The following is a 115,343-nucleotide window of genomic DNA, read 5'->3' as shown; positions in this document are numbered from 1 at the left end:
AGACACCTCGGCAGTCCAAGATCACTAGTTCAGAGAATGCGAAGGAGATCGAGGCCGGCACGGCCGAACATCTGGCGTTTGAGCATCTTCAGCCGGTTGACGGTGCCTTCCACGGCGCCGGAACTGTAGGGCAGAGTCAGGCCGTTGTGGACGGCGTCGAAGTCGCGGCGGAGGTTGCGGGCGAAGCCCGCAAGCGGAGCCAGGGTGTCGTGCTCGACGCCGGCGATCCACTCCTCGAGCCGGTCGCCGTGGCGTGCGGTCATCATGACGGCGAACTTCCTGACGTGGCCGGTGAGCCGGTCCAGCTCGGGGTCGCGCTCACGCAGGCGGTGCAGCTTCTCGGCATCGCTGTCGCGGAGGTGTTCGGGATGGGTCATGATCCATGAGGTGACCTCGCGGACCGAGGGAGGCTTGGGGCCGACCGCGGGTGCGTGTCCGCGCCCGGTGCGGTAGCGCCGCAGATGACGCTGGACGGCCAACTCGCCCCCGGGGTAGCCGAGTTTCTGAATCTCCCGGTGGAGCTGTGCGGCATTTCTTATGCCTTCGTTCCAGCGCCGGTGCAGGTAGCCGACGTACGGGTCGACGACATGTGCCCGCTGGAGGCTCTTGGCGACGACATCATCAGCGGAGCGGGCGTTGACCAGCTTGCGGACGGTGGCCTGGTGCAGCCCGAGCTTCCGGCCGATCGCCGCCTTCGACATCCCCTGCGAAGACTCCGGCCGACGTATACGGCTTGGGCACGGTCTTGCTGTACGCGGCGACCGGCCGTTACCCGTACGACGGCAACGGCTGACCGGCGATCGTCGCCAAGGTGACCGACGAGACCCATCCGCCGGACCTCTCCGGGCTGCCCGGGGCGCTCGCCCCGCTGGTCACCGCGATGCTCGCCCACGCTCCGGAGGACCGGCCCGAATCTGTCACCCGTCCAGCATGGCAAGCTGTTCGGGCGTCAGCGTCAGATCAGCCGCCAACGCCGAGTCACGCGCCGTCTCCGGACGCGAGCAGCCGGGGATGGGTATGACGTGCTCACTTTGGGCAAGGTGCCATGCCAGGCACACCTGCTGCGGGCTCACCTGGAGATCGGTCGCCACAGCCGCGAAGGCGGGCTGCCCGACCCCCAGGGCGATTGCGTTGTGCATCCCGCCGAGGGGGCTCCAGGGAAGGAACGCGATGCCGAGCTGCCCGCACAGATCGAGCTCCGGACGGCTGGAGCGAACGGCCGGCGAAAACTCGTTCTGCACCGAGGCGAGCCCGCCCGGGCCGAGGACCTCCAGCGCCAGCCGGATCTGCGTCTCGTCGACGTTGGAGAGGCCGACGAGGCGGACTTTGCCGGCGTCCCGCAGTTCGCGCAAAGCACCGAGGGTCTCCTCGTAGGGGATGGAGGGGTCAGGTCGATGGTGCTGGTAGAGACCGATGGCCTCGACTCCGAGCGCGGCGAGGGATGCCTCGCAGGCGCGGCGCAGGTGTTCGGGACTGCCGTCGAGGCCCCACCCGCCGTCGGGAGTGCGGGTGTGGCCGCCCTTGGTGGCCACGAGCACATCGCTCGTGTCGCCCCCGTAGGTGGCCAGCGCCTTGCGGATCAGGCGCTCGTTGTGTCCCATGTCGTAGCCGGGGGCGTAGGCGTCTGCTGTATCGATCAAGGTGACGCCGGCGTCGAGCGCGGTGTGGACCGTGGTGATGGCCTGCTGTTCGTCCGGCGCAGGAGTGTGCAAGGAGAAGGGCATCCCGCCCAGGCCGATCGCGCTGACCTGGAGGCCGCCGAGGGAACGGGTGTGCACGTTGTGCTCCTGTGGTGTGTGTGGGGCCGGCGCTTGTCGAGACGTCGAGCGCTGCCTGATCAGGAAGCGCCGGTGCTGAGGTTTGACGCGGCGGTGGCCGGAGGGCGGGTTTCGACGTGAAGTGACCCTGGGGCACCGACGATGCTGCCGTTCCCACGGCCGTCGACCTTGACCGTCACGGCGTCGGCACCCAATCGGATGCCGGAGACCTGAACGCTTCCGACCGGCGACTCTGCAAGCGGACGCAGTGTCACACGGCCGGTCGGGAGATCGGGCTCGAGCCCGAGCAGGGACGACAGCAGGCTGACGCCGGCGGTTGCCGCCCATGCCTGAGGACGGCAGGACGCCGGATATGGCACGGGACGGCCCCCGGTGCGGCGTTGCTCGCCCGCGTGGAGTTCCGGGAGACGGTAGTCGAACGCTACGGCTGCTTCGAGGAGGCCCTCGAGGAGCGAGGCGGCTGCTCCATGGTGCCCGCTTGCCGCGAGGCCGGCCACGGCGATCGCGGTGTCATGCGCCCAGACGGATCCGGTGTGGTATCCGACGGGGTTGAAGCCCGTAGACCGGGCGCTCATGGTGCGCAGGCCCCAACCGCTGTTCATGTCAGGCCCGTTCAGCCGGAGGGCGACCAGAGCGCTCTCCTCTGCGGACAGGATTCCCGTGCCCAGCAGGTGCCCTGCGTTGGAGGCGACGGCATCGATCGGTCGTTTGTCACCGTCCAGCGCGATCGCGATGTACGGGCCGGCGGCGTCCTCGACCCAAAACGTCGATCGGAACCGGCGCGCGAGAGAGTCCGCCCAGTCCAGCCAGTAGTCGGCGCCCGGCCTTTCGAAAGCGCTGAGCAGGGCTGCCCCTGCGATGGCGGCCTGGTAGGCGTATCCCTGGACCTCCGACAGGGCGATGGGCGCTACCGCGAGGCGGCCGCGGGTGGTCTGCACGGCGTCGACGGAGTCCTTCCAGCCTTGGTTGACCAGTCCGTTCTCCTGGTTGCGGATGTACTCCACAAATCCGTCGCCATCGGCGTCGGCGTGGGAGCGCAGCCATTCGAGCGCGCGCTCGGCGTGCGGGAGCAGGGCGGCAACCTCCTCCTGGGGCATGCCCCAGCGCCAGGCCTCCGCCAGAAGTACGACGAAGAGCAGGGTGGCGTCGATGCTGCCGTAGTACAGGGGGGGCAGGGTGAGGCCGCCTGAGAGTCTGGTCGTTTCACGGCGCAACTCATGCAGGATCTTGCCTGGCTGTTCCTCGGTGTCCGGGTTGTTGGCCGTGCCCTGCCGGCGGGCGAGTGTACGCAGTGTGCTTGCGGCCAGTTCCGTCCCCAGTGGGAGCATCATCCGGGCGGCCCACAGGGAGTCCCGGCCGAAGAGCGTGAGATACCAGGGCGCCCCGGCGGCGAGGAAGTGGTCCGTCGGGTCCAGGGGATCGCTCAGCAGCAGGCCCTCGAGGTCGTCCAGGCTGCGGCCGAGCAGCAAGGACATGCGTGGATCGGCGCACCGCACCTGGATGTCCGACCAGGGCCCACGGTCGGTGGAAGGCGCCGTCACCGCGGTCGGTGCATCCACGGTCCGGTCTGCGACGAGAGCGAGGGAGACAGTCCAGCTCTGTCCGGGGGCCAGGTCGACCGTCCACTCGAGGCCGCCTGTCGCGGGGTCGATCCGGTCCGGCACGGCGCTGGGGGTGAGCGTCACCGACACACCGGTCCGTGGGTGGGTCCAGGACAGGCCGCGTCCGGTGTTCTCGGCAGGCAGCCCGGCAGGGGTCCGTCCCGATTTGACGGTGAAGATGTTCGCCAGATCACATCCCGTCTCCAGCCTCAGCGGCAGAACCACGGGGATCCGCCCATGGTTGCTGAGGGTGATCTGCTCGAGGCAGTCCTGCTCGGCACTGCGCAGTCGTTCGACGCTTACTGCGGGATCCGGGGTGGGGTCGTCCGCGCTGCGCCGTACCGCGACGAAGCGGGCCTTCCGCGTGCCGAGCAGCTCGGAGTGGATGGCTTCGGGCTCGGCTCCGTCGATGGTGAGGACGAGACGGCTGACCCACCGGGTGTCGGACGCGAAGAACCCTGCGGCGCCTCCGCGCAGCTGGCCGTCCGGCGTGGACAGCACCAGCAGTGGAGCCCGCAGGCAGACGATCGCGTCCTGGATGAAGGGCTGAGGGGTCCAGTCCGTCATGAATACTCCTTCGCGGTGAGCCGTCCTGGCAGAGTCCCCCTCAGACGGGGCCAAGGTGCATGCCTTGACAGCGATTTCAGCGGATGCTTTTCTTCTCAGGCCGTGACGTTTGAACGATCAAATCACGACAGCCGTGTCGGACGCCAGTCGTGAACCGTCCCCACACCTGCTGTCCGCAACGAAGTCCCCTCGCACACCCGACACCCGGGTGCCTGAAGAGGGATCTTCGTTGGCCACGGTGCCGCCTCGTGTTCGAACGGTGCACGCAGGCGTCCGCCGGGACTCCCCCGCGGACGGCCCATGCGCGAACCGCCGGCCGAGGCATCCGAACGCCCCTGCCGGGGCAGCGCGTGCGTCGTCCCGGCGATCGCCAGCGCCCACCGGCTTCGCGAAAGGCACGACCCGATGGCGACCCCATCCGCGCCCTGGTGGCGCGACGCTGTGATGTACCAGGTTTACCTGCGCAGTTTCCGAGACGGGAACGGCGACGGCGTAGGCGACCTGCGCGGCGCCCGCTCGTGCCTGGCCTACCTGTCAACGCTCGGCGTGGACGGGCTCTGGATCAGCCCGTGTTTTCCCTCCCCGCAGCGTGACCACGGCTACGACGTCTCCGACTACTGCGCCATCGATCCGCTCTTCGGAGACCTGGACGACTTCGATCTGCTGGTCCGCGACGCGCATCAGTTGGGGCTGAAGGTCGTCCTCGACATCGTGCCCAACCACTGCTCCAGTGACCATCCGCGGTTCCAGGAGGCCCTGGCCGCCGGGCCCGGGAGCGAGGCTCGCCGCTGGTTCCACTTCGCCGAGGGACGCGGCGCGGACGGGAGCCTGCCGCCCAACAACTGGCGAGCCATGTTCGGTGGCCCGGCCTGGACCAGGGTGGTGGAGCCCGACGGCCGGCCCGGCCAGTGGTACCTGCACATGTTCACCCCGCACCAGCCGGACTGGAATTGGCGCACGCCCGAGGTCGCCGACCTCTTCGACAAGGTCCTGCGCTTCTGGCTCGACCGCGGGGTTGACGGCTTCCGGATCGACGTCGCGGTCGGACTCTTCAAGCATCCCGACCTCCCGGACTCCCCCGATCCGACCGCGGACGAGGACGCCCGGGACGCGATCAATCCCCTGGCCTGGAACCAGCCCGAGGTCCACACCGTCTGGCGGCGTTGGAGGGCGATCTGTGAGGAGTACGACGCTCACGACGGCAAGCAGCGCACGCTGGTCGGCGAGGTCGCTGTTCCCACCCCCTCCGACCAGGCGCTGTACCTACGCCCTGACGAGCTCCACCAGGCGTTCTACTTCGACCTGCTGCACACTCCGTGGGACGCGTCGGCGTTCCGGGAGCGGATCGGGGCCGCGTTGCACGACATCGCCTCGACCGGCGCTCCTGTCACCTGGGTACTCAACAACCACGACCAGCAGCGCACCGTCACCCGGTACGGCCAGAGCGTCCCGCCTGGGCAGGAGCCGGACCTCGACCGTGGTGCCGCACGGGCCCTCGCGGCAGCGCTCCTGATGCTCGCCCTGCCCGGAAGTGCCTACCTCTACCAGGGCGAGGAACTCGGACTGCCGGAGGTCACCGACCTTCCGCTGGATGCCCTGACGGATCCCATCGTCGCTGCGACCGGCAGACCGGAGGCGGGCCGGGACGGCTGTCGTGTACCGCTGCCCTGGAGTGGCACCAAGCCCCCGTTCGGTTTCACCGACGCGGAGGCGGACCGGATCTGGCTTCCGCAACCCGACTGGTTCGAGCGTTACACCGTGCAACTCCTGCGTGCGAACGGAGACTCGTGCTGGCACACCTACCGGGACGGTCTGCAGCTCAGGCGCACTGTCCCGGCACTGCGCGACCCCGCGCTGCGCTGGCTCGCGGACGACGACGGGATCCTGGCCTTCGCCCGCGGCGAAGGATTCGTGTGCGCGGTGAACTTCACGGACGCACCGGTGCCAGCGCCTGTCCAGGGTACGCCTCTGCTGTCCAGCCAGCCGTGTGACGACGGGAAGTTGGCGGCCAACACAGCTGCATGGTGGATCGTCGACCCCGCTGCCTGACGCGGTCTTCACCGAACTCCTGGCGGCCGGCTTCTCACCGGCCGCCAGGAGTTGTACGCATTCCCGGCCGCGACCCGGGGCTGCGAGGACCTTCACCGCTCACCGCTGTGCGACTTTCGGTCAGGCGCTGTCCCGGATCACCAGGGAGGGGGCAAGGAGAATCCCGGTCTGCTGCAGATGCTGATCGCTCAGCCTGGCGACCAGCAGATTCATGACCTCCTTTCCCACCTCCTCCAAGGGTTGCCGGACGCTGGTCAGTGCAGGCGTGACGAGGGAGGCGGTCGGGGAGTCGTCCACACCGATCACGGCCAACTCCCGGCCGATCTCCAGGCCGACACTGCGTGCCGCCGCGTAGCAGCCGAGCGCGAATGTGTCGCTTGCGGCGACGATCGCCGTGATGGTGGGCGCCCCGGCGAGGAGTTCGAGCGCGGCGCGCGTGCCGTCCGCCAGAGTGTCCAGGGCGGTGATGTGATGATCTGGTCGCAGTCCGTGGCGCTGAAGAGCTCGCAGCCAACCGCGTCGGCGCTGTTCGCCGGGGCCGGAACTGCCGGACCAGCCGAGGAAACCGATCTCACGGTGACCGGCCGCCACCAGGTGGTCGACCGCGGCCTCTGTGCCGGCGGCTCCATCTACGTCGACCCAGAGATGGTCTGCCCGGTCGGACTCGAGGCGTCCGAAGCAGACGAAGGGAGCGCCGCGTTCGGCGAGCCAGGCGGGACGTGGATCGCCGGGGTCGATGCCCGAGAGTACGAAACCGTCGACGCTGCCGGTGCGGAGCATGTCCTCGTAACGGGTGAGCTCGGCACTGGTCCCGCCCGAACTGAACAGCAGCACCAGATAGCCCGCGGACTCCGCGGCAGTGGTGAGCGCGTGCAGGAATCGATCTTGCAGGACGCTGGCGGTGTCGGATCGATCCGGGTCGAGGCGATAGCCGATGTGACGTGTGCGCCGGCTGCGCAGTGAGCGAGCCGCGCGGTTCGGTTGGTACCCGAGCCGGTCGATGACGTCCAGGACGCGGGCCAGAGTGTCCGCACGGACACGTTCTGGTGCGTTGAGCGCGTTGGACACGGTTTGCAGGGAGACTTGGGCGGCGCGTGCCACGTCGGCCATGGTCGGGGTCGTGCGTCGGTGTGCCACCATGCCGCCTCACAGCTGGGGAAGTCGACTGCGGGCTCGGAGCCGGTACAGCCAGTTCGATCGTTCAACACTACCGGTGAGAGTTGTCTCTCGTACGCCCAATGGCCGTACAGCGTTCCTGGCAACACTTTTGCTGCGACCAGGTTGCGGCCTCCGAACCGGGTACCGCAGACTCCGGGTCGCTACCAGGAGGATGTCCGACGGGCCTTGCACTCGTCGGCCCGATCCCTGCGACCGTGGAGCCTGCGGCGAAGAATGGTGACACGGCCATTGTGTATGCGCCGACCGGATATGACCGGTGGGACAGGGAGTCCGGTCAGCCCTTGAGGGCCCCGGCGGTCAGCCCGGAGACGATGCGGCGCTGCAGGATCCAAACCAAGATCACCAGCGGGACGGTGACCACGACACCTGCCGCCATCTGCGTGCTGAACGGCTGCTGGTACTGGGAGCTTCCGGTGAACTTCGCAATGGCCACCGTGACCGGCTGCGCGGCCGGCGTAAGCGTCATGGCGTTCGCGATCAGGAACTCGTTCCACACGGAGATGAACACCAGCAGCGCGCTGGTGAAGATGCCCGGGAGGGCCAGCGGGAGGATGACCAGACGGAATGCCTGGGCGTGCGTGGCACCGTCGACCATGGCCGCTTCCTCGAGATCCCAGGGCATCTCCCGGAAAAAGCTGGACAATATCCAGATCGCCAGCGGCAGGGCAAAGCTGATGTCCGGGATGACCACCGACTGGTACTGGTCGATCCACCCCCAGTTGCTGAACTGCTGGAAGAGCGGCGTGAGCAGAGCCACCCCAGGAAACATCGAGGCCGCCAGCACAGCACCCAGCGCCAACCGCTTGCCACGGAACCGGAGTCTGGCGAAGGCGTAAGCGGCAACAACACCGATGATCATGGCGAACAACGTGGTCGAGCCTGCGATCACACCGCTGTTGCGCAGCGCGTAGGAAAAGTTGTTCTGGCCACTGAAGACGGCCTTGTAGTTCACCATCGTCGGGGAGGACGGCCACAGGTCGTTGTTGAAGATGTCGTTCGGCCCCTTGAGGCTGGAGACGATCATCCAGTAGAACGGCGCGAGGCAGTACACCATGATGCCGAGGACGCTCAGGACCGTGCCCATGGCACCGAGGCGGCGCCGGACCACGCGACGCGAGCGTCCGCGGGCAGTCATGAACCCTCCGGTACGGACCTCAACCGGCTGCGTACGGTCGGACTGGACTGTCGTGGCCATCAGGAGGCTCGCCCTTCTTCGTCGGACGGCAGCAGGCTGGTTCCCATGAACCGAATGAATACCAGCGCCACGCCGAAGATGATCAGGAACGTGAGCGTCGACAAGGCGGAGCCGTATCCGAACTTGGTCTGCTGGATGGAGGACTGCACGACAAGCATCGAAAGGGTCGTCGTGCCGTTGGCGCCACCGGTGAGGAGCTGGGGCAGGTCGTAGATGCGCAGGGCGTCGAGCAGCCGGAACAGGACCGCCACCCCGAGGGACGGGGCCAGAAGCGGCAGTGTGACGCTGCGGAATCGCCGCCAGGCTCCGGCACCGTCCACCCGCGCGGCCTCGTAGAGCTCGTCGGGAATCAACTGCAGTCCGGCCAGGATGAGGAGAGCGAGGAACGGGGCGGTCTTCCAGGTGTCCGCGATGACGATCGCCGCACGGGACGGCCACTGGCTGCCTGTCCACAAGGTGCTGCCCCCGGTCAGGTGGTTCACGATGCCGTCAGGCTGAAGCATCCAGCGCCACAGCACACTGGTCACGGCGGTGGGGATCGCCCACGGCACGAGAACGCTGGCGCGGACCAGGCCTCGGCCGCGGAAGGCACGGTGCATGACCAGTGCCATGGCAAGACCGATTGCCACCTCCAGCCCCACGGAGAAGACCGTGAACAGCCCGGTCACTCTCAGCGCCGACCAGAAGTCGCCGGAGGCGTCACCGGTGAGAGCTGTGCGGTAGTTGCCCAGACCGATGAACTGGGGCGTTCCGCCGATGGTGTCGCTGAACAGCGACAGGTAGATGGCTCTGACGAGCGGGTAGCCGATCACAGCGGCAAGCAGCAGCAGGGCCGGGGTGATCAGGTACCAGGCCGCCCATGTCCCACCACCCTTGTGACGCTTCGGTGGCGGCGGCGCACCCGGCAGCCTGGACGCGCGCGCCTTACTCGTGGTGGACATGGGCGGGACCTCCTTGAGGCTTCCGAACTCGATGGATCAGTTGTTGGGGATCTTGCGGAGGTCGGCAGCAAGCTCCTTGAGCACGGTGGCCGTGCTCTTCTTCCCGGTCAGCGCCTCGGAGATGTGGTTCTGGATGCGCAGACTCGCATCTTCGTACGCGGGCACCTGGGGCCGCGGAGCACCGTGCAGCAGGCCCTCCTTGAGGATGGGGAGGTAGGGGTTCTCGGCCACCAGCTTCTTGTCTGTGTACAGATCAGTCAGCACGGGCGAGTTGGAGAGGTCCTCCACCTCGATCCGCTGGACTGTCGGGCTCTCCATGAAGGCCATGAACTGCTCGACGGACTTCCTGTGCTTGGAGTAGCTGCTCAGGACCAGGTTGTTGCCACCCAGGGTCGTGGCCCCTACCCCGTTTGCACCGGGCAGCGGCGCCATGCCGAACTTGCCCTTGATGACGGAGTCACTTCCGCCGGCGTTGGCGAGGTTGTACACATAAGGCCAGTTACGCAGGAAGAGCAGCTTGCCCTGCTGGAAGGCCCGGCGGCTGTCCTCCTCCTGGTACGTGATGGCGGCCTTGGGGATGTAACCCTGCTTGAATCCGTTCACCAGGAAGTCCAGACCGGCCTTGGCCTGGGGGGAGTCGACGGTGACCGATCCGTCAGGACCGAAGATCGAGCCGCCTGCGGAGTTGATCGCCTCGGTCGCGTTGACCGTCAGTCCCTCGTACTTGGCGAACTGGCCGCTGTAGCAGTCCATGCCGTGCTGCTTGGCGATACGGCAGTCGTTGATCAAGTCCTGCCAGGTGGTCGGCGGCTTGCTGACCAGGTCCTTGCGGTAGAACAGCAGAGCGCCCGCCGAGCTGATGGGGGCGCCGTAGAGATCTCCCTTATACTGGGCCGTCTTGACCGCAGCGGGCAGCATCTCCTTGATCGGCAGACCGGCGGGGTCGATCTTCTGGATCCAGCCCCGGGCGGCGAATTCAGCGGTCCACACGACATCGGCGGACACCGCGTCGAACCGATCGCTGTGAGCCTGGAAGTTCTGAACGATCGCGGCTCGCTGCTCGTCGGATGACGCCGGCAGTTCGATCAGGTTCACCTTCGCGTCGGGGTGTTCCTTGTTCCAGAGGTCGACCACCTTGGTCTGCAGTTTGCCCGAGGTGTCCTTGCCGACCACGAGGGTGAACGGACCACTCCCGTCCGCTTTGGCTGTGCTGCCGCCGGGGGTACTGCCGGAGCAGCCGGCGACGAGGGCCACGCTTGCCAACGAGGCCGCAACTGCACAAGCTGCTCTCATACTCTTCATCGGAAAACTCCTTGCTCATCCCAGATGTCGCATTTGCCCGGATCCCAGCTGCGCGACCCGCATCGAGCAGGTGCGGCAGCGTCACTCATGGGCCGTGCCGGGTGGCGGTTGCCATGCGAGGGCATATGAACGATCAAATAAGACCGTCAGGCACTACAACATTTGACGATCGTTGCAGCAAACAGTTGTTGGTCACGTTTTGATCACGCACAAGAAGGAGGCGCTCATGTGCAGGGCTGAAAACGCCGATCGCCGGACTGGGGGCCGAACCCGCACTGTGCCGCGGGTACACGATCCGATCCGAAGCGGCGGGTGGGGTGCTGCAGGTGCCAGAATCCTCATCCGTGCCGGTCAGGGGCCGTGCGGGCACCGTCGTGGGTCCCTGCTGGCCGGCGGTGCCGGTGGTCGCCTGCCTGCCAGTTCCGGCCGACGTGCATATGGTCTGGTGCTGCTGCGACTGCCATGCCTGACCTCGACGAGCATGTTCACCCTCATGCGGCTCCTGCCGATGCGCGCCTGCGGCGAGGGAGCCGAGACCTTGGCACTCCGCCACCGACCGGCCATGCTGCAAAGGCGGACCGACAAGCCGAAACTCAGCTGACCCGTGTACGGTGCCAGAAGGTGCGCATAGCTCCTGAGCAGGTGTACTTGGCAGTTCCAGGTGATCACAGCAACCTCGGGCTGCATGGCGCTGCCCTTTGCTCTACCTGACACTCCTCCGGCTCCTCGGACTGCTCCTGCTGCTGGCACGCTCGGGAGAAGCCAAGGACGTCGAACCGCTCACGCTGCGCCACGAGAACACGACACTGCGCAGCGGCTCGGCGTCCGGCCGCGCATTGCCCGGCCGGACCGCGCCATGCTCGCAGCCCTCGCCCGGCACCTGCGGCGCGTCCTCGCCGGGTGTGCCGAGCACTACGACCGCGGGCGGCCCCACCGGGCCCTGCAGCCTCGCGCTCCCGCCGACCAACCGGACGCCATCCCTCCCAGCCCAGTGGGTCCAGCGCCACGCCATCCTCGGGGCCCCATCCACGAATACCGAGACGCCGCCTGAAGAAGCTCGCGTCACGAAGCGAACGCGAAGGCCAGTGCACAGTCGGAGCTTTTGTGACCCTGCAGGCTCAACCGGACACCATGCCAAGGTCGGAGTGAACGCGGTCAAGCATGGTTCGGGATAATGGTGAACATGCTCAGTTGGCGTGCGAGAGGCCGGAGTTCATACGGCCGCTGAGCTGCGCGGATGATGCGTCGGCACCCAAAGGCTAGCGCTCCCGTCAATTCCCTGTCCGGTCGAACCGGGTTGCGCGGCCTGGTGATATATCTAACGCAATCGCATGGCTCTCTTGCTCGCGAATGTGCAAGTGAGATGGCATTCTCAGGGAGACGAAGATCTCGCCCACCTGACGGAAACCGACGGTCCATCCTGTGAACATCCCGGACGCCGAAGTCTCCGCCGAGGACCGCTCCGCCTTCACCACGATCGACGCCCTCGACGAGGCGCCGCGCCGCAGTCGCCGTTGGCTAAGGCCGGCCGCGGTCGCGGCCCTCCTGGCCCTGTTCACCATCGAGCTGATACTGGGGTGGTCGTCGCTGACCGCGGCGCTGTCACAGTTGCGCGCGCCACGGCCGCTGTGGTTCGCCGTTGCCCTTATTGCCGAGCTGGCCGCCGTGAACTGCTACGGGCGCATGCAGCGCCGACTGCTCCGCTCCGCCGGGGTGAGTCGGCCGGTCCACCAGCACATCGCTCTGGCTTACGCCGCCCACTCCCTCAGCGTCACCATACCTGGCGGCCCGGCCTTCTCCACCCACTTCAACTACCAGCAGATGCGCCGCTTCGGAGCCACGCCAGCCGTCGCCTCCTGGTGCATCGCGCTGTCCGGCATGCTCTCCGCCGCCGCACTGGCTGTCATTACCGCGGCCTCCGCGCTCGCCTCCCATGGCGCCCTGCTGTGGCGCAGCCTCCTCACCCTCACCCTGGCCATCCTGCTGCTGACCGTCGGCATTCGGCGCAGGGTGCGGATCCTTCTGAGGGAAGGTTGTTGATCAAGTACTGGGTTGGTTGTGGTGCTGGTCGGGGTAGGTGCGCTGATGCTCGCGGGTGTGGTGGTAGGCGAGGTAGGTGTCGAGGTCGCCGTTGGCGTGGACAGCGCGGAGTTTGAGGACGGCTTCGGCGCTGGCGAGGCCCCAGCGGGCTCCGGTGATGTCGAGGCGGTCGCCCACGAGGTGCCGGCACGCGCCTTCGACCGATCCGGTTGCGATGGGCCAGCCCTTGTCCAGTGCGGTGTCGTAGCGGAGCTGGTCGAGGTGGCCGGACAGGTAGCGCACGCAGGTGTCGACGCTGTCCCGTTTCGCCCCGGTGAGCTGTTCCTTCTCGGCGCGGGCGGTCATCTCGCCGGCGACGCGGGCGGCGTGTCCGTGCAGGATCGCGGTGAGTGTCTCGGCGGCGAAAGTCTCGGCCTCCAGGCTGCCGACAGGATGGAAGGCGTGCGCGGCCGTCCACGCGTACTCGGCGACATGGACGAAGTCGATCAAGATGTGGATCTTGGCGTTGCGGCGCTGTGCTTCGGCTTCGACGAGGTCGAGTTGGTGGCGGGCGCCGTCGACGAGGATGAGCCAGGGCCGGTGATGGCCCGGGTCACGGTCGGTGGCCTGGGTGAATGCCTCGGCGATTACGTCGTCGGGGTCGTGGATCAGGGAGGCGGTGCACCACCGGTTGACCGCTTTCGGGCCGGGCCGCACCGTCCGCAGGCGGGTACGGCCGCCGGGTGGGTGGACGATGTCGTGCGGACGGCGCTGGGCGGGGTGGGTGTCGTGGACGCAGGCGATGGTCGCCATGCGTTTCCGGTTCGGTTTCTCGCCCGGTGCGAGCCGCGCCTGCCTGCCCTGCCGCTTCTTTGCCTCGGCCGCGCGGCGGGTGGCCTCGCGTAACGCTTCGGGCCGCATCACCACCCCCTTCTGGTCGACCTGGATGACCAGCGGCATGTCGGCCGTGCACGGGGAGGCGATCTTGTGGTGGTAGAAGGCGTCGATGTCGGCGGCGGCCTCGACGGTCAGGCTCTCGGCCCGGCGTTTGCCCAGTACCGGCCCGCACCGGTCGGTGATCGCCGCGACGGCCTGCGCGTAGGAACCACGGACCGCCTCGCGCACGGCGAGGCGTTTGACGCCGTGGCTGTGCCGGCCGCGTGGCAGCGACAACTGGGCGTCGGCCGGGTGCACGTTCGACAGGCCCCGGCTCCGCCAGGCGCACCGCGTCACACTCACCGTGCCGAACAAGCAGGTCAGCTGCCGGGCATGCCCCCTCTCGCGGTACGGCCGCACCTCGCGGTCCGGACCGAAGACCGCCCGAGGCGGCGGCGCCTGCTCTTCACGGGCCGCCCGCAGGTCGAGGTGGTCCTGGAAGAACCGGCGCAGGATCTCCCGGCCATCGGTCTCGATCAGCTGTTCCACCGCGGCATGGTCCAACTCGGCGGTCTCGGGTGCCGACAGCCGTGCTGCCAGCGACTCCACCGCTTCCATCGAGCAGGCAAACGGGTCAGGGACATCGTGGGTGTCGTAGCGTTCCATCCGGGCTCTTCTTCCGGCCGTCGTTCCTGGTTGGCACCTACGACGGTAGGAAGAAGAGCCCCTTGACCACCGGGAGTTGGCTCACCGCACCGAACCGGTCGCCGTCCTTCCGGCCGACGCGGTGAACAGTGCGGGTGTCTGTTCGTCCAGCCAGCCCCGCTCGACCAGCCGCTTCAGTTTCGACCGCGTCCCCTCGATCTTCGACGTCTGCGCGGGCAGGCCGATCCTCGGCACGACCTGCTTCGCCTGCACCGGCTCGGGCCCGTCGTCGATCACGTCCACGATGTCGCGGTAGACCGCAGGGAGATCCGCGCTGCTCATCCCCTCCCACCACACGGTCACCGTCTGCGCTCCCACCACCCGGCCCCCGCCCACCGGCTCGACCGCGTCCACGGCCACTCCCTCAGCCGCGAGTTCCTCCAGCGTCTCCCGCGTCACGGTCAACCGTTCCAGCCGGTCCCGCTCAGCCTCCAACCGCACGGTCAACACGGCGATCTCCCGCTCGAGTTCCTCCACCCGGGACCGCACCGCCGCCTGCCGAGCCTCCAGTTCCCCGATCAACGAGCCCATCCGGCACCGCCTCCTCTACCCGCACGGTAGAGACGACAACACCCCACCCACACCCAGATCAGCAAAACCCCAGTTCAACCGTCCCCCGAGAGGATCCGCACCCTTCGGCGCATCACTCGCCACCCCGAGAAGGTCGAACCGGCCACCCGTGCGGCACTGGCCAAAATCAACCGACTGCGGCACCACCCCGACGCCGAGGGCCTGGACCGCATTCGCGGCTTCGTCGAGCAGCTCCGCGCGACCCGTCTCGCACCCAGGCATGCAGTCGCGGCCGCCACCTACGCCGTCCTCAACTGGGTGCTCGACGCCGGGTGCCTCTGGCTGTGCTTCCACGCCGTCAGCGGCAGCGGGGTCAGCAACGCCCAGTTGCTGTTCGCCTTCTGCGCGGGCATGACCGCTGGCACTGTCACGATCATCCCGGGCGGCCTCGGCCTAATCGACAGCGCCCTGATTCTCGGACTGGTCACCGGCGGCGTCACCACGAGCACCGCCATCGCCACTGTCGTGCTCTACCGAATCATCAGCTTCGGCTTCATCGTCGGCGCGGGCTGGATCACGTGGCTGATCATCCGACGTCACAACCGCCGAGTACCGGCTGTCTGACCGCCACGGACCGCCCGCGAAAGGAAAGCATCGCCCGCGAGACAGGGCAGTCGCAGCAGCGCGATCCATCAGCCTGACACGTCCGCCCGGTAATCAGCGGGACCAGGACATCGAGATATTGACGCTCCGGCATCAACTGGCTATTGCGGCAGATCGACAAGCCGCGCATCGCTCCGACGGACCGTGCTTTCCTGGCCCCGCTCCTTCACTGGCTTCCCAGGCCCAGGCTGCGGCGGTTGCACCTGATCGTCTCCCCGGACACGGTGCTGAGGCGGCACCGTGACCTGATGCGCCGTCGCCACGCCGACGCCTCTCGACGTAAATGGCCCGGCAGACCACCGACCGTCGCAGCGTCCAGGCCGTTGTCCTGCGCTTGGCCCGGGAGAACGACGGGTGGGGCTGGAGAAGGATCCACGGGGAGCTCGCCGCGCTGGGTATCAAGGTCGCACCTTCCACGGTGTGGGAGATTCTGCGGGCGCACGGGATCGAGCGGTCGCCCGAACGCGGCCGTCAGATCTGGGCCGCGTTCCTGGCGCGGCCGGCCCCACGCGATCCTGGCCCGTGACTTCTTCACCGTCACCACCCTGAGCGGCGCGAGCGTGCACGTCTTCGCTTTCCTCGCGCACGCCAACCGCCGCATCCGCATTCTCGGAGCCCCCAGCAGCTCACGCCGGCAGGTCTGTAACCAGCGTTCCGTGGGGGAGTTCATCCGCGGTATCCGGATACCGGTGGTGGCAACGTTCAGCCTGTCGTCGGCCGGGAGGGCGGCGGAAGCGGCCGTGAACTTCGAGTCGGTCGCGGATCTGGAACCTGGCCGTGCTGCCCGCGTCCTTGAGGTCCGTGGGGAGCTTGCAGAAGCACTCCCCGCCCGTGACCTGTTCGAGGTCCGCACCCCTGACGGGTGCGTTTCCTTTGGAGTGACCCCCTCCCACCAGGCAAGACGCAAGGCCGGGAAGTTAAGGGTCTTGTGGTTGGCGTCGAGGCCCGTCGCGGTCAGCAGGCGAGGGTGTAGGTGGCGGGTCCGGTCTTGTGGATCACGCCGCGGTGAGCCCACTGGGACATCTGGACGCGGAAGCTGTTGATGTTCGTGACGCCAAGGATGCGGGCGACATCGCGGGCGTGCCAGGGCTCGCCGGGGCGGCTGGCAAGCACGGCGAGGGCGAGTGTCATCCGGCCGCCCGGGTCCGCCGAATCGTGTTCTTCGGAGGTGCCGTCGGTAGGTGAACTCTCCATGATTTCATGCCCGTTGTTCTCCTCGGTCGATGGTGGGACGGTGCTGGGCGGCGCGAGCGGGGTACTGGTGCGGTCGTGGATGGTGATCTCGATGGCGGTCACCGGGGTGTCGGCCTGGGGGCGGGCCTGGCCCTTGAAGGCGTGGTAGCGCGAGATCGGTGACTTGACCTTGCGGGCGCTGATGCGCAGGCGGCGGGCGGGCAGCAGGTTGTCCAGGACCGCGGCGCCGATCGTGCCGACCGGCTGGGGGTGCTCGGGGGCGATCCCGGCCGCGAGGATGACCTGGGTCCGCGCGGCCTGCAGGGCGGTGATGAAGCCGGCGCGGTCGGGGTCGATACCGGGGCGGGACTCCACGGCGTCGACCATGACGGTACGAAGCGCCTGGTAGAGGGCGAGGGCGGCCCACAGTTCCTGCTCGATGCCGAACCGGTCGCCCGAGCGCAGGACCCGGCCTGCCATGAGCGTGGAGCGCAAGGCGAAGAACGCCGATTCGATCTCCCACCTTTCGGCATAGATCCTGGTCAGACGCTCGGCGGGGTCGGCTACGGGGTCCAGCAGGGTGGTGGCCAGGCGGTAGCGCCCGCCGACGTGGGTGCCGTCCGCCAGGACGCAGACGATGTCGGCCTCGATGACGCGCACCGTCAGCTCCCCGAATCGGGAAAGGTAGGAGCCGTCGGACAGGGCCCGGAGCAGGGGCGGTCGGCGGGTGGACTTGCAGCGGGCCAGGAACTGGGCGCCGGTGGCGGCGGCCTCGGCCAGGAAGGTGTTGCTGTCGAAGCCCCGGTCGATCAGCAGCAGGTGGTCACGGCCCAGCAGCGGCAGCAGGCGCTTGGCGTAGCTGGTCTCGCCGGCGCTGCTGGGGCCGAGGCAGGCGCCGAGCAGGCCGCGAGTGCCGGTCTCCACCAGCGCCATCAGCATGACGGTGGGGTAGCCGGCCCAGGCGAGCCGATAACGGATCTTGCCGAGCCAGCCCCGGGCCCGCTCGCTGTCCGGGGTCTTGATCGAGGAGCAGCCGTCGAAGGCGACGGTGCGAAGGTGCCGGTAGCGGACGCCGGGTGTGGTGGGCTGGGCCAGCGGTCCGGCCAGGGTCTCGAACAGGAGCTTGAGCGGGGCGGGGGTGAGGCGGCGGCGCAGGTGCCGCAGCGCGGTGGTCGACACCTGCGGGAGCGGCAGGTTGCCAAGGGCGGCGGTGAGTTGACGCCAGACGCCCTGGTAGCCGTGGTCGGGGAACAGGGCCAGGGCGAGCATGTAGTACACGCCGACGCGCGAGGGCAGCGCGCGCAGCCGCTGCTGGGTCCGTCCGGTCTCCTCCAGCACGGCGTCGACCAGCTCGAAGGGGATGACCTGTGTCAACTCGCCCAGATGGCCCGGGGCGTAGACCCCAGCGGCGACCGTGCTGGAACGAGTGAGGGTGATGGTGGCACACTGGCCGGGCAACGGGACCTCTGCTCTGGATCTCGGACTGTCTTGCGAGGACGTCCCAAGATCTACCAGCGGTCCCGTTCCGCATGTAGCCCCAGGTCAGCACACATCAGCCCCCGCCTGGACAGTGCCCCGGCCAGCCTTAACTTCCCGGCCTTGAGGCAAGACGGAGCAGATCCGCAGGCGACTTGCCCGATCGTCAGGACATCCAGAGCTATGGGTGCCGGAAGTACCGGCGTCGAAGGGATGGGCAGGTACATGGCGGTCACTCAGAAAGAAACGCACCCCTTGACCGGGGCGCGCCCGTACGTCTTCGCGGTGATCGAGCACGCCACCCGGCGCGCGCGGATCCTGGTCGCCCACGCGTTCACCACGCGGTAGGCCAGCCGCAGCAGCACAGCCGGTCATGATGCCGTGCTGATCGACAGCCGCGGGCCAGCCTCCGATACCCGCGACAGTGGACGACGTCCGTGACACCCCAAGTACCTTCTCCTAGCTGGGCGGATGAGGCATTCGTCAAGGGCAGGTTCTTCCTTGATTCAAGGGGTTGACGCGCCGGTATCCGGCCAGGAAACTTCCATCCAATATTTGAACGCTCCAAGAGGGTGAGCAGGCCTTTCCGGGGCATGTGGGTGAGTCGGCGTCAGGTCCGGTTTCCCATGGTGCTGAGCTTCGGGATGCCATGACGCCCGGACAGGAAGTGGCGAACCCACTCGCCGCTCGAGACTGCTCGCAGTGCTCCCTTGTCCTACAAAGGAAACAGGAGAACCAGGTGGAGAACAGAGCAAGGCGGCCACTGGTGGCAGCCGCAGGCGCCCTTGCGCTCACGTTGGCGCTGGCGGCGTGCGGTTCGTCGGGTGGCGGTGGGGGCACCGCCTCGAAGAACGAGTCGGGCCGCGGCCCCATCACCTATGTACAGGGCAAGGACAACACCGGCGACGTCAAGAACATCATCGCGAAGTGGAACGCCCTGCATCCGGACCAGAAGGTCACCCTCAAGGAGCAGAGCGACCAGGCCGACCAGCAACATGACGACCTGGTACAGCACTTCAAGGCCCAAGACCCCGGCTACGACGTGGTGTCAGTCGACGTCGTGTGGACGCCAGAGTTCGCCGCGCAGAACTGGCTGCAGCCGCTGACGGACAAATTCGCCCTCAACACCGCACCACTGCTGAAGGTGGCCGTGGACGCCGCGACCTACCAGGGGAAGCTGTACGCGGCGCCGATGGCTTCCGATGGCGGGATGTTGTACTACCGCAAGGATCTCGTCCCCAAGCCGCCGACCACCTGGAGCGAGCTACTCGCCGACTGCAAGATCGCCCAGGCCCATCACATGGGCTGCTATGCGGGCCAGTTCGCCAAGTACGAGGGCCTGACCGTCAACGCCTCCGAGGCGATCAATGCCGCCGGCGGTGAGATCGTCAAGTCCGACGGCAAGACCGCCGACGTGGACACGCCGCAGGCTGCCAAGGGCCTGTCGTTCCTTGCGGACGCCTACAAGAACGGCGACATCCCCAAGGAGGCCATCACCTACCAGGAGGAGCAGGGGCGCCAGGCGTTCGAAGCCGGAAAGCTGCTGTTCCTACGCAACTGGTCCTACGTCTACAACCTGGCCAGCAACGACGGAAGCTCGGTGGTCAAGGGCAAGTTCGCGGTGGCCCCCGAGCCCGGGCCGAACGGCATCGGCGCGAGCACCCTGGGCGGGCACTCCCTGGGCATGAGCGTCTACTCCAAGCACAAGGCGACCGCACTGGACTTCATGAAGTTCTACGAGAGCACCGACATCCAGAACGAGTTGCTGATCAAGGAGTCCAACGCCCCGGTCCTCAAGAGCCTGTACACGGACCCGACACTGTTGGCCAACCCCAAGCTCGGCTACCTCAAGACGCTGGGAGAGAGCCTCGCCAGCGCCAAGAGCCGCCCGGTCACGCCGTTCTACCCCGGTGTCACCGCGGCCATCGAGGAGAACGCCTACGCCGCGATCAAGGGCAGCAAATCGGTCTCCCAGGCTCTGAAGGATATGCAGGCAGCGATCAACTCCGCCACGAACGGCTGACGTCAGGAGCGGTGGCCCGGGTCGGCAAAGAGTGACGCCCGGGCCACCGCCGACACGAGTCTGCACATCCCGCGCTCATCCGCCCCCGGCGCGGCCTCACGACAGGGACACAGATGACCGTTACCACCGACAGACCGGCAACGGAGCCGGCCGGGTCGAAACGGCGGCTCACGCGTCGGCACCGCCACACCACGGGCGAGGGCCGTGTCGCACTGCTGCTGATCAGCCCCACTCTGCTGTTGCTCGCCCTGGTCATCGGCTACCCGGTGGTGGCCGCTCTGATCACCTCGTTCCGGCAGGACCAGTCACTGCAGAATGGGTTCTTCACCCGGGGCGGCGGGTTCGCGGGCTTCGGCAACTACACCCACTGGCTGCTCCAGCACTGCGGCGTCGCCGCCTGTGCGCCCGGCACCCTGGGCAGCGAGTTCTGGGACGCCGTGACCGTCACCGTGCTCTTCACCGTCATCACCGTCGTGCTCGAGATGTTCCTCGGCACGCTGATGGCGCTGGTGATGCACCGCAATTTCAAGGGCCGCTCGCTGCTGCGGGCCAGCGTGCTGGTGCCCTGGGCGATCCCCACCGCGGTCACCGCGAAGCTGTGGTTCTTCATGTTTGCCTACAACGGCATCGTCAACAGGGTCCTGGGCACACACATCCTGTGGACCGACGGGCAGTGGGCGTCACGGTTCGCCGTGATCATCGGCGATGTCTGGAAGACGACCCCGTTCGTCGCCCTGCTCCTCCTCGCCGGACTGCAGATCATCCCCACCGAGTTGTACGAAGCGGCCAGGGTCGACGGTGCGAGTGCCTGGCAGCGTTTCCGATATGTCACCGTGCCGATGGTGCGCCCGGCGCTGCTGGTCGCGACCCTGTTCCGCGTCCTGGACGTCCTGCGCATCTACGATCTGCCCGCCATCCTCACCCACGGCGGTGGCGGCACCGGGCACTCCACCACCACCCTGTCCATCCTGGTCATCGACCAGCTCGAACAGGGCTACGGGGGCGCGTCCGCCCTGTCCACCATCACCTTCTTGTTCATCTTCGCGGTGGCCTTCCTCATGGTGAAGCTGTTCAACGCGAATGTGATCCGCACCCAGCAGTCGGCGGTGAAGTGACATGACCAGCACCACGGGAACCACCTATGCAGCGCCCTCCCTCCGATCGCTGGCGCTCCGGCGGACGGCCGGTCGCCTTGGTCTGTATGCGGGTATCGCGGCGATCGTCGTGTGGTGCCTAGGCCCCTTCTACTGGATGGTCGTCACTGCGTTTCGCCAGGTGGGATTCACCTTCGACACCACCCCGTGGCCGACCCATGTCACCCTGGACGACTTCCGCACCGCGTTCGACACCAGCCGCGGCAACCATTTCGGCCAGGCACTTCTCAACAGCACCATCATCGGGGCGGCCACCACGGCGATCGCCATGGTGGTCGGCACCTTCGCGGCGTACGCCGTGGCGCGTCTGCACTTCCGCGGCAAGTTCCTGGTGCTCGGCCTGGTCCTGAGCGCGGCGATGTTTCCCGGAGTCGCCCTTGTCACGCCGCTGTTCCAACTGTTCACCAGCATCCACTGGCTGGGCAGCTACCAAGCCCTCATCATCCCCGACATATCCTTCGCCCTGCCGCTGACCGTGTGGATCCTGACCAGTTTCTTCGCCGAGATGCCCTGGGAACTGGAGCAGGCGGCCCGTATCGACGGCTGCACGCCGGGCCAGGCGTTCCGGCTCGTCATCCTGCCGTTGGCCGCGCCGGCCTTGTTCACTACCGCGATCTTGGTCTTCATCTCGGCCTGGAACGAATACCTCCTGTCCAGTCTGCTGTCCAACGGTAACGCCGCCGTCGAGCCGGTCACCGTCGCGATCGCCGGTTTTACCGGAGCCCAGCCCCACCAGGAGCCCTACACCGCGGTGATGGCCGCGGGGACCGTCGTCACTATCCCGCTGATCATCATGGTGCTGCTCTTCCAACGGCGCATCATCTCCGGCCTGACCGCGGGCGCCGTCAAGTAGCCGGCGTGGGACCTCGGGACTGTTCGACGACCGCTTTCACAGAAAGGCACACAATCGTGGCCCTGGCTTCGTCCTCCGGCCCCTCCACCGAGCGAGCGTGGTGGCGCGACGCAGTTGTCTACCAGGTCTACCTGCGCTCGTTCGCCGATGCCGACGGGGACGGGATCGGCGATCTGGACGGACTTCGCCAGCACCTGGACTACCTCGTCCAGCTCGGCGTGGACGGCATCTGGCTCAACCCGTGCTATCCCTCACCGCAGAAGGACCACGGCTACGACGTGGCGGACTACAGAGACATCGCTCCGGAGTACGGCGACTTGGCGACATTCGACGCCCTGACGGCCGATGCGCATGCCCGGGGTCTGAAGGTGCTCATGGACCTGGTGCCCAACCATTGTTCCAGCGAGCATCCGTGGTTCCGCGCGGCGGTGGCCGCGGGCCCCGGCTCGCCGGAACGCGCGCGCTTCATCTTCCGCGACGGCCGCGGTGACGACGGAGCCATGCCGCCGAACAACTGGTTGTCCATCTTCGGCGGGCCGGCGTGGACCCGGATCGTGGAGCCCGACGGCACACCCGGCCAGTGGTACCTGCACCTCTTCGATGCCGCTCAGCCGGACTTCGACTGGACACATCCGGACGTCATCGGCATGTTCGACGACGTGCTGCGGTTCTGGTTCGACCGGGGCGTCGACGGATTCCGCATCGACGTGGCAGCCGCCCTGTACAAGCACCCCGGGTTGCCGGACTGGACCGGCGGCCACTACAACGAGTACACGCACAACCGTCCGCAGGTCCACGAGGTCTACCGCCGCTGGCGCCGCATCGCCGATTCCTACGCGCCCGAGCGGGAACTCACCTTCGTGGGGGAGATCTGGGTCCCCGACGTCGCCGACCTCGCTGCCTACCTGCGCCCGGACGAGCTCCACCAGGCCTTCTACTTTGACCTCCTCAAGCAGCCCTGGAACGGCCAGCTGTTCCGCAGCTCGATCGACCGGGCCCTCACGGGCATTGGGTCCACCGGTGCTACCATCACCTGGACCCTGGCCAACCACGATGTGCACCGTACCGTGACACGCTACGGAATCGTCCGCGCCGACGAGCCGCACGAATCGCTCGACCGCAACCTCGCCTTCATCCGGCCACGCGGCGAGGTGGACACTGCCCTCGGTGAGCGGCGCTCCCGCGCCGCGTGCCTGCTTCTCCTCGCATTGCCCGGCTCGCAGTACCTCTACCAGGGTGAGGAGCTCGGGCTGCCCGAGGTGCTTGATCTGCCCGACCAGGTCCGCCAGGACCCGACCTGGTTCCGCTCCGAGGGGCTCGACCCGGGCCGCGACGGATCGCGCGTACCGTTGCCGTGGACCGCGCAGGCGCCGAGCTTCGGCTTCTCACCGACGCAGGTGACCGCCGAACCCTGGCTCCCGCAACCGCAGTGGTTCGTCAAGTACGCCGCGTCCGAACAGCTCAAGGACGCCGACTCCACTCTCGCCCTGCACTGCAGGGCGCTGCGCGTCCGCCGGGACTTGTTCTCCACGGCGGACCGGGCGGTGACTTGGATCGACGTCCCCGGCCGAGACGACGTACTCGCCTTCCGCCGGGACAGCGTCACCTGCGTCGTGGTGTTCGGTGACACGCCGCTCAGGCCACCCGCCGAGTGGGGATCGATCGTGCTCTGCAGCGCCCCCGTCCACCAGGGGCAGCTCGCTGGCAACTCGGCCGCATGGCTGCACACCCCGTGAGCTGCCTGGGGAATGCCTGTTGATTCGGCACGGAGCGCGGTGCCGGTGTTGCCACTGGTCCGTTGCTCCGTGCCGATCGCCGGCCTGGCGTATCCCGTACCGCTCCAGATTGGGTTCACATCCTGTGGACTGCGGTTTTGCCGGACGGTCAGCTTGATCTGTGGTACTCGTCGATCAATCCGCCGACGGCTTGCCGGCGTTCGATCCGGGCTGGTGGCAGTGGGATGACGTTGGCTTCGTCCAGCGGTGCCCGACGGCCACGACCTTGATGCGGCCTATGCCGGTTGTGGTGCCTGGCGTAGTTGTGGAGGATCTTCTCGGCATGGCCCCGATCAAAGATCAGGAGCCGGTCGGTGTACTCCTCGCGCACCGCGCGTACGAACCGCGCGGCGTGCGAGTTGCAGTTGGGGCTGCGCCGAGAGATCTTGCCGTGACGCGGGCGACTTCCTGCGCTCGTTGCTCAGTGGGCTGCGGTACCCGCTCGGCGCCGACATCGCTTCGATCGGCTGGCCGATCGTGTAGCCGGAGCTGCCCTCGCGCGACCGCGACCGTATCGTCAGCGGTCAACTCGCCCCTCGGACACAACCAGGGACGTTCACGAGATCGTCTCCGACACGTTCACGAATTACCGGTTGAGTCATGTGACTCACCGGTTTTTCGTCGTTTCTGGGGCCTTCGGGTCGCGTGATCGGCTCGATGAGGGGGCGGCGCGGTGACAGTTCGGGTGCTGCACCTCTCACCTGCGGAAACAGGACATGCCTGCGCGACGGCTGGTGGCCGTGGCGCAGGCATGTGGGGCTTTCAGGGGGCGGAGCGCGGCGGAGGTGTGTCACTCGCGTGGCGGAGGCTTGACCAGCTCGGTCGTAAGCGGACGCGCCAGGGGCGGGTCGGAGGGCTCACCGGGTTGGGTTGCGGCGCTCTGCGTGCTGGCTTTGCGGGGCTGGATGCCCTGGTCGCGGAGGAACCGTCGGATGGCTCTGAGGTTCGCCACGAAGATGATGACGGCATTGAGCAGGGTCCGGAGGACACGCACCACCACAGCCGACCTGACCAAGCCCTACTAGGCGTCGGGGCCTGCCTGCAGGTGGCGCACGGCACGCTCCAGGTCCGCGATGCGGTCGACGAGTCCCGATGTGTCTCCGTCCGGCCGGTTGCGGAGCAACAGCTCCACATCGGCGAGCCGCTCGGAGATTTCCGCGAGCCGGGCCCCGTTCCCCGCCGTCCGGCGCGCCGTCAGTTGGCGGTTCTTGCGGTGCAGATCGAGGAAGACGTTGACCTTGGTACGCAGCACCCACGGGTCGATGGGCTTGGTGAGGAAGTCGGCGGCACCGAGGGCGTACCCACGGTAGGCGTAGTCCGCGCCGACTTCGGCTCCGGTCACCAGGATGATGGGCACGTCCTTGGTCTGGTCGAGACGCTTGATGTTCGCGGCGGTCTCGAAGCCGTCCATGCCTGGCATCAGGACGTCGAGCAGGACCACCGCGAAGTCCTGGCGGAGCAACGCCTTCAGAGCCTGCTCTCCCGAGCGTGCCCGTACCAGGTGCTGGTGGAGTGGGCCGAGCACGGCCTCGAGCGCGACGAGGTTCTCCTCCATGTCATCGACGATGAGGATGCTGCACGGGTCGGGTGTGGCCGTGTTCACGGCTCGCGCTCCGGCGGTTCGTGGTCATGGGCCCCCGATCCGTCGCCCTGCTGCGGCACGGCGCTGTCCGGGACCGCCGCACGGGAGTCGTCCGGCGGGTCGAGCAGATCGCAGACGACCGACAGCAGGCGGTCGACGTTGACGGGTTTGGGGATGTATTCGGAGGCACCACTGTCGATCGCCTTTTCGCGGTCGCCGGGCATGGCCTTGGCGGTGAGCGCAATGATCGGCAGGTGAGCGAGCCGGGGGGTGCGCCGGATGGTGCGAATGGTCTCGTATCCATCCATCTCCGGCATCATGATGTCCATCAGGACCAGTGACACATCGGGGGACTGCTGGAGGACTTCGAGGCCTTCGCGGCCGTTCTCCGCGTACTTCACCGTCATGCCGACGCGGCCCAGCACATGGGTGAGTGCGAAGACGTTGCGGATGTCGTCGTCGACGATGAGGATGCGGCGTCCTGCCAGCACTCGGCCGGGGCGCCCGCTGAGCCACTCCTTGAGCCTGGTCGTCTCGGGCCAGGTGTCCTCGCGGGGGTCCAAAGGTCCGGTGGTTCCCCTGCTGAGCAGGTCGTCCGGGCTGGGGATCTCCACGTTCAGGCTGTCTGGGTCGAGGGTGTCCGGGCTGAGGGTGTCGAGGACCAGCCTCTCCGGACTGGGGCTACCGACGTTGTCGAACACGTCGCTCGGCATCGCAGCCGCGTCGTAGCCGGCCGTGCCGACTGCCGTGGTCCGCACGGGAAGCGCCGTCGGGGCGGTGGCATCCGAGGTGCTGGCAGCCCGCAGTTCCGCCCGGCTACGCAGACTGGGTATGCCGGGGTGGTGTGACGGAATGTAGAGGGTGAACCGGGAGCCCACGCCCAGCTCGCTCTCGGCGACGATGCGGCCACCGAGCATCCCGGCGATCTCCCGGCTGATGGACAAGCCGAGGCCGGTGCCGCCGTATCTGCGGTTGGTCGTGCCCTCGGACTGCTGGAACGCCTCAAAGATCACCGACAGTTTCTCGGGCGCGATGCCGATCCCCGTGTCCTTGACGGCGAAGGCGATGACGGCTTCGGCGTTCTTGAGTGTCTCATCCTCGAACTGCTCCCTTGGCACGCTGTCGACACGCAGCTCCACGCTGCCGGAGTGGGTGAACTTCACCGCGTTGGACAGCAGGTTGCGCAGGACCTGCTGGAGGCGCTGTTCGTCGGAGTACAGCTCGCGCGGCACGTCCTCGCCAACCTCGATCTCGAACCGCAGACCGCGGTCGATGGTGAGCGGCCGGAACGTCGCATGGACGTAGTCGAGCAGCTTGTTCAGCGGCAGCGTCTTCGGGTGGACGTCCATCCGTCCGGCCTCGATCTTCGAGAGGTCGAGGATGTCGCTGATCAGCTGGAGCAGGTCGGAGCCCGCGCGGTGGATGGTGGTCGCGAACTGCACTTCCTGCTCGGAGAGGTGGCCGTCGGGGTTGTCGGCGAGCAGCTGGGCCAGGATGAGCAGCGAGTTGAGCGGTGTGCGCAGCTCGTGCGACATGTTCGCCAGGAATTCGGACTTGTACTGCGAGGCGGTCGCGAGCAGGGCGGCTTTGTCCTCCAGTTCGGCGTTGGAGCTCTGGAGCTCGTCGGAGCGTTCGCGCAGCTCGGAGGTGAGGCGCTGGGACTGCGACAGCAAGGACTCGGTACGGGAGTTGGCGATGATCGTGTTGATCGAGACGCCGATCGTGTTGGCGAACTGGTCGATGAAGGCTAGGTGTACATCGCTGAACCTGCTGAGCGACGCCAGCTCGATTACTCCGAGGACCTGGTCCTCGAAAAGGATCGGCAGGATGACGACGCTGGCCGGACGCGCCGAGCCGAGCCCGGAGATGATGGTGATGTAGTCCGGCGGGGCGTCCGTGATTAGGATGCGCTGCTTCTCCTGGGCGGCCTGCGCAATGAGGCCACGCCCGGGCGTGCCCGTACCGGGGAGCGGGCTGCTCCCGCCGGCCTGGTCGGTGCCGTAACCGGCGATGAACTCGAGGCCCTCCCCGGGCAACGCGCCCGCCTCGGCCAGGAAGAACGCTCCGAACTGCGCATTCACCAGGGGTGTTAGCTCGCGCAGGATCAGGTCGGCGACCTCCACTAGGTCGCGGTGGCCCTGCATGAGGGCGGCCATGCGGGTCAGGTTGGACTCCAGCCAGTCCTTGGCTCGGGTGGTCTCGCGGAGGTTGGACACCATCAGGTTAATGTTGTTCTTCAGCTCGGCGACCTCGCCCTGCGCCTCGACTGCGATGGAGCGGGACATGTCGCCCTGGGTGACCGCGCTGGCCACCTCCGCGATGGCGCGGACCTGAGTGGTGAGATTCAGGGCCAGCTCGTTGACGTTCGTGGTCAGCCGCTTCCAGGTTCCGTAGACGCCTTCGACGCGGGCCTGGCCGCCCAGCTGGCCCTCGCTGCCGACCTCGCGGGCCACGCGGGTGACCTCTGACGAGAACGAGGAGAGTGTGTCGACCATCGTATTGATGGTCGTCTTCAGTTCCAGGATCTCACCGCGCACATCCACGTCGATCTTCTTCGACAGGTCACCCTGGGCGACGGCGGTGGCGACCTGCGCGATATTGCGGACCTGCGAGGTGAGGTTGTCCGCCATGAAGTTGACGTTGTCCGTGAGGTCCTTCCACACTCCGGAGACGCCGCGGACCTGGGCCCGGCCGCCGAGCCGCCCCTCCGTACCGACCTCGCGGGCCACCCGCGTCACCTCGTCCGCGAACGCGCGCAGCTGCTCGACCATCGTGTTCACGGTCTCCTTGAGCTGCAGGATCTCGCCCCGCGCATCGACCGTGATCTTCTTCGACAGGTCGCCGTTGGCGACCGACGTGGTCACCTGGGCGATATTGCGGACCTGTGAGGTTAGGTTCGACGCCATGAAGTTGACGTTGTCCGTCAGCTCCTTCCACACCCCGGAGACGCCGCGGACCTGGGCCTGTCCACCGAGGTTCCCCTCGGTACCCACCTCGCGGGCGACCCGGGTCACCTCGTCCGCGAACGCGGACAGTTGGTCGACCATCGTGTTGATGGTCGACTTCAGCTCCAGGATCTCGCCTTTCGCCTCGACCGTGATCGTCTTGCCGAGGTCACCCTGGGCGACGGCGGTGGCGACCTGCGCGATGTTGCGGACCTGCGAGGTGAGGTTGTCCGCCATGAAATTGACGTTCTCCGTGAGGTCCTTCCACACCCCGGAGACGCCGCGGACCTGGGCCCGGCCGCCGAGCCGCCCCTCCGTACCGACCTCGCGGGCCACCCGCGTCACCTCGTCCGCGAACGCGGACAGCTGGTCGACCATCGTGTTCACGGTGCTCTTGAGCTGCAGGATCTCGCCCCGCGCGTCCACTGTGATCTTCTGGCTGAGGTCGCCGTTGGCGACCGCCGTGGTCACCTGGGCGATGTTGCGGACCTGTGAGGTCAAGTTCGACGCCATGAAGTTGACGTTGTCGGTGAGGTCCTTCCACACGCCCGAGACGCCCGGCACCTGGGCCCGGCCGCCCAGCTGCCCCTCCGTACCGACCTCGCGAGCCACCCGCGTCACCTCGTCCGCGAACGCGCGCAGCTGGTCGACCATCGTGTTCACCGTCAGCTTCAGCTCCAGCATTTCACCGGTCGCCTCGACCGTGACCTGCCGGGTCAGATCGCCGCGCGCGACGGCTGTCGTCACCACGGCGATGTCGCGAACCTGCGAGGTCAGCCGGGAGGCCATCGCGTTCACGGCCTCGGTCACATAGCGCCAGTCGCCCGAGAGCCCCCGTACCTTGGCCCGGCCGCCGAGGCGCCCCTCGGTACCGACCTCACGGGCGACCCGGGTCAGCTCGCCGGTGAACAGCGAGAGCTGGTCCACCATGCGGTTCACGCCGCGCCCGAGGCGCCGCAGATCACCACGGAGCTGGCGCTTGCCGTCGTGCAGCTCGACCCGTTGCGTCAGATCGCCGTCCGCGACCGCGTCCAGCACCCGCGTGGCGTTGGAGACCGGGACGGCCAGCGCTTCGAGCAGCGTGTTGGCCGCGTCAACGCTCGTGGTCCACGCCCCGTGCCCGGGGCTCGCCGCGAGCCGCTCGTCCATCCTGCCCTGCCGCACCACTTCCCGGCGCACCCGCTCGAGCTCGGAGGCCAGATGCGCGTTGCGCAGCACGATCTGGTTGAACACTCCCGCCATCTCGGCAAGTACGCCCTCGTGAACACCTTCCACGCGTACCGTGAAATCACCGTCACAGAAAGAATTCATCGCTGCGAGGAGCGGTCGCAATTCGGCTGCACGTACCCGCGGCCCGTCGAGGGCGATGCCCGGCCTGTCTGCGGACTCGGCGAAGTCGACGGGCCCGGCGGATTCGGCGGGGTCTTTGCCGAGTCCCGCGAGGTGTCGCTCGTGGGCGCGTGGAGCGGGATCAGTCGGAGCCGGGTCGCGTCCCATGAAAACCCACTTCAGTCATTGGACAATGGCATCATATGCATAGTTCTGGCGTGATTTAGACTACATTCATCCACTCAAACATCGGTAGTGAGTCGGGAGTCACCTGTGCGGCTGCGCCCTGACCTGCACCACTCCGTGTCACGGATGCGTCTGCCTGCGAATGAGTGCGCCTCTGCCGCCGCGCGACGGTTCGTTCGCGCCGTTCTCACCGAGCGGACCGCGCCGGCGCTTCCCGGGGTATCCGCGATCAGCGGCCGCTTGGTCGAGGACGCCGTGCTCCTGGTCAGTGAGCTGGTCACCTGCACCGCCACGCCCGCGGGATTCGAGGTCGAAATCGCCTGCCGGTTGCAGGTCGGGGACGACTCCCCGGCCTCGTCCGACTTGGCAGGGGCCGGGCAGATAGGGGTGGTGATCGAAGTAGTGGACCGCCATCCGTCTCGCGTGGTCAGCAGCGGCCAGGACGTACCGAGCAACCTCCACGGCCGCGGTCTGCAGTTGGTGCGGGCGCTGGCCACTTCGTGGGGGATCACGTACCGGCACACCGAGAAGGCCGTGTGGTTCCAACTGGAGGCCCCGCTGGAGCCCGGTGACGAGGGCGGGGGCGATTCGTCGGCCAGGGCGCCGCAGCACGACTCGTCGGCCCTCGAAACTCAGCACCACGGTCACAGCGCCCGATGGGCCGACCACGGAGGGGAGTCGTTCCTCGCCGAGGCCAGCGAGCTCCTCGCCGGTCAGCTGGACGAGGACATGGTCGCCGCGCTCGCCGGGCAGCTTCTGGTCCCCAGGCTCGCCGACTGGTGCGGCGTGTGGCTGAGCACCGAAAGCGGCAGTATGCGGCTGTCTCGCGTCTGGCACCGGGACGAGCGGCACATCGGAGACCTCCGGCTGGCGCTCGAGAGGGACCGTCCGCCGCCTGCCCGGCTGAGCACGACAGGTATCCCGTGGCCCTGGCCGGAAGGCACGGACGCAATGGGCGCGACCGGCTCTGCGCTGGCGTTCCCCCTGGTCGCGTGCGGTCAATGCCTTGGCATGCTGCTGCTCGGCCTGGGTGGGCTGTCCCAGATGACCGACGCCGTGACGCGACTTGCGGAGGACTTGGCCCGGCGAGTGGCCCAGGCGGTGGTCACGGCCCGTCACTACACCCGGGAGGTGACCATCAGCCGGACGCTCCAGAGCAGGCAGCTCCCCGCATCCCTCGCAGTGATCCCGGGCGTCGACACGGCGATCGTCTACGAGCCAGCCGGTGAGAGTCAGACCGTCGGCGGCGACTTCTACGACCTGTTCCCGATGGGGGACCGCCGCTGGTGCTTCCTGCTCGGCGACGTGTGCGGCCACGACCTGGTGGCGATGTCCGCCACCGGTCTGGCCCGACATTTGGTCCGGCTGCTGGCCCGTGAGGGCCATGGTGTCGAGTCCCTGCTCAGCCGACTGAATCTCGCGATGGCGGAGGAGAGCGCGGAAGCGGTGTCGTTCGGCAGCGAGCAGGCGGGGCCGCGTTTCCTGAGCCTGCTCTACGGGGAGCTGGAGCCGGATGTGATCACCGGCGGTGCGCGCTGCACGATCGCCAGCGCCGGGCACCCGCTTCCCTTGCGGCTGGCGGTCGACGGCTCGGTGGCGCCGGCCGCCGACCCACAGATGTTGCTCGGGATCGACGAGCACGCAGAGTTCCACGCCAACTCGTTCACCCTCGCACCGGGCGAGGCGCTGCTGTGCGTGACCGACGGCGTGACCGAGCGGCGCAGAGGAAACCGCCAGTTGGACGACAACGATGGCCTCGCCGAGGTGTTCCGGGGGTGCGTCGGGCTGGGGGCGAAGGCCGTGGCGGAGCGGGTACGGCAGGCGGCCCACGACTTCAGCACCGAGCCGATCGACGATGATCTGGCCGTACTCGTACTGGAAGCGGTGCCGGTGCTCGGGCGGGCCGGGTACGGGGGCGGCACCTACGGAGAGCATTTTTCAGTGCAATCTTCCCAGCTCCGGTAGCGGTCTCGGCCGCGTTCGACGAGCCGAACCTGATCGCGGACGCGGCCCTTTCCCCACGTCGACGTGCCCGTGCGGCGCTTTCCGGCCCCGTGCTCTCTCCGGCCGCACCGCCCGTAGCCGAGGTGCGACAGGTAGAGTGCCGCTCCATGCAGGCCCGAGCGCAGCACCCGTCCACCGGGCCGGGTGATGGTGTCGGTTTGGATGAACAAGTCGCAGGTGGTCGCTGGCTTGATGTGGTGGTCAGCAGGACGCTGCTCTTCGTACTCATGACCGCGGTGATCGTTGCCGTGTTCACGGTCGTCTTCGTGACGGTTGGCCGTGAGGTGTTTCTGAGGAACTCGGCGGTGGCTGTCCTGGTCGGTGCAGGCATCGCGGCGCTGATCCAGCCGGTGTACACCTGGGGTGTCCGCGCGGTGAATTGGCTGCTGTACGGCGACCGCGCCGACCCGTACCAGGCGCTCGTGCGCAGCGGACAGGCGGTGCAGACCCACGCCGGAGGATCAGGCCTGGTCGAGGCGCTGCTCGACTCGGTACGCACCGCAATGCGCCTGAGCTTCGTTCGCATCGAGGACGAGGCACGGCGCGAGGTTCAGCCGGCCGTGACCCCTCCCAGCTTCTGATGTGTGTCCCGGCCCAGGCTCTGGGTTCGCTGTGAGATGGGACCGCAGGAAGTGGGGTGGCCCGGCCTGCAGTTGTCGTGGTCGCGTCCGGCGACGGATCGTGGGAACCGAGATAGCAGGTGGCACAGGCTCCGCAAGGGACTGCGACTAGATCAAGAGAAGCGCCCTGGTGGTGTTCGGCCTATTGCGGCGAGCACGACCAGGGCGCTTAGAAGCTGTTGTCTTTCCGAGAGCGTCGGGTGCGTTTCTGCTGGTCAGGTGTCGGGTGGTGTCTCGGCGGGAGGGATGCGGTGTCGTGTCGTCTCTTTGGTGGAGGTGCCGGGGTGCCGTCGGTGATGGGGTTGCTGGAGGAACGTGAACGCGCCGCTCGGCAGCGGGTGGAGGCTCTCCAGGCCGAGCTGCGGGAGGCGGAGGCCGTGTGGGAGCGCATTCAGCGAACACCTACGCAGCCACGAGAACTTGCCTTCACTCAAATCCGTTGTACTCAGTCAAAATCTCGTGCATGCTTCACGGTACGACTGATGAGGCGCCGGAGATGTTCCAAGCACGCTATGAGGACATCTCCGCCATCCGCTGGCCGAGGCCGGCTGACCCGCAAGAGGATCGCGCCACGCTGGACGCCAGGCACCTGGCGTGGAACGCCTGGTACAAGAAGACGGTCAAGGCGGCACAGGAGCACGGCCCGCAGCACGACGCGCTCCTGGTCGCTCTCGAAGACCTCGTCGAGATCAAGCGGGATGCCGACGAGAAGATCCGGCTGCTCCTGGCCTACGGCCGGATCTTCCACCAGCCGCGCCCGCACACGCTGGAATCCCTCGGCGCGGCCGCCGGCCTCAGCCCCTCCGGCGTCAGCCGCGCCTTCGGCGCCGAGGAAGTCATGGCCGTCGCGGAACTGACCGGCAAGCGCCCGCCCGCCGTTGACGTCCAGCGCCACGACCCCGACGTCATCTCCGGTCAGGCCAGCAAGAACCGCTGCACCTGGGGAGGCAGCAAGGCCAAGCCCTGCACCGAGACGCCCAAGTACGCCGTCACCGACAAGTCCGGCGCCAAGTGGGCCTGCTGCGACAAGCACCTGCCCGGCTACCTGCGCTCCCGCGTCTGAGCCGCACGGTCACGACGGCCGCCATGCGGCCTTGTAGTCGGGGTGTTCGTCCTACAGCTCGGCGAACACCCGCGCAGCACGCACTCGTCGCCGTCGACCCGGCACAACAGCCTTGGCGTCCCTCGTCCTGCCGGCGGCGGTACAGGCACGCCGATCAGCGGTTAACGATGTACGCGCCTGTTACGAACGCGGTGGACTTCAGGATCAGACACTCCACGGTGATCAGGCTGGGCACCAGCCACTCCAAGCGCCCCTTGCCACTCAGCAGAGCCGCGGGTCCTGTTCGGCGCCGACGAGGCCCCGAGCCCCGCCACCGCCGCAGTCGGTGACTGGGTCGAGGTACGGCCCTGAGCCCCGGACCGCAGCCCGCGGCAGGCCCAGGCCGCCGCGCGCCGCTCGCCGGGCCTCTGGCCGCCGTTGCGATGAGCTGTGGGGCTGGCCGGGCAAGCAGTAACCTCCTTGTGCGGAGGGGGATTCGGGCGTGACGACAGCATTGGTCATCGGCAGCGGTGTGTTCACGCAGGCCGCGCCGACCGGCGAGTGGACGCTGGACCGGCCCTGTTCGCGGTATGGAGGATCTTCCATACTGTGGATGCCGCGATTGGGTGGCCGAGACGGGCCAGCTCGCCCTGGATCCGCCTATGCCTCCACCTTGCGTTCTCTCGAGCGAGCTGCAGGATCAGCTTCTTGAGCGCCGCCCTGGCCGGCGGTCGTCCGGTAGGGGCGCGTTGCGCGCTGTAGTCCCACTTCGCCGCGATGAATCTGCGATGTCAGGCCGGCGGCGTCCTGGGAGTAACCGGGAAGTCCTCGCGCCAGCGGTGACGGGGTATCAGGCTGGAGACCGCTGTCAGCCAGAACCGGTCTGCGGGCTCGTAGCGGACCGGGCCCCGGAGCCGGCGGCGCAGCACGCGGCGATGGGATGGCCCAATCGGGAGAGCTCACCCTGGATAGGCCTGTGGCCTCTCCGTGGCTGACGCTGCCCCCAGACCAGGGGTGCAGGCCGCGGGATCATCGCGGCGCTCAAACATGCATGCGCATATTATCGGGGAGTGATCTTGTGCTCGGCGGGATGTTCGTGATCACTTAGAGCGTGCGCGGATAGGCGGTGTTCAGGGGCGTTTCCGGGGGCGTGTGTCCCAGCGGTAGAGGGTCCACGCGCGGCGGATGAGGCGACGCAGAGTGATGATGGCGTGGGCCAACGACAGGTACGCATCGATGACTTCGGTGCGGCGTTCGGTGCAGCGAGCGATCTTGAAGAATTGATTGCCCCAGGCGTTCGTGCGCTCCACCGGCCATCGTTTGGTGTTCTGGATCGGTGCGGCCACGCCCTTGACCGCGACCTGTGCCCGCAGGCCGTACTCTGCTGCCGTTCTGGTTCCCTTGCCGGTGCCGTAGGCGGCGTCGAGGTGGACCGTGACGTTTTCCGGGAGCGGCCCGATACGTTCCAGTCTCTCCAGGGTGGGACCCAGCAGCGGGGAGTCGTGCCGGTTGCCGGGAGCGGTGACAGCGCCGAGCGGGATGCCGCCGGCGTCTGTTGCGGTGGAGCGTTTCATACCGCCCTTTCGCCGGTCCACGGGCGAAGGGCCTGCAACTTCACCACCGCAGGGGGCCTTTGAGTGACAGCCGTCGACTGGCACATCCGACAGCTGTAGGCCGATGAAACGGTCGTAGGCTTCCAGAACGAGCAGCTCCAGGCGTTCGAAGACCCCAGCTTCGATCCACTCCTGACGGCGGGTACGGATGGTCGTCGCCGAGCACGCGTTGTCGGCGACCTTGCGGTAGCCGCAGCCGAACACCAGTACCTGCACGAGCCGGTCGAAGACAGTGCGGTCACCGATGCGTCGGCGATGACAGCCCAGCGGGTGGTCGGAAGCGAACTCACCGCGCTCTGGTAGCAGTTCCCGGAACTGCTGCCAGAGCGGATCGACAAGCCATAATGGGAGCGCAGGCACGGAGCCTCCACGGTCACGGAGCGTAGGAACTCACATGATCGCGCAGGCCCGTGCCTGCACCTGCATCCAGCCCTTACACCCGCCTATCCGCGCACGCTCTTAAGTGCGCTGTACCTGGTCAGGGGATCTCGTGAACGACCCACAACCACAACCACTGACGATACGGCGACGAGGGCCTCGACCTTACGGTCGCGGTCCTCGTTGCATGTTCGTAGCTGATGGTGATGCCCAGGGCTTCGTAGAGTGGGCCTTTCTTGTCAGCGTCGACGACTTCGATGCGCTGTGCGATGTTTCCGAGCCTCTCAGTAATCGCCCCGATCTGCTCGACGGTCAGCTGAGGCTCCCTCGTCCGGGTGGCGGCGGGTAGCGCGTCGAGCTTCCTCTGCGCTGCTTCCTTGTCTCGTTGTGCCTCGTTGATCCACTGAGTGACGACGGCTGGGTCGGCTCCGGCTTCGAGGGCGGCCTGGTAGCGGGCCAGGCGCCGCTCACACTCCTTGATTGTGTGGCGAGCTTGAGCCTGTTCGGGGGTCTGCGTCTGGGAGGTGCTTGCCGCGGTGCTCGCGTGGCTGAGTGCAGTGAGGGCGGCGGTGAGCCGGTCCGGTGCGAAGGCACGGGCGACCCACGAGTCCAGCGCCCGACACACGACGTCTTCGCGCAGGTTGACGGTCCGGGGGTGGTCGGGCCCGGGATGGAGCGCGGCCTCCTGCTCCTTTAACTCGCATCGGTAGTAGACACGGTTGCGGGTGGCGGCGGGCTGCATTTTCCGTCCGCACAGCAGGCACCGCACCCGTCCCCGCAGGGCGTAGGCCCGCTGCCCGCCTTGCCGACCCGGGCGTTCTTGCCGCTGGTGGGCACGGGCGCGCTGCCTGCGGATCGTCTGGACGGCTTCGAAGAGTTTTGTGGTGACGATCGCGTCGTGCGCGGGTTCGTTGGACCAGACCCACTGGTCGGTGGGGTTGTGCGTCATGTGGGTGCGGTGGCCGAGGGTGACGTCGTCGATGTCGAGGAGGCGTTCCTCCTTGCGTTGTTTGTTCCAGACCTCGTAACCGGTGTAGCGGGGGTTGATGAGGATCGCTCTCACCGCACCGGCCTGCCGTGCGGCTTTCTTGCGGTGTGGGGTGCGGGCGGTGTCGTGGGCGGAGGGGCAGGGGATGCCGTCGCGTGTGAGCTGTGTGGCGATGGCCTTGTCGCTCATGCCGTCGACGTACATGGTGAAGAGCCGTTGCACGACGGGCGCGGCGGCGGGGTCGGGCTGGAGTTTGTGAATCCCCTGTCCGGCGGCGGCCTTCGCAGGGTTGGGGTGGGGTCCGGTGTCGACGATCCAGTAGCCGTAGGGCGGTCGCCCGCCGAGGTAGCGGCCCTGGAGCTGGGCCTGGGAGCTCATGGCGGTCCGCACCCGGATCTTGATGCGGTTGCGTTCTCCCTTGCTCATGCCGCCGAAGATGGACATGACTAGGTCGTGGGCTTCGTTGTCCGGGTCGATCGGGCCGCCGACCTCCGGGACCCGGAGCGGGATGCGGAAGTGCACGAAGACGGGGAAGGTGTTGCCGAACTGGTTGCCGTAGAAGGTGCGCTGCGGCTCACTGATCACTACCGCGTCGAACCCGCGGTTCGGGTCGCGGAGCGCTTGGAGGAGCGCGTTGGCGCGGGGGCGGCGTTGCCAGGGCAGGGAGCGGCTGTGCCCAATGTCGAAGTACTCGGTGACGATCTGGCCCTCGGCTGGCTCGATCAGGGCTCGGGCGCGGGTGAGCTGCCGGTTTCTGGAGGCCTCGGGGTCTTGAAGGTCTTCAGTGGAGCAGCGTCCAGCGAAGGCTAAACGGATCACGTGTGGTGAGACTCCCGGGCGTTTGGCGTGGAGCGTTTTGCGGCACGGTTGCATCGACCGAGGGACCGGCGCCGCACGGGCGGGAAAAACGGAGACCACAACGTCGTCCGCCCCACCAGGAACAGGGCCCCAAGATCGCGGTACGCCCGCCGCACACTCGGACCAAGACGTATTTCTGCAGGAGGACTGTTTCATGACTGACCGGCCCTCCCGGCCTGCTAAGACGACGCACTCAGGAGGCGTCATGGCCGCAGGCACATCCTTCATCGACTTCGACAGCCCGGTTCTCCGGCCCCGCGGGTTGGATGTCCGCTGGATCCACGGCTCACCGTCGTCCAAGCACAACACTGACCCGGACATCCAGGTCTACGCCTACGACGAGCACACGGTCATCTTGCGGCAGAACATGGCGATCGACTACGAGGCGCCGTTCCTGTTCCTGCTGTTCGGCAATACGCGAGCGGTGCTGATCGACACCGGGGCCACCGCTTCTGCCGAGTTCTTCCCCCTGCGCCGGGTGGTGGACGAGCTCGTCGACGGCTGGCTCGGCCGCCACCCCCGACAGGACTACCACCTGCTGGTGCTGCACACCCACGCCCACGACGACCACATCGCGGGCGACAGCCAGTTCGCCGACCGCCCCGACACCACCATGGTCGACGCAGACCTCACCACGGCCTGGAAGTACTTCGGATTCGACCAGGACCCCACCACCGTGGCGCGGGTCGATCTTGGAGGCCGCGTGCTCGAGTGTCTGGCCACCCCCGGGCACCACGAGGCAGCGGTCACGTTCTACGACCCGTGGACCGGAGTCCTCCTCACCGGCGACACGGTCTACCCCGGCCGGCTCTACGTCCAGGACTGGCCCGCCTTCGCCCGGACCATCGACCGCCTGATCGAGTTCTGCGAACGCAGACCGGTCACCCACGTCCTGGGCTGTCACATCGAGATGACCACCGACCCGGGCGTGGACTACCCGGTCCGCACCACCTACCAGCCCCACGAGCCCCCGCTGCAGATGACCACCGGCCACCTGCACGAGATCCGCGCCGCACTCATCGAGATCGGCGACCAGCCCCGGCGACTCGCCTGCCCTCTCTTCGTCATCTGCCCAGACGACTGAGCCACGCCCGAGGCGCACTGCCAGCCCGGACGCAGGAACTGGCGAGCGGAGCGCCCTGGGAGACATGGAGCCCCTGGTAGGACAGGTTTGCGAAGATCACGTCCGTAACCAGGGGCTCCACGTTGGTCACCTATGCCGCAATGCTCGACGTTCCGCGCCCTGTCGTCGAGATGCTCGCGAGGCTCCTCGCCGCCTACCGGCACCGCCCCCGGGCCTGTATCCCGCCGGTGCGCGAATCCGGTCGCGATGGATCACTCTCCGTCGGCGCCGGGCTGGATCTCCACCATGAAGGCCGCGTCTTTGGGGCCGGCGCCTTCTTCATCCGCCCACACGATCACGCGCACGTGCTGCTGACCGATGCCGTTCACCTTCCACTCGGTGAGCAGGTCCGTGACGACGAGGGCGGCGACGTACTTGGCGTCCTGCCCCGGGGCGTCGGTGGTGACCACTCCCCGCGACCGGTGGGAGTGGGAGCCGTAGGGGTGCCAGCCCTGCGAGCCGTGCGGCTCCTCCACGCGGTACACCCAGACTCTCTCGGTGCCCATGGTACTGATCCTGCCACCGGGTGCTTATCGCCACACAGCGGCGGGGGGCGAGGGTAGTGCCGGCTACCCCCACCCCTCCTCCAGGGCGACGTCCGCGCGGCCGCCTGAGCGGATCTGGGGCCCGATCCTCTCCGGGAGGGCCCGAGGCCCCGGAACGGGTGAAGGGCGGGTCCACAGGGGCCGTGCCCCCGCTCGAGAGGCGAGACCATGACTGAGCCAGTTCGCATCTACCTGGTGACCAACCCTGGCCCGGTGTTCGGCCCCGGCGCGCGTCGTCATCCGCAGCTCCGCCGCGGCCGGTTCGGTCGTCGACCGCGTCGTCGACGGCCACCCCGTCCGCGTCCTGCTCACCGACACCCCGCTGTCCGACTACGGCAACGTGTTCGCCGCAGAACTGCAGGACCGCTACCTGTAGCGCTGTCCGTGCCGAAAAGGCCGTCCGTGCTGGTCAAACAGCGTGTTGGTACTCGTGGAGGGAGCCGTTGAGGAGGTCGTGTCGGCGTATGTCGAGACGGACGATTTGTCCTGGGTCGGTGATGGGGCCGGAGAGTGCGCGCAGCGGGGCGGTGGCCTGCAGTGATCGGTGGGTCCGGTGCTCGTTGTAGTGCGACTCGTACTCGCGCAGCGCGTGGCGGAGGTGGCGCTCGCTCCAGATGATGGTGCGGTCGAGGAGTTCGCGGCGCAGGCTGAGTACCCTGTGGGGGCTCGGAGAGTCATCGCCGCTGGTCAAGCTGCGTACCGGTACTGGTTGATGGTGCCGTCGAGGATGTGGGTGCGCAGGAGTCTGTGGCTGTCGAGGTCGTGGACGGTGGCGGGCTGCCCGGAGGCGTGAGGGGGCTCTGATCTCGGGCCCGGTGAGGTCGATGCGTGTTGTAGTGCCGTTCGAAGTCGGCGAGGACTTGCCGGGCGTGGGCCTCGTTCATGAGCAGGACGTGGTCGAGGGCCTCGCGGCGGACGGTGCCGATCACCCGCTTGCAGTGCGCGTTCATCCGTGGCGCCCGTGGCGCGCTGAGCAGCACATCCATGTCCTCGGCGTCGAAGGACTGGTCGTACTTGGTGCCGCGGTCGCGCAGCACGAAGCGCAGCCACTCTATGCGCGTGTCGAGTTGGTCGGCGAGATTGCGGGTCTGTTGCGTCGCCCAGGCGCGAGTGGGGTGGGCGGTGACGCCGGTGAGGTGCGGTCTGCGGGTGCCGTGTTCCAGGAACGCCATGGCGTACAGGCGTTTTCCGAGCATGGTGTCGACGTGGAAGAAGTCGGCTGCGATGATCCCTTGGGCTTGGGTGGTCAGGAACTCGCGCCAGCTGGGGCCGGACCGGCGTGGAGCCGGGTCGATGCCCGCGGCGTTCAGGATCCCCCAGACCGTGGACGGTGCGATCGGATGGCCCGGCCGGGTCAATTCGCCCTGGATCCTGCGGTGTTCCCACCGGGGATTCTCGCCGGCCAAGCGCAGCACCAGCTTCCTGAGCGCGGCCGCAGTCGGGGGGTCGGCCGGTGCGGCGGCGGGCGGAGTAGTCCCACTTCTTGGCGATCAGCTTGCGGTGTCAGGCCGGCAGGGTGCCGGGGGTGAGGGGGAAGTCGTCGGCCCAGCGGCGGCGCGGTATCAGCGAGGACAGCGCGGAGAGCCAGAACCGGTCGGCCCACTCGTAGTGGACCGGGCCCTTGAGCTGACGGCGCAGGATTGAGTTCCCATGCCTCAGCACCAACAACTCGGCTTCCCTGGCGGTGTCTCGGCGCAGCAGGACAGCCGGTAGGGACAGCAGGGTGCGAGCAGCGCGGTACAACAGCGACACGATCATCGGGACAGCGTCTCAGCCACCACCGACAACCATATACACCGCTGCTCACCTGCAGCGATGCCTTCACGAGCCCCACAGGGTTCCCACTAGCTCCAGCGAGGACAGCTGGCGGCACCCAAGTCCCAGCCTGGGGTGGGACCGGAAACGTGACTAACCTCGCGCTTTCATGAGGCAGTGCGTCCAGTGGGTGATCAGAAACGCGAAGAGTGCTCCTGACCTGCAACGATGGGACTTGTCTAGGGTCCAGGTCGTCACATGAAAGAAGCACTCTCCAGGTGAAGAAGCGTATCGGGTCCTACCCGCGTGTCCGTACCGAAGGCGATGGTCGCGGGGTGGTCTCCCAGGCCGGCGGTGTGCTGCTGGTGGAGACAATCCGCAAGACCGGCCTGGACAGGGCGATATCGGCGGCATTGGCGCCGTGGCACAAGCTGCGCGCGGTACATGATCCGGGCAAGGTCCTGCTGGATGTGGCGCTCGCGGTCGCGCTGGGCGGGGACTGTCTGGCGGATGTCGGGATGCTGCGGGCCGAGCCGGCCGTGTACGGGCCGGTGGCTTCCGACCCGACGGTCTCCCGCCTGATCGACACCCTCGCCGCGGCCGGACCGAAGGCCATTCACGCGATACGGGCCGCACGGGCCGAAGCGCGCAAGCACGTCTGGAACGTGGCCAAGCATGCGGCCCCGGACGCCGGAGGACAGGTGATCGTCGACCTGGACGGGGTGCTCGTGCTGGCCCATTCCGAGAAGCAGGACGCCACCGCGACCTGGAAGAAGACCTTCGGACACCACCCGCTGATGGGGTTCGTCGATCACGGAAGCGGTGGCAGCGGGGAACCGGTGGCCGGCCTGCTCAGGCCGGGCAACGCAGGCAGCAACACCGCCGCCGACCACATCACCACGGCCCAACTCGCCCTGGCCCAACTGCCGAAGAAGTACCGACGCGGACGCCAGACGCTGATTCGTACCGACTCCGGAGGCGGAACGCACGAGTTCACAGCCTGGCTCGCCCAGCGGGGAAGGTGGCTGTCGTATTCGGTCGGCATGACCATCACCGACGCCATCCACCAGGCCGTCCTCAAAGTCCCGCCCGCCGCATGGACGGTGGCCGTCGAGCCGGGTGGCGAGATCCGCGACGGCGCCTGGGTGGCCGAACTCGACGGCGATGTCCTCAAGGGCTGGCCGAAGGGAATGCGGCTAATCGTCCGCAAGGAACGGCCGCATCCCGGCGCGCAGTTGCGCTTCACCGACGCCGACGGCCTGCGGCTCACCGCGTTCGCCACGAACACCACCGGCGTCCCGATCGCCGCACTCGAACTGCGGCACCGCCAGCGGGCACGCGCCGAGGACCGCATACGCGCGGCCCGGGCTACCGGCCTGCGCAACCTGCCCCTGCACGACACCGCGCAGAACCAGATCTGGCTGGAGATCGTCCAGGTCGCCCTTGACCTGCTGGCCTGGATGCCCATGCTCGCGCTGACCGGCAAGACCCGCACATGGGAGCCCCGCCGTCTCCGGCTCCGCCTGTTCTCCGCCGCCGGCCAGATCGTCACGACCGCCCGCCGCCGGCACCTGAGATTCGCACGCCACTGGCCCTGGACCGACGCGATCATTGATGCCCTGGCACGGCTCGAAGCTCTCCCGAACCCCGGCTGACCAGCGCGTTCCCGTCCCTACGAGCAGCACCACTCCGACCGGAGCCGTGGAACCCGGCGCCCACCCGACGCGACAGCCGGGTACTCAGCCTGCCCGATACATGCGCAACAAGCCGAAACGGCCCACCAGATGAACCGACGGACCGTCACGAAAGATCGAGGCTAACGTCCCTGAACACCCTGCAAGCCAGTGAACTGCAGAAATACTTGACAACCCTAGATAACCGCCGAGTGCGGTGGCGAGGGAGTCCAAGTCTGGCGTCCCAATCGCACTTTGGCTCCCTCGTCGCATGCGCGCAGCCGATCGCTTGAAATCGATCATTCAGGTGGCCTGGCGGCTACTGCTGCTCGGCGGAGGGCCGTCGCACCTCGAAGTGGAAGCATCCGTATTCCACTGCCCTGACGTGCACGAGCACCACGTCCGGGTCGTTGAACGCATCGTCGAAGGCTGCATCGAAGCCAGCCGTGGCGTCGGCCGGGACCTCCAGAAGGCGGCCACCGGCGATATGGCCCTGGGCGTCATAGCGGCGCACGGTACGCAGGGCGTCAGGCCGATCGAAGGGGTAGTTCTCGCCGGGAGTGAACCCATCGCAGTCATCGGCGTGGATGAAGACGGGACCCTGTTCGTCGTACGCGCCCGGAAGTGCACCACTCGCGGCGGCCCAGCGACGCAACGGGGCGTAGGAAACAAGGGCAATCCGCTCGCCGAGCGTGATGGGGCGCAGGCAGCAGCGCAGCGGCGAGCCCACGTCGTCACGGGTCGCGATGTACGGGGCACAGGGACGGCCCGCGTCGTCGGCAACTCGCAGTTCCTTGAGGACAGCTGTGTCAACGGGGAGCACGGTGTACCTGGTCATGTACCCATGCTGGCTCGACGCACGTGTGTTTGCTGGCAGGAAACGGACGTCACGTTGGTGCGTACCCACGTAGTAGGGCTTGGTCAGGTAGGGGGCGAGCGTGTCGTATCAGGGCCAGGGTCTTCGGCAGGTGGGGCACGCCCCGGCCCAGCAGACGAGGAGGACTTGGAGCCCGGCCACGACCTGGTAGATCGTCAGACCGTGGCCGGTGCTGGCGGGCACAGTCGCTCCAGGGTGCAGAACGCCTGCGCCACCGAGGCCAGCGTGAGATGTCGCAGGAAGCCCTGGTAGGTGCGTCCCTCGAAGTGGCCCAGCCCCAGGGCGGTCTTCAATTCCCGGTAGTCGTGCTCGACCCGCCAGCGGATCTTCGCCAGCCGCACCAGGCGCCGCAGGGGAACGTGGGCGGGCAAGGTGGACAGCCAGTACTTGGTCGGCTCCGGCTCTTTGGCGGGCCACTCGGCCAGCAGCCAGCACACCGGCAGGTCCTCACCGGGGTGCGCCCGGCGGACCCGCGCTCCGGCCGGCCGGACCCGCAGCGCGACGAAGTACGAGCGCAGCGGCCCCTTCGAGCCGCGCCGCCAGGTGACGCGGTGCCGTGCGCCGCGCCCGGCGGCCAGCACGATCTCGCGGACCGACACCGGCTTGTCCCGGTAGCAGGGCACCGGCGGCCGCCCGGTGCCCGACCACGGCGGGGCGGTGCGCGCCGCCGTCTGGGGCAACACCGCGGTATCCGACCGCACCCCGACGACATACGCGATCTCCCGCTCCTCCAGTGCCAGGCGAAAGGCCCCGTCCTGCCCGTAGCCCTCGTCGGCCACCACCAGCGGCGGATCCAGGCCCCAGCAGCGCAGCTCGTCGACCATGTCCACGGCCAGCTGCCACTTCGGCACGTGCCCGACCTCATCGGGGACGCGCGCCCGACGGCGCCGCAGGACGGCGCTCTCGGGCTCGTCTGCGGTGGCCGGATCCCATTCGGCGGGCAGGAACAGCCGCCAGTTCACCGGGCAGGAGGCGGCGTCGGTGACCAGGTGCAGACTCGGCGCGACCTGGCAGTTGGCGGTCTTGCCCAGCGCGCCGCAGTACTGCGCGGCCACCCCCGGGGAGGCATGACCGTCCTTGGGGAAGGACACGTCGTCGATCACCCAGGCTGCCGGGTGGATGGCCGGCTCCATCCGCCAGGCCAGCTCGGCCAGCACCATCTGGTGCGACCACGGGGAGTCGGCCAGGAACTGCTGCAGGCCCTGCCGGTCCACCCCCAGCCGGGCGGCCATCGGCTCCATCGACTTGCGCCGCCCCGCGCCCAGCAGCCCCCGCACATACCGCTCGCCCCACCGCCGCTGATCCACCCGCCCGAACGAGCCGAACACCTCGGCCGCGAGCGACTCCAACCGCTGTTGGGCCTCCGTGAGCTCCTGCGGTGTCATTCCCCTCACCTCCGAGAGACGACACACCGCTACTCACCCAAGGTAACCAAGCCCTAGTAGAAGGCTGACCGGAAACGTCACACCCACTGAACGCAGGCCGCCTACGATCGCCGACCTGTCCTGCTCGGAAATACGATTCTGGGTCTGGCCTGCAACTTCTTCGCGCGGGCAGCGGCCTCCGCGGCGCCTGGGATGATCCTTCGATGTCACTGTCGATCATCACCGCGCTGATCCGGATTTGATCAAGGTGCCCGTTGCCGTGCTGCGCAGTCGCGTGGCCAAGGACGCAGAAGTCCTGGCGTTGCGGCACGAGAACGCGGTGCTGCGCCGTCAGATCGCCCGGGTCCGATACGAGCCCGCCGACCGGATCTGGTTCGCTGCACTCTCACGGCTGGTCCCTCGCGAGCGCTGGCGCCAGGTCTTCGCGGTCACCCCCACGACACTCTTGGTTTGACATCGGCAACTCGTAGCACGCAAACGGATATACGCCCAGCACCGCCGTCCTGGCAGGCCCTCCACCGTGCCCACGATCAAACGACTCATCCTGCGCCTGGCGAAGGAGAATCACACCTGGGGCCACCGCCGGATACAGGGCGAGCTCGCGCGCCTTGGGTACCCGATCGCCCCGTCCACGGTCTGGGAGATTTTGCACGCCGCCGGCATCGACCCGGCCCCGCAACGCTCCGGCCCAACCTGGCGCCAGTTCCTGAATGCCCAGGCTCACGGCATCCTCGCCGCGGACTTCGTGCACCTCGACACCATTTCGCTCAGGCGCCTGTATGCCCTGGTCTTTATCGAGCACGGCACGAGACGTGTCCACCTCGTCGGCGTAACCGCCCGCCCCACCGCACGGTGGACCATCCAGCAGGCCAGGAATCTGGCCATGACTTTGCGGTGCCGGATGGACTCGTTGCGCTTCCTGCTCCGTGATCGGGATACGAAGGACACCCATGCCTTCGACGCCGCCTTCCAGGCCGACGACATGGAGATCCTGCTCAGCCCGCCGTGGGCACCGCGAGCGAACGCAATCTGCGAGAGAGCCGTGGGCACCCTGCGCCGCGAGATCCTCGACGCCATCTTGATCTACAACGAGGCTCACGCAGCACAGGTGTTGACCGAGTACATCCACCACTACAACGGGCACCGGCCTCACCAGTCTCGGCGGCAACTACCCAGACAGCGCCGAACTACTCGTCCAGGCCACCGTCACCGACTTCCAGGCTCACCCGATCCGACGACAATCCATCCTCGGAGGATTGATCAACGAGTACGAGCGCGCCGCCTGACCGAACGACACCGCCGCAGCTCACAGCGCCGAACTGTATTTTCGAGCGGGACAGGGTCATCACGCTGTGGATCGGGCCCCAGGCGGCGTTGTGGTTATGGGTGCGCTAGCTGCCGTGCTCGATGACACGGATGCCGGACTTCTTCAGGACGGCGAGGAACTGGTCTTCGGCCCGTCGCTGGGCCACGTTGGGACGCTTTCTCCCCCGCGCCTCCATGTTCACTGCTCACCAGGGGCCACCTGGCGGTCCCTCGGCAGGCAAGCCTTGCGGTGTTCCCGCACACACTCGAGGGTGGAGGGTCGCCCGAGCGGGCGTAGCCTGACGCATCTCGCCTCGAGGTGACCTCAGTGCGAAACCTCGGATGGAGCGATCTGGGCGGCACCGCTCACTAAACTCAACTGCCATGGAGGAAGGGGCGGAATGTTCGGGTTGATTTCGAAACTGGCGGAGATTCTGTCCTCGCACTGGGGGAGACTGCTCGAGGGCAGGCAACTCGGCCGGGATGCGGATGTTGCCCGGCACTTGGTACGCGTGGTGGTGACGCTGCAAGATCTGTGCATTCGTGGTGAGCAGTTGCTGGTGCTAGCCGAGAAGCTTCTTGATGGCGAGGGGACGCCGGAAACGTCAGGGGAGTTCACTGGAACTCTGGGCCAGCAAGCGCGTGAGGTAGCCAGTTTGCGGTCCCTCCTGGATGAGTCCAAGGGACTGATGGCCACCATCGACGCACAGCTCTACCTGGACCTGGCGCCTATGGTCGACCAGAAATCCGGTCTACTCACACGGTGGGGCCGTCAGGCAACGCTGAGTGAGTTCTCAACAACTACCCTATTTTTCCTGCCTGCGGGCGACCTGACGCGTCTCATCGAGGCCGGCCGGGCAAGCGTCGGCTCCGATGGCTTGGACGTGGAGCGCACCACGTACGTGGCCGCCATCGCCGACAGCATCCGTAATACTCGCTCGCGAGAGGTGCGCGACATTCGCCTCGCTCCCCAGGGCGTCCAGGATCAGGTGCGCACGGAGATTGCGTCCGCGCGCGCTGACCTGGCGCATGCGAAGGACTACTGCTTGACGCTGCGTGGCGCGACCGAGACAGCAGTCGGGCCCGCGGCCATGGCCAGGCTCCGGCGCAAGCTCCTGCCGTGAGGGAGACTAATGACGGCGATGCCGCATCGCCTGGTACAGCTCAGGATCCCTCGGATAGCCCATCGCCGCGAAGGCATAGGCGCCGACCCCGCTGGCCAGGATCGTCACCTGTGCAAACCCCAGCAGAGTGGCGAGACGCTCGGTGTTGAACATCATCCGTTGGAACAAGCCGGTGTGTGCCAAGGCGTTCGCAATCCGGATCTCGTCGACGTGCAGAGCGACCTTGTCGGACCAGCTCAACTGCAGCAGCGCTTGTGCGCTGCCGTCACCCAGCATGACGTCGACGTTCCCGCCCCCGCCCGGGTACAGGGCCACATCGGCCCGCGCTGCGTCCAGGCCGTTCAGCAGCGTTTCGACGAACCGCGTCGGCGTGATGGGCATCGAGGCCCGCCAGCATGACACGAACTCATCGTCGAGCGCCACGCAGGTCAGGGTCGGCTCCAGTTGATGGAAGTCAGTGATGGCCACGTCAGCGGCGGCCGTGGCCACGTCGTCCTCTCCCTGGGCAGAGGCCGTCACCGTGAGCTGAGACGCCTCGTGCACCAACTCGTCCCACGCCGAGTCGGCTCGGAAGCGTGGCAGCAGCACGTCTCCTTCAAGGGCGGCCCAGCCACGCAGCCACCACGCCACGCTGCGCACCGGCCGCAGCCCGGCCAGCGTGGCCGCGACGATGAAGCACCGCACGAGCAACAGAGTGGCTCCTGCGCCGTCCAGCTCGATCGGCCCCGGCTGTTCGCAGGTCAGGGCCACCTCTTCAGCCGCTCGCTCCATCTCGGTGTAGGCCACGATGTGCGGAGCGTTGGTGATCCGGTACTCAATGTGGGAGTCCAGCACGGCTCCGGTGTCCACCGGTTGGTAGACGACGTCGTCGGAAGTGATGATCAGCGGCCACACTCCCTCTTCGTCACCCATCACGAACTCCACGGCGGGATCCCCGCTCGGGGCCCAGATGCGCTTGCACCGCCTCACTTTGGCGGCGTCGATGCGCACCGTGTCATCGATGGAGGGCACGTACACGCAGACCCGGCCTGCCGTCACAACTGCCCGGTGTCCCCGCAGCCCCTCCAGCGCTTGGACGACGTCCGCAGCCTCCATCAGGTGTCCCCCGTGTGTCGAGTTCTCGGCCACTGTCCATCCTCGCCCATCTGCAGCCTGTGCGCGGCGACTTCGGCGGACCCCTGGCCACGTGCCTGCCGTCCGTCCGGACTGTCCGTCCAACGCTCGTCGGGACAGTCCGTGCACGTTGGTCTCATCTCCGACAGCGACGGCCATGAGACCGAGGCCGTCCGCAATCCGCCAACGATCAAGAGCGACTAAGCAATGCCTGGCGTCAGGTACAGCGCGGCAAGTCGGGGCAAGCGGCGGCGGAAGATCAGGTACAACCGCCGCAACTTGGGCCTGGGGAGCCGGTGGAGGAGCGCTGCAGGGAAAGCACGGTCCTCCGGGGTGAGCTGAGGCCTGTCGATCTGCCGCTGCAGGACAACCAACTGGTGGGGCGGTGTCAATATCTCGATGTCCTTGTCCGCGTCGCTCATCGGCAGCAGCCGGATGAGGACGAACACGCTCCGCATAGCGAGGTAGGGCAGTCGCAGCAGCACGATCCATCAGCTTGACACGCAGGCCCGGCGATCAGCGGCCCTTCGCAAAAACCTGCACATCACAGACCATGGATGGGGTTTTCTGCACCCGCAACGTCCTACGCGGGATTCCGCCCCCTTCTCCCGGCCACTGCCACTGTCGTCCCGCAGCTACCCCGTGTTGCGCGGATGCGGCGATGCGAGAGCAACCGCCACACGCAGCCGCGTCTCTTCCGGCCGGTCGCGGACGGGTTGTTGTGCTGGGGCTGTTGCGGCGCGCGAGCCGGGGAGGGGGCCGGGTCAGCTCCGGTCGGGGAGCAGGTCACCGTGCGAGGCGCGGCTGCGGTCCGGGCCATTCTTCGCGGGCGGGTCGTCCTCCGACGAGCGCCTCTCGGTGACCTCAAGCCCTGTGCGCCCCTTTTGCCCGGGAGCTCGCTGTCGCGTCACCGGCTGCTGTATACAGTAACCGCGCCGCCATCGCCCCCCCACTCCACCGAAGGGCTGTGAAGTGCTGTCCGGAACCGGAATACGTGTCCGTCTGAGTGGGCACCGTGCCGTCGGTGCCGTGTTCGTCGCGGCTGTTGTGGCCGTGTCATCCGGATGCTCGGCGCACGACGGCAAACGGAAGCCGGCGGGGCGGCACGCCTCCTCGAAAGCCACGCAGGCCCAACCGGAGTCGAAAGCCACGCGTCCCGGGACCAGGGCCCCCGCCCCGGAGCCGAAGACCGCCGCGCAGTTCGTCGCCCGCGCTCGGCAGACCGTCGGGGCCGAGAAGGGATGGACGTTCGCCGTGCGTGGCAGCGAGTCCGCCGTCATGCAGGGGCAGGCGCCGTCCAGCGCCACCTATGCCGCGACCGTGCACCGCACCACCGACCCGGCCGCACTCCAGCAGACCGGCACGGTCACCACCAGCAAGGGGGTGCGCAAGCCGGAGGTGGTGTACGTCGTCGGCGGCACGGGTTACGTCAAGGACGCTGCCGAGGGGTGGAAGAAGGGGCCGTTGTCTGATCCGGACATAGCCAATGACATCGAGGATCCCGTGGCCGAGCTGGACGCGTTCGCGGCGTACGCCAAGAGTGCGGAGGTGAGTCGTACGGCGACGGGGGTGCGGCTACAAGTCAGCGCATCTGGCTGGCAGTTGTCGGCCGCCCGGAACCGTCCTGCGCTGAAGCGGGCGGTGCGGGAGGTTGAGCCCACGCTGGGTCAGTTGCGCAAGGCCGGGGTGACGGCGACGGACAGCCAGATCACGCTCAAGAGTTTCAGTGAAACGTGGGACCTGGACCGTGCACACGGGTATCGGCCTGCGTCGCACCGGTACGCGTTCACGTTCCTCGTCCCCTTCCAGGGCGGGGACATCACGGTGAGTCAGGAGGTACGGGCCGACAACGGTGGGGTGTTCGGCGGGAGCGTGGCCTTGCCGTCAGGCGTGAAGTGATCTGTGCGGCGTTGCGGGTGCCGATACATCATCCGGCCTGGTCGCGCGGCGTGGTGGTACTCGTGCAGAGTTCCGCCGAGTCGGTCTCGTCGGCGGATCTCCAGGTGTCTGATGTTCCTCGGTTCCTTGATCGGGTGGGAGAGCAGGCGGAGGGGAGCGGCTTGGCCCAGGGCTCGGTGTGGGTGATGTCTGTTGTACAGCCCCCACCAAGCCGCCGAAGCGACCGATCGCCGCACCGCTGCGGCGGACGGAGGGGGTGCGTCCGTGCGAGCCACCGCTCTGGTTGGGGAACTCGCGGTTCAGGCCCAGAATCATGTCATCTGCGGGGGTGACGGGGAGGTTATGAGCATCGCCAACGTCGTCACCGGCATCTTCGGCGGCATGGGTGGCTGCGGCATGATCGGCCAGACCGTGATCAACGTCAAGAGCGGCGCCCGTACTTGCCTGTCGACGTTCCTGGCAGGGTTCTTCCTGTTCATCCTGTGCGTCAATGGTCGCGTCGGCACCGACACGCGCCGCAGGACGTCGATACCGAGGATCCAGCCGGACAGGCCCTGACAGACCCGTGGCCTGCTACGAACGCTGATGCCATGTGGCCCCGTCGCACCGGCACCGACCAGCTCAGCCCATGGCAGGAGGGGCCGCTACAGGCTTCGGCTGCGATCCATCGGAGGGGCCGAACTCGACGGTCCGCCGGGATTTGCCGTCGGCGTCTCGTCACCGGTGTTCGGGGTTCTCGTAGTCGCGGCGGCAGCCGGCGTCCCAGGCGGTGCGTTGGTTGCCGTAGGCGGGAATGCCGCCGAGGTCCTTCAGCGCTCGGGCCAGGTGGAGCAGGTTCCAGGTCATGAAGGTGGTGTTGCGGTTGGTGAAGTCGTTCTCCGGGCCGCCCGAGCCCGGGTCGAGGTAGGAGGGACCCGGCCCCGCCTCACCGATCCAGCCGGCATCCGCCTGGGGCGGGATGGTGTATCCTAGGTGCTGCAGGCTGTAGAGGACGTTCATGGCGCAGTGCTTGACGCCGTCCTCGTTGCCGGTGAGCAGGCAGCCGCCGACCCGTCCGTAATAGGCATACTGGCCAGCGTCGTTGAGCAGGCTGGAGCAGGCGTAGAGACGTTCGATCACCTGCTTCATCACGGAGCTGTTGTCGCCCAGCCAGATGGGCCCGGACAGTACCAGGATGTCGGCCGCCAGGACCTGCTGGTACAGGTCCGGCCAGGCGTCGGTCTGCCAGCCGTGCTCCCTCATGTCGGGCCAGACACCAGTGGCGATGTCGTGGTCCACGGCCCGTACGACGTCGACCCGCACTCCCTGTGCATCCATGATGGCGGTGCTGCGGTCGATCAGTCCCTGGGTGTTGCTCCGCTCCGGTGACCGTTTCAGTGTGCAGTTGATGACCAGAGCGCGCAGGTCGTCGTAGCGGGCCGGCGGTGCGTCGGTGGCGGGCGACGAAGCAGTCACTTGGCCCTCCCAGAGCCCTGCGCCGCACGCTGGAGGGCGGCGCGTCCCCGCCCAGCGTGCAGACCGGCGGTGGCAGGCGCCAGTGCGACGCGTCCGAAGGATGCGGGCGATGTCTGAGCGCGACATGGGTTGGTACCTCCCGCGAGAAGTCCTGCTGGCCCCCTGTCGGCTGCCGGTGAGTGGCCGGGGCCGGCCTGCGTGCCTACGGTCGCCTCATGGGCATTGACGGCGTGACGGAGGCGCGGAACGCGACGGCAGTGGGCGACGTGGCCCACCTGTTGGTTCGCTGTCTGGAGGCCGAGGGCGTGGAGTACGTCTTCGGGATCCCAGGTGAGGAGAACATCCGCTTCGTCGACGCGCTGAACAGCTCTGGCATCCGGTACGTCCTGGTGCGCCACGAGCAGGCCGCCTCTTTCATGGCGGAGATCTACGGGCGGCTGACCGGCCGGGCCGGGGTGTGTTCGGCCACCCTGGGTCCCGGCGCGATCAATCTGCTGCTCGGCACCGCCGATGCGACGACCAACAGCACACCGCTGGTGGCCCTGGCCGCCCAGGGCTCCCTGCGCCGCATCCACAAGGAGTCGCACCAGGTCATCGACCTCGTCTCGATGTTCGCTCCCGTCACCCAGTGGGCTGCTCGCATCGAGTGTCCCGACGCGGTGCCGGAGATGGTGCGCAAGGCGTTCAAGACCGCGCAGAGTGAACGCCCCGGCGCGGTGTTCCTGGCGGTGCCGGAGGACATCGAAACCGAACCTCCCGCCGAACCGCTCGCGCCCTTGCAGATTGACGTGGTTCGCAGCGATGCACCGTCGCCCTCGCAGATCGCGCGGGCCGCCGACGTTCTCACCGGCGCACGCCGTCCCGTGGTGCTGGCAGGCCACGGCGCCGCCAGAGCCAGGGCCTCGGCCGCCCTCGTGCGGTTCGCGGAGCGGCTGAGCGTCCCGGTGGCGACCACGTTCCACGGTAAGGGCGTCTTTCCCGACGACCACCCGGGCGCCCTCGGCGCGGTCGGCTTCATGCGTCACGACTACGGCAACTTCGGCTTCGACGCGGCCGACGTGCTTGTCTGCGTCGGCTACGAGATCCAGGAGTTCGACCCGGTCAAGATCAACCCGAACGGCGACAAGCGGATCTTGCATGTGCACCGTTTCCCTGCCGAGGTGGACGCCCACTACCCGGTCGCGGTGGGAGTCGAGGGCGACCCCTCGCAGGCGCTGGACGCACTGGCGGCCGCACTGCCCGACCACCTCACCTACGAGTCGAGGACCGGCGAGAAGATCCGTAGGCTCCTCGACGAGGAGCTCCAGTACGGACGCAGCAGCGACGCGTTCCCCGTGGTTCCGCAGCGCGTGGTGGCCGATGTCCGCTCCGCCCTGAACCGCCACGACATCGTGCTCGCGGACACCGGCGCCGGAAAGATGTGGATGGCCCGCCTGTACCCGGCCTACGAGCCGGACACCTGCCTGCTCTCCAACGGCCTGTCCACCATGGGGTTTGCGCTGCCGGGCGCTATCGCCGCCAAGCTCGCCCGGCCGGACCGGCAGGTCCTCGCCATGATGGGTGACGGCTCGTTCCTGATGAACTCCCAGGAACTGGAGACCGCCATCCGTGAACGCATCCCGCTGGTCGTCCTCGTTCTGGTGGACGAGGAATACGGCCTGATCACCTGGAAGATGGAGCTCGAACTCGGCCGGCACAGCCATACTCGGTTCACCAACCCGGACCTGGTCGCCTACGCCGAGAGCTTTGGCGCCCGCGGCTACTCGATCGAAGCCGCCGACCAACTGCTGCCCACGCTGCGCCGTGCCCTGGACGACGACACCGTGTCCGTCATCGCCTGTCCCGTCGACTACTCCGAGAACCTGCGTCTGACCGACAAACTGGGCGATCTGCACGGTCCGTTCTGATCGCTGTCGTCTGCGACGGCAGGGGCCCGTCGGTAGGGACAGCAGCGTGCGAGCAGTGCGGTACAACAGCGACACGACCATCGGGACAGCGTCTCAGCCACCACCGACAACCATGTACACCGCTGCTCACCTGCAGCGATGCCTTCACGAGCCCCACAGGCGGATGCCGCGCAGGAGGCCCTGATGGCGGTCTTCAAGTCGCTACGCGCACTCAAGGACCCGGCCGCTCTGCACGGCTGGGTGCGCGCCATCGTCGTACGCGAGGCGGTCCGCACCGCGCGCCGCGCCGCCCGAACCGAACCGGCCGATCTCAGCTCGCTCCCCGCCCGTGGTGACCCCCAGCTCTCCGCGGACGTCAGGGACGTACTGGAACGGCTCCCTCCCGAGCACCGCGCGGTGCTGATACTGCGTAACGCCGAAGGCCTGGACGAGCGCACAGCCGCCGCCCTGCTCGGCGTGCGCACCGGCACCGTCAATTCGCGGCTGCACCGGGCCCGCGACACCTTCCGGAAGGCGTGGACATCATGAACGAGCACTGGCCCACCACCGACGTCGACTCCGTACGTCGCCTGTACGCCCTGGCCGCCGGCATCCGCAGCGCACACGTGACCGAGGCCCACGTCGACGCGACCTTCGAGCGGGTCTGAGCCCTGCTGGGTGACCTTGAGGGCGGGTTCGGACAGGTCGTGCCCGACATGGAGCGGCTGCGCGTCCTGCACCGGCAAGGCGAGCGCGTGGAGGCGCTGGCACGCAGCAAGTACGGGATGCGGGCTCGACTGCGCGGAGTGCAGCGGCCCGGCTGGTACTGGCTGCAGAGCAGGTTCCTGCTGATCGGGGTGGCGGCGGTACCCCAAGGCCCGGGCACGCGGGTCGCGTTCACCGGGGGCGTGCGCCTGCCGACCCGCGCCGCCCTGATCCCTCTGGGCGTACGCCGTGAGGGCAGCCGCAGCGTGAAGCGCCTGGCGACACTGCTGTGAGACGGAATCCGGACGTGAATTCATCGGACGCCAGAACGGCTTCCGTCCGATTCTGCGCTCGTCGCACATCACTTGGGATCCGGCCGAGATCCAGCCCGTTGGGAAAAAACTGTGTGTTCGCTGTGTATTCGCTGTGTGCGGCGGACTTATAGGGCAGGTAATGAACGGCACTTCGCCGATTGAAATGCCGCCGGGTCCGGTTAAAGGATTGCCCCGGGTCCGACAAGAATTTCCTTGAATCGGGGCACTTCAGCGGAGCGGGGGGCGTGCCGTATCGAAGACTGCTGTGCATGGCTACGACAGTCCTCAACCCCACCGTGCCCACCAGTGCCGATCGTCGCGCGTCATGGAGATCGCCGGTGGACCAGCCCGCGTACGCACGCCCCGCACTGCTGGTCATCACCGTGCTCGCCGCCGTGCTCTACGCATGGGGAATCAACCACAGCCAGTACCACACGTTCTATGCGAACGCCGTCCGCAGTATGACGGAGAGCTGGAAGGCCTTCTTCTACGGCTCTTTCGACCCGGGAAATTCCATCACGCTCGACAAGCTGCCGGGATTCCTGTGGCCCCAAGCGCTTTCCGCTCGTATCTTCGGATTTCATCCGTGGGCGCTGGCCCTTCCTCAGGTCGTCGAGGGCGTCGCGAGTCTGCTGGTCCTGTATCGGTTGGTACGGCGCTGGGCGGGGGTCAATGCGGCACTGATCGCCGTTACGGCGTTCCTCCTGACTCCGGTGGCCGTGGGGCTTTTCCGTACCGCTGTCGAGGACCCCGCCTTCACACTGTGCGTGCTGTTGGCTGCTGAGGCCACCCAGCGCGCCGCCCGGGACGGCCGGCTTGGTCCGCTGGTGCTGGCCGGAGTATGGGTCGGGATCGGCTTCCAGGCCAAAATGCTGGAGGCGTGGGCGGTGCTGCCCGCGCTCGCCCTGGTGTACCTGGCTTCGGCGCCGATCACCCTGCGGAAACGACTGGCGCACCTCGGCTTGTCCGCGGTGGTGATGACCGCCGTCTCGCTGTCCTGGATGCTCGCGGTCACCCTCGCCCCGGTCAAGGACCGGCCCTATGTGGACGGCACCACCAACAACTCCGCGTTCAGCATGGTGATCGGCTACAACTTCCTGAACCGCTTCTCCTCGCTCGGCATCAGCGCGGCCTCCACCGGCAGCGTGAGCGCGACGCAGGGCGGCGGTCACGGCCGACAGCAGGCGGCATGGGGCGTCGATCGGCATCGCGAGGCCGGCCGGGCGGGGCAGCCCGACCGGAACGGACCGTTCGGCGCGGGTCAGTACGGCGGGCACGGAAGCACCCAGTACGGCGGCAGTGGCGGTTACGGTGGCGCGCACGGCGGGAGTGCCGGGTACGGCGGCGGGCAGGGAGGTGCCCGGACGAGCGCAGCGCACCAGGCCGGTGGTGGCGGCTGGGGCGGTGGTCAGAACGGCTGGTCGAAGATGTTCGGCCAGTCTCTCGCCTCGCAGACCGGTTGGCTCTACCCTCTCGCCGCCATCGCCGTCGTCTGCGGTCTGATGTGGCGACGGGGCAGGCCGCGCACTGACCGGATCCGATCCGGATTCCTGCTGTGGGGCGTCTGGTTGACCACGTACTTCCTGGTGTTCAGCGCGGGCAGTGTCGGCGGCCACATGTATTACATGGGCGTGATCGCGGTGCCGCTCGCCGCACTCACCGGGGGCGGCATCGCGCTGATGTGGCGTGCCTACCGGGCCGGCGGCCGTCGTGCATGGGTGCTGCCGGGCGCAGTGGCCGCGACTGCGGCGTGGAGCGCGTACCTCGCTGCAGAGTTCCCGTCGTTCCTGCCGTGGCTGGCCTCAGCGGTGAGCGTGCTCGGCCTGGCTGCGGTCGTCCTGCTGGTGCTGGCCCGCCCCGGTCGAACCCCGTCCGGCGGCCGACTCGCACTCGCCGGTCTGGCCGCGTCCCTTGCGGCGGTGCTGATCGCGCCGAGCGCTTGGGCGGTGCAGGTGTTCAATCCCTCGTACGGCAGCTCCGGTATGGGCTCGGTCGGCCCGTCCGGGATGAACCGCGGTCACGGCTCGGCGTTTTCGGCGAGCGGCCGGATGGGCGGAGCGCGCTGGGGCGGCGGTACGGCTCGCGGCAACGCGGGGTCACGCGCCGGTATGGGCGGCTTCGGCAGCGTCGGCGAGAATGGCGGACTCAGCGCGATTCAGCGGAAGTTGCTCGCCTACGCCACCGCGCGCCAGGGTTCGGCCGCATACGTCTTCGCCACCACCAGTTGGAGCGGCGCGTCGCCGTTCATCCTCGGCACCGGTGCCCATGTCCTGCCGCTCGGTGGCTTCAGCGGCAGGGTGCCTTTCCCCAGCGAGACCCAGTTCCGGCAGCTGGTCGACTCCGGCAAGCTGCGGTATGTGCTGCTGGGCGGTGGCCGCGGCAGGGGAAACATGTTCGGCCGCGGCAGCGGGACGACGGCCACGGTGCAGATCACCGACTGGGTCCGGTCCGCCTGTGCGCGCGTCCCCGCTTCCACCTTCGGTGGCACGGACTCCCCGGGCACCACACCCACTCTCCCGGCCTTCCCGGGAAGGACTTACGAAGGCGCCACCGCCCAGACGCTGTACCGGTGCGCACCGGGCCACTGATCGCATGATGCGAGACCGGTTGGCCCTGGTCACCCCGCCGGCGCCGCTTACCTGTGAGGTCATCGATCCCTGCGCGTTCCCATGCCATCGTCTGCGGTGTACCGACCCGACCGACCGGAAGGACGCCATGCCTGCCTACGCCATAGCTCATCTGCAGGAGGCCACCCCACACCCGGAGATCGCCGAGTACATCGAACGCATCACCGCCACCTTCGAGCCGTACGGCAGCCGCTTCCTCGTTCACGCCTCGCAGCACGAGGTGAAGGAGGGCACCTGGCCCGACCACGTAGTGGTGATCGGCTTTCCCGGGATCGCCGCGGCGCGGGCGTGGTGGGACTCGCCGGCATACCAGGAGATCGCACCGCTGCGCTCACGGCACATCAAAGGCGACATCATCCTGGTCCCCGGCGTCCCCGAGGGCTACGACGCGGCTCCCACCGCGCAGGCCATGCGGGCGGGCCTCCCTGCCGAGGAGCCGTCAGGACGCGTCCGCTGCTGCCGGGGACGCGTCCTGACGAAAAATGAGCCCGACGATCTTCCCGTCCAGTCCGGCACGATCGCCGATTCACGTCTCAATGGGCCTCGCGCGGCAGGGGAGTTGTGGTCAGCAGACGGGAAAGCCGAAGGAGTATCCCTGCTGCTTCAGCCAGGGCAGGACCTCGCGCAAGGCGGCCACGGTCTGGGAGCGGTCCCCGCCCGCGTCGTGGAAGAGGATGGGCGGGCCGTTGGAGACCTCCTTCTCGACGGTGGCGACGATGGCGGCTGCGCCGGGACGCTCGAAGTCCTTGGAGTCGACGTTTCAGCCCAGCGGCCGCATTCCGTGGGATGCGGCGAGACGGCGGCTGTACGGGGTGAAAGCTGTGGGGGCTCGGAAAGTCATCGCCGCTGGTCGAGCGGCGTACCGGTACTGGTTGATGGTGCCGCCGAGGATGTGGGTGCGCAGGAGTCTGTGGCTGTCGAGGTCGTGGACGGTGGCGGGCTGCCGGGAGGCGTGAGGGGGCTCTGATCTCGGGCCCGGTGAGGTCGATGCGTGTTGTAGTGCCGTTCGAAGTCGGCGAGGACTTGCCGGGCGTGGGCCTCGTTCATGAGCAGGCCCGACGGCGCAGTCGCCCGCCAACGGGCCCTGGTACGGCCGGATTCATCCCTCCGGCGGGGTGCCGGGCACGAGGTAGGTCAGCACCCCCATGCCGAGGACGGCTATGCCGAGGAAGGCGGTGCCGCCGGTGCCCAGCGCCGTGCCCACCGTGGCGCCGAGGGCGAAGACGACGATCCCGCTCACCATGGCGACCACCGTGGCCACCAGCAGCACGACGTGCGAACAGGCGTGATCAACACGAGCGCGGCCGACTCACACTCGAAGGCGCTGGCTGCCTGCTGTCGTCGCTCCGCACGGAACTGTACGGCTGCCCTCGGACCCACAGGAAAACTCTTGGCGCAATCCCCTTCATATCGGCGGGGAACCGTCGTCAATTCTACGTCCCGGGACTGACACCCGGCGGGCTTCCCTGCGTACCCCGGTGCTGGCGGAGTCCGTCGCCACGTCTCGGTGGCGCTTCTCCTATGGCTGTGGCGCCTGGCCGAACGCGGCGGCCGCGCTGGTCGGCTGCGGTCCGTCCTTCTGGGAGAACTCGCTGACTCGCCAGCCGTCGTGGGTCCAGCGGACGGTCACGGTCATCTTGAAGGCTCCCCTCCCTGAAGGGAGGGGATTCTCCACCCTCCAGGGTTGAGCGGGGATTCACGGCTCAGGCCGCCTCTTGGTCCAGCGGACCAGGAGGTCTTACGCCCTCGGCACCGTCCGGGTTCCAACCTGCCCGGACCAGCATCACGCGGGCGGAGTTCTTGTCCCTGGGGGACACGGCTCCGCACGCGGTGCAGGCATAGGTTCTCATCGAGAGAGGGAGTGCGTGCTTGGTTCTCGCTCCGCACGTTGCGCAGTCCATCGTGGTGTGCGCCGGGTGCACGAGGCGGACGTCCCGTGCGTGCTTGCGGCCCATCTCGACCAGGGCACGCTTCGTCGCCGCGATGGCCGTGTCGGCCGCCTTGCGGGCCATCGTGGTTTTCGCGAGGAACTTCGGGCGGAAGTCCTCCACCGCAACCCCGTCATGATCACGCATCACGGACTTGGCCCACTTGCGGCCGGTGTCCTCCCGCTGCCGCGCGATCTTCTTGTGCAGCTTCGCGGCCTGTGCCTGCGCCTTCCGGTAGCCCTTGGATGCGGGCTGTCCTTTCGGTCGCCGGCGCCGGGCCATCATCCGCTGGTAGCGGGCGAGCCCCTGCGCGGCCCGCTTGCCGTGCTCGGCATGCGGGAGATCGTAGGCGTCATCCGTGGTGGTGGCCGTCTCCTGCACACCCCAGTCCACACCGAGCACGCGCCCCGTGGGAGCGAGCGGTTCGCTCTGCGCGGGGGCGACGAAGGACACATACCAGTGCCCGAGCGTGTCCTGGTACACGCGCACACTCGACGGGTCGGCCGGAAGGTCCCGCGACCACACCACGCTCAGCACGATCTGGCCCGCAAGGTGCAGACGACCGTCCTTCAGACGGAAACCCCGCTTCGTGTAGTTGAGGCTCGGCCTGGCCTCCCGCTTCCGCTTGAAGCGGGGCATCCCCGCCCGGCGGTGCTGCGCAAGCCCGTCCTTGACGTCCTTCAACGCCTTCGCCCGCGACTTGGCGAAGTCCCGAATCACCTGCTGCTGCGGCACCGAGGCACCCTCGGCCAGCCACGGCATCACCCGACGCGCCTCAGTCAGCATCCTGTCCAACTGCGCCGGACCACACGTCAGCTTCTCGCCGGACTCCTTGCTCTGCCGGTGGACCTGCTTGGACTTGGCCACGCATTCATTCCAGAGCCACCGGCAGCGATCCCACTCGGCTTCGAGTGCGCGCCGGGCTGTCTTCGACAGGCGTACACGGAAGGTGTACCGGGCATGCCCGGTGTCCTTCGTGGTCGCTTCTGTCGTCATGCATCCGAACCTACCTGGGAGGACTGACAGTTGAGAGTTCTTGACCGTTGTGGGCGGCATCACGGCCGTGCGGAGTGGACGCCGGATCGCCCTGACGGCGATCCGGCTGTCCCTGCCCTGCTCCGCAGGAGTCCGATTCCTCCCCGGCCTGAAGGCCGGGGCATCCTCGGAGAAAGCCGGTGAACCAGCTGCTCTTAACGGGGATCTGCTGCACGCCCTTACCCGTCAGTCCGAACAGTCCGGAGCACCACACGTCCACGGTGGCTTCCTCGGGACGGTAGGTGCGTACGACGGTCCCGGCGGGCATGGTGCGGCTGGACGACAGCCCCGGCTACGACCTCGGCGCCGACCTCGCCGGCGCCATGGAGAACAGCACGGACTGACGTCCTTCAAAACCGTCCACGTCACCAACTCGTCCTCGTCGAGGCAGCCGTCAAACTCGTAGTGCCGGTACCCGTCGCACTTGCCGGTGTAGCAGCCGCAGCCGGGGCACTCGGGGCAGATCATGGCCACCGTCCACCCGCACTCCCTGCACAGGAGTTGATATCGGGGGTTGGTGCTGCGGACGTGAGCGGCGGCCGCGTAGGTGCCGACGTCGCAGTACGTCTCCATGATCTCGACGAGGAGTTCCGTCTCCGGGTTCTCGAGGAGCTTCAGGGCGTCGGCCCACTTCAACCGAATGTCGGGGGCCAGGCGTTCCTGCAAGGCGCGGACATCGTTGGAGCGGCTGTAGTTGCGGGGCATGACGCCATCCCTTCGGCGCGCGATCCCATGACTCGCTGCACGCGGGCGGGTGTCAGCGGAGGTATGCCGTGAGAGCGGCTCGGCGCGGCGCACCTACGGATTAGCGCGATCAGCCATGGGCTGACGCCTCCGAGCCTTGAGTCGGGCTCACGACCAGGGGCCGCAACGCGACCATAGCGCAGCCCACCGACACGGCAGGGAACACGTCGCGACGGCCGGCCCGGGGGCACTAGAGTCGGCGCCATGACTGACTCCTCGGAGCAGATGAGTGCGGGCGAGACGAAGCCGACCCCGCCGCCCCCCTCCGACTCCGACATGCCGCCCCAACTCGAGGAGGTGCTTCGCGGGATGAGTCTGCGCGGCCCCGCGGTCAAGATGGGCACAGGTCAGACCGTCACCGAGGGGGGGCAGCCCGTCGCGGCGGCCTTGCCCTCGCGTGTCGACTGGGAGGGCAACGAACGTCCGGCCTTCGCTGCCGAGGTGGCTCGGGCCGAAGCCACTGCAGCCCGCATCCGCCGCGAGGTCGCCGAGATCCGCACGGCCGTCGAACGGCTCGCCGGCGGCAGCCCCTTGAATGCGGCAGTCGCGGAGTTCCTCACCGTCCAAGCGACGCTCCTCGAACGCCACGGCGGCACGGCGCAGCGTGCGGAGACCCTGAGCCGCTACGACGACACCCGCGAAGACCCCGGCGTGTTCCCCTCCGCGGCGCGCAGCGCCCTTCTGATCGCCCGCGCCGCCCTCGGCATTCGCTGAAGTCAGGCGGAGAAGGTTCTGCCGGGCTCGGTCGGGCCGGCTTCCTCTGCCTGCCGCTGCTGCTTCTCGGCCTTCTCCCGTCCAGCCAGGCTGACGCGAAGACCGCTGTCGGCGCCGTGGAAACCAACCAGCCGACGTCGGCGCGGGCTGTCCTCTACCTCGGGCAGCGTCGGAACCGAAGGACGTCGGCCTGCAGACCGAAGACGTCCTGACCAACGGCATGCCCTGGGACCTCGCCTCCGCGATCCACTTCCAGGTTAACCAGCGAGCAGCGGGAAACGGCTCCTTGATGCGGGCTGCCACCTCCGCGGTCCACTTCGCCGCCGCCGGCCAAGAGGCCACCATGAACGCGGCCCGCCGCATCGCTGCCCTCACCCATGGTGACCGCGCGGCCTGGGAAGGCACCGCGATCTTCCACGAACTCATCCGCGTCACGTTCGAGGGCACCGACCCCCTCACCGCGCTCCCGGACATCCTGACTCTTGTCCATCCCGACCACCGCGGCCGCTACGCCACAATCCTCGCGCCCGACTGGCATCCTGACCAGGCGACCGAGTTCAACGGCGCCGTCTGGCCTTGCCTGGGCTCCGCTGTCTGGGCCCTGCGCACCACCACCAGCTTCGAGGAGGCGATACGCGCGGCGATCGACCTCGGCGGTGACACGGACACTGTCGCCGCGGTGACCGGAGGCCTCGCGGGTGCGTATTACGGGCTGGACGCCATCCCCGCCCACTAGACCCAGCCGCTCCATGTCCCCCTCCCGGGATTCCATGGACGGGTGCTGCACCTTGCAGACCTGCTCCACCTTGCACACCGCCTCGCAGAAGGGTTGCGATGAGACAGGTGCAGTAGCCCGCACACGGTGAGCTGGTGGTGTGGGAGTCGCAGCCATCGTGCAGGGCGGAGGTAACCGGTTCTCACGAGGAGATGGTGGGATCACCCCGGAGGATCTTGTGGTGGGAGCCGTCCTTGGGCGATCACGACCGTATCGTCAGTGGTCAACTCCCCCCTCGGACACTCGCTATAGCGATACGCGGATGAGGGCCTCGACCTAACGGTCGCGGCCCTACCTGCATGTTCGTAGCTGATCGTGATCCCGAGCGCCTCGTAGAGCGGGCCCTTCCCCTCTGCGTCGACGGCGTGCACGCGTTGCGCGATGTCCCCGAGTCTCTCAGTGATCTCCCGGATCTGGCCGACGGTGAGCGGCGTTTCCTTCTTTCGAGTGGTGGCGGGTGGCGTTTCGAGCTCTTTGCGCGCCGTCTCCTTGTTCGCCTGTGGTAGCCGCTCTGATGCCTGGGGCTGCCGCCCTACGCCGGTCAGGAGACGTCGCGGACGGTGTTGCGAAGCGTACCGAGTTTGCTGACTTCGACTTCGACGACGTCACCGTCGACGATGAATCCCGGCGGCTCCATGAAGAGCCCGACACCGCCCGGCGTGCCGGTGACGATGACGTCGCCGGGGGAGAGCGGCGTGAACGCGGTGACGTACTCGATGATCGACGGAATATCGTTGATCAGGTCGGCGACCTTGCCGCGCTGGCGTACCTCACCGTTGACCCGGGTCGTAAGCTCAAGTTCGGTGACATCGCCGACCTCGTCGGCTGTTACCAGACAAGGACCGAAGCCACCGGTCCCCGGCCAGGTCTTGCCAGGCAGCCACTGACTGGCGGCACGCTGCCAATCGCGCACCGAGAAGTCGTTGTACACGGCATAGCCGGCGACGTGGTCGTAGGCCTCGGCCTTGGAGACCTGATGCGCGTGCTTGGAGATGACCAGAGCCACCTCGCCCTCGTAGTCGAACTGCGCGGAGTCCGCCGGCTTGAGGGCGTCCTCGCCATGCCCCATCTGGCTGTCGGCGTAGCGGGCGAAGACGACCGGGGCCTGAGGAGCCGCCTTGCCGATCTCCTCCTGGTGGGTGCGGTAGTTGACCCCGATGCAGATAATCTTGCCGGGCTCCGGGATGACCGGAGCGAGCCGCACATCACTGAGCGCCACTCGGCGATCGGTGTAGTGCGCCAAGGAATCGAGGGCGTCGGCTGCGATGGCCTCAGCGAGCGAAGGTGCTGTCGGGGTCGCGTCATAGAGGGTCTCGGCGTCGAGACGCCCCCAGGCGATGCTGTGGTCGGCGCGGTAGTAGCTGACGAACTTGCTCATCGGGTGCTCCTGTTCAGTGGTGGGCGAGAGTGCGGGATTCCGGAGTACGGATCAGTGCGTCGGGAGCGATCATCGATGAAGGCGCGGAGGCGCTCGACGACGCGTCGCTCGCCGGCGGAGTCGAATACCGCCGCGACGTAGCGGTCGGGACGTACCGCGACGAAGACCGGAAGAGTGCCGGCGCCGGAGGTGAGCACCGCGGTGGTCTCGGTGACCATGCCGTCGATCGGCTCGCCGCCCGGTGCGCGGACGCACAGCCGGTTCGCGCCGATTGCGTCCCAGTACGCATCGACCGCCGCGTCGGGCGGACCTCCGATCTGCAGCAGCGCCCACCCGCGCCCGAGGTGGGCGTCGAGTCCGCGTTCGGCACCGGTGGCGTCGTGTACGACCGGTTGGCTCAGGGCGCGGCCGACGGTCACGGTGTCGAGGGTGACGCCGTGGGCCGCAACGGCGACTCCGGCGGTGTAGTCGGGTGGTGCGATGAAGCGCATGTTGGCGAGGAATTCGCGTACGCGGGGGATCAGGCTGACCGTGCGGACGACGGTGTCGCGTACGCGCGTGACCACCGGGTGGGTCGCCATGACGACTGCGCCGATGCGGCGCGAGACCGTCACCATCGCGGCTCCGTGGGTGCGGCGCTCGACCTCGTACGAGTCCAGCAGCCGCTCGGTCGCGCGGCCGGTGATCGCCTCGATCAGCTTCCAGGTGAGGTTGGTCGCGTCGCGGATACCGGCGTTCAGGCCCTGGCCCGCGAACGGCGGCATCAGGTGCGCGGCGTCACCGACGAGGAACGTGCGCCCCGCGCGGTACGTCCGCGCGACACGCTGGTGGGCGATGTACACGACCGCGCGGCGCACGTCATCCGGCGTCAGCTCGGCCCGGAAGCGCGGCACGACCAGCTCGCGGATCCGCTCCGGCGTCGTCATCTCATCGGGGTCCTCGTCGTCGAAGAGCATGAACTCGATCCGCAGGCGTCCCTTGACGCCGGGCACGAGCACGTACGGCCGCTCCCCGTCGCCGTGGAATTCGGCGAACGGGTCCCGCGCGCGCGGCTCGTTGTGCAGATCGACGACGATCCACCGCTGCGGTTGGGTGGTACCGGCCAGATCGATCCCGACCGCCCGGCGGGTGAAGCTGCGTCCGCCGTCGGCGCCGATCAGCCAGTCGGCGGTCAGAGTCTGCGTCTTCTCTCCGATCGTCACGGTCACGCTGATTCCGTCGCTGTCCTGCGTGACCGCGGTCGCCTCGGCGTCGCGCAGGAACTCGAGCCCCTCGTGCGCGACTGCTCGCTCCCACAGCAGCCGCTCCAGGATCGGCTGGTCGAACTGGGTCTTGGCGGGATGCCCCAGCCGCGATGCGACCGGCCTCGCCTCGAGCAGGAGGCGGTCCCCGAGCCCGAAGTAGCGACTGCCGGTGTCAAGCAGGGACTCGGCCTTGAGCGCGTCGGCCACACCGAGCTGCTCAAGGGTGCGGAACGACTCGTCCTGGAGGCTGATCGCGCGAGGCAGGTCGCCCGGCTCTGTCTCCTTCTCCACGAGCGTCGTACGCACCCCCGCATCGGCGAGCAGGAGAGCGGCGACGAGCCCGATCGGACCGGCACCCACCACGAGCACGTCACGCCGCTCGGTCACGACGTCGCCTCCGGTCGTGGGCGGAGCGTGAAGTCGGTGTCGAAGTCGGCGCCCCGTGTCACCTTCCAGTACTCGAGATGGCTGTACGGCCATACCTGCGAGACCCGGCCGCGGGAGTTCTTGTACCAGGTGCGTACCTGCGGCTGCCCCCATGCACGCTCGGCATTGCCCTGGTCGATCCACGCGAGGAAGCGGTCCAGGGTCTCCTGCTTCACCTCGAGCGACGCCGTCCCGCGGCGCAGCATCTGGTGGATCGCCTCGGTGGTGAACTCGACCCCGCACTCGATCATGAAGTGGAACTGGCCGTGCACCACGTAGTTCGTGTTGGGTCCCTGGATGAGGAAGAGATTCGGGAAGCCGGGCACGGAGATACCGGCCCAGGCCGTCGCATCGCCGTTCCAGTGCTCCTTGAGTGTCTGCCCGGACGGCCCGGTGACCACGATCGGGTCGAGGTAGTCGGACGCCTTGAACCCGGTCGCGTAGATCACGGCGTCGACCGGGTGATGCTCGCCGTCGGCAGTGACGATGCCGTCGGACGTGAACCGCTCGATCGGTGAGGTGACGAGCTCGGCGTGCTCCCGGTGCAGTGCGCGCGCCCACACGCCGTTGTCGCGGAGCATGCGCTTGCCGCCGGGGGGATACGCGGGCACGACGACATCGAGCATGTCGGGACGGTCCGCCCACTGCTCGCGCATGATTGCGGTGAGTGCCTCACGCACCCGCAGGTTGGTTGCCGATACCGAGTCGGTGCGGTCCCACTTCGGATCGACCTTGACGGTGTGCAGCCGTCCCGTGCGCGCACCCCAGAACGCCTGGAAGCGGTACCACTGCCCGTAGTACGGGACGTGCTCGCTGAGCCAGGCCAGGGCCGGCGGTGTCGGGTCGTGGTAGTTCGGGGCGGGAACCGTCCACGGTCCGGACCGCTGGAAGACTTCGAGGTGGGCGACGCGGTCGATGATGCCCGGGACGATTTGGTAGGCGCTGGCGCCGGTGCCGACCACCGCGACGCGCTTCCCGGTCAGGTCCACGTCGTGGTCCCACCGCGCGGAGTGCATCTGCACGCCGCCGAAGTCGTCCTGTCCGGGGATCTCCGGGATGTTCGGCTTCTCCAGCTGCCCGGTCGCGGCGACGACGGCGTGGAACCGCCGGTACTGCTCGACGCCGTCGCGCCGTATGACGACCTCCCAGGTGGCCGATGCTTCGTCCCAGGTCATCGAGATGACCTCGGTGTTGAACTCGATGTGCTCGCGCAGCTTGGCACGATCGACGATCTCGACGGCGTACGCCTCGATCTCCGCGCCCTCGGCGTACGCGTTGGGCCAGTCGGCCCGCTGCGCGAAGGAGAAGCTGTAGCCGAAGGTCGGGGTGTCGAGACGTACGCCGGGGTAGGTGTTGGCCAACCAGGTGCCGCCGGCCTCGGGGTGCTTCTCGAACGCGACGAACCGTACGCCCGCCTGCTTGAGCCGGTACATCGCTGCGATGCCGCTCATCCCGGTGCCGATGACCGCGACTTCGAAGTCGCGGTCGGGTGCGACCTCGTCGATGTGCCAGGTCGGTGCTCCCGGACGCTGCGCGACCAGGTCGAGCTCGTGCATCATCAGTGCCGCATCCTCGGCACTTGCCCCGCCCGTGATGAAGTCGACAATGGTGCGTGCTTCCTCGGGCTCCAGCAGACGGGGCCGGGTGAGCCCCTCATCGCGGACGCGCTTGAGCGCGGACAGCGCGAGCTCACGCGCATGCGCCTGCGCGGCCCCGCTCATGCCGCCGTGCGCAGGCGGGGTCGTGTCGACGGGAGGAAGCGGGGGGCGCAGCTCCGCCGGGATCAGCCTGTGATCTCCGGTCAGAGCTGCCAGCGCCGTGAGCAGCGACGGCAGGTCGGCCTCTGCAACGATGCGTTCGAGGAAGACGTCGTCCTCCGTGATGGGCGTGTACTCGTCGCGCCAGTACACGTCGTCGATCTGGGCGACCTCGCTCGGGTCGGTCATCAGCCCTCCGTCGTGTTCGGGGGTTCTCTCGGGGATATGCCGGGATCACGCGATGCAGGCGGCCTCGAAGACCTTGCCGAGTACGTCGTCGAGTTCTTGGGCGAGGCACTCGGCGGCGATCACATGGTCGGGGCGGATGATGACGGCGCCGACCGGGCGTGCGTCGAACCAGGCCTGCAGGCCCGACTCGCCGCCGAGGTCGCCGATGACGGTGACGCCGGCCGCGGCCTGCTTGCGCGCCCACGGCAGCTGCACCTTCGGCACCACCTGCACGAGGCGGGCGCCGAGGCGATCGAGCACGGCGAGCCGCTCCGCGGACAGGAAGGCCCTCGGGTCGTTGTTCCAGGTGATCACACGCCAGCCCTGCCCGGTGGCCTCGTCGAGCAGCATCTCCACGCCGTCCGCGTCGGTGGCCTGCGGCTGCGGGAAGATCGAGCCGGCGAGACGCGGCACGTCGCGGGCCGGCAGCGTCTTGAACGCCAGCAGCGGCGTGTGCACCACGACGCCCTGTTCGAACTTCGGCTGGGGTTTGAACGCCTGCCGCTTCTGCGCCTCCCGCTCCTCGGGGCTGCGGTTGGCCGCGATCCGGTCGCGCTCGGCGGCCTTGACAGGATCGTGGTCCGTCATCTCCTTCGCCATCCCGAGGGAGACCGCCACCATCTGCCTGACGTGGCCGAGCCGCTCGGTCTCGTACGTATCCAGCAGCCCGTCCCCGGAGTGGCCCTTGACGACGGTGGCCAGCTTCCAGCCGAGGTTGAAGGCGTCGCGGATCCCGGAGTTCCAGCCCTGGCCGCCGACGACCGGCATGACATGGGCGGCGTCGCCGGCGAGGAAGATCCGCCCGTGCCGGAGCTGCCCCGCGATGCGGGCGTGGTGCCGGTAGACGCGCCGCCGGATGATGTCGAGTTTGGACGGGTCCGGCACGTGGGGTGCCAGCAGGCCGAAGACGTACTCGTCGTTGTCGACGTCGGCCTCGGTCTCGTCCTCGAAGAGCGTGAACTCCCAGCGCCGGATGCCGTGGGGCAGTGCGATGGAGGCGTAGCTGCGGGCCGGATCCCCGCCGAAGACGGCGTGCGGCGTGCCGATCGGGTCGTTGGCGACGTCGATCACGATGCCGTCGGTCGGCCGGGTCTCGCCCTCGAACGAGATGCCCAGGCGCTTGCGGGTGGGCGAGGCTCCGCCCTCGGCGGCGACCACGTACTGCGCACGCACCGTGCCGCCGTTCGCGAGGGTGGCGACCACGCCGTCCGCGTCCTCGACCAGGTCGGTGACCTTGACACCGAACCGTGCGGTGGCGTTCGGGAAGCGTTCCAGGCCGGCGAGCAGCACCTGGTCGACCAGCGGCTGCACGAAGCCGTTGCGCCGCGGCCAGCCGAACTCGCGCGTCGTCGGGTTCACTTCGGAGAGGATCATCCGGTCCCCGTTGACCATGTAGATCTTCTGGTCGGGGATGGTGTGGGGAAGCACCTCGTCGACCAGGCCCGCGGTCTGCATCGCGCGCAGTGCCTCGTCGTCGATGCCCACGGCCCGCGGGTAGTCGATGAGCTCGTGCTCCCGCTCGACGACCAGGACGTCGATGCCCTGCTGCCCGAGCAGGTTGGCCAGGGTCAGGCCGACGGGGCCCGCACCGACGACGAGGACGTCGCAAGCGGTGGTCATGAGTTGCTCCCAGTGGATCGTGCCGAGTCCAGCGCGGCGATGGTGTCGCCGAACGCGCGGTTCAGCAGGACGAGATCGATGCCGAGGCCCACGTAGTCGACAAGGCCGTCGGCGAACAGGCCGGCCACGTATTCCGGCCGGCCGGAGTAGATGCCGAGGGTGACGCCGTGCGCGGTCGTCACCTCGCGCAGGTACGCGATCGCCTCGCGCACGGGGCCGTCCTCCCAGTCGCCGCGTCCGGGCAGGCCGTGGGAGACGGCCAGGTCGGCCGGCCCGATGTAGACGGAGTCCAGGCCCGGGGTCGAGACGATCTCTTCGGCACGGTCGACGCCGGCCTTCGTCTCGATCTGGGCGATGGCGGACACCGCGCGGTTGCCGGCCTCGGTGTACGAGTCACCCGGGTACAGCGCCGGCCTGGACGGACCCAGGCTGCGGTTCCCGACCGGCGGGTATTTGGTGGCGGCGACCAGAGCCTCGGTCTGGGACCGGGACTCGACGGTGGGCGCGACGATGCCGCGGGCCCCGCTGTCGAGCAGCCGCAGGACGGGGGCGGGATCCAGCGAGCCCACGCGCGCGTACGCGTAGGCGTTGTCCCGCGGAATCGAGCGCAGGATCCCGCATGCCGCCTCGAGCCCCAGCTCGCCGTGCTGGAGGTCGAGGACCACCCCGTCGTAGCCGGCTGCCGCCGCCCACTCGGGCATCGCGAAGGACGGGACCGACTGGTGGTACAGGATGGGGTTGGCGCCGCCGGACGCTGCCTGCTTCACTGCGCCGACCCTTCCCGCCCGGCCAGCCGCGCGGCGTGCGCCGCGGCCGCCTTGCCGCCGAAGACCGGCACGATCTCGCGGCGGGCGAACCGCCATTGCCCGTCGACCTTCCGGTACCGCTCGCGGAACTCGCCGACCGAAGCGGGCTGCGTCTGCGGCTCGTTGGTGTCGCGGAACGTCAGGTACTGCGCCGTTCCCTCGACCTCCTCGCCGTCCCATACGAGGCGGATCCCGCCGATGAAGTGCCGGCCGACGATGTCGGTCTGCTTGGCGCGCTTGGCACCCCATGCCTTCATGGCCTCGCGGTCCATGTCACCCATCGGGCCGACCGAGACGCCGTCCTCGGTGTACAGCTCCCAGGTGGTGTCCGCCTGGTTGTGGTCGAGGCGGTAGAGCATCTCCGCGACGAGCTGCTCGATCTCGACGCGGGTGGTCGCGTCGACGGGACGGTAGTCGCTCATGTTCAGCCTTTCGAATCCGCGGTCGCGACCACGCGACCGAGTCCGGTGATGGTGGCGACGCACTCGACGTCGGCGGGCCACGGCTCGATGTAGCCGATGGACCCGGACAGCAGCACCTCGCCGGCGCGCAGCGGCTCGCCGGTGCGGATCGCGGTCTCGGCCAGCCAGATCACCGCGTTGACCGGGTCCTCGAGCACGTTGCCGCCGACGCCCCGGGTGATCTCGGCGTCGCCGCCCGTGATGACCATCTCCACCTTGGTCAGGTCGACCTCGCCGTACGGGTGCTGCTCCTCGCCGAGGACGATGCCGCTGCAGCCGGCGTTGTCGGCGACGGTGTCGACGATCTGCCCGACCGATCCGTCGTAGCGGAAGTCGACGACCTCGAACGCGGGGGTCACGTGGTCGATCGCGGCCTCGACGCTTTCGCGTGTGGCCTCGAGGATGTCGGTCCTCAGCACGAACGCGACCTCGGCCTCGATCAGCAGGTGGTTGTACCTGGAAAGCGGAAGGTGCGTTCCCGAGGCGTGCACCATGTCGTCGTGGATGATGCCGTAGTCGGGCTCGTCGATGCCCACGCGCTCCTGCACGAGAGGATTGGTCAGGCCGACCTTGCGGCCCACCCGCTTCACGCCCAGCTCGCGCTCGCGGAGGGCGGCGAACTCGGCGGAGATCGCGTAGGCCGCGTCGAGATCGCGCTCGGGGAGCCGGGGGCTCACGTACGGCACGGTGTACACGTCGCGCTTCGCCTCGAACAGCTCGCGCGCGATCTGGGTGATGGTCTCCTGGGCGACGCTCACGTCGGTCCTTTCCTCAGGCATGTTTCTTCAGGAAGGCGATCGCCGCGGCGTTGAACTCTGCGGCGCCCTCCCACTGCGGCCAGTGCGCGGCGCCGCGGATCAGCAGGTACTCGCCGTCCGGGATCAGCCCGCACAGGCGCTCGCCTTCGGCCTCGTCGCCGGTCGGCTCGTTGTCGGTCCACACCATCAGGGCCGGGACCGGGACCGCCGCGAAGTCGTCGTCCGTCACCCGGTTCCGTCGGCGCCGCTCCGGCTCCCGCAGGGCGGACACGTACGCCATGCTGAACCCGTCGCGGGCGTAGATCGCCTGGCGGACGCGTACGAGCTCGTCGGTGATCTTCTCCGGATCGTGGATGACGACCTGCAGGCGCTTCTTCACGTTGTCGAAGGTCGGCTCGCTCACCGCCTGGGTGCTCACCGACTGCGTCCTGTCCAGCTGCGGTTCGCCGATCATCCGCCCGCCCGGTGCGGACAGGATCACCGTGTGCAGCCGGTCGGGGTGCTTCGGCGCGAACTTCAGCGCGAGCCAGCCGCCGAGCGACTCACCGGCGAGGTGCACGCGCTGAAGTGCCAGTGCGTCCAGCAGCGCGAGCAGGTGCTCCTCGTAGTCGCGGATCTCCAGGGGATGGTCGGACAGCGACGTGTACCCGTGGCCCGGGTAGTCGTAGCCGACCACCCGGAAGCCCGCCTCGACGAACGCGCGGATGTTCTGCGTCCACGCCTCGATGTGGCCGCTGGTGCCGTTGGCGAGCACCACCGTCTGCGCCTCGGGGCCCGCTCCGGTGAAGTCGAGGACGCGGGTGCGGTAGCCGCCCGCGTCCACGTACCGCAGCGTGTGCTCCAGGTCCGCGATCTCCTCCCAGAAGGTCGCGAAGTGCGTCTTTCCCGCCTGGCTCATGCGGTCACCGCCGCCTGGATCGCGAAGCCGGCGCCCCACTTCTCGACCGCCCAGTAGTGGTCGACGGCGAGGCGGTACGGGCCGGCAGTCGACAGTGCCGCGTAGGCGGCGATCCAGCTGCGCATCTCGTGCGCGGCCGAGCCCCCCTCCGCCATGAACCAGCCGTTCTCCCAGCCGTCGACCGGGCTCAGGTCGCCGGAACGGAGCACATCGAGTACGAGCGTGTCCCACTCCTCGTTCAGCGGGTCGCTCGGCGCCTTGCCGTCGGCGATCGCCTGGATGCCCTTGACGATCATCTGTTCACGCTCGTGCCGCTCCTCGGACGAGGGCGCGTACGCGACCAGGCGCTCGTGCACGGTGTCGGGGGCACCGTCCCAGCGCGGGATCGGCGGGCTGTGGGAGATGCCTCCCGAGGCGAGGAACAGCACCTTCTTGTCCATCGCCTGGGCGGCCCGGCCGAACGCCTCGCCCATCAGCCGCACCCGCTGCATCGGCGAGAGCGGCAGGCCGATCGCGTTCACGAACACCGGCACGATCGGCTGCGTGAAGCCCTTCCCGAACACGAAGTCGAGCGGCTGGACCACGCCGTGGTCGACCGTCATCCGCTCGCTGCGCCCGATGTCGATGCCCTCACCCAGCACTGCCGTGTGGAAGGCCCGGGCGGCATCGCCGTCGACGGGGAGCGGTCCCGCGGTGGTGCCGTAGTCACCGATGCCTTCGGCGACCGCACCGATCACCCACGGGGTGATCAGGGAGTAGAGCTGGCCGTTGAAGTGGTCGGGCCCGAACACCACGACCAGGTCGGGGCCGTACTCGGCGACGAACCCCCTGACCTCGTCGATGGCGGCATTGATCTCGGCGAATGTCTCCCCGCCCGGGTCGACATTGCCGAAGGACGGCGCATGGGAGAGCGCTGCGACGGCCAGCGGCATGGAGTGGTTCCTCTTTCTCGAAAGCGGCGGATTTCCCGGAGTGGTGAGCGGCTGCTACGCGGACGTAGCGGCGAGCACGGGCTGAGCGGCATCCGGTGCGTCGGAGCGGCGCAGGGCCAGGTGCAGGGCCAGGACGCAGAGGCCGGCGACGAGCATGGGCAACGCGAAGACGGTGAAGGCCGCTCCCATCCCCATGCCCGCGTCGAAGGCCGCGCCGCCGACGATCGGCGCCGCGATGCCGCCGAATCGGCCGGCGCCGATGACGACACCGAAACCGGTCGAGCGGGCCAGCGTCGGGTACAGCGTCGGGACGATCGCGTAGAAGGCGGCGGTGCCCGCGCAGACGAAGAACGACGCCAGGAACAGGGTCCACCAGGCGGTCGGCATCCCCGGGCCGGCGATGCCGAACAGCGACAGGGCGGCGGTGGCCAGGACCAGGAAGACCGGGGTGAGCAAGCGGACGTTGAGCTTGCCGCCGAGGTAGCCGAAGAGCACGTTGCCGAGGATGCCGCCGACGCTGAAGGCGGTGACGAGCTGCGGGGCGAGCGCCGGGTTGTGGTTGGCGTCCGCGACGGTGCTCGGCGCCCAGTTCGTCATGAAGTAGAAGCTGAGCATGTACGCGACGTACCCGACGATCATCAGCAGCGTGAAGAAGCCGGTCCGGCCGGTGAACACGATGCGCAGTGAACCCTTCGCCTTGACGCTCGTCGAGTCCGACTCCGGGAGCGCTTCGAGCGCAGGGCGGTGCATCTTCGTCAGGAGCGCGTTGAGCCGCCGCAGTGAGTCCGTGCGACGGCCCTCGGAGAGCCAGGCGAGCGATTCGGGGAGGAAGGCGAACGTGGCGGCCGCGGCGATCGCGCTCAGGGCGAATCCGACCCACCAGCCCAGCTGCCAGCCGTGCGCACCCAGCATCGGGCCCACGATCATGGAGCCGAGCAGCCCGCCGATGTTGATCGCGGCGGCGTAGACGGCCATCACCAGTGAGTACACGCGCTTGCCCGTGTACTCGGCGAGGATGACGCCGGCCACGGCCACCAGGGAGCCGAGGCCGATGCCGGTGATGATGCGACTGACGACGAGGGGGCCGGTCCCGGTCTCCGGCGTGGCGAACGGGCCGATGAGCATGCCGATCGCGATGGTGACCGCGGAGATGACGCCCATCTTGCGTCGGCCGATGCGGTCGGCGAGTGGCGCGACGATGACCGAGCCGACGAGCATGCCGACCAGGGCTCCGGACATGACAAGTCCGAGCTGGGCCTTCGACACCCCGAAGCCTCGCTCGAGGTACGGGGCGGCGAACGACGTCAGGGAGACGTCATAGCCATCGAGCACGACAAGGGCGATCACGATGACGACGGCGCGGATCTGCAGTCCGCTCATCTTCCCTTGAACGACTTGATCGGTGACCTTCATGGGCGGCCTCTCTGCGTCGAGGATCGCGCGGACCGGCGTCATTGCCGCCCGCGGAGTCGGGGGACCGCATCCTGGGCCGCGGTCACCACCAAAATCTAGAATCTAGGTTCTAGGTTCTAGGCTGGGGGTTACAGTGACCGGCGAGCACGGTCGGCGTCAAGGGTCGATGTGAGATTTGGTAGAACTGCAGTCCGGAGCAGCGAGGAGGATTGATGGCCGCCAAACGGAAGGCCCACCGGGCTTCCGAGGGGTCCAAGCAGGCGATTCTCGAGGCCGTGCTCTCGCGGGCGGTCGAGGCCGGGTACGAGGGCACCACCATGGCCGATGTCGCACGCGCGTCCGGTCTGCCGATCGGATCGGTCTACTGGCACTTCCAGAACAAGGAGCAACTCTTCGTCGAGTTGCTCGACTACTGCTTCGAGGTCTGGAAGCAGGCCAACGCGTCCGTCGGTGGCATGCGCGACCTGCTACGACACAGCATCAGCCAGTCGGCGGCAGCCTCCGCGAGCCTGGCCGAGCCGGCCGCTGCGTTCTGGAGCATCGGCCTCGTCTTCGCGTTCGAGCGGCGCCTGGAGGACAACCTCGCACGGCAGCGGTACCTCGCCATCCGCAAGGAGATGTTCCAGTTCTTCACCTCCCGGCTGCGGGCCTCGTATCCGGAGGTACCGGAGGATGTCGCGGAAGAGCTGGCGCACGACATGGCCGTCATGGGGCGCGCGCTCACCGACGGCTTCCGCGTGGCCGCGGCCGCCGGCGATGACACCGACTTCAGCCGGTACGCCGAGCTGGCTGCCGACGCGCTCGAGTCCCTGGTCGCCACCCGCCTGAAGGAGTACGCGCATGACTGAGACCCCCTCGTCAGCATCCGAGAAGGTCGCGATCGTCGTCGGTGGCGGATCCGGAATCGGCGCCGCGTGCGTGCGGGAGTTCGCCGCGAACGGCTACCGGGTGGTCGCGATGTCGCCGTCGGGTCGGGCCCGAGCCCTGGCCGAATCGCTCGGTGGTGCTGGTCTGGACGGCTCGAACACCAGCATCGAGGACCTTCGGGCGTGCGTCGACCTCGCGGTGTCGCAGTACGGCCGGGTCGATGCGGTCGTCAACAGCAGCGGTCACGCGGCACGCGGCCCGGTGCTTGAGATCACAGACGAGCAATGGTCCGAGGGCGTCGACCTCTACCTGCTGAACGTCGTGCGCATGGCCCGCCTCGTGACGCCCCACCTGGTCGCCTCCGGCGGCGGCGCGATCGTGAACATCTCCACCGCAGGCGCCTTCGAGCCCGGCCCGATGTTCCCCGTGTCAGTGACGATGCGAGCGGCGCTGGCCTCCTTCACCAAGCTGTACGCCAACGAGTACGGCCCGCAGGGCATCCGGATGAACAACGTCCTCACCGGGCTGACCAAGGATGACCCCAGCGTAGTCCCGGCCGAGTGGACGAGCGGCATCCCGCTGCGCCGAGCGCAGAGCACCGCAGAGGCCGCTCGGATCGTACGCTTCCTGGCCGGCGAGGAGTCGGCCTATATGACCGGACAGAACATCCGCGTTGACGGTGGAGAGACCAAGTCGGTCTGAGGCGCATCGGCAGGCTTTCTGCCACCGTACCTGTATGCCCTCTGGGCTGGGCGGCGGGTTTCGATGGGGCGGTGCGCGGCTCGGTGTGTAGAGCGGGGAGGCGACCGCCCGGGCAGGCACCGTAGCCTGTGGGGCTCGGAAAGTCATCGCCGCAGGTCAAGCGGCGTACCGGCACACGATGTCTTCGCGAAGGTTGACGCCGACGCACGGGCGGCGCTCGACGAGGACTGGGACGACGGCGCGCGGCCGTACGAGGAGCCCAAGCGGCGGCGCGGATGTTCGTCGTAGTGGCGGACACGTCCGCTTCGGTGGCCACGGCCGATGTGGATCACGCGGACTTGAGGGCGACCCGCTGAATGGCGGATGAATCCGGGCGCACTGGAGCAAATTCGACCCTTCATGCGGCCATCTCATCATCCTGATCTCGGTTGAGGAACGGAACAGCGAGACAGAGAGAAGGCCCGACATGTCCGTCAGTGAAAGCGAGAACCCGCTCATCCCCGCCCCGACCCCCACGCCGCACCGGCCCCGAACGAACATGGACTGGTGGCCGAACCAGGTGGACCTCTCGGTTCTCCGCCAGCGCTCGCCCCAGTCCGACCCGATGGGTGAGGACTTCGACTACAGAGAAGAGTTCGAGGCCCTCGACGTCGAGGCGCTGAAGCGGGACCTCTTCGAGCTGATGACGACGTCGCAGGACTGGTGGCCGGCTGACTACGGCCACTACGGGCCGCTGTTCATCCGGATGAGCTGGCACGCCGCCGGTACGTACCGTACGGCCGACGGCCGGGGTGGTGGCGGCACAGGCTCCCAGAGGTTCGCCCCCCTCAACAGCTGGCCCGACAACGCGAGCCTCGACAAGGCGCGCCGGTTGCTCTGGCCGATCAAGCAGAAGTACGGCCGCACGATCTCCTGGGCCGATCTGCTGATCTTCGCCGGTCACTGTGCCTACGAGTCGATGGGTCTCAAGACGTTCGGCTTCGGCTTCGGGCGCGAGGACATCTGGGAGCCCGACCAGATCTTCTGGGGGCCTGAGGACACCTGGCTCGGAGACGAGCGCTACAGCGGGCCGGGGGAGTTCGCCAGTCCTTTGGGTGCCGTGCAGATGGGCCTGATCTATGTGAATCCGGAGGGGCCCCAAGGCAACCCGGATCCGCTGGCCGCCGCCCAGGACATCCGCGAGACCTTCGCTCGTATGGCGATGAACGACGAGGAGACGGTCGCGCTCATCGTCGGCGGTCACACGGTCGGCAAGTGCCACGGTGCCGTCCCTGCCGACTGTGTCGGTCCGGAACCCGAGGCCGCCTCCATCGAGCAGCAGGGCCTCGGCTGGAGGAACACCTGCGGCAGCGGCAAGGGCGCCCATGCGTTCACCAGCGGGCTGGAGGGCGCGTGGACCCACGAGCCGGTGAAGTGGGACAACGGGTTCCTGGACAACCTGTACAAGTACGACTGGGAGCTGACGGAGAGCCCCGCCGGGGCGAAGCAGTGGACTCCCAAGGATCCCTCGGCCCAGGGCACCGTGCCCGACGCCCATGATCCGTCGAAGAGGCACGCCCCCATGATGCTGACGACGGACCTCGCGCTGAAGCTGGATCCGGTCTACGGGCCGATCTCCAGGCGCTTCTACGAGAACCCCGACCAACTCGCCGACGCGTTCGCCAGGGGGTGGTTCAAGCTGTTGCACCGCGACATGGGCCCCGTTACGCGCTACCTCGGCCCGTGGGTTCCGGAGCCGCAACTGTGGCAGGACCCCGTCCCCGCGGTCGATCACGAGCTGATCGGGGAGGCGGACATCGCTGCCCTCAAGAGCAAGTTCCTCGCATCGGGCCTGCCCGTCTCCCGTCTGGTCGCCGCCGCGTGGGCGTCGGCGGCGAGCTTCCGCGGCACAGACAAGCGTGGCGGGGCCAACGGGGCGCGTATCCGCCTTGCACCGCAACGGGACTGGGAGGTCAACAACCCGGCCGAATTGGCCGAGGTGCTGCGGACCTTCGAGCAGATCCAGCAGGACTTCAACCGCTCCCAGTCCGGCGGGAAGAAGGTCTCGCTCGCGGACCTGATCGTCCTGGGCGGGTGTGCGGCCGTGGAGCAGGCGGCGAAGAAGGCCGGCTACGACATCACGGTCCCATTCACACCGGGGCGCGCCGACGCCTCGCAGGAGCAGACCGACGTCGAGTCGTTCGCCGTGCTCGAACCGGCCGCCGACGGGTTCCGCAACTATCTGCGAGCCGGTGAGAAGCTGCCGGCGGAGCAGCGGCTGGTGGACCGGGCGTTCATGCTGAATCTGACCGCTCCCGAGATGACGGTTCTCGTCGGCGGCATGCGGGCCTTGAACGCCAACGTGGAGCAGTCCCCGCATGGTGTCTTCACCGACCGGCCCGGGACGTTGACCAACGACTTCTTCGTGAACCTGCTCGACATGGACACGGAGTGGAAGGCGTCCGCCTCGACGGAGAACGTGTTCGAGGGCCGGGATCGTGCCACGGGCGACGTCAAGTGGACCGCCACCCCTGTCGACCTTGCCTTCGGTTCGAACTCCCAACTCCGGGCCGTCGCAGAGGTCTACGCGCAGCACGACTCGAAGGAGAAGTTCGTGCGCGACTTCGTGGCCGCGTGGAACAAGGTCATGAACCTCGATCGGTTCGACCTCGCCTGATCCCGACGTCCGGGCCGGCCGCCGAGCGGCCGGCCCGGACGTCCTCGGTCGGGCGCAACTCGTGCCGGACGCCCGTGTGTTGCGCTCCAGTGAGGTCGACCCGGAGCGCGGTACTGGCCTCACGACCAGCCCGTTTCTCCGGGTCGCCTCCCGAACCCGGCGTGCACCGCTAAGCGCACCGGGCTCTCCACAAGTCCCGTGGGTCGGTGTTCACTTCATGCTGTGCTCGGCCACAGTGTCGGGATGCGTGTTCCCCGGTAGTAGTAGCGCTTTGCGCTCACTCTTGCCGGATCGAACAATTCCTTCCCGCCCTCGGCGGGCCAGATGCCGTAGCGTCGGCGTAGTACCTTCCAAGGAACGCGCCGATGCTTGCGCTCCTGCCATCTGATGATCTCCTTCCAGAGATAGGCCCTCAGATAGCTGAAAGTCGCGTTCGAGCACCCGTACTTGAAGTACGCGGTCCAGCCCCGCAGCATCCGGTTGAGCTGACGCAGCAGGTCTTCGAGCGACAGGTTCGTGCTCCGCCGGCATATCGTCTTCACCTTGGCCATGACGGCCACCAGGGCCTTCTTGGCTGGATAGACGTAGACGTACTGTTTGCCGGTGCCTCGCTTCTGGTGGCGCTGGATGCGCCAGCCGAGGAAGACGAGGCCCTCGTCGATATGGGTAATCAGGGTCTTCTCCGGCGACAGGCGTAAGCCCATCGTGGACAGGACCCCGGCGATTTCTTCCCGCAGGGCTTCAGCGTGTGCCTTGGTGCCCGACACGAGCAGGCACCAGTCGTCCGCATACCGCACGAGACGGTAGTTGGGCAGACCTTGACGGCGTCGCTTGGCCCTTCCATACGGGCTGGCTCCGGGGCCGCCCGGCCCTTGGGCGATATGCTCGTCCAGGACCGAGAGAGCCACATTGCTCAGCAACGGCGAAAGAATCGACCCTTGCGGAGTCCCAGCGTTGGTATCCACCAGCGTGCCGTCCTCATCGAGGATGCCAGCCTTCAGAAATGCCTTCACCAGATCCAAGACACGTTTGTCTCCGACCCGTTCCCGCACCCGGCCCATAAGAGCGGTGTGCGAGATTTCGTCGAAGCAGGCTTTGATGTCACCTTCAACAATCCACTCATACGAGCGGGATGCGAAATGGTGCACCTCGGCCACTGCGTCGTGAGCCCGGCGATTCGGACGGAATCCGTAGGAACACGGGAGGAAATCCGCCTCGAAAATCGGCTCCAACACCAGTTTCACGGACGCCTGGACTACCCGGTCTCGGATGGTCGCGACCCCCAAGTAGCGGACCTTGCCGCCAGCCTTGGGAATCGCGCGTCGCCGAGCCGGGAGGGGCCGGAAGGTGCGGGCTTTGAGATCATCTCGCAGTTCCGAAAGGAACCCCTCCAGCCCCCGCACGGACTCGATGTAGTAGGCGGTCTCGCCGTCCACTCCCGCCGTGCGCGCGCCCTTGTTATTCCGCACCCGATCCCAGGCCACCAGCAGGAAGCCCGGGTCCGCGGCGAGGTTGTACAGATCATCGAACCTGCGATGAGGGTCATCACTGGCCCAACGGTGCAGCTTGGTCTGGATTTCCAGTACCCGGCGTTCCGCCTTGAGTAAGACGTATTCCAGTTCGTCGGTATTCACCAACGGCCTCCCGGCATTCCAGCATCCTTATTGCCGACTTGCTGGCCCCCTTCGCCATGCGCGGACCTCTCGTCCGCTCGGACTACTACGGGGCCTCCGCCCCATCCCGCGCCTTCGACAGACGACGTATCTATCCCAAGAACCCGGATGGATTCCGGGCCCGGGGAACAACGCGAGATGGTTCCCGTGTTCACGGTGAATCGATCGGTCAGTCCGGCGCCCAGCTTTGCCCCGGCAGCATCGCCACGGTTACGCCGCAGGCTTTCGCCGTGGCCTCCCCACCGACACGCCAAGTCGGCTACGGAGTCAGCCCGCTCAACGAGCGAACTGTGCGCTACAACCCGGCCCATATCCACCAGATTTGAGCCGGTGCCACGCTTACGGAGCTTTACCACTGGTTCCTCTCGTACGCCCTCTGATCTCGCTCGCCGGACCCGGCCCGTCTGGTAGTTCCGAGCAGTCCCGGCTTTGTCAGCGCTGCTTCCCGCCCTCCCCGGCGTCTCCCGGATCGGACTGCGCTCAGCTCCCACCAGGCTGCTGCGACAACCTGGCGAGGAGGTCTCGCACCTCCTTCGATTCACCGCGCCTCACGGCGCACCGGCGTCTCGCGGCGGTCCCAAGGCGCGGGCTGCTGGGTGACAGCCGACCGGACAGTTACCACATTCGGCCATGGTGGTTCGTCGTGTTCACCCGGATGCGGAGGGTACTCGTCGGCCTCGTCGCCGAGCGATATGGCCGGCGGGTCAGCGTCACGGTGGGTAAACGTCAGGCAATCGAGGTGGGAAAGTCGGTGAGCTCGGCGCGCAGCTGCGTGCCGTCCTCGTCCGCGAGGGCCGCAGCACGCAACTGCTTGAGCCGTACTGCGAATCCGCTGCCGGCCGGTAGCGCGCGGGCGGCGGTCATCAACAGGTCGAAGCTCTCGTTGCCGTGCGCGTAGGTAGCGCCGTAGCCCTTGAGGACCTGTTGGCACTCGATGATCTCGCGTGCCAGGTCGGGATCCTGGGCAGCCGTGGACAGCGCAAACCCCAGCCAGGAATCGATCGCGGCCTGTTCCCGGACGAACCTCAGCGACCTCGGGCGCAGCGGGCGGAGCCGGGCGAGCACTGCGAGTGCGGTGTAGCCGCTGACCGACGTCGTGTTGAGCACGATGCCTCGGTGGGTGACGGCGTGGATGAGGCCGCGGAAGAGCGCTGACCGCAGCAGGGCGGCGCCGACGCCGGCTGGCATGGTGTCGGTGATCTCTTCGACCTGTGGGTGCAGGTACTCCCGGACCTGCGCCAGGCGGCCGTCGCCCACCTTCGCCTCGTTGCGTACTCGTTCCAGCCGGTGGCGTCGGGTCTTCTGCAGGGCGACTTGGATCGTGTCCTGGTAGCACATCCATAGCGCGATGTGCCGCGCGGCCTCGCGGGTGAGTGCCGCGTCGCCGTCGGGATCCGGGTCGACGGCGGCGATGGCTGCAACGCGCTCGAGGTACTGGTCGGCGTATTCGGGACTCTGGTAGACGGCTGTGCGGACCACGCCGTGAAGGGCGGTCGAGCGGGCGGCTGCGGGCAGTTCGGCGGTGCGCTGTGCCTGGGTGGTCAGCGACGGCCCGACAAGGGACGCCGGGTCGGTCAGGGCGATGCGGGTGCGCTCGCGTTCGGCAGCCTGCTTGCGGTCCTCGGCTGTCTCGGGGCGGCGGCGTCCGATCGTCACCGGGACCGGCCCGCTCGACCGGGCGGGGCTGCCCACGAGGGCGGGGGGCGCGGTCGGCGCTTTGCCGTCCGCTTCCTTGTCGGCTGCCGTCTGGATGGTGGCCTCGGTGTAGGCGGCGGCGAAGGCCTTCAACGAGTTTTCCGCAGCTTTGGGGAACGCGCGGATCGGTGCCTCGAACTGTTCGCGGGTGAACGGCAGTGTGCCAGACCCGGCGAGCGCACCGTAGAGCGAAGCGCTGATGACGGTCCCTGCGGTTTCGGCCATGTGAGCGAAGTCGGCGGCCACGAGGAGCTTTGAGGCGCGTCGTGCAGCGGCGAAGAGTTCGTCACTGTCCACGCGGCCGTCACCGAGCTGGATCTTCTCGTCGACGGCGTATACCCGGTGGGTCGAGGTGATGAGCGTGGTGCGGTCCGGGGTGGAAAATCCGCGCTGTACCGCGCGCCCGCTTTCCATGAGCTCGGACGCGATGACGATGTCGACCTCTCCCGGGGTGGGGAAGAGGCTCAGGATCGGTGCGGTCCGTCCCCCTTCGGGAGCGCCGTCGGGGGGCGGAGGGAAGAGCTCGACGTAGTAGACGGTCGCGCCGGTGCGCTGGGCGACGCCCGCCACGGAAGTGTTCTGCGAGATCCAGCCGGCCTTCTCCCCGACCTCGACGATCCAGTCGGCCAGGACGCCACCGCCCTCTCCCCCCAGGGCCAGGATCGCCAGTGTGATCGGCCGCTGTCCGCTGCTCCATGTCGTTGCGCCTGTGTTGATGCTCTGCATTGTCATTGCGCCGCCACCTCATAGCGTGCCGCACGCTTCTCCAGGCCTCTGGACGCGAAGGAGATCCAACGCGCGCGGACCGCGGCGAGGAACCGGTCTCGCAGGGTGGGGTTGTGCACGACGTCTGTGCGGTAGAAGGACGGGCACAGCACGGCGGCGTGCGCGTTCGCCCCGCAGACCCCGCAACCGACGCAGCTGTCCAGAACGGTGGCGATGGGGTCGGTCCGCAGCGGGTCGGGATTGTCGGTGATGCTCAAAGACGGGCAGCCGGAGATGCGGATGCAGGCGTGGTCGCCTGTGCAAGTCTCCGGATCGACGCCGAAGCGTTCGCGGACGACGCGCTGCCCGGTGTTGAGGGCCTCCGATTGCTGTTTCTTGACGCGCCGCTGCCGGTTGAGTTGGCATTCGCTCTGCGCCACGATCACCTTGGGGCCAGGTTCCTTCGTCGTGAGGGCCTTGATGAACAGATCGCGCAGGGCGGACACCCTGTAGGTGTTCGTGACGGTGCGGCTCCAGCGCACGCCGATACCTCGCACGGCCTTCTCGATGGGGTGCTTCGTCGACCGGATCGGGTTGTCAGCCTGTGACGAGAGCAGATCCTGGCCGCCGGTGGCGGCACTGTAGGCGTTGTCGACCACGACGAGCAGTTGGTCGTTTTCGTTGAAGACGGCGTTGCCCACGCCGCTGGTCAGACCGTTGTGCCAGAAGCCGCCGTCGCCCATGACGGCAATCGTGCGCCGGTCGGCGTCTTTGGAGTTGAGTGCGGCCGCGCCCGCCGATCCCAGGCCGTATCCCATCGTCGTTGCGCCGAGGTTGAACGGTTCGTTGATGGCGAAGAGGTGACAGCCGATGTCGGCGCTGATGTGGTGCTGTCCGGTCTCACGCTCAGCCAGTTTGAGCGCGCTGAAGATGGGGCGCTCCGGGCAGCCCGTGCACAGACCAGGCGGGCGCTGACGCATCGTAGGGGGCGCGACCCGTGGAGCGAACGGGCTTGCCGGGTCGGTGTCCGGGCGCAGCAGCGCGGGCTCGTGCGCGATCGCCTCCGGGAGGTACTTGCGGAGGAACTGCGCGACACCCCTGGTGACGGCGGTGGATGTGTACTCACCCACCGGGGGCAACATGTCCTTACCGTGCAGGACGGTGTCGCTTCCGGCGCGCCGCAATATGGCGTGCAGGTTCTGCTCGATGTAGTCGGGCTGCCCCTCCTCGAGCAGCAGCACGGCGCGTTTGTCGGCGCAGAAGTCCTGGATCTCGTCGTCCACCACGGGATAGGTGACGTTCATGACATAGAGGGGCACGGTCGTGCGGCCGTAGGCGTCCGAAGACCCGAGCAGTTCCAGAGAGCGGTTGAGGGTGTTGTAGAGACCACCCTGGACGATGATGCCGATGTCGGCGAGTCCGTCGCCGAAGATCTCGTTGAGACCGCGCTCCTTGATGAACCGGACGGCGGCCGGCCAGCGCTTCTCGTGCTTCTCATGCTCGTGGAGGAAGCTCGCCGGCGGGAGCACGATCCGGCTCAGCTCGCGGCGGGGGCTCTCGATCGCGTCCTTGACCGTCATCGGGGGCCGCCGGTTGTCCTCCGCGGTGAACGTGCCGTGCAAGTGACATGAACGCAGACGTAGTTCGAGCATCACCGGTGTGTTGCTCACCTCGGACAGTTCGAAGCCGGCCTGGACCGTGTCCACAATCGCCTGCAGATTGGGACGGGGGTCGAGCAGCCACATCTGCGACTTCATCGCGAAGGCATGCGTGCGTTCCTGCATGATGCTGGAACCCTCGCCGTAGTCCTCGCCGATGATGATCAGGGAACCTCCGGTGACGCCGCCGCTGGCGAGGTTCGCCAGGGCGTCGGAGGCCACGTTCGTGCCGACGGGGGACTTGAAGGTGATTGCGCCGCGCAACGGCTGGTGCACCGAGGCCGCGAGCATCGCCGCCGCTGTCGCCTCGGACGCGCTGTTCTCGAAGTACACGTCGAACTCTGACAGGATCTCCCGGGCGTCGCCCAGCACATCCATCAGATGTGAAATCGGCGCGCCCTGGTAGCCACCGACGTAGGCGACGCCGGACTGCAGCAGCGCCTTGGTAACGGCCAGGATGCCCTCTCCCCGGAAGGTCGTCCCGGCGCCCTGCCGCAGCTTGCCCACCTCAGCTGCGAAGGATCGCTCCGCCATCGTTGTTCCTCCTTACTCTGGTACGGCCGCATCCCGCCGATCAAGCGCTGCGGCGCACGAGACTCGGTCGGGTCAAACGTGCGGCGACGAGGAACCCTGAGCCACCCCCAAGTCCCTGCCCAAGGGCCCAGGGGCGTCGATGCGCCGATGTGCCACAGTCCCGCTTGCCCCTCTGCCGTGGCCAATGGCCACCACAGGGCGCGTGGGTCGATCCACAGTCTCCGTCGTAAGGGTCGCTTCCGACCAGGTCGGCGCTCAACGCCTCGGCCCTACCGGACCCAGCAGGGCCCGCCGTGTCCGACGACCCGTTAGTGCGTGGGGCGTCAGCCGGCTGAGCACGCGTTCGGTACAAGTCAGTTGGCACGCATCAGATCGACGTTTCGGCGCAGGCTCGTAAGCAGGCGTTCGATGTCGTCGGTCGTGTTGTAGCAGTGTGCCGCTATGCGCAGGTTGTTATCGCGCGAGGATGTGACGATGCCGTCCTTCGAGAGCCGCGCGACGAGCGCCTCGGCGTCGACGGAACGTACCGCGACGAGGGGGCCACGGCAGGCCGGGGACTTGGGGGTGACGACGTGGGTGCCCATGGTTTCCAGCTCGTCGATCAGCCACGAGTTGAGTCTCTCGACGTGAGCTGCGGTCGCTTCGACGCCGATTTCGAGCATGAGTTCAACCCCGGCATATGCGGCATAGACTGCGGGGATCGGCGGTGTGCCCGCTTCAAAGCGTCGCGCCGAGCGGGACGGGGCATAACGGTCGATTCGCATCGCGAATACGTCGCTATCGGCGAACCAGCCCGTCGCGAGCGGTACAAGGTGTGACGTCGTGGCGCTGTTGGCATAGAGATAGGCGACACCGGGCGACGCCAAGAGATATTTCAGTGCTCCGCCGACCACGAAGTCCACGCCCAGTGCACGGGCGTCGATCGGCAACGCGCCGGCCGACTGGTAAGCATCGACGAGTACGAGCGCTCCCCGTTCGTGAGCGATGCGGGTGATCGCCTCCAGGTCGAGTCTGCTGCCGTTGCGGAAGCAGACGTGCGTCACCGAGACAAGGGCCGTGCGCTCGTCGATCGCGGAGGCGAGTCGTTCGAGGGACATTGTGTTGTCCGGCTCCGCGGGCACGTGCACGATGCGTGCGCCATGCCGCTCGTGTGCGTGCCAGATCTGCCCGACTGTCGGGAACTCCAGGTCGGTCGCGACGATGGTGTCGCGTGGTCCTGTGAAGTCCATCGCGGACGCGAGCGCGTTCAGTCCGGCCGACGTGGACGTGGTCACTGCGATCTCGTCGGCGTCGACGTTCAGCAGCCGGGCATACGCCGCGCGTAGACGCTCGGTGCACGCCACCCAGTGGTCCCACGCCGAGCCTTCGCGTTCGAGGCTGGCCAGGTAGTCGTTGTATGCCGTGCGGACCGCGTCGGACAGCGCACCCTGCGAACAGCTGTTGAGGTAGGTGAGCCGGTCGAGCACCGGAAATCGGTGCCGGAGGCGGTCGGGTAGGGTCTCCTGGAGCACGGGACTCCTCTTCGTCGTTTTCAGTTCGTACGGTGGCGTGTTCACTCTGTGCCTGGGGCGAGGGCGAGAACGCGGGTGGGGCTGCCGGTACCGCCGACGAGCTTCAATGGGGCGGCGATCAGCACGGCTCCTGTGGCGGGGAGTGCGGCAAGGTTCGCAAGCTGGGTGAGGCCGTACTTGCCCGAGCCCAGGAGGAAGTTGTGCATTGGGAAAGCGGGTTCGAAGCGATATGCCTGGCCCGCGTCGGTGCCGACGGTTTCGACCCCGACCCCGGTGATCGCGGTCTCGTGCGCGAGCCAGCGTGCACACTCGGCGTCGAAGCCCGGCGTGTGCGGTCCGGTTTCCGAGGCGTTGAGGAAGGCGGCCTGATCCGCCGCATACGCGTCCCACCCGGTGCGCAGCAGCAGCCAGCCACCCTCGGGCAAAGGACCGTGTTCAGCCTCGAATTCCTTCACTTCGTCGACCGTGAGCAGGTAGTCGGGGTTCTTGGTGGCTTCGGCCGACTTGTCGATGACGACCGCAGGACCGACCAGGCGGTGCGGTGGCACGGCCGCGAGGTCCTCGCCGTCCCGGCCGGTGATCCAATGGTTCGGCGCGTCGAAGTGCGTGCCGACATGCTCGCCGATCTCCAGCCAGGACCAGGACCAAGCAGGTCCGCGGTCGTCGAAGTTACTGATCTCATGCCTACGCAGGCCGGGGGTGTTCGCGAAGGGCTCGGGCAACTGCAACAGCGGGGTCTGCTCGCTGAGCGGCTGGGTGAGGTCCACGATGTGCACCGATCCGCCAGTCAGTGCGCCGATCAGGGATGAGAGTGTGTCAGCGGCCATGGCCACTCCTAGCGTCGGGGTCGGACGGGATTCACTTGCGTTCGGCTAGCGGCACGTCAGCACTGTGGGCGAGTAGCGGGCGGGTCTCCGCGCCACCGGCACGCCGTCTGGCGACGATCGCGTAGACCACGGAGATGACCGCGAGGTAGGGCACACCCGCTTCCCAAGCGATGGCGAGTCCGAGCTTGAAGCAGGCGAGCAGGATGCCGATGAGCAGCACTATCCCGATGACGGGGGTGGCCATGCCGCCTGGCAGCCGAACTGGCGACTGCGCCATGCCGCGTTGCTCCCGGATCCGGCGGAATGCGACGAGTGTCGCCAGGATGAGAATCCAGACCGCGATGCCGCCGAAGATCGAGATACCGAAGAGTGCGAAGTACGCCTTGCCTGGTGAGGCCACCGACAGGTACGCGGCGAGGGCCAGACCGAGTGCGGAGATCACGAGGGCGTTGCGCGGCGAGCCTGTCTTCGTCGTCCGTCCGAGAACCGCCGGCGCATAGCCGTCATGGGAGAGAGAGTGTGCCATGCGGGTAGTGAGATAGAGGTTGGTGTTCATGCTGGAAAGCGCCGCGGTGAGCACGACGAAGTTCATCACCGATGCCGCGGCCGGGATGCCCGCGACGTCGAAGATCCTTACGAACGGGCTCGCCAGGATGCCGTGTGCCGTTGACTTCGCGTTCCACGGAACGACTGCGACGATAATCGTGATCGATGCGATGTAGAACAGCGTCAGACGGAGCAGCATCGAACGGATCGCGTGGGGCACCGTCCGCTCCGGCTCCTTCGTCTCTGGCGCAGTCACCGAGATCACCTCGATACCGTAGAAGCTGAAGATGACGATAAGCATCGACAGCCAGACTCCGGTGAGCCCGTTCGGCAGGAAGCCGCCATTCGCAGTCAACTGGTGTACGCCCACCGCAGAGTGGCCCGGGAGGCCGACCGTGAGGTATGCGATGCCGAGCAGGACGAACAGCCCGATCGCGGTGACCTTGATCGACGCGAACCAGAACTCGAACTCGCCGAAGAACTTGACCGCCGTCGCATTCACAATGAGCAGCAGTGCGGAGAACACGACGACCGGTACCCACAGCGGGATCGACGGCCACCAATACTGCACGTACGTCCCGGCGGCGATCACCTCTCCGCCCACAGCGACGATCTGAGCAATCCAATAGGTCCAGCGGATGACGAATCCGGCCCACGGCCCCAGGTAGCTTTGCCCGATAGCTCCGAAGGAACCCCGGGTGGGATGGACCACGGTCATCTCCGCGAGAGCCCAGGCAACAATCAGCGCGATGCCCGCACCGATGAGATAACTGATGATCACGGCGGGCCCGGCCGAGCTGATCGCGAGCGTCGAGCCGAGGAAGAGACCGGTTCCGATCGCGCCGCCGATGCCGATCATCGTGGCTTGGCGGTGACTGAGTCCGCGCGTCAACGCGCCCTTCTCGGACGGCGTACTCGTTGGCGGTGTTGTCATCGAATGCACACCTCTCATGAGGATGCGAAATGGGCCGGCGGCTAGGAATTTCCGAAAGCTGACGCCCGGAGCGGCGACAGTACGTGCGCGGCGGACGCATCGCCCACCGGTCGGAGGAAGCCGAGTGGCTACGGTCCTTGCCCCTCCGAGTCCTGGAGCCCGGTGTCCACGGCGAACGAATACCGATGACAGCCCACCTGGAGCCAACCGAACCAGGCGTTGAGCCGGCGCCCCCGCATAGCCTGCGCCGCCGGCAAGTCCCTACTCGAGGCGGCGTGGGCGAGCTGGTGCCGGACGGTGACATCGCGTTCCACGGGGACGACTCCAGCGATCATGCTGCACCCCTGAGACCGGAGACTACCCAACCAGAGATCGACTAGCTCAGATTAACTGTGGGCAGATTAGTTAAGCTGTAGTGATCTGTCTAGCGTTTTTTCGACGCTCGCCATACATGCGCCATAGGAAGTTCTTGTTGCGGATCACTCCTGATGTGTCCGGGTGTGTCGCCGCGGAAGTGCAGCCGGCTGTGCCGAGGGCGCGAGGGACACCACCTGACACGCTCACTCCGGTCACGCACACACTGAGCCACAGACCGCCACGGAACCCACGTGTCCGACCACGGCCGCACCTGTGAAGTCCTGCTGGGTACTGAGCGATCTACTCGGCGAGGCGGAAAGTCGACCTGCGTGGCGGCGATCGCAGCCTCCTGGCGGTCGAGTGGCGAGCACCGGCTGCAAGACCCCGCGAAGAGGCTGGTCACCGCCGAAGCCGTTCGCCCGACAAGCCACCGTTCCTCGAGCCGGCGATTGACAAACACGCCCCTGGTCTCGGCGCCGGACGCGGCCGACGCACGTTGCGGGCATCCATCGGCGTCATCTAGTTTTAGTCCAGATTAAATCGGGCGATTGAGGCGGTAACGGGATGCGCATCGGTGAAGGACTACGCGAGCTACGGCAGACCCGGAACATGACGTTGAAGGACCTGGCAGAGGCGACCGGTCTGTCTGCCGCGATGCTCAGCCAGGTTGAACGCGACCGCACCGACCCCAGTCTCGAAACCCTGCGGCGGCTGGCCAAGGCGCTCGACGTCCCCGTCTTCAGCCTGCTACGAGACCGCGACAACGACGCGGTCGCCGTCGTCCGCCGCGACGACCGAATGCTCATCCGCTCGCCACACAGCCACACGACCTACGCCCGAGTCTCTCCCGGCCAGGGGCGGCTTGAACTACTCGAGGGCACGCTCGGCCCTTGGGGCGCCACCTCGCAGGAGCCGTGGTCGCATCCGTCCGAGGAGTGCGCCGTGGTACTCAGCGGCACACTCATCGTCGAGGTGGCCGATGAACGCTACGAGCTGCACGCCAGTGACAGTTGCTACTTCGACTCTCGCCTCCCCCACCGCTACCTCAACATGACCGACGCGGCGGTGTCGTTCCTCATCGCGATCACGCCACCGAGCTACTGACCCGGGCTCGCGCGTGGCGCCCGAGCTCGTGACGTGTCCGGGTCCTGATGGTCCTCGGTCGACACCCGGCCGTAGAACGCACACCGCAGACCGCCGGCGGGCGGCCTGCCGACGGGGAGGGACAGGGGGTCCGATTGCGGGCCCATTCCAAGAACGTTGACCCGAACGAGTGAAGATCGCTGGGTAATGCAGGGCCGCGCCCAGCGGCTTGGGAGCGCACGAAGGCCGCAGCGCGGGCGACGGGTACGGGCGTGGCGCTGCCTGGTGTCGCGGTGCCATCGCAGCATGGTGTCGGGCTGGACCAGCAGCCGAAGCCAGCACAGAACAGAAGCCGAATCGGCGGCCACAGAGGCCGAAACGGCACCGAAGCGGAGGTTGTCCGGGGCCGAATCGGTCGCAGAAGGGGGCGATGGCGGCGGTGAGGCGTGAGGTAGCCCTGGTCGGCTGAGGGTGGCGTCCCACGGGATGATGTAGCCGATTATTCGCCTGTGGCTTTCGGGGCGTTGGGAGTCGTTGATTCCCCTGGAGCGAATCGATCGAGCCCCCGTCCGGCGCCTCACGCCCTTCCCTCGCCGCTACCCGTCCGAAACGCTCGCGCACACCGATCCTTGATCGGTTGCACCACGACATGGGATGCCGTCGGATGTCGGCGCCGCCCTTGTGTCAGCGCCCTTCGGAGCGCAGCAGGTCTCGCCATTCGTCCGCACTTCGGCTGACCGGCTCGGTCGTCGCGATGAAGCTCTCCAGCACGGCCAGGAAGCGTTGCGGATCTGTGTGGAACGGAAAGTGTCCCGAGTCTTCGAAGATCTCCAGGCGGCTGCCGGGCATGGCCGCGTGCGCCATCTCGGCGTGCCGGGCGGGCACCACCTGGTCGCGTGATCCCCAGACCAGCAGGGTCGGCATTCCGGCGGTGAGATAGCAGCGGTCGAGCATGGTCACCACCTGACCGCGCCAGTCGACCACCGCGCGCAGCGTGCGGATGAACGCATCGCGGGAGGCCGAGTCGGGCAGCGCGTCCACCAGTCGCAGCAGATCCGGGGCGTCCACGCCGAGCCCGGTATCGAGCAGCTGCAGCAGCCGGATCACGATGGCAGTCTGCGTCCGTACCGTCGGAAGCCGCAGCGAGGCCAGAGCCAGATGGGCCCCAGGCAGCGAGGCCAGGCGCAGCGCCGGAGTGACAGCGCGGCCCACACCGCCGGTGCTCACCAGCGCCAGCCGCTCGGTCCGGTCTGGGAATTGGTATGTGAACTGCATGGCCACACCACCGCCGAGGGAGTGCCCGACAAGCGTCACCTTGTCGATGTCCAGCACTCCCAGCAGGTCCCGCATGCCGTTGGCGTAGGCGGGGACTGAGTAGTCGCCGCGTGGCTTGTCGGAGGCACCGTGGCCCAACAGGTCCGGGGCGATGACCGTGTGGTGCCGGGCCAGCTCTGGGATCAGGTTGGCCCAGGTGTCGGACGAGTCACCGATGCCATGGATCAGCAGTACAGCCGGACCTTTGCCCGCCATGCGGAAGGCCCAGCGGTGGCCGTGCACGACCCGGTACTGCCGTGGGGCGGGCTTGTGGATCGCACGCAGCCGCGTGGACTCGCCACGCTGCGGGGGGACGCCTGGCATAGCGGCTCCTCTCCAGGGCGAAGGGCCCCTGGGCGGCACGTCGGTCAACGTGCCCGTAACGCATATGCGCTGGAGGAATCTAAATCGACAAATCGATTTATTGAAGTTGGCCACGTCACAGGACGCACTGGTGACGCCCGCACCGAACCTGCCCGAAGCGCCGATGTGACCTGCGGCTTTGCGTGACCTGGAGGCTGGCCGCGCCCCCTCTGACGTGAGGTACGCCACGGCGCTGACGTTCACAGCCGCAGAGCGTTTTGGCGCCTTGGCGGTGAGTGTGAGGTGATCTTGACCTTCGGGTGGAGATCGGGAGGCTGTGCTCGGTCCCCCTGGACTTGGCGATTTTCTAGATCGGCCGTGTCGGTACCCGCGGCCACCCCGCCTCCGCTGACAAGCGGCGGCACACTACAGATCACGCACTACAGCCGCCGTGTCAGTCGCGCAAATCCCAGTTCGGGACGACGTCGTCTGGTTCCCATCGCGTTCCTGCGAACGATGAACCACTGGAGTACCGTCTCCTCAAGGCCCGTTCCTTACAGGAAGATCGGATCATGATTCCACTCTCGCCGAAGGAACTCGCGGCAGCCTATTCCGACGCACTCACCTTCGATAACCCGCTGACCGCCGTGATCTCGACGGATCAGTTCTCGTCCAATTACAGCTCTCGGCCCGCATGGGTGCTGGGGCCGTTTACGAAGGATGATTCGCTCACATTTCGCCCTACCGGCCAGTGGAATGATCCGACCGGAATCGGCTGGACCTCGAGTTCGATATTCAATCCGTCTGTGATCGTCACGGACTCGTCGCTCCACCTTTTCTACCGTGCCTCGCCGCGGAAAGAATCGACCGCGAGCCGAATCGGGCTTGCAATCAACGACGGATCAGGGTGGACGGATTACGCAGACAACCCCATCATCTTCCCAACCAGGGACAACGAGCTGCTGAGTTGTGAAGACCCAAAGGTCTACGCGGCCGAGGGTCGCTACTTCATGTTTTACAACGGAATCTGGGCAGCCGCCGGCTCCCAAGAGCAATCGGAATACCCGTCGCCCGGATACCCGGTGGAGACACTGGGGTGCGATATCAACGTAGCTGTGTCGGACGACCTACTGCACTGGGAGAAACTCGGCCTTGCCGTGCCGTACGAAGTCTCCAGGCTGTGGGCGAAAGGCGCGGTCATCCCTCGCAATCCGAACGGTGAGGCCGTGAAGATCGACGGACAGTACCTCATGTACATGTCGGAGGGCTGTAACGGAATTCGCTACGTGGGCCGGTCAACCGACATGATCAACTGGACCTTCGAGCCGCAGAATTACCTTGACCTGACCGAACTCGGCGGCACGCTCTACGAGGTCGCCTGCGCCGTCACCGAGCACGACGAGTCGCACGATCTGGTCCTGGACTTCTTCTACAGCGACGAGAACGGCGATTTCGCCGCCGCACAGGCCCTATTTTCCAGAGATTCACCCTTCACTCAGCGAGCCCTCAACCGAGGTGGCTCCCTGGCCTGGGGAGGGCTTACCAGTCTGAACGGCACACTCGCCTTCGCGCAGGGATGGGACTCCGCGCCTGAGACTCGAGAGATGTTCTTCTACCGCGCGGTGGCGTCCTGATTCTCAACGAGGACTTTCCATCGTCAACTTGCCCGTCCCTGAAGGGCAGGGCTTGGCGGTAGGGCCCAACTCGAGCTGCATGGATGACATTGCACGGTGCCCGTCGCGTCCGCCGGCAGAGTCATCGAAGGTGGACCAGGACCCGGCCGGCGTTGGTCGCGTCGGTCTCCACGCGGACGTAGAGCTTCTTGATGTGCTTCTGCGCCAGCACGGCCAGCACCCGCTTCTTCAGCTGGCCCGTCCCCTTGCCTGGGATGATCTGCACGACGTCGACCCCAGTAGCGGCGGCCTTGAACAGGGTCTGGCGCAGCGCGACGTCGATGTCGCGGTTGTTGCGGAAGATCGGGTGCAGATCCAACGTGAGCAGGGCAATCGCCTCCGATGCGCTCGGTCACCGGCCGCAGCCGGGTCTCCGTGAGCCGTGCAGTGGCAGCGTACTTTGTCTTTTCGACCCTGTCCCACCCTGGGGGTTGCGGACTTCCGGTGGTGCGGCGGAAGCGTGTCGGCGTGCGGGTGAACCTGCGGCAGCCCTGTTGCGAACGGCGCACGCTGGGCTGGACGAGGCCTTCGCCCGTGGGCGAGTGCGGCTGTACCGTAGGGCGGCTCTTGTGCCCCCGACCGCTGGGTTGCCAACGGCCAGGGTTCCAGGTCCGCGGTGCGTTGGCCCGCATGACTCTTCCTCCCACCAGCCGATGCCGGTCAGCTGGGCGTTGAGCCAGGCGGCGAGCGAGGGCGGGTTCTGCTGCCAGACATCGGAATGGTCACGGCCAGGACAGGCGCCCGTTTTCACAAGGAGACCTTGAGACCACCTCGCGGGTCTTGCAGCTCCAGTCGTCCTTGCGCGACCACGACGGTATCGTTAATGATCAAGTCCCCCCTCGGGCACACGGAGTGACGATTCGCTGACGAGGGCCTCGGCCTTAGGGTTGGGGTCCTCTTTGCTTCGGAGCTGATGGTGATGCCCCGGGCTCCGTAGAGCGGTGGTCTTGCCGCTAATCCCGTCCGCGTAGGTCACGCGGCATGTTCGTATCCGCGAAGGATGCCGCCGAGGCGATCGCGTCGTCGTACGCCGAGACGGGCGACCTGCTCCGGGTCGACGATCGGCACGACCTCGATCCCCGCATCGGCGAGGATGCCGTCGAACAGGGCGGGGAACTTCCCGTCCCGGTCCCGGATCAGGAATGGCGCCGGGCAGTCGGCGTCCTCGAGGTCCATGACGAGATTCTTCGCGGCCTGCACCACCCAGGCCGCGGACGGGTGGGCGGCTGCGGCCAGGATGCGGATCCGCCCGAGTGGTGTGCTCGATCACCGCGAATACGTACAGCCGCGCTCCAGTCACGGTGATCGACTCGAAGAAGTCGCATGTCAACAGGGGCGTCGGCCTGCGAGCGCAGGAAGTCGGCCCACGTGCTGTCGCTGCGCTCGGGCGCCAGGTCGCTCCCGGCCTCCCGCAAGATTCCCCATACGGTGGAGGCGGCCACCTTCATCCCGAGGACCAGCAGCTCACCATGGACGCGCCGATACCCCCAGCCGGGACTCTCCTGCGCGAGACGCAGTACGAGGGCGCGGATGTAGCGCACGGCCCGCGGTCGTCCCGGGCGCTGGGTCGAGATGCGTAGGGTTAGGATCTCGACGTCCTTCTCCCGGTCGCTCATTGGCAGCAGGCGCAGTACGGCGAAGGCGTTTGTCAGACCCAGACAGGCAGTCGCAGCAGCACGGCTGATCATCTTGTCGCGGCGATCGCCAGCCGCGCGAGAGCTCCGGCGCAAGCGACCAGGGTTGACACCCCGCATGCCGGCTCCCTCCGGGGCGGATGATTTTTCGGCATGGGACCGGTCCGTGGCTGTGGATCTTCGCGCGGCCCTGGCCGAGATCGAGGCCTTTGCCCAGGAACTCGGCGCCGACCTCACCACGGTGTCGGAGTGAGCTGAAGTCCGTCGCCCCTTCCCCCCATACAGGCATGGGCTATTGAGGACTGCTTCACGTTGCTCCCGAGGCTTCCTTGAGGTGGGAGGTGAGTTTCTGGAGGGTTGTCCATGCGTCGCTGTTGGTGCCGTCGCCCAGCGGGTAATGCAGCGCCGGGCGCGTGTGGGGGCCGAGCGGTCGGGGGTGCAGGGCGAGGGGTGGGTGGCGGGCGTGGGTGAGGCCGGCGGCGCGTACATCGCGTTCGCCGAGGGTGAAGGAGACTGGGACGGGAGGGGCCTCCAGACGCGGGGGCAGGGTGAGGTCGGAACCGGCTGCTCGCAGTGTGGTGAGCATCGTCGTGAGGTTGTGCTCGTTGGCGAGCGTGGCGGCGAGGGGCTCGATGGCGTCCAGTAGTACGTCCGTGGCGGAGGGGTATCCCAGTGTGAGTGTGATGTCCTGGGCGACGCTGGCCGTCGTGCGCGTCGTGCGGAGTGTGGCAATGGCCGGGCGGTCTGGATCGCCGACGGCTACGAGGTGGGTCGGTGTGGGGGAGCGGTCGCGGGCCAGGTTCGTCAACTGTCTCGGTGACCAGGGTAGGTTGACCGGTTCTGCGGTGCCCCAGCCGACTGGTGGACGGCCTGTCAGGTGTCGCCAGGCTGTTTCCAGGCTACGGCCGAGGACCAGATCGGCGTCGGGGACGTGGATGGTGCGGAAGGCGATGGTCAGTTGGCGTTCTGGCGTGGGTGCGGAGTGCTTGGTGAAGGCGTCGGCGACCGTGGTGCCAGTCGGGGTGAAGGTGCCGTTGCGCCAGGCGAGTCGGACGCCGGACAGGCCGTCGTAGTAGCCGCCCGCCGGATCTTGGATCACCCATCGGTTGGGTGGGACCGCCAGAGGCCTGTGCAGGGGGAGCGTGAGACGGACATCGGCAGGCGTGACCAGATGCAGGGCGCGGTTCTGGGCACTCGCAGTGCGGAGCACCTCGGAGAGCCAGGTGGTGAATGCGGCCACGGGGCGATCGGAGAGAACGACGACCGTCGACTCGGTCAGGACGTCGACTGCAGGGGCGCCGGGCGCAGCTGCGGCGACGCTGTCCTCCGTGTCAAAGGGGGACGGGTCTCCAGAGGCGGTCACCATGCGCGTCGTGGCTGCACCGCGCGGCCACACCGCTCCGCCCAGCAGCGTCGTCAGGCGTCCGCACACCGAGTTCGCAAGGTGTTCCGCTTCTGGCAAGGCTGTTGAGGCGCGGGTCTCCGTCCACCAGTAGGGCAGCGGGGGCGCGGACACGGAGGCACCGAGGAGGCGTTCGGCTTCGCCTGATACGTGGATGAGGATGGGGGCCTCGACGGAGACGAGTGGACGGCCGTGGTGGGTGCACAGCTGGAGGATGGCGCCGTCGCCGGTGGCGGTGAGGCCCAGGTTGGGTCCGCCTGCGAAGAGGCCGGCGAGCAGGGAGCGGGTGTCCGGCATCTTCGGGGTGAGGGCAATGACGTCTTTGGTCACGCGTGGGCTCCGACGTCTGTTCGGCGCGAGGGCGTTGGGGATGGGCAGGTCCGGTCGGCACGGCTGGGCGTACCAGCGTGCTGTCGTCGGTGATTACGGGAGAACGGGCGTGGATGCCCTCACCCGGGCCGTCGGGCACCTGTATTGCTGCGTGAAAGAAGTCGGCGGCGCTCCTGAGGAGACGCTTCGGCTGCGGGCGACGGGCTGCGTCATACGCCGTCGGCCGGCGAGGCCAAGTGCAAGGTGAGTTCCGCGCTGGCCAGCATCCGCGTGATCTCGATCGGGAGGCTGGAGAATTCCTTTCTCACTACATCGGCGGGGTCGATCTGGTGAGTCTGCCCGTCGCGACCTGTTGCCTCGATGACAAAGCGGTAGCCACGTGGCGCGGTGGGATCATCTGCGACACTCCATCGCGCACCGTGCTTGTGAATGAGGTAGTCGGCAACGTAGGACATCAAGTCGGCGTGTAGGGTAATCCAGTCGGACTGCTCAAATTCGGCGAGTGGGGCACGGGAAACGTAATCCTGGAGAGCCGGAATGAGGCTCATCGGGTCCCGCGTGTAGACCTCGGGAGGCACCCCGAGCATGTCCGCCACGTCAATGAGCGTTTCCCGGTAAGCCCTCATGTCTGTGTGTGATCGTTCAGATGGTGCGGTCGTATTCGAGCTGGAGCAGGACGAGGGCCGCGGCGGCGATCTGGGTGATGCGGCTGGGATCGAGGCTGACCCGCCGCAGGGCCTTGAAAGTGGTCTTAAGCAGGGCATTCGCGCGTTCGCACATCCCGTGGATGCCTCGGATGACCCTGTTGAAGGTCTGCTGGGCTTCGGTGAGTTCACCGCCCGCGGGCTTCTTGACCGGGTGACGGAAGCCGTCTCCGGCGTTCTCGTAGCCGAGGTCGACCAGGGTCAGTGTGCCCAGTTGGTCGGCGAGCCGGTTCAGAGCATCGACGAGCCCGTGGTGGCGGGCGCAGGTAGTGTCGTGCTCGCGGCCGGGCCGCACCGGCGAGACCCAGATCGGCCAGCCGTCCGGGGCGGAGATGACCTGCACGTTGCCGCCGTGATGCTTGTGCTTGCCCGACCACCAGAGGTCTGCCCCGTTGGGCCCCGGGGCGGCGACGCGGTCGGTGCGGATGACCGTGCCGTCCAGATTGAGATGGGTCAGGCCGGCCGCCTTCGCCCGTTCCAGCGCGGTGGCCAGGTCCGGTGCCCCGGCCGCCAGGACCGTCAGTCCTTCGTGCAGGTATCGGTAGGCGGTGGACGTGGACAGGGCGTTGTCGCGGGCGAGTTGGGACAGACGGGTGCCGTCGATGAACCAGCGCAGGATCAGCACGGCCTGCTTGAAGCAGCCCAGGGCGCGGCGCCCGCGGCGGGTGCCGACCTCGGTTCGATGGCTTCGCAGGAGCCGGGCCAGGTGCTCGGCGGTGGAGCGCCGGACATCGAGCACGGCGGTGTATGTGACACTGGTCGGCACGTGAGGCCCCTCGGTCGGATCTTTCTGTCGCAAGATCGTTCCTACCAGGGGCCTTACGCCTGCCCGGAGTTGGGAGTGCACCACGAAACTCCCGGAGGCGATCACCCTCAGCGACCGTCGGTTACCGGGAAAGGCTCAATGATGTTGCGGCGTCCCTCCTCGATCCAGCCTTGGAGATTGGGTTCCCTTGCCATCGTCACCTGGTGCGCCTTTGATACCACGTTTCGTCCCACGGTTCGTCGAACATGTTCTCGTGTGACGTGTTGCGGGCGCAACGTACCGTCACGGCACGGTGGCTGGAATGTGTGTCTGGCGCCAGGTGGCGAGAGAGAGCTGACGCGCTGGCGGTTGACCGTGGCCCTTGACCGTGGGCTCGCGCAGAAGCCTCCACCGCCCATGGCGAGAACAGGTATTGCCTCGGAGCATGGTGTGCTGATCAACTCAAGTATGCGCTGTCCAGGGTCCGGGAGTGCAACGATGTGTGGCTGACATGCGATGGTTTGTGGCTCGGAGGCGGCCTTGACCGGAATCCGCGAAGCCTGGTCCGCGGGATTCGCGGGCGGCCACCTGACTGGCCTCGCCGGCTGTTCGCCAACCGCGGCTACGACTACGTCAAGTACCGCCATCGCCTGAGGGCCCGCGGCATCACACCGAAGATCGCCGCAAAGGCACAGCTCACGGATCCGGCCTGGGCAAGACCCGCTGGGTCGTCGAGCGGACCGTCGCCTGGCTCCACCAGTTCAAACGACTCCGGATCCGCTACGAGATACGCGCCGTCCTCCACCACAGTCTGCTCCAACTCGCCTGCAGCATCATCTGCTTGAGGCGACTCGGAACCTCATTTTGAAATGATCAGTAAGACGTCCAAGATGCCGTCAGTCACTCCGACCCGCGCGCCACCCAGCGGCACAACCGACGTCGTCGCCAGCTCGACAACAACCCCGCCTACGCACTTACCTCAACCTCGCTGCGAGACTCCAGCAGGGGGAACATTCATGACCGTCTACATCGCCGACAAGGGTGAACGCCACCACAGCCGCCCGGACTGCGCAGCGATCATCGGGGCGCAGCGCACGACCGTCACGTCCGTGCGGGCAGGTCGTGTGACTCCGCTGGAGGACGTCTGCCGGACATACCGTGCTCCTCGTCAATACGCCGTGCCGGCCGCCGCCCTCACTGGAGGATTGTGGTGACTGACCTGACTCTATGAGGGCCGGGCCCCCTTCCCTGCACAGCCCGGTGGATTCTGGTTCCGGGTCCCATACGTGCTCGGAAAGGAGGCCCTCAATGTCGGTCTACGTCGGCATCGACGTGCACCGCAAGCGCTCACAGATCGCGGTCGTTGATCACGATGGCGCGGTGCAGGTGAATCGGAACGTGCCCAACGGGGTCGAGACGGTGCTCTCGGTGATCGGGGATCTTCCGATCGGAGCCCCGGTGGCCTTCGAGGCCGCTTACGGCTGGGGCTGGCTGGTGGAACTGCTGGAGGACTACGGCTTCGAGCCGCACCTGGTGCACCCGCTGCGGTGCAAGGCCATCGCCTCCGCGCGGCTGAAGAACGACAAGGTCGACGCGGCGACCCTTGCCCAACTGCTCCGTGCGGATCTGCTGCCGGAGGCGTGGATCGCCCCGCTGGATGTGCGCCAGCAACGGGCTCTGCTGCGTCACCGCTGCCAGCTAGTGCGTCTGCGCACGCTGCTACGCAACCGTGTCCATGCCGTCCTGGCGGACTACGGCTGCGACCGGCCGGGCGGCTACTTCACCGCTCCGGGACGGGTCTGGCTCGACGGCTTGGACCTGCCGGACGCCTCGCACCGCGTGGTCGACGATCTTCTGGTCCTGATGGACGCGCTCAAAGAGCCGATCGACGCCCTGGACCAGCAGCTGGTCGCGCACGCCCGTGGTGATCCGCGGGTCAAATCCCTCACCCAGCTGCCGGGGGTGGGTACGCTCACCGCCCTGATCATCGTTGCCGAGATCGGTGACATCAGCCGTTTCCCCTCCGCCCGCAAGCTCACCGCGTGGGCGGGGCTCACCCCGACGGTCCGCGGCTCGGACATGACTGTCCGGCACGGCCACATCTCCAAACAGGGTTCGGACTGGCTGCGGTGGATCTTGTGTGAAGCCGCCCAGACCGCCAAGCGGTCGCCGGAGTTCGCCGCCTCCTACCAGCGCCTCGCCCGGCGCCGGGGCAAGAAGATCGCCACCACCGCGATCGCCCGCCGCCTGTTGGCCCGCGCCTACCATCTGCTGCGCGCAGTCCAGGCCCCACCCGACCGGCAGAGGACTCGATGACACCAGCCGACGACAACCGCCAGGGGCGGTCGCAGACCCCGGGTGAGCTCGCATTTGCCCATGAGACGGGCTGTCGCCCGTGCTCGATGACCTGACTGAGCAGCCCGGATCCCCCGAACCACGGTCATGGCGCCGGCCCGCACGGCCAGACGCTGAATGGGTGGATGTGAGCTCACTCCGCCAAGGCCATCAGCGCATCGGGGGCGTCACGACCAAATCTCTGAATATTGGTGACGCTACCTCGCCTCCGACTCAGGGCTCTGCACGGCAGCCGCCTGCCAGACGAGCACGAGGAAGACCCACAAGGAAAGCGCCTCGGCGAAGAACAAAAAGCCGCAGGCCGGGGCCACTTCTATGCTTGACAGGCCCGGCCCTCATGGGTGGGGGAATCTTGACCCGGTTCGCAGGACCAGCCTTCGATAAAATGGGCGGGTCGGGAAACATCCGCTTCGCCGCGGAGGCAGATCTGTCCGCCCGCGCGGCCAGGTCGGCCGACCGATCTGGAGGGCACTCTTATGGTCAAACAGATCACCTGCCGCAGAGTCTACGAGGAGACCTCGCCGCAGGACGGGAAGCGCGTACTTGTCGACCGGGTGTGGCCACGGGGCATGCGCAAGGAGGACGCGCATCTGGATGAGTGGCTACGTGATGTCGCCCCGTCGAGCGAACTACGCAAGTGGTACGGCCATGAGACCAGTCGCTTCCCCGAATTCCGTCGTCGCTATGTGGCGGAACTGCGCGACGCGGGGCACCGTGAGGCGGCCGAGCATCTGCGTGACCTGGCGGCGCATGACAAGCTCTTGCTGTTGACCGCCACCAAGGACGTGGATCACAGCCAGGCAGCTGTCCTGGCTGAGTGGCTGACCAAGAAACGGTGACGTATACACGAGGGTCCACAAGGACGGCAAGCCGTTGATTTCGATCGTCGACGGGTGCGGGTAAGCGCGTGTCGCGTGCACCGTCGGCGTGGGCTGCACTCTCCTTGCCACAGGCTGGTCGCGGGCTGTGCGTGCCGAGAATGATTCCGCGCTGGTCAAACGGCGTGTTGGTACTCGTGGACGATGCCGCCGAGCCGGTCGTGTCGTCGTACGTCGAGGTGGGTGATGTGATCTGATTCGGCGATCGGTTGGGGCAGGGAGCGGAGTGGGGCCGCGGCATGCAGTGATCTGTGGGTGCGGTGCTCGTTGTAGTGCCGTTCGTACTCGCGCAGCGTGTGACATAGGTGGTGTTCGTTGCACGACGTGAAGCGCGCCGTATCTCGCGAACGCTGTCCGAACCCGGCCTTCCTCGGGGCCGTGCCGGCTGACGGGTGAGTTCCGACTCCTCTCAGCACGGACGACTGCCTGCTGTCTTGACGCTCGTTCTGATGAGCCGTCACCCGTGTCGAGCGGTTCCAGGTGAACACCGTCGGCCGCTCCCGACTGCTGTGCCTGACTGAGGCGATTACCTATGTTGACATAGGTATATGGGCGTACCTATGGTGGGTCTGTGCTCGACTCCAGCGCCTCCAGCCGGCAGAACGACCACGTGGCCTCGGTCCTCGTGGCGATTCTGCCTACGCTGAACAGGGCGCTCGAGCGGCGGATGGTCCGGGACTTCTCTCACCCGACGCTGCCGGAGGGGCAGCTCACTCTGCTGCGGCTCGTGGAGGAGCACCCGGGCATCACGGTCCGTGACGCGGCGGACGCCCTGCTGATGAAGCCGAACAACGTCAGCGCCCTCGTTGCCCACCTCACCGAGCTGGGGCTGCTGGAGCGCAGGCGGGATGCCGTCGACAAGCGGGTCGCTCATCTGCACCCCACGGCCCTGGCCGCGGAGAGACTCGCGGAGGCGCGAGGGCTGAAGGAAGCCCACATGGCGCGTCTGCTGGAGACCCTCACCGACGGGGAGCAGGATGCCCTCGGTTCGGCCTGTGGCGCGCTGCTGGCGTTGAACCGGCGCTTCTACTCCGCCGACTGACCCTCCGGCACCGGTTCTCCGGCGCGAGCGTCCGGTCCCGTGCGCAGCCCGCACGTTGACGGCGCCGTTGCCCCGCCGCGCTTCCCCCGTCGGTGGCCGCACGCCGCCGTATCTCCGCCTGTGCCGAAGTCCTTGATCCATCTCGTCGACTTGTCGACGTTCTCACCACAGACAAGGCACCTGCATGCCCTCCACCCCCGTGGACCACTCAACCCTGCCCACTCCGTCGCGACTGGGCACTGAGCTTGGCCCGCGCTCCAATCCGTGGCTGACGCTGATCGCTGTCGCGATCGGTCTCTTCATGGTCAACCTCGACGGGTCCGTGGTCTCGATCGCGAACCCGGAGATCGGCCGGGCCCTGCACGCGTCCACCGCCGACCTGCAGTGGGTCACCAACTCCTACCTCATCGCCATGGCCGCCGCCCTGATCCTGGGCGGCAAGCTGGGTGACCGGTTCGGGCGGCGTACGTACTACACGACCGGAGTCGCGGGCTTCGTCGTGACCTCCGTCATGATCGGCCTGATCGGCTCCGTCGAAGGCGTGATCGTCTTCCGCGCGCTGCAGGGACTCTGCGCCGCGCTGCTGATCCCCAACACGCTCGGCCTGCTGCGTGCGGTCTTCCCGCCGGAGAAGTTCGGTACGGCGGTAGGCCTGTGGGCGATGGTGGCCTCCTGCTCGACCGCGCTCGGACCGATCGTCGGCGGCCTGCTGGTCGAGCACGTCAACTGGGAGTCCGTGTTCTACATCAACGCGCCCATCGGTGTCGCGACCCTGGTCTTCAGCGCGTTCGTACTGCCGGAGAGCAGGGACGCCACGGGCCGCCACCGCTTCGACTTCCCCGGCGTGATCCTGCTGGCGCTCGGCCTGGTGGCCGTGGTCTTCGGTGTGATCAAGGGCGACAGCTGGGGCTGGATCTCGAGGGGAACGCTGTGCTCCCTCGCCGCCGGACTGGTCTTGCTGGCGCTCTTCGGCTGGTACGAGACCCGTGTTCGGCACCCGCTGCTGCCCATGCGGCTGTTCCGCAGCCCGGCGCTGACCATCGGCACTCTCGTCACCGCGATCAACTTCTTCGTGCTGCTCGGCGTCATCTTCTTCCTGATGCTGTACCTGCAGAACGTCCGGGGCCTGACTCCCGTCGAGGTAGGCGTGCGCACCCTGCCGCTGAGTCTGGCCTCCGTCGTCGCGGCACCGCTGGGTGCGGCGCTGACCGAACGGTTCGGTGCACGTCTGTCCATGCCCGCGGGCATGCTGCTGGAGGTGGTGGCGTCCCTGTGGATGCTGACGTGGGACGCGCACTCCTCGTACGCGGCCATGTGGCCGACGTTCGTGCTGCTCGGTCTGGGCGTGGGCATGGTCATGTCGGCGTCCTCGGACGCGATCGTCGGCAACGCGCCCGTCAAAGACGGCGGTGTGGCGAGCGGCCTGCAGTCCACCGCACTGCAGATCGGCGGTGCCCTCGGCACGTCCGTGCTGGTCTCGCTGATCAGCAGCCGCGTGGCCGCCACGCTCGTCGGCGAGTTGGCCGGCGCCGGGTTGCTGGCCTCTGCGGCACATGGCTTCGAGGAGGCGAAGGACGCCGTGGCGATGGGCGTCGCGCCGGTCAAGGACGGCATGCCCGCGCAGTTGAAGGCCGCCGTGGTCGAGGGCAGCGGCAACGCCTTCATGAACGGTGTGCACGCCGCCGTTCTCGTCACCGCTGTTCTGTGTCTCGTGGGTGCTCTCCTAGCCGCCGGGGGCTTGCGCCGCGACACCGGCTCCCCTGCCACCGACGGCTGACGGCGGGTCGGGCGGAGAGGCGGGCCGAGGCCGGGCACACGGCCCCGTCTGCCGCGTCCCGGTGTGCGGCAGACGGGGCCGTGCGCGTCGATCGTCCCGGTGACGTCCTGAAGTCGCTGAGCTCAGGGGCGGAGGACGGTGGGGGCGGATTCCGCTCTGCCGGCGCTTCCGGGAGCCGGCGGTGCGGACACCTCGTCCTTGGGAGAGTGGCGGTGGACTCCGATCATGCCGAAGGCGGTCAGGGCCGCCGCGACGGCGGCCGCCACGCCGCAGACCAGGAACGCGGTGCTGAAGCCGCTGCCCAGGGCGTCCAGGGCCAGGCCGTGCGCCGCTGATCCCGGGGCGCCGGGCGGCAGGCTGTTCACGGCGATGGGTCCTCCGGCCCCGGCGATCTCCCGTGCCGCCGCCGCTTGACCGGCCGGCAGGCCCGCGCCGGCCAGGTTCGTCGCGAACGCCGCCCCCGCGTTGCCGAGGGCGACCGCGCCGACGACGACGGGACCGAGGACGAAGCCGAGGTCGCGCAGCATGTTGGTGGTGGCGCTGGCCATGCCCGCCAGGTTCAGGGGCACGCTGTTCAGCGCCACGGCCGTCACCGAGCTGACGGTCAGGGCGAAACCGATGCCGATCAGCAGGGCGGGCGCGACGAACGCGCCGAGTCCCGGGTCGGTGACATCCAGGCGGGTGAACAGCAGGCAGCCGATCGCCATCAGGACGAATCCGGAGGTCAGCAGCCAGGACGCGGCGACCCGGTGGAGCAGCCGCGAGACGACCGGGATGAGGAGGAAGGCGGGTCCCTGGAGGAGCAGGAACAGGATCGCGACGCGGATCGGGTCCTGATGCTGTACCGGGCCCATCCACATGCTCATCGCGAAGCAGGCGCCGAGGAAGGCGAGCATGCCGATGACCGCGACGACGGACGACACCGTGAAGGCCCGGTTGCGGAACAGCTTCAGGTCGAAGATCGGCGACTCGGCCCCCAGCTCCACCACGGTGAACCCGGCGAGGAAGCATATGCCGAAGATGAAGGCGAGCATGACGGGAAGGGTGGTCCAGCCCGACTCGGGCCCCTCGACGGCGCCGTACAGCACCAGGACGAGACCGATGGCGAAGGTGATCTGACCGGCCACGTCGAACTTTCGGCCCTCGGGCGCCTTCGACTCCGTGGCCAGCACCAGGGTGAGCACCATGCTGACCAGGGCGAGTCCGACGAGCACCGAGAAGGATCCGCGCCACGACCCGACCCTGGCGAACATGCCGCCGAGCAGAGGTGAGACGGCGGCGCCGGCGGACAGGAAGCCGCTCCAGAGCGCCACCGCGTGCGCCCGTTCCCGCATGCTGCGGGTGACGGCGGTGATCGCGGTGAGCGAGCCGGGGAACATGGCGCCGGCTCCCAGCCCGTTCAGGGCGGCGCCGATCCACAGCACCTGGACGTTCGGTGCGAGCGCGGCCACGGCACTGCCCGCGGCGACCAGGACCGTGCCGGCCACGACGAGCCGTCGCCGTCCGAAGAGGTCGCCGAGGACACCGAAGGTGAACTCGAAGCAGACCACGGCGATCATGAACGCGGCGGTGATCCATGTCAGTTGGGATCCGTGGGTGTGCAGGTCCTCCTGGAAGAGCCCGAGGAGCGAGGCCGGCAGGGCGTTCGCGACCTGGGCCACGAAGACCGCGCCGCAGGCGGCAGCCAGTGTTCCCGCGTAGCCCGGCATCCGGGCGGCCCCCGCGGTTGGGCCCTGGGACGTCGTCGTCCCGTTGTTGAGCGTCATTGCTGATTCTCCCTGGCTGGGAAACAAGGGCACCCGGGAAGCGGGAGCCTCGAGAGCTGGAAGTGCTCGGCTCTGCGTACGCGGTGGGGGAGAGGGGCACGACGCGAGACGGCGCGATGCCGTGGAGAATGACACTCGCTTTACGTCGCGTCAATGATATGTTCAGAACCTAAGTCCAATGGACTATCTGCCACAGAATCATCCGCTCCGTCTTACGAGTCGGGAGTCTCAGCACTCCGCCAGGTCCTCCTTGAGTGCGTGGGCCGCGGCATTCAGGGCCGTGACCAGGGACTGGAGGTGGTGCGGGTCGTAGCGCACACTGGGCATCGACACCGACAGGCCGGCCAGCGCGGTGCCGTCCCGGTCGCGCACCGGTACGCCCACAGCGACCAGACCCCGCTCGGACCGTTCTTTGTTGACGGCGAACCCGTTGCGCCGCAGCCGTTTCAGCTCCGTGCGCAGGCGGGCGAGATCCGGTCGGTCGGCCGGACGGTCGCGGTAACGCTCGGGGGCGTACACCTCGTCCAGTTCCTCGTCGGAGAGGTCGGCGAGCAGGAGCAGTCCCGCTGTGGTGCGGTGCGCCGGGAACACCATGCCCTCCCGGGAGCCGACCCGCAGGGCCTGCCGGCACTCGACGCTGGCGATGAACCGGGCCGTGTCACCGGTGCGCACCGTCAGGTTCGCGGTCTCGTCTAGCAGGTCGACGACCCGGTGCAGGTGGGGCAGGGCCGCCGCGCGCAGCCGCGAGACCAGGGACTGGGAGTGCGCGGCGAGTTCCAGCACAGGTCCCGCGCGGTAGACGCGGTCCTCGTCCTGCACGGCGAAGTCCCGGTAGACCAGCATCGCCAGGATCCGGTGGGCGGTGGACCGGGCGACGCCCAGCCGCTCGGCGATCTGCGAGACGGTCGCGCCGCCCTCCATCTGCAGGATGGTCGCCGCCCGCAGCGCGTGGTCCACGCTGGCGATCGGGTAGGGCGGCGGTGTCTTCAGCGGCTTGTCCATGGCGTGGCCCCTGTTTCTGCTCTCCAGAATCTCCATGTTCTCTCACCAGACGCGGCGCACGCTGATGCCGTGACTGAGACCTCCATGACCCAAGACACCGCCACGGGTTCCCCGGTCCGGCTCCAGGCTGTCGCCGCGGAGGGGCAGCCCGAGGTCACCCCGGCACTCGAAGAGCTCTACCGCGGGTTCGAACAGGAACTGCTCGTTCCGCTGTGGACCGAGATCGGCGACCTGATGCCGGCCCACCCGCGCTCGCGCGCCGTGCCGCACCTGTGGCGCTGGGAGCGGCTGCGGCAGCTGGCGGCCCAGGCCGGCGACCTGGTTCCCGTCGGCCGCGGCGGCGAGCGCCGCGCCATCGCGCTGGCCAACCCCTCCCTCGGCGGACGGCCGTTCGCCACCCCGACGCTGTGGGCGGCCATCCAATACCTCATGCCCGGTGAGGACGCCCCGGAGCACCGGCACACCCAGCATGCCTTCCGCTTCGTCGTCGAGGGCTCGGGCGTGTGGACGGTCGTCGGCGGCGACCCGGTCCCGATGAACCGTGGCGACTTCCTCCCGCAGGCGGGCTGGAACTGGCACGCCCACCACAACGCCACCTCCGAACCGATGGCGTGGATCGACGGCCTGGACATCCCCTTCCAGTACGTCACCGAGGCGCAGTTCTTCGAGTTCGGCCGCGACGAGATCAGCGACGCCGAGCGCATCACCCCGCAGCGGTCGCGCTCCGAGCGCCTGTGGGGCCACCCCGGCCTGCGCCCGCTGGCGGCCGCCCCGCCCACGCCGGGCAGCCCACTGCTGTCCTACAAGTGGGACTACACCAACGCCGCCCTGGCCGACCAGCTCCTGCTGGAGAAGGAGGGCTTTGGCGGCACCGTGGAGCCCGGTCACGCCGCGGTGCGCTACTCCAACCCCCATGACGGCTCCGACGTCCTGCCGACCGTCCGCGCCGAGTTCCACCGCATCGCCCGCGGCGCCGAGACCGCGCCGGTGCGCGAGACCGGTTCGTCGGTCTACCAGGTCTTCGACGGCTCCGGCGTGGTGACCGTCGGCGACACGTCCTGGACGGTGACCCGCGGCGACCTGTTCGTCGTCCCGTCCTGGGAGCCGTTCGCCGCCAGGTCCGAGGCCGGCACGACCGACTCCGACGAGGGAGCCCTCGACCTCTTCCGCTTCTCCGACGCGCCCGTCTTCGAGGCGCTCCGGCTCAACCGCACCCAGAAGGACGCCTGACCATGAAGCTCGCCACCATCCGCACCGCCGACGGCACCAGGGCGGTCCGCCTAGACGGTGACCTCCTGGTCGATCTCGGGTACGCCGACCTGGGCGAGCTGCTCGCCGAGGCCGACTGGCAGGCCAGGGCCGCCGCCTCCGGCACCACCTACCCCGCCGAGGGCGCCGACTTCGCGCCGGTCGTGCCCAACCCATCCAAGATCATCTGCGTCGGGCACAACTACACCGACCACATCAAGGAGATGGGCCGGGAGCTGCCGGACTACCCGACCCTCTTCCCGAAGTTCGCCGACACCCTTCTCGGCGCCGGCGACGACATCGCCAAGCCGACCGAGACCGGCGCGCTCGACTGGGAGGTCGAGCTGGCGGTCGTGATCGGCAAGGCGGTGCGCCGCGCCGACGAGCAGCAGGCCGCCGACGCGATCGCCGGCTTCACCGTCATGAACGACATCTCGGTGCGCGACTGGCAGTTCCGCACCATCGAGTGGACCCAGGGCAAGATCTGGGAAGCCTCCACCCCGGTCGGCCCCTACGTCGTCACCCCCGACGAGGTCGGCGGCGTCCGCCCCTCGCTCGAGGTGAAGACGGTCGTCGACGGGCAGGTCATGCAGCAGGACGACACCGGCACGCTGCTGTTCGACCCGGTGTTCCTGGTGCGGTACATCTCCACCGTCATCACCCTGCGCCCCGGCGACATCATCGCCACCGGCACCCCTGCCGGCGTGGGCAACGCCCGCGACCCGAAGGTCTTCCTGCTCCCCGGCAACACCGTGGTCACCGAGATCTCCGGTCTGGGCGCCTGCACGAACAAGGTGGTCGAGGCATGACGGACGCCGTACGGACCTCCGCCGACGCGCGCGTGTGGGCCCGCACGGGCACGAAGCTGGTGCTCGCCGCCGTCGCGGAACTCGACGAGGCCGGCTTCTCGGCAGACAGCGTGCTGCCCGGCTGGATCCGCAAGCACCTCGCCGCTCATGTCGCCGCCAACGCCGACGCCCTGTGCAACCTCGTGCACTGGGCGGCCACCGGAGAGGAGACGCCGATGTACGCCTCCGCCGAGGAGCGCGCCGCCGGCATCGCCAAGGGCCCGGGCCTGTCGGCCGACGAGCTGCGTTCCTGGCTGACCGCCTCCGCGCACCGGCTCGCCGAGGGACTCGACGGGCTCACCGACGACCAGTGGCAGCACAGGGTCGTCACCGCCCAGGGCCGCACGGTCCCCGCCACCGAGCTGCCGTGGATGCGCGCCCGCGAGGTGTGCGTCCACGCCGCCGACTTCGGCACCGGCACCACCTTCGCCGACCTGCCGGACGGCTTCCTGACCGCGCTGGTCGACGAGATCCGCGAGAAGCGCGGACCGGTCGACCTGCCCGACGGGCCTCTGCCGGAGGTCGCGGCCTGGCTGACCGGTCGTCCGCACTCGCTCGCCGACGCTCCCGAGCTCGGCCCGTGGCTCTGAGGAGTTGAGTCATGTCCCATCCTGATGTGATCGTCGTCGGCGGCGGCATCGGCGGCCTCGGCGTCGCGTTCTCGCTGACCCGCCAGGGTCAGAGCGTCCGCCTGCTGGAGCGCGCCCCAGCCTTCGGCGAGGTCGGCGCCGGCATCCAGCTCGCGCCCAACTGCACCCGCATCCTCGACGACTACGGCCTGCTCGAGGAAGCCAAGAGCCTCGGCGTCGTCCCGGACTCCATGGTCATGCGCGATGCCGTCGACGGCGCCGAGCTGACCCGGCTCGACCTGCGGGACCTGGAGAAGCGCCACGGCTACCCGTACCTGGTCATCCACCGCAGCGACCTGCACGGTCTGCTTCTGCGCGCGTGCGAGCGCGTCGGCGTCGAGCTGATCACCGACGCGCAGGTGACCTCGTACCAGAACACCGACGGCGGCGCCCGCGTGACCCTCGCCTCCGGCGAGACGCACGAGGCCGGCGTCGTGATCGCGGCCGACGGGCTGCACTCCCTCGCCCGCAAGCTGCTCGTCGACGACGAGCCCGTCTCCTCGGCGTACGTCGCCTACCGCGGCACCGTGCCCGCCGAGCTGCCGCGAGTGGAGTCCGTCGACCTCGGCGAGGTCGTGGTGTACGTCGGGGCCGCCTGCCACTTCGTGCACTACGGCCTGCGCGGCGGCGAGTTGCTCAACCAGGTCGCCGTCTTCGAGTCGCCCAAGGCGCTGGCCGGGCAGGAGGACTGGGGCACGCCCGACGAGCTCGACACCGCCTTCGCCAAGACCTGCGACTTCGTCCGGGACGGCCTGCCGTTCATGTGGCGGGACAAGTGGTGGCGGATGTTCGACCGTGACCCGATCATGAACTGGGTCCATGGCCGGATAGCGCTGCTCGGTGACTCCGCGCACCCGCCGCTGCAGTACATCGCGCAGGGCGCGATCATGGCGATCGAGGACGGCTGGGTGCTGGGCGAGCACGTCGCCCGCAACCGGGCCGCCGACGGCACGGTCGAGTGGGGCACCGCCCTCGCCGCCTACCAGGCGGTGCGCCCGGAGCACTGCCGCCGCGTGCTGAGCACCTCCCGCACGTGGGGCGAGCTGTGGCACCTCGACGGCGTCCCCCGCGAGCAGCGCAACGCACTGCTGCGCGCCCGCGACACCTACGACTACTCGTTCGTCGATTGGCTGTACGGCCCGACCGCGCTGACGCCGGACCAGGAGCCGCCCATGTTCACGCCGATCCCGCTGTCCTCGGCGGACGCCGAGGCCTCGCTGACGGTCGTGGAAGGCAGTGCAGCGTGAGCGATACCTACCTGTACGCGGCCGTCCGTACCCCGTTCGGCCGCTTCAACGGAGCCCTCGCGGGGCGCGCCCCGACGATCTCGCCGCGACCGCGCTGACCGGCCTGCTGGACCGGGCGCCCGGCCTGGACCGCGCCGCGATCGACGACGTGGCGTGCGGCAACGCCAACGGCGCCGGCGAGGACAACCGCAACGTGGGCCGTACTCCTGGCCGGGCTGCCGGTGGGCGTGCCTGGCCCCGACGGAGTCCGCGTGCGGGAGACGTACGGCATCACGGTGGCTGACCTGCGCAGGCGGCTCTCCCTCGACCTGCTCGCCCGAGCCGCGACCGGTGTCCTGTGCCGAGCGGCACGGGGCACCGGCCGCCCATCCTGCTTTACAGTTCGTCAAGGAGTTGTGCGGGGCGTGCGGCGCGGAGTCGGTCCGTACGGTCATCGTGCGGCGGCGCGTTAGGATCCCGGCATGGCGAACCTTCGACAGGCGCAGAAGCAGATGACGCGCCGCTTGCTGCTGGAGTCGGGACTCGAGCTGTTCAAGACGAAGGGGTACGCCGCCACGACGGTCGACGACATCGCGACCGAGGCGGGCACCACCCGGGTGACGTTCTACGCCTACTTTCCCTCCCGCAGCGAGCTGATGAAGGCGCTCATCGACGAGCAGCTCAACGAGGCTCTGCAGCGCGTCAGTTCACCCGAGCACGGCTCCACGGCCCAGGGCCTGGTCGCGACCGTGGCCGACGGGACGCCGGAGGCGATCAACGCCTGGCTGCGGCGTACCGCCGACAGCTGGCCGACGATCCGGCCGATCATCCGCGTGGGCCGGGACGCCGCGGCGGTCGATCCGGAACTCGCCGACCTGGTGGAGCGATGGCTGGAGGAGGCCATCAGCGACATCGAGGACGGACTGACGGCGGCCGGGCGCTTCGCCCCCCATCAGCGCCGCTTCCGGGGTGTACTGGCGATGGCCGAGCTGGACTACGTCGCCCAGCACTGGGAAGGTGCGGACTGGAAGCTCACGCGCGAGCAGATGCTCGACGAGCTCAGCTCCAGCTGGGTGCGGTTGCTGACCTGACCGCCGCCGGGAGCCGGGCCGGTCTCAGATCTCTGCCGCGGCGTCGAACAGCAGCGTCCGGAGCCATGCGATGAAGGACCGGTCGGACAGGCGTGGGTTCCACACCATGTCGATGCCGAGCCCGGGCAGCGGGAACGGGAACTCCTCGATCCGCACGTCGGCGAGCGTCTGCATGGTGGCGGCGACCCGGTAGCGCAGGAGGGCGACGCCGCCCGCGCGGGCCACGAGGAACGGCACCAGCAGGAAGTCGGAGATCCACTGACCGACGCGGTAGGGGATCCCCTTGTCCTCCAGCACCGAGTACGGGAAGACCCGCCGGTCGGTGTCGACCACGATGTGCGGCTCGGTGGTGAGCAGGTCGAGCGCACTCGCCTGGGGCGGGGTGTCCGGTGAGGCCACCACCACGCAGCGGTCGTCGTACAGCCGCTCGCGCGGATACGGCGAGAAGTGCCCCTCGGAGATGAGTACCACGTCGACGCCCCCCTCGGTGAAGGTGGCCTCGGTCGGCACCGTGATGGTCCGCACGCGCAGCGTGGCGTGCGGCGCGCGCTCGGCGACGAGCCGCGTCAGCCGGGGGCCGATGACGAACGCCGTGCTGTTCGTCATGGCGACCGTGATGACCCGCTCGTCCGTGGCGGGGTCGAAACAGGGGAAGTCGACGATCTGGGCCGTCTGTTGCAGCGCGCTGCGCAGCGGCGCGATCAGCTCCAGCGCACGCGGGGTGAGCGTGACGCCGCTTCCCTGCCGGACGACGAGCTCGTCGCCCAGCAGACGCCGCATCCTGGTCAGCGCGTGGCTCATGGCGGGCTGCGACAGCCCCACCCGTTCCGCCGCCCTGGTCACCGAACGCTCCTCCAAGAGCGCGAGGAGGGGCACCAGCAGGTTGAGATTGACCGACGCCAGCCGGTCCAGCCCCGAAGCCCGGGTGCCCTCACCGTCGCCGTTCATGGAGCAAACCTTACGCGGCCGCCCAGGTCATGCGGCGCAGCCGGGGAATGGGGATGCGGTGGTTGAGCGCCGCGGCCGTGGTGGTGCCGTCCTCCTGCGACCAGGTCATCAACGCCGGCCCGCCGCCAGGCTCTCCGTCGGCGTACGCCGGCTCCCCGGCCGCCGGGAGGTGTCCCACCGCCTTGAGGGTCAGTCCGAACTGCTCGGTCCAGAAGTAGGGCTGGAACGCGAGCGGCGGTGCGTCCTCGCCGTGGACGAGCGCCCGGGCGGCGGCCTTCGCCTGCTCGATGGCGCTGCTCCACAGGGGGATGCGGCGCAGGCCTTGCGGGGTGGGGAAGGCGGCGAGGTCGCCGACGGCCGCGACCTCGGGACGGGCGAGGCCCCGCGAGTCGACCGGGACGGCGCCGTTCACGACGAGACCGGTGCCGGCGAGCCACTCCGTGTTGGGCACGTCGCCGACGGCCGTGAGCAGGATCTTCGCCGCAAGGACCGCGCCGTCCTCCAGCACGACCCGGGCGTCGCCCGCACGCCCTTCGACCCGGGCCCTGCCGGTCTCGACGACGGTGAGCCCCCGGTCGCGCGCGGCGGCGACGAAGACACCGGCGAGGTGCGGACCGAGTTGGTCGGTCAGCGGCATCCCCTGGGAGACGAGGGTGACTCGGCAGCCGGTGGCAAGGCATCCCGAGGCGATCTCCATGCCGAGCGGGCCGCCGCCGACGACGAGGACCGAGGGCCGGTGCGCGAGGCGGCGGCGCAGCGTCAGCGCGTCGTCGAGTCCGCGCAGGGTGACCTCGTCGGGCAGCTCGGACAGCCGCCGCGCCCGGGAGCCCGTGGCGAGGACGACGCGGTCGTACGGCAGGGCGGTGCCGTCGTCGAGCGTGACGAGCCGCCGGTCGAGGTCGAGCCCGGTCGCGCGCACGCCCAGCAGTTCGGTCGCCCCGTGGCCGGGCGGCGGGAGCGCGTGCGAGGACATGTCGTCGCCGTCGAGCAGCAGTGCCTTCGACAGGGCGGGGCGGCTGTACGCCGGGTGCGTCTCGTCGCCGACGACGGTCAACTCGCCGTCGAACCCGGCGTCGCGAAGCGTGTGGGCGGCGGTGAGTCCGGCGATCCCGTTGCCGACGACGACGACGCGTTCCAAGGTGCCGGCGCTCATTCGACCCTCAGCGCGGCGACCGGGCACACCCGGGCGGCGGCGTTCGCCAGAGCGGCGTCGGCCTGGCCGGCCTCCTCGCGGTCGAGCACCAGCTCGCCGTCGTCGTCGAGGTGCATGAGCTGCGGGGCGGCCTCTTCGCACAGGCCGTGTCCCTCGCAGCGGGCGCGGTCGAGAACGATCCTCATGCGGGGATTACCTCCAGGACGGGGAGCTCTTCGATGCTCCGGGTGATGTTGCTGGGAACACGGACCTCGGGCCCGACGACGAGGCGCTTGACGCGCCGGGAGAGTGCCTCGATCACGGCGTGGGCCTCCAGGCGGGCGAGTCCCTGGCCCGCGCAGCCGTGCGGGCCGTATCCGAACGACAGATGGTCGACCGGGTTGCGTTCGACCAGGAAGGTGTCCGGGTCGTCGTAGTGCCGGGGGTCGCGGTTGCCGGCGCCGAGCAGTAGCGCGATCTGTGCGCCCGCCGGGATGACGGTGCCCTCGACGTCGACGTCCCGCGTGGCGAGCCGGCCCCAGACGTTGACGGGAGACCAGAAGCGCAGCACCTCGTTGAACGCCCCCGGTATCAGGGACGGTTCGACGCGGACCCGGTCGAGCTGGTCGGGATGCGCGGCGAAGAGGGCGACGATGTTGCCGATCGCCGCGACGGTCGTGTCGACGCCGGCGCCCAGGTACTGGTGGATGATGTGGCCGGCCGTGCCCTCGGGAACGGCGCCGCGCGCCTCGGCCTCGAAGATGCCACGGCCCACCGAGCCCTCGGCCAGGTCGTCGGCCGTGACCTCGGAGCACCATCCGTACAGTTCCCCTGCGATGGGGAAGTTCTCGGCCGTGCGCTGGTTCATCGGGCCGAGGACCTGCATGGCGGCCTGGCCCCAGCGCAGCATGTTCTCGCGTACGTGGCCGGTGAAGCCGATCAGGTCCGCGACGACCTCCAGCGGGAAGGCGCGGGCGAGGGCGTCGACGGCCTCGAAGGAGCCCTTCGCGACAAGATCGGCGACCAGGGCGTCCGCCTTCGACTCGATCCGGTCCTTCAGGCCGCGCAGGGCGCGCGGCGAGAGGTTCTCCGTGAGCGTGGCGCGCAGCCGGGTGTGCACCGGCGGGTCGGACGCGAGCGAGGTGCCGGTCAGCGCCTGGTTGGCCGCCGGGTTGAACGCGATCGACGTCGAGGAGAAAGACTCCCAGTCCGCGAGCGCGCCGCGGATGACGTCGTACCGCGTCAGTGCGTAGACGTCGTT

95 protein-coding genes and 7 pseudogenes (2 of these 102 running past the window's edge) are annotated in these 115,343 nt (G+C 68.0%); 46 read left to right on the top strand and 56 right to left on the bottom strand.

The annotated features are described in order from the left end of the window. Window positions 1-28, top strand: the end of a protein-coding gene (locus ACQEXA_RS12625) for a hypothetical protein (protein ID WP_432934824.1). It extends 209 nt beyond the left edge of the window; the window shows 28 of its 237 coding nt (coding positions 210-237); the start codon falls outside the window, past its left edge; the stop codon is at window positions 26-28. Between the two features lies 1 nt (window position 29). On the opposite strand, the gene ACQEXA_RS12620 is transcribed toward ACQEXA_RS12625, so the two are convergent. The 3 genes from ACQEXA_RS12620 to ACQEXA_RS12610 form a co-directional block, all read right to left on the bottom strand. Then, window positions 30-377 (bottom strand): transposase, encoded by a 348-nt coding sequence (locus tag ACQEXA_RS12620; protein ID WP_433134539.1) that lies wholly within the window; start codon window positions 375-377, stop codon window positions 30-32. 540 nt (window positions 378-917) lie between these two features. Then, a complete protein-coding gene (locus ACQEXA_RS12615; RefSeq protein WP_432934826.1) occupies window positions 918-1,778 on the bottom strand; it encodes an aldo/keto reductase in 861 nt (286 codons plus the stop codon). A 59-nt stretch (window positions 1,779-1,837) separates the two neighbouring features. Then, window positions 1,838-3,946: an amylo-alpha-1,6-glucosidase gene (locus ACQEXA_RS12610; RefSeq protein ID WP_433129851.1), complete on the bottom strand. Its 2,109-nt coding sequence runs from the start codon at window positions 3,944-3,946 to the stop codon at window positions 1,838-1,840. Window positions 3,947-4,351: 405 nt separating this feature from the next. Between ACQEXA_RS12610 and ACQEXA_RS12605 the strand changes: the two genes are divergently transcribed. Beyond that, the gene (locus ACQEXA_RS12605; protein ID WP_432934828.1) at window positions 4,352-5,995 is read left to right on the top strand and encodes a glycoside hydrolase family 13 protein; all 1,644 of its coding nucleotides are present in this window, start codon (window positions 4,352-4,354) and stop codon (window positions 5,993-5,995) included. A gap of 120 nt (window positions 5,996-6,115) precedes the next feature. Here ACQEXA_RS12605 and ACQEXA_RS12600 read toward each other — a convergent pair whose 3' ends face one another. The 4 genes from ACQEXA_RS12600 to ACQEXA_RS12585 all read right to left on the bottom strand — a co-directional run bounded on the left by ACQEXA_RS12600 (window position 6,116) and on the right by ACQEXA_RS12585 (window position 10,612). Next, window positions 6,116-7,105 carry a LacI family DNA-binding transcriptional regulator gene (locus ACQEXA_RS12600; protein ID WP_432934829.1) on the bottom strand — a complete coding sequence of 330 codons (990 nt, stop codon included), beginning with the start codon at window positions 7,103-7,105 and terminating at the stop codon, window positions 6,116-6,118. Between the two features lie 343 nt (window positions 7,106-7,448). Continuing rightward, entirely contained in the window at window positions 7,449-8,258 is an 810-nt protein-coding gene (locus tag ACQEXA_RS12595; RefSeq protein ID WP_432934830.1) for a carbohydrate ABC transporter permease, read from the bottom strand. A gap of 110 nt (window positions 8,259-8,368) precedes the next feature. Continuing rightward, window positions 8,369-9,310, bottom strand: a complete 942-nt coding sequence (locus ACQEXA_RS12590) for a carbohydrate ABC transporter permease (RefSeq protein WP_432934831.1) — start codon at window positions 9,308-9,310, stop codon at window positions 8,369-8,371. Between the two features lie 36 nt (window positions 9,311-9,346). Further along, the gene (locus tag ACQEXA_RS12585; RefSeq protein WP_433129849.1) at window positions 9,347-10,612 is read right to left on the bottom strand and encodes an ABC transporter substrate-binding protein; all 1,266 of its coding nucleotides are present in this window, start codon (window positions 10,610-10,612) and stop codon (window positions 9,347-9,349) included. A gap of 1,422 nt (window positions 10,613-12,034) precedes the next feature. Here ACQEXA_RS12585 and ACQEXA_RS12580 point away from each other — a divergent pair. Then, window positions 12,035-12,652, top strand: a complete 618-nt coding sequence (locus ACQEXA_RS12580) for a hypothetical protein (protein WP_433129847.1) — start codon at window positions 12,035-12,037, stop codon at window positions 12,650-12,652. Here the strand turns inward: ACQEXA_RS12580 and ACQEXA_RS12575 are convergent, their stop codons facing one another. Both ACQEXA_RS12575 and ACQEXA_RS12570 read right to left on the bottom strand, forming a co-directional pair. After that, a complete protein-coding gene (locus tag ACQEXA_RS12575; RefSeq protein WP_432930358.1) occupies window positions 12,653-14,173 on the bottom strand; it encodes an ISKra4 family transposase in 1,521 nt (506 codons plus the stop codon). It lies immediately after the preceding gene. A gap of 81 nt (window positions 14,174-14,254) precedes the next feature. Next, window positions 14,255-14,743, bottom strand: a complete 489-nt coding sequence (locus ACQEXA_RS12570; protein WP_432923512.1) for a hypothetical protein — start codon at window positions 14,741-14,743, stop codon at window positions 14,255-14,257. 57 nt (window positions 14,744-14,800) lie between these two features. Between ACQEXA_RS12570 and ACQEXA_RS12565 the strand changes: the two genes are divergently transcribed. Together ACQEXA_RS12565 and ACQEXA_RS12560 are read left to right on the top strand one after the other, a co-directional pair. Next, window positions 14,801-15,346 carry a lysylphosphatidylglycerol synthase transmembrane domain-containing protein gene (locus ACQEXA_RS12565; RefSeq protein WP_433134537.1) on the top strand — a complete coding sequence of 182 codons (546 nt, stop codon included), beginning with the start codon at window positions 14,801-14,803 and terminating at the stop codon, window positions 15,344-15,346. A gap of 322 nt (window positions 15,347-15,668) precedes the next feature. Then, a complete protein-coding gene (locus ACQEXA_RS12560) occupies window positions 15,669-15,911 on the top strand; it encodes a hypothetical protein (RefSeq protein WP_432934835.1) in 243 nt (80 codons plus the stop codon). Window positions 15,912-16,339: 428 nt separating this feature from the next. Here the strand turns inward: ACQEXA_RS12560 and ACQEXA_RS12555 are convergent, their stop codons facing one another. After that, on the bottom strand, window positions 16,340-18,016 hold the full coding sequence (locus ACQEXA_RS12555) for an IS4 family transposase (protein WP_433129845.1): 1,677 nt from the start codon (window positions 18,014-18,016) through the stop codon (window positions 16,340-16,342). Window positions 18,017-18,259: 243 nt separating this feature from the next. Here ACQEXA_RS12555 and ACQEXA_RS12550 point away from each other — a divergent pair, with 243 nt between their 5' ends. The 5 genes from ACQEXA_RS12550 (at window position 18,260) to ACQEXA_RS12530 (ending at window position 23,800) form a co-directional block, all read left to right on the top strand. Continuing rightward, a complete protein-coding gene (locus ACQEXA_RS12550; protein WP_432934836.1) occupies window positions 18,260-18,382 on the top strand; it encodes a hypothetical protein in 123 nt (40 codons plus the stop codon). Window positions 18,383-18,800: 418 nt separating this feature from the next. Further along, window positions 18,801-20,057 carry an ABC transporter substrate-binding protein gene (locus tag ACQEXA_RS12545; protein ID WP_432934837.1) on the top strand — a complete coding sequence of 419 codons (1,257 nt, stop codon included), beginning with the start codon at window positions 18,801-18,803 and terminating at the stop codon, window positions 20,055-20,057. 113 nt (window positions 20,058-20,170) lie between these two features. After that, window positions 20,171-21,172 (top strand): carbohydrate ABC transporter permease, encoded by a 1,002-nt coding sequence (locus ACQEXA_RS12540; protein ID WP_432934838.1) that lies wholly within the window; start codon window positions 20,171-20,173, stop codon window positions 21,170-21,172. A 1-nt stretch (window position 21,173) separates the two neighbouring features. Then, window positions 21,174-22,064: a carbohydrate ABC transporter permease gene (locus tag ACQEXA_RS12535; protein ID WP_432934839.1), complete on the top strand. Its 891-nt coding sequence runs from the start codon at window positions 21,174-21,176 to the stop codon at window positions 22,062-22,064. A 56-nt stretch (window positions 22,065-22,120) separates the two neighbouring features. After that, window positions 22,121-23,800, top strand: coding sequence for a glycoside hydrolase family 13 protein (locus ACQEXA_RS12530; RefSeq protein ID WP_432934840.1), 1,680 nt, complete (start codon window positions 22,121-22,123; stop codon window positions 23,798-23,800). A 148-nt stretch (window positions 23,801-23,948) separates the two neighbouring features. Here the strand turns inward: ACQEXA_RS12530 and ACQEXA_RS12525 are convergent, their stop codons facing one another. The 3 genes from ACQEXA_RS12525 to ACQEXA_RS12515 all read right to left on the bottom strand — a co-directional run bounded on the left by ACQEXA_RS12525 (window position 23,949) and on the right by ACQEXA_RS12515 (window position 29,677). Beyond that, a complete protein-coding gene (locus tag ACQEXA_RS12525; RefSeq protein WP_432939705.1) occupies window positions 23,949-24,224 on the bottom strand; it encodes an integrase core domain-containing protein in 276 nt (91 codons plus the stop codon). A gap of 636 nt (window positions 24,225-24,860) precedes the next feature. After that, window positions 24,861-25,394, bottom strand: coding sequence for a response regulator (locus tag ACQEXA_RS12520; RefSeq protein ID WP_432939708.1), 534 nt, complete (start codon window positions 25,392-25,394; stop codon window positions 24,861-24,863). A 44-nt stretch (window positions 25,395-25,438) separates the two neighbouring features. Then, window positions 25,439-29,677 (bottom strand): HAMP domain-containing protein, encoded by a 4,239-nt coding sequence (locus ACQEXA_RS12515; protein WP_361003227.1) that lies wholly within the window; start codon window positions 29,675-29,677, stop codon window positions 25,439-25,441. Between the two features lie 330 nt (window positions 29,678-30,007). Here ACQEXA_RS12515 and ACQEXA_RS12510 point away from each other — a divergent pair, with 330 nt between their 5' ends. The 3 genes from ACQEXA_RS12510 (at window position 30,008) to ACQEXA_RS12500 (ending at window position 33,568) form a co-directional block, all read left to right on the top strand. Continuing rightward, a complete protein-coding gene (locus ACQEXA_RS12510; RefSeq protein ID WP_433129843.1) occupies window positions 30,008-31,846 on the top strand; it encodes a SpoIIE family protein phosphatase in 1,839 nt (612 codons plus the stop codon). A gap of 146 nt (window positions 31,847-31,992) precedes the next feature. Further along, complete coding sequence (locus tag ACQEXA_RS12505) at window positions 31,993-32,466, top strand: hypothetical protein (protein ID WP_433129841.1); 474 nt, start codon at window positions 31,993-31,995, stop codon at window positions 32,464-32,466. A gap of 502 nt (window positions 32,467-32,968) precedes the next feature. Further along, window positions 32,969-33,568, top strand: coding sequence for a hypothetical protein (locus tag ACQEXA_RS12500; protein WP_432934843.1), 600 nt, complete (start codon window positions 32,969-32,971; stop codon window positions 33,566-33,568). 1,109 nt (window positions 33,569-34,677) lie between these two features. Here the strand turns inward: ACQEXA_RS12500 and ACQEXA_RS12495 are convergent. Together ACQEXA_RS12495 and ACQEXA_RS12490 are read right to left on the bottom strand one after the other, a co-directional pair. Next, the gene (locus tag ACQEXA_RS12495; RefSeq protein WP_432920252.1) at window positions 34,678-35,520 is read right to left on the bottom strand and encodes an IS5 family transposase; all 843 of its coding nucleotides are present in this window, start codon (window positions 35,518-35,520) and stop codon (window positions 34,678-34,680) included. Between the two features lie 118 nt (window positions 35,521-35,638). Next, window positions 35,639-37,345, bottom strand: coding sequence for a recombinase family protein (locus ACQEXA_RS12490; RefSeq protein WP_433129839.1), 1,707 nt, complete (start codon window positions 37,343-37,345; stop codon window positions 35,639-35,641). Between the two features lie 244 nt (window positions 37,346-37,589). Here ACQEXA_RS12490 and ACQEXA_RS12485 point away from each other — a divergent pair, with 244 nt between their 5' ends. Further along, on the top strand, window positions 37,590-38,468 hold the full coding sequence (locus ACQEXA_RS12485) for an MBL fold metallo-hydrolase (RefSeq protein ID WP_433129837.1): 879 nt from the start codon (window positions 37,590-37,592) through the stop codon (window positions 38,466-38,468). 251 nt (window positions 38,469-38,719) lie between these two features. Here the strand turns inward: ACQEXA_RS12485 and ACQEXA_RS12480 are convergent, their stop codons facing one another. The 4 genes from ACQEXA_RS12480 to ACQEXA_RS12465 form a co-directional block, all read right to left on the bottom strand. Beyond that, window positions 38,720-39,013, bottom strand: coding sequence for a hypothetical protein (locus tag ACQEXA_RS12480; RefSeq protein ID WP_433129835.1), 294 nt, complete (start codon window positions 39,011-39,013; stop codon window positions 38,720-38,722). Window positions 39,014-39,461: 448 nt separating this feature from the next. Then, window positions 39,462-39,743, bottom strand: coding sequence for an integrase core domain-containing protein (locus tag ACQEXA_RS12475; RefSeq protein WP_433129833.1), 282 nt, complete (start codon window positions 39,741-39,743; stop codon window positions 39,462-39,464). After that, window positions 39,727-40,467, bottom strand: coding sequence for an integrase core domain-containing protein (locus ACQEXA_RS12470; RefSeq protein ID WP_433129831.1), 741 nt, complete (start codon window positions 40,465-40,467; stop codon window positions 39,727-39,729). Before ACQEXA_RS12470 ends, ACQEXA_RS12475 begins: the two co-directional genes overlap by 17 nt. Window positions 40,468-40,555: 88 nt before the next feature. Next, on the bottom strand, window positions 40,556-40,810 hold the full coding sequence (locus tag ACQEXA_RS12465) for an integrase (RefSeq protein ID WP_433129829.1): 255 nt from the start codon (window positions 40,808-40,810) through the stop codon (window positions 40,556-40,558). A 275-nt stretch (window positions 40,811-41,085) separates the two neighbouring features. On the opposite strand from ACQEXA_RS12465, the gene ACQEXA_RS12460 reads away from it, so the two are divergent. Further along, the gene (locus tag ACQEXA_RS12460) at window positions 41,086-42,462 is read left to right on the top strand and encodes an IS1380 family transposase (protein WP_433129827.1); all 1,377 of its coding nucleotides are present in this window, start codon (window positions 41,086-41,088) and stop codon (window positions 42,460-42,462) included. 337 nt (window positions 42,463-42,799) lie between these two features. On the opposite strand, the gene ACQEXA_RS12455 is transcribed toward ACQEXA_RS12460, so the two are convergent. Then, complete coding sequence (locus ACQEXA_RS12455; RefSeq protein WP_433129825.1) at window positions 42,800-43,318, bottom strand: DUF1203 domain-containing protein; 519 nt, start codon at window positions 43,316-43,318, stop codon at window positions 42,800-42,802. Between the two features lie 194 nt (window positions 43,319-43,512). Then, entirely contained in the window at window positions 43,513-44,742 is a 1,230-nt protein-coding gene (locus ACQEXA_RS12450) for an IS701 family transposase (RefSeq protein ID WP_432923500.1), read from the bottom strand. A 259-nt stretch (window positions 44,743-45,001) separates the two neighbouring features. On the opposite strand from ACQEXA_RS12450, the gene ACQEXA_RS12445 reads away from it, so the two are divergent. The 3 genes from ACQEXA_RS12445 to ACQEXA_RS12435 all read left to right on the top strand — a co-directional run bounded on the left by ACQEXA_RS12445 (window position 45,002) and on the right by ACQEXA_RS12435 (window position 47,171). Then, window positions 45,002-45,196: a hypothetical protein gene (locus tag ACQEXA_RS12445; RefSeq protein WP_433129823.1), complete on the top strand. Its 195-nt coding sequence runs from the start codon at window positions 45,002-45,004 to the stop codon at window positions 45,194-45,196. A 429-nt stretch (window positions 45,197-45,625) separates the two neighbouring features. Further along, entirely contained in the window at window positions 45,626-46,153 is a 528-nt protein-coding gene (locus ACQEXA_RS12440; protein ID WP_433134535.1) for an integrase core domain-containing protein, read from the top strand. Window positions 46,154-46,448: 295 nt separating this feature from the next. Beyond that, window positions 46,449-47,171: a hypothetical protein gene (locus ACQEXA_RS12435; RefSeq protein ID WP_433129821.1), complete on the top strand. Its 723-nt coding sequence runs from the start codon at window positions 46,449-46,451 to the stop codon at window positions 47,169-47,171. Between the two features lie 6 nt (window positions 47,172-47,177). Here ACQEXA_RS12435 and ACQEXA_RS12430 read toward each other — a convergent pair whose 3' ends face one another. Further along, the gene (locus tag ACQEXA_RS12430) at window positions 47,178-48,299 is read right to left on the bottom strand and encodes a hypothetical protein (RefSeq protein ID WP_433129819.1); all 1,122 of its coding nucleotides are present in this window, start codon (window positions 48,297-48,299) and stop codon (window positions 47,178-47,180) included. A gap of 185 nt (window positions 48,300-48,484) precedes the next feature. Further along, window positions 48,485-48,769, bottom strand: coding sequence for a hypothetical protein (locus ACQEXA_RS12425; RefSeq protein WP_433129817.1), 285 nt, complete (start codon window positions 48,767-48,769; stop codon window positions 48,485-48,487). Window positions 48,770-49,313: 544 nt separating this feature from the next. Here ACQEXA_RS12425 and ACQEXA_RS12420 point away from each other — a divergent pair. Continuing rightward, the gene (locus ACQEXA_RS12420; protein WP_433129815.1) at window positions 49,314-50,183 is read left to right on the top strand and encodes a hypothetical protein; all 870 of its coding nucleotides are present in this window, start codon (window positions 49,314-49,316) and stop codon (window positions 50,181-50,183) included. A gap of 348 nt (window positions 50,184-50,531) precedes the next feature. Next, window positions 50,532-50,672 (top strand): annotated as a pseudogene (locus ACQEXA_RS12415) (SulP family inorganic anion transporter); the annotation flags it as partial. A 228-nt stretch (window positions 50,673-50,900) separates the two neighbouring features. Here the strand turns inward: ACQEXA_RS12415 and ACQEXA_RS12410 are convergent. Beyond that, window positions 50,901-51,638 (bottom strand): flavodoxin family protein, encoded by a 738-nt coding sequence (locus ACQEXA_RS12410; RefSeq protein WP_432934880.1) that lies wholly within the window; start codon window positions 51,636-51,638, stop codon window positions 50,901-50,903. Between the two features lie 215 nt (window positions 51,639-51,853). On the opposite strand from ACQEXA_RS12410, the gene ACQEXA_RS12405 reads away from it, so the two are divergent. The 6 genes and pseudogenes from ACQEXA_RS12405 to ACQEXA_RS12380 form a co-directional block, all read left to right on the top strand. Continuing rightward, window positions 51,854-53,545: an acetolactate synthase large subunit gene (locus ACQEXA_RS12405; RefSeq protein WP_432934881.1), complete on the top strand. Its 1,692-nt coding sequence runs from the start codon at window positions 51,854-51,856 to the stop codon at window positions 53,543-53,545. Window positions 53,546-53,683: 138 nt separating this feature from the next. Then, on the top strand, window positions 53,684-54,073 hold the full coding sequence (locus tag ACQEXA_RS12400; protein WP_432934882.1) for an RNA polymerase sigma factor: 390 nt from the start codon (window positions 53,684-53,686) through the stop codon (window positions 54,071-54,073). Beyond that, a complete protein-coding gene (locus ACQEXA_RS12395; RefSeq protein WP_432934883.1) occupies window positions 54,070-54,192 on the top strand; it encodes a hypothetical protein in 123 nt (40 codons plus the stop codon). The genes ACQEXA_RS12400 and ACQEXA_RS12395 overlap by 4 nt, the downstream gene beginning before the upstream one ends. A 39-nt stretch (window positions 54,193-54,231) precedes the next feature. Next, the gene (locus ACQEXA_RS12390; protein ID WP_432934884.1) at window positions 54,232-54,522 is read left to right on the top strand and encodes a hypothetical protein; all 291 of its coding nucleotides are present in this window, start codon (window positions 54,232-54,234) and stop codon (window positions 54,520-54,522) included. 290 nt (window positions 54,523-54,812) lie between these two features. After that, the gene (locus ACQEXA_RS12385) at window positions 54,813-57,131 is read left to right on the top strand and encodes an ArnT family glycosyltransferase (protein ID WP_433129813.1); all 2,319 of its coding nucleotides are present in this window, start codon (window positions 54,813-54,815) and stop codon (window positions 57,129-57,131) included. Window positions 57,132-57,258: 127 nt separating this feature from the next. Further along, a pseudogene (locus ACQEXA_RS12380) lies at window positions 57,259-57,600 on the top strand (DUF1330 domain-containing protein); the annotation flags it as partial. 135 nt (window positions 57,601-57,735) lie between these two features. Here the strand turns inward: ACQEXA_RS12380 and ACQEXA_RS12375 are convergent. The 4 genes and pseudogenes from ACQEXA_RS12375 to ACQEXA_RS12360 all read right to left on the bottom strand — a co-directional run. Continuing rightward, window positions 57,736-58,092: pseudogene (locus ACQEXA_RS12375) on the bottom strand (hypothetical protein); the annotation flags it as partial. Next, window positions 58,008-58,217, bottom strand: a complete 210-nt coding sequence (locus ACQEXA_RS12370) for a hypothetical protein (protein ID WP_433129811.1) — start codon at window positions 58,215-58,217, stop codon at window positions 58,008-58,010. The pseudogene ACQEXA_RS12375 and the gene ACQEXA_RS12370, both read right to left, overlap by 85 nt. A gap of 52 nt (window positions 58,218-58,269) precedes the next feature. Next, on the bottom strand, window positions 58,270-58,413 hold the full coding sequence (locus tag ACQEXA_RS12365) for a hypothetical protein (RefSeq protein WP_433129809.1): 144 nt from the start codon (window positions 58,411-58,413) through the stop codon (window positions 58,270-58,272). Between the two features lie 460 nt (window positions 58,414-58,873). Continuing rightward, window positions 58,874-60,094, bottom strand: coding sequence for an RNA-guided endonuclease InsQ/TnpB family protein (locus ACQEXA_RS12360; protein WP_433129807.1), 1,221 nt, complete (start codon window positions 60,092-60,094; stop codon window positions 58,874-58,876). A 987-nt stretch (window positions 60,095-61,081) separates the two neighbouring features. Here ACQEXA_RS12360 and ACQEXA_RS12355 point away from each other — a divergent pair. Continuing rightward, window positions 61,082-61,591 (top strand): hypothetical protein, encoded by a 510-nt coding sequence (locus ACQEXA_RS12355; protein WP_432934889.1) that lies wholly within the window; start codon window positions 61,082-61,084, stop codon window positions 61,589-61,591. Window positions 61,592-61,754: 163 nt separating this feature from the next. Next, window positions 61,755-62,429: pseudogene (locus ACQEXA_RS12350) on the top strand (ADP-ribosylglycohydrolase family protein); the annotation flags it as partial. Window positions 62,430-62,907: 478 nt separating this feature from the next. On the opposite strand, the gene ACQEXA_RS12345 reads toward ACQEXA_RS12350, so the two are convergent. Genes ACQEXA_RS12345 through ACQEXA_RS12300 form a run of 10 tightly spaced genes read right to left on the bottom strand, consistent with a single transcriptional unit; the run spans window position 62,908 to window position 74,287 of the window. After that, the gene (locus ACQEXA_RS12345; protein WP_433129805.1) at window positions 62,908-63,744 is read right to left on the bottom strand and encodes a fumarylacetoacetate hydrolase family protein; all 837 of its coding nucleotides are present in this window, start codon (window positions 63,742-63,744) and stop codon (window positions 62,908-62,910) included. After that, a complete protein-coding gene (locus tag ACQEXA_RS12340; RefSeq protein WP_432934891.1) occupies window positions 63,741-65,375 on the bottom strand; it encodes an FAD-dependent monooxygenase in 1,635 nt (544 codons plus the stop codon). Before ACQEXA_RS12340 ends, ACQEXA_RS12345 begins: the two co-directional genes overlap by 4 nt. Beyond that, the gene (locus ACQEXA_RS12335) at window positions 65,372-67,360 is read right to left on the bottom strand and encodes a flavin-containing monooxygenase (protein ID WP_432934892.1); all 1,989 of its coding nucleotides are present in this window, start codon (window positions 67,358-67,360) and stop codon (window positions 65,372-65,374) included. The genes ACQEXA_RS12340 and ACQEXA_RS12335 overlap by 4 nt, the downstream gene beginning before the upstream one ends. Window positions 67,361-67,405: 45 nt before the next feature. Beyond that, window positions 67,406-69,019 carry a bifunctional 3-(3-hydroxy-phenyl)propionate/3-hydroxycinnamic acid hydroxylase gene (locus ACQEXA_RS12330; RefSeq protein ID WP_433129803.1) on the bottom strand — a complete coding sequence of 538 codons (1,614 nt, stop codon included), beginning with the start codon at window positions 69,017-69,019 and terminating at the stop codon, window positions 67,406-67,408. After that, a complete protein-coding gene (locus tag ACQEXA_RS12325) occupies window positions 69,016-69,786 on the bottom strand; it encodes an HpcH/HpaI aldolase family protein (RefSeq protein WP_432934894.1) in 771 nt (256 codons plus the stop codon). Before ACQEXA_RS12325 ends, ACQEXA_RS12330 begins: the two co-directional genes overlap by 4 nt. After that, complete coding sequence (locus ACQEXA_RS12320; RefSeq protein ID WP_432934895.1) at window positions 69,783-70,247, bottom strand: nuclear transport factor 2 family protein; 465 nt, start codon at window positions 70,245-70,247, stop codon at window positions 69,783-69,785. The genes ACQEXA_RS12325 and ACQEXA_RS12320 overlap by 4 nt, the downstream gene beginning before the upstream one ends. Before the next feature lie 2 nt (window positions 70,248-70,249). Beyond that, entirely contained in the window at window positions 70,250-71,044 is a 795-nt protein-coding gene (locus tag ACQEXA_RS12315; protein ID WP_432934896.1) for a 2-keto-4-pentenoate hydratase, read from the bottom strand. Between the two features lie 13 nt (window positions 71,045-71,057). Beyond that, the gene (locus ACQEXA_RS12310) at window positions 71,058-71,942 is read right to left on the bottom strand and encodes an alpha/beta fold hydrolase (protein ID WP_433129801.1); all 885 of its coding nucleotides are present in this window, start codon (window positions 71,940-71,942) and stop codon (window positions 71,058-71,060) included. After that, complete coding sequence (locus ACQEXA_RS12305; protein ID WP_432934898.1) at window positions 71,939-72,874, bottom strand: 3-carboxyethylcatechol 2,3-dioxygenase; 936 nt, start codon at window positions 72,872-72,874, stop codon at window positions 71,939-71,941. The genes ACQEXA_RS12310 and ACQEXA_RS12305 overlap by 4 nt, the downstream gene beginning before the upstream one ends. Window positions 72,875-72,928: 54 nt before the next feature. Continuing rightward, the gene (locus ACQEXA_RS12300; RefSeq protein ID WP_433129799.1) at window positions 72,929-74,287 is read right to left on the bottom strand and encodes an MFS transporter; all 1,359 of its coding nucleotides are present in this window, start codon (window positions 74,285-74,287) and stop codon (window positions 72,929-72,931) included. A 212-nt stretch (window positions 74,288-74,499) separates the two neighbouring features. On the opposite strand from ACQEXA_RS12300, the gene ACQEXA_RS12295 reads away from it, so the two are divergent. The 3 genes from ACQEXA_RS12295 (at window position 74,500) to katG (ending at window position 78,512) form a co-directional block, all read left to right on the top strand. After that, on the top strand, window positions 74,500-75,135 hold the full coding sequence (locus ACQEXA_RS12295; protein ID WP_433129797.1) for a TetR family transcriptional regulator: 636 nt from the start codon (window positions 74,500-74,502) through the stop codon (window positions 75,133-75,135). Next, window positions 75,128-75,856 (top strand): SDR family oxidoreductase, encoded by a 729-nt coding sequence (locus ACQEXA_RS12290; protein WP_433129795.1) that lies wholly within the window; start codon window positions 75,128-75,130, stop codon window positions 75,854-75,856. Before ACQEXA_RS12295 ends, ACQEXA_RS12290 begins: the two co-directional genes overlap by 8 nt. A 466-nt stretch (window positions 75,857-76,322) precedes the next feature. Further along, window positions 76,323-78,512 (top strand): catalase/peroxidase HPI, encoded by a 2,190-nt coding sequence (katG, locus tag ACQEXA_RS12285; RefSeq protein ID WP_433129793.1) that lies wholly within the window; start codon window positions 76,323-76,325, stop codon window positions 78,510-78,512. 215 nt (window positions 78,513-78,727) lie between these two features. Here katG and ltrA read toward each other — a convergent pair whose 3' ends face one another. The 6 genes from ltrA to ACQEXA_RS12255 all read right to left on the bottom strand — a co-directional run bounded on the left by ltrA (window position 78,728) and on the right by ACQEXA_RS12255 (window position 88,595). Further along, entirely contained in the window at window positions 78,728-80,146 is a 1,419-nt protein-coding gene (gene ltrA / locus ACQEXA_RS12280) for a group II intron reverse transcriptase/maturase (protein WP_432930471.1), read from the bottom strand. A gap of 765 nt (window positions 80,147-80,911) precedes the next feature. After that, complete coding sequence (locus tag ACQEXA_RS12275; RefSeq protein ID WP_433129791.1) at window positions 80,912-82,612, bottom strand: indolepyruvate oxidoreductase subunit beta family protein; 1,701 nt, start codon at window positions 82,610-82,612, stop codon at window positions 80,912-80,914. Then, window positions 82,609-84,777 (bottom strand): thiamine pyrophosphate-dependent enzyme, encoded by a 2,169-nt coding sequence (locus ACQEXA_RS12270; RefSeq protein WP_433129789.1) that lies wholly within the window; start codon window positions 84,775-84,777, stop codon window positions 82,609-82,611. Before ACQEXA_RS12270 ends, ACQEXA_RS12275 begins: the two co-directional genes overlap by 4 nt. A 353-nt stretch (window positions 84,778-85,130) precedes the next feature. After that, window positions 85,131-86,288 carry an aminotransferase class V-fold PLP-dependent enzyme gene (locus ACQEXA_RS12265; RefSeq protein ID WP_433129787.1) on the bottom strand — a complete coding sequence of 386 codons (1,158 nt, stop codon included), beginning with the start codon at window positions 86,286-86,288 and terminating at the stop codon, window positions 85,131-85,133. A gap of 41 nt (window positions 86,289-86,329) precedes the next feature. Next, on the bottom strand, window positions 86,330-87,115 hold the full coding sequence (locus ACQEXA_RS12260) for a cyclase family protein (RefSeq protein WP_433129785.1): 786 nt from the start codon (window positions 87,113-87,115) through the stop codon (window positions 86,330-86,332). A gap of 31 nt (window positions 87,116-87,146) precedes the next feature. Next, a complete protein-coding gene (locus ACQEXA_RS12255) occupies window positions 87,147-88,595 on the bottom strand; it encodes an amino acid permease (protein ID WP_433129784.1) in 1,449 nt (482 codons plus the stop codon). A 921-nt stretch (window positions 88,596-89,516) separates the two neighbouring features. Here ACQEXA_RS12255 and ACQEXA_RS12250 point away from each other — a divergent pair. Beyond that, window positions 89,517-90,056: a helix-turn-helix domain-containing protein gene (locus ACQEXA_RS12250; RefSeq protein WP_433129782.1), complete on the top strand. Its 540-nt coding sequence runs from the start codon at window positions 89,517-89,519 to the stop codon at window positions 90,054-90,056. Between the two features lie 663 nt (window positions 90,057-90,719). Here the strand turns inward: ACQEXA_RS12250 and ACQEXA_RS12245 are convergent. Further along, window positions 90,720-91,673: an alpha/beta fold hydrolase gene (locus ACQEXA_RS12245; protein WP_432934907.1), complete on the bottom strand. Its 954-nt coding sequence runs from the start codon at window positions 91,671-91,673 to the stop codon at window positions 90,720-90,722. A 551-nt stretch (window positions 91,674-92,224) separates the two neighbouring features. On the opposite strand from ACQEXA_RS12245, the gene ACQEXA_RS12240 reads away from it, so the two are divergent. Further along, window positions 92,225-93,286, top strand: coding sequence for a hypothetical protein (locus tag ACQEXA_RS12240; RefSeq protein WP_433129780.1), 1,062 nt, complete (start codon window positions 92,225-92,227; stop codon window positions 93,284-93,286). 121 nt (window positions 93,287-93,407) lie between these two features. Here ACQEXA_RS12240 and ACQEXA_RS12235 read toward each other — a convergent pair whose 3' ends face one another. Beyond that, a complete protein-coding gene (locus ACQEXA_RS12235) occupies window positions 93,408-93,644 on the bottom strand; it encodes a Smr/MutS family protein (RefSeq protein ID WP_432934910.1) in 237 nt (78 codons plus the stop codon). A gap of 653 nt (window positions 93,645-94,297) precedes the next feature. Beyond that, window positions 94,298-94,941 (bottom strand): annotated as a pseudogene (locus tag ACQEXA_RS12230) (helix-turn-helix domain-containing protein). Between the two features lie 136 nt (window positions 94,942-95,077). On the opposite strand from ACQEXA_RS12230, the gene ACQEXA_RS12225 reads away from it, so the two are divergent. Then, the gene (locus tag ACQEXA_RS12225; protein WP_433129778.1) at window positions 95,078-95,212 is read left to right on the top strand and encodes a hypothetical protein; all 135 of its coding nucleotides are present in this window, start codon (window positions 95,078-95,080) and stop codon (window positions 95,210-95,212) included. Window positions 95,213-95,266: 54 nt separating this feature from the next. Here the strand turns inward: ACQEXA_RS12225 and ACQEXA_RS12220 are convergent, their stop codons facing one another. The 3 genes from ACQEXA_RS12220 to ACQEXA_RS12210 form a co-directional block, all read right to left on the bottom strand. After that, entirely contained in the window at window positions 95,267-96,691 is a 1,425-nt protein-coding gene (locus ACQEXA_RS12220) for a DUF6177 family protein (RefSeq protein WP_433129776.1), read from the bottom strand. Window positions 96,692-96,900: 209 nt separating this feature from the next. Then, the gene (locus ACQEXA_RS12215; RefSeq protein ID WP_433134533.1) at window positions 96,901-97,278 is read right to left on the bottom strand and encodes a hypothetical protein; all 378 of its coding nucleotides are present in this window, start codon (window positions 97,276-97,278) and stop codon (window positions 96,901-96,903) included. Between the two features lie 55 nt (window positions 97,279-97,333). Continuing rightward, a complete protein-coding gene (locus ACQEXA_RS12210) occupies window positions 97,334-98,161 on the bottom strand; it encodes an HARBI1 family protein (RefSeq protein WP_433129774.1) in 828 nt (275 codons plus the stop codon). 542 nt (window positions 98,162-98,703) lie between these two features. Here ACQEXA_RS12210 and ACQEXA_RS12205 point away from each other — a divergent pair. The 6 genes and pseudogenes from ACQEXA_RS12205 to ACQEXA_RS12180 all read left to right on the top strand — a co-directional run. Beyond that, window positions 98,704-99,008 (top strand): annotated as a pseudogene (locus ACQEXA_RS12205) (transposase); the annotation flags it as partial. A 148-nt stretch (window positions 99,009-99,156) separates the two neighbouring features. Beyond that, on the top strand, window positions 99,157-99,354 hold the full coding sequence (locus ACQEXA_RS12200; RefSeq protein ID WP_433129773.1) for a hypothetical protein: 198 nt from the start codon (window positions 99,157-99,159) through the stop codon (window positions 99,352-99,354). A 94-nt stretch (window positions 99,355-99,448) separates the two neighbouring features. Further along, window positions 99,449-100,456 carry an IS110 family transposase gene (locus ACQEXA_RS12195; RefSeq protein WP_432933167.1) on the top strand — a complete coding sequence of 336 codons (1,008 nt, stop codon included), beginning with the start codon at window positions 99,449-99,451 and terminating at the stop codon, window positions 100,454-100,456. A gap of 515 nt (window positions 100,457-100,971) precedes the next feature. Then, window positions 100,972-101,334, top strand: a complete 363-nt coding sequence (locus tag ACQEXA_RS12190; protein ID WP_359393111.1) for a DUF488 domain-containing protein — start codon at window positions 100,972-100,974, stop codon at window positions 101,332-101,334. Between the two features lie 610 nt (window positions 101,335-101,944). Next, the gene (locus ACQEXA_RS12185) at window positions 101,945-102,415 is read left to right on the top strand and encodes a MarR family winged helix-turn-helix transcriptional regulator (RefSeq protein WP_433129771.1); all 471 of its coding nucleotides are present in this window, start codon (window positions 101,945-101,947) and stop codon (window positions 102,413-102,415) included. 184 nt (window positions 102,416-102,599) lie between these two features. Beyond that, complete coding sequence (locus ACQEXA_RS12180) at window positions 102,600-104,192, top strand: MFS transporter (RefSeq protein WP_433129769.1); 1,593 nt, start codon at window positions 102,600-102,602, stop codon at window positions 104,190-104,192. A gap of 122 nt (window positions 104,193-104,314) precedes the next feature. Here ACQEXA_RS12180 and ACQEXA_RS12175 read toward each other — a convergent pair whose 3' ends face one another. Then, the gene (locus tag ACQEXA_RS12175) at window positions 104,315-105,958 is read right to left on the bottom strand and encodes an MFS transporter (protein ID WP_433129767.1); all 1,644 of its coding nucleotides are present in this window, start codon (window positions 105,956-105,958) and stop codon (window positions 104,315-104,317) included. A gap of 228 nt (window positions 105,959-106,186) precedes the next feature. After that, a complete protein-coding gene (locus ACQEXA_RS12170) occupies window positions 106,187-106,960 on the bottom strand; it encodes an IclR family transcriptional regulator (RefSeq protein ID WP_432934915.1) in 774 nt (257 codons plus the stop codon). Window positions 106,961-107,044: 84 nt separating this feature from the next. Here ACQEXA_RS12170 and ACQEXA_RS12165 point away from each other — a divergent pair, with 84 nt between their 5' ends. From ACQEXA_RS12165 to ACQEXA_RS12140, 6 genes and pseudogenes are all read left to right on the top strand, one after another. After that, window positions 107,045-108,190, top strand: coding sequence for a cupin domain-containing protein (locus ACQEXA_RS12165; RefSeq protein ID WP_433134531.1), 1,146 nt, complete (start codon window positions 107,045-107,047; stop codon window positions 108,188-108,190). A gap of 2 nt (window positions 108,191-108,192) precedes the next feature. Continuing rightward, window positions 108,193-109,017 carry a fumarylacetoacetate hydrolase family protein gene (locus ACQEXA_RS12160; RefSeq protein ID WP_433129765.1) on the top strand — a complete coding sequence of 275 codons (825 nt, stop codon included), beginning with the start codon at window positions 108,193-108,195 and terminating at the stop codon, window positions 109,015-109,017. After that, a complete protein-coding gene (locus ACQEXA_RS12155; RefSeq protein WP_432934916.1) occupies window positions 109,014-109,646 on the top strand; it encodes a maleylpyruvate isomerase family mycothiol-dependent enzyme in 633 nt (210 codons plus the stop codon). The genes ACQEXA_RS12160 and ACQEXA_RS12155 overlap by 4 nt, the downstream gene beginning before the upstream one ends. Before the next feature lie 26 nt (window positions 109,647-109,672). Next, entirely contained in the window at window positions 109,673-110,932 is a 1,260-nt protein-coding gene (locus tag ACQEXA_RS12150; protein WP_433134529.1) for an FAD-dependent monooxygenase, read from the top strand. Further along, window positions 110,929-111,168, top strand: a pseudogene (locus ACQEXA_RS12145) (3-oxoadipyl-CoA thiolase); the annotation flags it as partial. The gene ACQEXA_RS12150 and the pseudogene ACQEXA_RS12145, both read left to right, overlap by 4 nt. Before the next feature lie 225 nt (window positions 111,169-111,393). Then, window positions 111,394-112,002, top strand: coding sequence for a TetR/AcrR family transcriptional regulator (locus tag ACQEXA_RS12140; RefSeq protein WP_359393097.1), 609 nt, complete (start codon window positions 111,394-111,396; stop codon window positions 112,000-112,002). A gap of 24 nt (window positions 112,003-112,026) precedes the next feature. Here the strand turns inward: ACQEXA_RS12140 and ACQEXA_RS12135 are convergent, their stop codons facing one another. The 4 genes in view from ACQEXA_RS12135 to ACQEXA_RS12120 are tightly spaced (at most 10 nt apart) and all read right to left on the bottom strand, a layout consistent with a single transcriptional unit that may run on beyond the window. Beyond that, on the bottom strand, window positions 112,027-112,950 hold the full coding sequence (locus ACQEXA_RS12135) for a LysR family transcriptional regulator (protein ID WP_432934917.1): 924 nt from the start codon (window positions 112,948-112,950) through the stop codon (window positions 112,027-112,029). 10 nt (window positions 112,951-112,960) lie between these two features. Next, entirely contained in the window at window positions 112,961-114,103 is a 1,143-nt protein-coding gene (locus ACQEXA_RS12130; RefSeq protein WP_432934918.1) for an NAD(P)/FAD-dependent oxidoreductase, read from the bottom strand. Further along, the gene (locus tag ACQEXA_RS12125) at window positions 114,100-114,288 is read right to left on the bottom strand and encodes a ferredoxin (RefSeq protein WP_433129763.1); all 189 of its coding nucleotides are present in this window, start codon (window positions 114,286-114,288) and stop codon (window positions 114,100-114,102) included. Before ACQEXA_RS12125 ends, ACQEXA_RS12130 begins: the two co-directional genes overlap by 4 nt. Continuing rightward, a protein-coding gene (locus tag ACQEXA_RS12120) for a cytochrome P450 (protein ID WP_432934920.1) crosses the window boundary here: on the bottom strand, window positions 114,285-115,343 show its 3' portion. 114 nt of this gene lie beyond the right edge of the window; 1,059 of the gene's 1,173 nt are visible here — the last part of the coding sequence; the start codon falls outside the window, past its right edge — the gene reads right to left on this strand; its stop codon occupies window positions 114,285-114,287. The genes ACQEXA_RS12125 and ACQEXA_RS12120 overlap by 4 nt, the downstream gene beginning before the upstream one ends.

Source organism: Streptomyces sp. CA-106110 (assembly GCF_050936285.1).
Classification (GTDB): Bacteria; Actinomycetota; Actinomycetes; order Streptomycetales; family Streptomycetaceae; genus Streptomyces.
The sequence above is the reverse complement of the archived record's forward strand: the minus strand, read 5'-3'. Positions and strand labels throughout refer to the sequence as shown.

Coding starts and splice junctions, on each gene's coding strand:
- ACQEXA_RS12125 (WP_433129763.1), bottom strand. CDS start 114,288: ATGAGGATCGTTCTCGACCGCGCCCGCTGCGAGGGACACGGCCTGTGC.
- ACQEXA_RS12540 (WP_432934838.1), top strand. CDS start 20,171: ATGACCGTTACCACCGACAGACCGGCAACGGAGCCGGCCGGGTCGAAA.
- ACQEXA_RS12155 (WP_432934916.1), top strand. CDS start 109,014: ATGACGGACGCCGTACGGACCTCCGCCGACGCGCGCGTGTGGGCCCGC.
- ACQEXA_RS12480 (WP_433129835.1), bottom strand. CDS start 39,013: ATGGGCACCGAGAGAGTCTGGGTGTACCGCGTGGAGGAGCCGCACGGC.
- ACQEXA_RS12440 (WP_433134535.1), top strand. CDS start 45,626: ATGACTTTGCGGTGCCGGATGGACTCGTTGCGCTTCCTGCTCCGTGAT.
- ACQEXA_RS12570 (WP_432923512.1), bottom strand. CDS start 14,743: ATGGGCTCGTTGATCGGGGAACTGGAGGCTCGGCAGGCGGCGGTGCGG.
- ACQEXA_RS12200 (WP_433129773.1), top strand. CDS start 99,157: ATGACCGTCTACATCGCCGACAAGGGTGAACGCCACCACAGCCGCCCG.
- ACQEXA_RS12225 (WP_433129778.1), top strand. CDS start 95,078: ATGCCGGCTCCCTCCGGGGCGGATGATTTTTCGGCATGGGACCGGTCC.
- ACQEXA_RS12520 (WP_432939708.1), bottom strand. CDS start 25,394: ATGGAGGAGAACCTCGTCGCGCTCGAGGCCGTGCTCGGCCCACTCCAC.
- ACQEXA_RS12595 (WP_432934830.1), bottom strand. CDS start 8,258: ATGGGCACGGTCCTGAGCGTCCTCGGCATCATGGTGTACTGCCTCGCG.
- ACQEXA_RS12335 (WP_432934892.1), bottom strand. CDS start 67,360: ATGACCGACCCGAGCGAGGTCGCCCAGATCGACGACGTGTACTGGCGC.
- ACQEXA_RS12485 (WP_433129837.1), top strand. CDS start 37,590: ATGGCCGCAGGCACATCCTTCATCGACTTCGACAGCCCGGTTCTCCGG.
- ACQEXA_RS12135 (WP_432934917.1), bottom strand. CDS start 112,950: ATGAACGGCGACGGTGAGGGCACCCGGGCTTCGGGGCTGGACCGGCTG.
- ACQEXA_RS12255 (WP_433129784.1), bottom strand. CDS start 88,595: ATGACAACACCGCCAACGAGTACGCCGTCCGAGAAGGGCGCGTTGACG.
- ACQEXA_RS12500 (WP_432934843.1), top strand. CDS start 32,969: ATGCTTCACGGTACGACTGATGAGGCGCCGGAGATGTTCCAAGCACGC.
- ACQEXA_RS12400 (WP_432934882.1), top strand. CDS start 53,684: ATGCCTTCACGAGCCCCACAGGCGGATGCCGCGCAGGAGGCCCTGATG.
- ACQEXA_RS12590 (WP_432934831.1), bottom strand. CDS start 9,310: ATGTCCACCACGAGTAAGGCGCGCGCGTCCAGGCTGCCGGGTGCGCCG.
- ACQEXA_RS12360 (WP_433129807.1), bottom strand. CDS start 60,094: ATGACGACAGAAGCGACCACGAAGGACACCGGGCATGCCCGGTACACC.
- ACQEXA_RS12165 (WP_433134531.1), top strand. CDS start 107,045: ATGACCCAAGACACCGCCACGGGTTCCCCGGTCCGGCTCCAGGCTGTC.
- ACQEXA_RS12305 (WP_432934898.1), bottom strand. CDS start 72,874: ATGCCGCTGGCCGTCGCAGCGCTCTCCCATGCGCCGTCCTTCGGCAAT.
- ACQEXA_RS12605 (WP_432934828.1), top strand. CDS start 4,352: ATGGCGACCCCATCCGCGCCCTGGTGGCGCGACGCTGTGATGTACCAG.
- ACQEXA_RS12140 (WP_359393097.1), top strand. CDS start 111,394: ATGGCGAACCTTCGACAGGCGCAGAAGCAGATGACGCGCCGCTTGCTG.
- ACQEXA_RS12290 (WP_433129795.1), top strand. CDS start 75,128: ATGACTGAGACCCCCTCGTCAGCATCCGAGAAGGTCGCGATCGTCGTC.
- ACQEXA_RS12180 (WP_433129769.1), top strand. CDS start 102,600: ATGCCCTCCACCCCCGTGGACCACTCAACCCTGCCCACTCCGTCGCGA.
- ACQEXA_RS12310 (WP_433129801.1), bottom strand. CDS start 71,942: ATGAGCCAGGCGGGAAAGACGCACTTCGCGACCTTCTGGGAGGAGATC.
- ACQEXA_RS12465 (WP_433129829.1), bottom strand. CDS start 40,810: ATGATCGTGTCGCTGTTGTACCGCGCTGCTCGCACCCTGCTGTCCCTA.
- ACQEXA_RS12600 (WP_432934829.1), bottom strand. CDS start 7,105: ATGGCCGACGTGGCACGCGCCGCCCAAGTCTCCCTGCAAACCGTGTCC.
- ACQEXA_RS12175 (WP_433129767.1), bottom strand. CDS start 105,958: ATGACGCTCAACAACGGGACGACGACGTCCCAGGGCCCAACCGCGGGG.
- ACQEXA_RS12275 (WP_433129791.1), bottom strand. CDS start 82,612: ATGACAATGCAGAGCATCAACACAGGCGCAACGACATGGAGCAGCGGA.
- ACQEXA_RS12300 (WP_433129799.1), bottom strand. CDS start 74,287: ATGAAGGTCACCGATCAAGTCGTTCAAGGGAAGATGAGCGGACTGCAG.
- ACQEXA_RS12575 (WP_432930358.1), bottom strand. CDS start 14,173: ATGGAACGCTACGACACCCACGATGTCCCTGACCCGTTTGCCTGCTCG.
- ACQEXA_RS12355 (WP_432934889.1), top strand. CDS start 61,082: ATGACTGACTCCTCGGAGCAGATGAGTGCGGGCGAGACGAAGCCGACC.
- ACQEXA_RS12270 (WP_433129789.1), bottom strand. CDS start 84,777: ATGGCGGAGCGATCCTTCGCAGCTGAGGTGGGCAAGCTGCGGCAGGGC.
- ACQEXA_RS12435 (WP_433129821.1), top strand. CDS start 46,449: ATGTTCGGGTTGATTTCGAAACTGGCGGAGATTCTGTCCTCGCACTGG.
- ACQEXA_RS12405 (WP_432934881.1), top strand. CDS start 51,854: ATGGGCATTGACGGCGTGACGGAGGCGCGGAACGCGACGGCAGTGGGC.
- ACQEXA_RS12295 (WP_433129797.1), top strand. CDS start 74,500: ATGGCCGCCAAACGGAAGGCCCACCGGGCTTCCGAGGGGTCCAAGCAG.
- ACQEXA_RS12170 (WP_432934915.1), bottom strand. CDS start 106,960: ATGGACAAGCCGCTGAAGACACCGCCGCCCTACCCGATCGCCAGCGTG.
- ACQEXA_RS12395 (WP_432934883.1), top strand. CDS start 54,070: ATGAACGAGCACTGGCCCACCACCGACGTCGACTCCGTACGTCGCCTG.
- katG (WP_433129793.1), top strand. CDS start 76,323: ATGTCCGTCAGTGAAAGCGAGAACCCGCTCATCCCCGCCCCGACCCCC.
- ACQEXA_RS12610 (WP_433129851.1), bottom strand. CDS start 3,946: ATGACGGACTGGACCCCTCAGCCCTTCATCCAGGACGCGATCGTCTGC.
- ACQEXA_RS12345 (WP_433129805.1), bottom strand. CDS start 63,744: ATGAGCAAGTTCGTCAGCTACTACCGCGCCGACCACAGCATCGCCTGG.
- ACQEXA_RS12190 (WP_359393111.1), top strand. CDS start 100,972: ATGGTCAAACAGATCACCTGCCGCAGAGTCTACGAGGAGACCTCGCCG.
- ACQEXA_RS12160 (WP_433129765.1), top strand. CDS start 108,193: ATGAAGCTCGCCACCATCCGCACCGCCGACGGCACCAGGGCGGTCCGC.
- ACQEXA_RS12515 (WP_361003227.1), bottom strand. CDS start 29,677: ATGAATTCTTTCTGTGACGGTGATTTCACGGTACGCGTGGAAGGTGTT.
- ACQEXA_RS12215 (WP_433134533.1), bottom strand. CDS start 97,278: ATGCTCGGGGTGCCTCCCGAGGTCTACACGCGGGACCCGATGAGCCTC.
- ACQEXA_RS12620 (WP_433134539.1), bottom strand. CDS start 377: ATGACCCATCCCGAACACCTCCGCGACAGCGATGCCGAGAAGCTGCAC.
- ACQEXA_RS12240 (WP_433129780.1), top strand. CDS start 92,225: ATGATTCCACTCTCGCCGAAGGAACTCGCGGCAGCCTATTCCGACGCA.
- ACQEXA_RS12250 (WP_433129782.1), top strand. CDS start 89,517: ATGCGCATCGGTGAAGGACTACGCGAGCTACGGCAGACCCGGAACATG.
- ACQEXA_RS12330 (WP_433129803.1), bottom strand. CDS start 69,019: ATGACCACCGCTTGCGACGTCCTCGTCGTCGGTGCGGGCCCCGTCGGC.
- ACQEXA_RS12245 (WP_432934907.1), bottom strand. CDS start 91,673: ATGCCAGGCGTCCCCCCGCAGCGTGGCGAGTCCACGCGGCTGCGTGCG.
- ACQEXA_RS12320 (WP_432934895.1), bottom strand. CDS start 70,247: ATGAGCGACTACCGTCCCGTCGACGCGACCACCCGCGTCGAGATCGAG.
- ACQEXA_RS12560 (WP_432934835.1), top strand. CDS start 15,669: ATGGCCCGGCAGACCACCGACCGTCGCAGCGTCCAGGCCGTTGTCCTG.
- ACQEXA_RS12550 (WP_432934836.1), top strand. CDS start 18,260: ATGGCGGTCACTCAGAAAGAAACGCACCCCTTGACCGGGGCGCGCCCG.
- ACQEXA_RS12365 (WP_433129809.1), bottom strand. CDS start 58,413: ATGGTGAGCGGGATCGTCGTCTTCGCCCTCGGCGCCACGGTGGGCACG.
- ACQEXA_RS12450 (WP_432923500.1), bottom strand. CDS start 44,742: ATGACACCGCAGGAGCTCACGGAGGCCCAACAGCGGTTGGAGTCGCTC.
- ACQEXA_RS12505 (WP_433129841.1), top strand. CDS start 31,993: ATGCAGGCCCGAGCGCAGCACCCGTCCACCGGGCCGGGTGATGGTGTC.
- ACQEXA_RS12510 (WP_433129843.1), top strand. CDS start 30,008: ATGCGTCTGCCTGCGAATGAGTGCGCCTCTGCCGCCGCGCGACGGTTC.
- ACQEXA_RS12130 (WP_432934918.1), bottom strand. CDS start 114,103: ATGAGCGCCGGCACCTTGGAACGCGTCGTCGTCGTCGGCAACGGGATC.
- ACQEXA_RS12535 (WP_432934839.1), top strand. CDS start 21,174: ATGACCAGCACCACGGGAACCACCTATGCAGCGCCCTCCCTCCGATCG.
- ACQEXA_RS12260 (WP_433129785.1), bottom strand. CDS start 87,115: ATGGCCGCTGACACACTCTCATCCCTGATCGGCGCACTGACTGGCGGA.
- ACQEXA_RS12385 (WP_433129813.1), top strand. CDS start 54,813: ATGGCTACGACAGTCCTCAACCCCACCGTGCCCACCAGTGCCGATCGT.
- ACQEXA_RS12455 (WP_433129825.1), bottom strand. CDS start 43,318: ATGACCAGGTACACCGTGCTCCCCGTTGACACAGCTGTCCTCAAGGAA.
- ACQEXA_RS12195 (WP_432933167.1), top strand. CDS start 99,449: ATGTCGGTCTACGTCGGCATCGACGTGCACCGCAAGCGCTCACAGATC.
- ACQEXA_RS12370 (WP_433129811.1), bottom strand. CDS start 58,217: ATGAACGAGGCCCACGCCCGGCAAGTCCTCGCCGACTTCGAACGGCAC.
- ACQEXA_RS12585 (WP_433129849.1), bottom strand. CDS start 10,612: ATGAAGAGTATGAGAGCAGCTTGTGCAGTTGCGGCCTCGTTGGCAAGC.